The organism is Rhodococcus sp. K11/5, from assembly GCF_055193735.1.
Genome location: NZ_CM143721.1, coordinates 2,582,902 through 2,698,244, shown reverse-complemented (window position 1 = coordinate 2,698,244; position 115,343 = coordinate 2,582,902). Strand labels below are relative to the sequence as shown.

General features: G+C 68.5%; 108 protein-coding genes (2 of these 108 only partly in view). 77 read left to right on the top strand and 31 right to left on the bottom strand.

Translation table 11 applies throughout. The features are described 5' to 3' along the window. The 3 genes in view from frr to ACY466_RS12715 are tightly spaced (at most 58 nt apart) and all read left to right on the top strand, a layout consistent with a single transcriptional unit that may run on beyond the window. Window position 1, top strand: a 1-nt sliver of a protein-coding gene (frr, locus tag ACY466_RS12725; protein ID WP_463245739.1) for a ribosome recycling factor. It extends 557 nt beyond the left edge of the window; a 1-nt sliver of its 558-nt coding sequence is all that appears in the window; its start codon lies off the left edge, out of view; only part of the stop codon is in view: it crosses the left edge, with 1 base visible at window position 1. Between the two features lie 58 nt (window positions 2-59). Beyond that, entirely contained in the window at window positions 60-917 is an 858-nt protein-coding gene (locus tag ACY466_RS12720) for a phosphatidate cytidylyltransferase (protein WP_463252271.1), read from the top strand. Next, a complete protein-coding gene (locus tag ACY466_RS12715; RefSeq protein WP_463252270.1) occupies window positions 887-1,618 on the top strand; it encodes a class I SAM-dependent methyltransferase in 732 nt (243 codons plus the stop codon). Before ACY466_RS12720 ends, ACY466_RS12715 begins: the two co-directional genes overlap by 31 nt. Here the strand turns inward: ACY466_RS12715 and ACY466_RS12710 are convergent. Both ACY466_RS12710 and ACY466_RS12705 read right to left on the bottom strand, forming a co-directional pair. Then, window positions 1,611-2,444 carry an HpcH/HpaI aldolase/citrate lyase family protein gene (locus tag ACY466_RS12710; protein WP_463252269.1) on the bottom strand — a complete coding sequence of 278 codons (834 nt, stop codon included), beginning with the start codon at window positions 2,442-2,444 and terminating at the stop codon, window positions 1,611-1,613. The two genes, ACY466_RS12715 and ACY466_RS12710, sit on opposite strands and share 8 nt — an antisense overlap. Before the next feature lie 161 nt (window positions 2,445-2,605). Beyond that, window positions 2,606-2,992: a LapA family protein gene (locus tag ACY466_RS12705; RefSeq protein WP_463245738.1), complete on the bottom strand. Its 387-nt coding sequence runs from the start codon at window positions 2,990-2,992 to the stop codon at window positions 2,606-2,608. Window positions 2,993-3,060: 68 nt separating this feature from the next. Between ACY466_RS12705 and rlmN the strand changes: the two genes are divergently transcribed. After that, the gene (rlmN, locus tag ACY466_RS12700) at window positions 3,061-4,173 is read left to right on the top strand and encodes a dual-specificity RNA methyltransferase RlmN (protein ID WP_463245737.1); all 1,113 of its coding nucleotides are present in this window, start codon (window positions 3,061-3,063) and stop codon (window positions 4,171-4,173) included. A 3-nt stretch (window positions 4,174-4,176) separates the two neighbouring features. Here the strand turns inward: rlmN and ACY466_RS12695 are convergent, their stop codons facing one another. Both ACY466_RS12695 and ACY466_RS12690 read right to left on the bottom strand, forming a co-directional pair. Further along, window positions 4,177-4,431, bottom strand: a complete 255-nt coding sequence (locus ACY466_RS12695; RefSeq protein WP_463245736.1) for a DUF2631 domain-containing protein — start codon at window positions 4,429-4,431, stop codon at window positions 4,177-4,179. A gap of 100 nt (window positions 4,432-4,531) precedes the next feature. After that, on the bottom strand, window positions 4,532-5,053 hold the full coding sequence (locus tag ACY466_RS12690; protein WP_463245735.1) for a DUF1990 family protein: 522 nt from the start codon (window positions 5,051-5,053) through the stop codon (window positions 4,532-4,534). A gap of 65 nt (window positions 5,054-5,118) precedes the next feature. On the opposite strand from ACY466_RS12690, the gene dxr reads away from it, so the two are divergent. The 7 genes from dxr (at window position 5,119) to ACY466_RS12655 (ending at window position 13,965) form a co-directional block, all read left to right on the top strand. After that, on the top strand, window positions 5,119-6,276 hold the full coding sequence (gene dxr, locus ACY466_RS12685; protein WP_463252268.1) for a 1-deoxy-D-xylulose-5-phosphate reductoisomerase: 1,158 nt from the start codon (window positions 5,119-5,121) through the stop codon (window positions 6,274-6,276). A gap of 9 nt (window positions 6,277-6,285) precedes the next feature. Beyond that, window positions 6,286-7,506, top strand: coding sequence for a M50 family metallopeptidase (locus ACY466_RS12680; protein WP_463245734.1), 1,221 nt, complete (start codon window positions 6,286-6,288; stop codon window positions 7,504-7,506). 93 nt (window positions 7,507-7,599) lie between these two features. Continuing rightward, window positions 7,600-8,733: a flavodoxin-dependent (E)-4-hydroxy-3-methylbut-2-enyl-diphosphate synthase gene (gene ispG / locus ACY466_RS12675; protein ID WP_463252267.1), complete on the top strand. Its 1,134-nt coding sequence runs from the start codon at window positions 7,600-7,602 to the stop codon at window positions 8,731-8,733. Between the two features lie 84 nt (window positions 8,734-8,817). Next, window positions 8,818-9,654, top strand: a complete 837-nt coding sequence (locus ACY466_RS12670; RefSeq protein ID WP_463245733.1) for a GNAT family N-acetyltransferase — start codon at window positions 8,818-8,820, stop codon at window positions 9,652-9,654. 77 nt (window positions 9,655-9,731) lie between these two features. Continuing rightward, window positions 9,732-11,528, top strand: coding sequence for a penicillin-binding transpeptidase domain-containing protein (locus tag ACY466_RS12665; protein WP_463245732.1), 1,797 nt, complete (start codon window positions 9,732-9,734; stop codon window positions 11,526-11,528). Between the two features lie 47 nt (window positions 11,529-11,575). After that, window positions 11,576-12,433: a type I methionyl aminopeptidase gene (gene map / locus ACY466_RS12660; RefSeq protein ID WP_463245731.1), complete on the top strand. Its 858-nt coding sequence runs from the start codon at window positions 11,576-11,578 to the stop codon at window positions 12,431-12,433. Then, entirely contained in the window at window positions 12,433-13,965 is a 1,533-nt protein-coding gene (locus ACY466_RS12655; protein ID WP_463245730.1) for a cobyric acid synthase, read from the top strand. The genes map and ACY466_RS12655 overlap by 1 nt, the downstream gene beginning before the upstream one ends. On the opposite strand, the gene ACY466_RS12650 is transcribed toward ACY466_RS12655, so the two are convergent. Genes ACY466_RS12650 through ACY466_RS12640 form a run of 3 tightly spaced genes read right to left on the bottom strand, consistent with a single transcriptional unit; the run spans window position 13,966 to window position 15,988 of the window. Next, on the bottom strand, window positions 13,966-14,691 hold the full coding sequence (locus ACY466_RS12650; protein WP_463245729.1) for an ABC transporter permease: 726 nt from the start codon (window positions 14,689-14,691) through the stop codon (window positions 13,966-13,968). Beyond that, on the bottom strand, window positions 14,688-15,614 hold the full coding sequence (locus tag ACY466_RS12645; RefSeq protein ID WP_463245728.1) for an ABC transporter ATP-binding protein: 927 nt from the start codon (window positions 15,612-15,614) through the stop codon (window positions 14,688-14,690). Before ACY466_RS12645 ends, ACY466_RS12650 begins: the two co-directional genes overlap by 4 nt. Next, window positions 15,611-15,988: a GntR family transcriptional regulator gene (locus ACY466_RS12640; protein ID WP_463252266.1), complete on the bottom strand. Its 378-nt coding sequence runs from the start codon at window positions 15,986-15,988 to the stop codon at window positions 15,611-15,613. The genes ACY466_RS12645 and ACY466_RS12640 overlap by 4 nt, the downstream gene beginning before the upstream one ends. Window positions 15,989-16,099: 111 nt before the next feature. Between ACY466_RS12640 and ACY466_RS12635 the strand changes: the two genes are divergently transcribed. Further along, on the top strand, window positions 16,100-16,642 hold the full coding sequence (locus tag ACY466_RS12635; protein WP_463245727.1) for an alpha/beta fold hydrolase: 543 nt from the start codon (window positions 16,100-16,102) through the stop codon (window positions 16,640-16,642). Window positions 16,643-16,646: 4 nt separating this feature from the next. Here ACY466_RS12635 and ACY466_RS12630 read toward each other — a convergent pair whose 3' ends face one another. The 3 genes from ACY466_RS12630 to ACY466_RS12620 form a co-directional block, all read right to left on the bottom strand. After that, complete coding sequence (locus tag ACY466_RS12630) at window positions 16,647-18,134, bottom strand: HNH endonuclease signature motif containing protein (protein WP_463245726.1); 1,488 nt, start codon at window positions 18,132-18,134, stop codon at window positions 16,647-16,649. A 123-nt stretch (window positions 18,135-18,257) separates the two neighbouring features. Next, window positions 18,258-19,646 carry a mycothione reductase gene (gene mtr / locus ACY466_RS12625; protein ID WP_463245725.1) on the bottom strand — a complete coding sequence of 463 codons (1,389 nt, stop codon included), beginning with the start codon at window positions 19,644-19,646 and terminating at the stop codon, window positions 18,258-18,260. After that, window positions 19,643-20,680 carry an alpha/beta hydrolase gene (locus ACY466_RS12620; RefSeq protein ID WP_463245724.1) on the bottom strand — a complete coding sequence of 346 codons (1,038 nt, stop codon included), beginning with the start codon at window positions 20,678-20,680 and terminating at the stop codon, window positions 19,643-19,645. The genes mtr and ACY466_RS12620 overlap by 4 nt, the downstream gene beginning before the upstream one ends. Before the next feature lie 171 nt (window positions 20,681-20,851). Between ACY466_RS12620 and mqo the strand changes: the two genes are divergently transcribed. The 8 genes from mqo to ACY466_RS12580 all read left to right on the top strand — a co-directional run bounded on the left by mqo (window position 20,852) and on the right by ACY466_RS12580 (window position 32,129). Next, on the top strand, window positions 20,852-22,435 hold the full coding sequence (gene mqo / locus ACY466_RS12615) for a malate dehydrogenase (quinone) (protein ID WP_463245723.1): 1,584 nt from the start codon (window positions 20,852-20,854) through the stop codon (window positions 22,433-22,435). Between the two features lie 12 nt (window positions 22,436-22,447). Further along, complete coding sequence (locus ACY466_RS12610) at window positions 22,448-22,924, top strand: GNAT family N-acetyltransferase (RefSeq protein ID WP_463245722.1); 477 nt, start codon at window positions 22,448-22,450, stop codon at window positions 22,922-22,924. A 192-nt stretch (window positions 22,925-23,116) separates the two neighbouring features. Next, the gene (locus ACY466_RS12605) at window positions 23,117-25,084 is read left to right on the top strand and encodes a VWA domain-containing protein (RefSeq protein ID WP_463245721.1); all 1,968 of its coding nucleotides are present in this window, start codon (window positions 23,117-23,119) and stop codon (window positions 25,082-25,084) included. 15 nt (window positions 25,085-25,099) lie between these two features. Then, entirely contained in the window at window positions 25,100-25,720 is a 621-nt protein-coding gene (gene cobO, locus ACY466_RS12600) for a cob(I)yrinic acid a,c-diamide adenosyltransferase (RefSeq protein WP_463245720.1), read from the top strand. Then, window positions 25,714-27,228, top strand: coding sequence for a cobyrinate a,c-diamide synthase (locus ACY466_RS12595; RefSeq protein WP_463245719.1), 1,515 nt, complete (start codon window positions 25,714-25,716; stop codon window positions 27,226-27,228). The genes cobO and ACY466_RS12595 overlap by 7 nt, the downstream gene beginning before the upstream one ends. Then, complete coding sequence (locus ACY466_RS12590) at window positions 27,225-29,348, top strand: cobalamin biosynthesis protein (RefSeq protein WP_463245718.1); 2,124 nt, start codon at window positions 27,225-27,227, stop codon at window positions 29,346-29,348. The genes ACY466_RS12595 and ACY466_RS12590 overlap by 4 nt, the downstream gene beginning before the upstream one ends. A gap of 17 nt (window positions 29,349-29,365) precedes the next feature. Then, the gene (cobA, locus tag ACY466_RS12585; protein WP_463245717.1) at window positions 29,366-30,604 is read left to right on the top strand and encodes a uroporphyrinogen-III C-methyltransferase; all 1,239 of its coding nucleotides are present in this window, start codon (window positions 29,366-29,368) and stop codon (window positions 30,602-30,604) included. 124 nt (window positions 30,605-30,728) lie between these two features. Beyond that, window positions 30,729-32,129, top strand: coding sequence for an MFS transporter (locus ACY466_RS12580; RefSeq protein WP_463252265.1), 1,401 nt, complete (start codon window positions 30,729-30,731; stop codon window positions 32,127-32,129). Window positions 32,130-32,140: 11 nt separating this feature from the next. On the opposite strand, the gene yaaA is transcribed toward ACY466_RS12580, so the two are convergent. After that, window positions 32,141-32,881, bottom strand: coding sequence for a peroxide stress protein YaaA (gene yaaA, locus ACY466_RS12575; RefSeq protein WP_463245716.1), 741 nt, complete (start codon window positions 32,879-32,881; stop codon window positions 32,141-32,143). 59 nt (window positions 32,882-32,940) lie between these two features. Here yaaA and ACY466_RS12570 point away from each other — a divergent pair, with 59 nt between their 5' ends. Together ACY466_RS12570 and ACY466_RS12565 are read left to right on the top strand one after the other, a co-directional pair. After that, entirely contained in the window at window positions 32,941-34,698 is a 1,758-nt protein-coding gene (locus ACY466_RS12570) for a proline--tRNA ligase (RefSeq protein WP_463245715.1), read from the top strand. Then, a complete protein-coding gene (locus ACY466_RS12565; protein WP_463245714.1) occupies window positions 34,695-35,318 on the top strand; it encodes an O-methyltransferase in 624 nt (207 codons plus the stop codon). Before ACY466_RS12570 ends, ACY466_RS12565 begins: the two co-directional genes overlap by 4 nt. Window positions 35,319-35,328: 10 nt before the next feature. On the opposite strand, the gene ACY466_RS12560 is transcribed toward ACY466_RS12565, so the two are convergent. Continuing rightward, window positions 35,329-35,769, bottom strand: a complete 441-nt coding sequence (locus tag ACY466_RS12560) for a ferritin-like domain-containing protein (protein ID WP_463245713.1) — start codon at window positions 35,767-35,769, stop codon at window positions 35,329-35,331. After that, window positions 35,766-36,305, bottom strand: coding sequence for a hypothetical protein (locus ACY466_RS12555; protein ID WP_463245712.1), 540 nt, complete (start codon window positions 36,303-36,305; stop codon window positions 35,766-35,768). The genes ACY466_RS12560 and ACY466_RS12555 overlap by 4 nt, the downstream gene beginning before the upstream one ends. Window positions 36,306-36,452: 147 nt before the next feature. Between ACY466_RS12555 and rimP the strand changes: the two genes are divergently transcribed. The 11 genes from rimP to truB all read left to right on the top strand — a co-directional run bounded on the left by rimP (window position 36,453) and on the right by truB (window position 47,289). Next, entirely contained in the window at window positions 36,453-37,043 is a 591-nt protein-coding gene (rimP, locus tag ACY466_RS12550; RefSeq protein WP_463245711.1) for a ribosome maturation factor RimP, read from the top strand. Window positions 37,044-37,047: 4 nt separating this feature from the next. Further along, a complete protein-coding gene (gene nusA / locus ACY466_RS12545) occupies window positions 37,048-38,052 on the top strand; it encodes a transcription termination factor NusA (RefSeq protein WP_463245710.1) in 1,005 nt (334 codons plus the stop codon). Continuing rightward, window positions 38,001-38,423, top strand: coding sequence for a YlxR family protein (locus ACY466_RS12540; protein WP_463245709.1), 423 nt, complete (start codon window positions 38,001-38,003; stop codon window positions 38,421-38,423). The genes nusA and ACY466_RS12540 overlap by 52 nt, the downstream gene beginning before the upstream one ends. 185 nt (window positions 38,424-38,608) lie before the next feature. Beyond that, window positions 38,609-41,506, top strand: a complete 2,898-nt coding sequence (gene infB / locus ACY466_RS12535) for a translation initiation factor IF-2 (protein WP_463245708.1) — start codon at window positions 38,609-38,611, stop codon at window positions 41,504-41,506. 101 nt (window positions 41,507-41,607) lie between these two features. Next, on the top strand, window positions 41,608-41,898 hold the full coding sequence (locus tag ACY466_RS12530; RefSeq protein ID WP_463245707.1) for a DUF503 domain-containing protein: 291 nt from the start codon (window positions 41,608-41,610) through the stop codon (window positions 41,896-41,898). 14 nt (window positions 41,899-41,912) lie between these two features. Then, the gene (gene rbfA / locus ACY466_RS12525) at window positions 41,913-42,374 is read left to right on the top strand and encodes a 30S ribosome-binding factor RbfA (protein ID WP_463245706.1); all 462 of its coding nucleotides are present in this window, start codon (window positions 41,913-41,915) and stop codon (window positions 42,372-42,374) included. Window positions 42,375-42,378: 4 nt separating this feature from the next. Continuing rightward, window positions 42,379-43,341 carry a DHH family phosphoesterase gene (locus tag ACY466_RS12520; RefSeq protein WP_463245705.1) on the top strand — a complete coding sequence of 321 codons (963 nt, stop codon included), beginning with the start codon at window positions 42,379-42,381 and terminating at the stop codon, window positions 43,339-43,341. Window positions 43,342-43,361: 20 nt separating this feature from the next. Continuing rightward, entirely contained in the window at window positions 43,362-44,702 is a 1,341-nt protein-coding gene (locus ACY466_RS12515; RefSeq protein ID WP_463245704.1) for an MATE family efflux transporter, read from the top strand. 12 nt (window positions 44,703-44,714) lie between these two features. After that, complete coding sequence (locus ACY466_RS12510) at window positions 44,715-45,647, top strand: metallophosphoesterase family protein (protein WP_463252264.1); 933 nt, start codon at window positions 44,715-44,717, stop codon at window positions 45,645-45,647. Next, window positions 45,644-46,327 carry a 4'-phosphopantetheinyl transferase family protein gene (locus tag ACY466_RS12505; RefSeq protein WP_463245703.1) on the top strand — a complete coding sequence of 228 codons (684 nt, stop codon included), beginning with the start codon at window positions 45,644-45,646 and terminating at the stop codon, window positions 46,325-46,327. The genes ACY466_RS12510 and ACY466_RS12505 overlap by 4 nt, the downstream gene beginning before the upstream one ends. Window positions 46,328-46,371: 44 nt before the next feature. Further along, a complete protein-coding gene (truB, locus tag ACY466_RS12500) occupies window positions 46,372-47,289 on the top strand; it encodes a tRNA pseudouridine(55) synthase TruB (RefSeq protein ID WP_463245702.1) in 918 nt (305 codons plus the stop codon). Window positions 47,290-47,299: 10 nt separating this feature from the next. Here truB and ACY466_RS12495 read toward each other — a convergent pair whose 3' ends face one another. Further along, window positions 47,300-47,974, bottom strand: a complete 675-nt coding sequence (locus ACY466_RS12495; RefSeq protein ID WP_463245701.1) for a metal-dependent transcriptional regulator — start codon at window positions 47,972-47,974, stop codon at window positions 47,300-47,302. 68 nt (window positions 47,975-48,042) lie between these two features. On the opposite strand from ACY466_RS12495, the gene ACY466_RS12490 reads away from it, so the two are divergent. The 4 genes from ACY466_RS12490 to ACY466_RS12475 all read left to right on the top strand — a co-directional run bounded on the left by ACY466_RS12490 (window position 48,043) and on the right by ACY466_RS12475 (window position 53,496). Continuing rightward, window positions 48,043-49,014, top strand: a complete 972-nt coding sequence (locus tag ACY466_RS12490) for a bifunctional riboflavin kinase/FAD synthetase (RefSeq protein ID WP_463245700.1) — start codon at window positions 48,043-48,045, stop codon at window positions 49,012-49,014. Between the two features lie 167 nt (window positions 49,015-49,181). After that, the gene (gene rpsO / locus ACY466_RS12485) at window positions 49,182-49,451 is read left to right on the top strand and encodes a 30S ribosomal protein S15 (RefSeq protein ID WP_463245699.1); all 270 of its coding nucleotides are present in this window, start codon (window positions 49,182-49,184) and stop codon (window positions 49,449-49,451) included. A gap of 411 nt (window positions 49,452-49,862) precedes the next feature. Then, the gene (locus tag ACY466_RS12480) at window positions 49,863-52,133 is read left to right on the top strand and encodes a polyribonucleotide nucleotidyltransferase (protein WP_463245698.1); all 2,271 of its coding nucleotides are present in this window, start codon (window positions 49,863-49,865) and stop codon (window positions 52,131-52,133) included. Between the two features lie 46 nt (window positions 52,134-52,179). After that, window positions 52,180-53,496, top strand: a complete 1,317-nt coding sequence (locus tag ACY466_RS12475; RefSeq protein WP_463252263.1) for a M16 family metallopeptidase — start codon at window positions 52,180-52,182, stop codon at window positions 53,494-53,496. Window positions 53,497-53,502: 6 nt separating this feature from the next. On the opposite strand, the gene ACY466_RS12470 is transcribed toward ACY466_RS12475, so the two are convergent. The 3 genes from ACY466_RS12470 to ACY466_RS12460 form a co-directional block, all read right to left on the bottom strand. Beyond that, the gene (locus tag ACY466_RS12470) at window positions 53,503-54,606 is read right to left on the bottom strand and encodes a fused (3R)-hydroxyacyl-ACP dehydratase subunits HadA/HadB (RefSeq protein ID WP_463245697.1); all 1,104 of its coding nucleotides are present in this window, start codon (window positions 54,604-54,606) and stop codon (window positions 53,503-53,505) included. 114 nt (window positions 54,607-54,720) lie between these two features. Continuing rightward, entirely contained in the window at window positions 54,721-55,875 is a 1,155-nt protein-coding gene (locus ACY466_RS12465) for an NAD(P)/FAD-dependent oxidoreductase (RefSeq protein WP_463245696.1), read from the bottom strand. Continuing rightward, window positions 55,872-56,243, bottom strand: coding sequence for a bifunctional 3-phenylpropionate/cinnamic acid dioxygenase ferredoxin subunit (locus ACY466_RS12460; protein WP_463245695.1), 372 nt, complete (start codon window positions 56,241-56,243; stop codon window positions 55,872-55,874). The genes ACY466_RS12465 and ACY466_RS12460 overlap by 4 nt, the downstream gene beginning before the upstream one ends. 238 nt (window positions 56,244-56,481) lie before the next feature. Here ACY466_RS12460 and ACY466_RS12455 point away from each other — a divergent pair, with 238 nt between their 5' ends. The 13 genes from ACY466_RS12455 to ACY466_RS12395 all read left to right on the top strand — a co-directional run bounded on the left by ACY466_RS12455 (window position 56,482) and on the right by ACY466_RS12395 (window position 75,071). Then, window positions 56,482-58,944: a GcvT family protein gene (locus ACY466_RS12455; RefSeq protein ID WP_463245694.1), complete on the top strand. Its 2,463-nt coding sequence runs from the start codon at window positions 56,482-56,484 to the stop codon at window positions 58,942-58,944. Continuing rightward, on the top strand, window positions 58,941-60,083 hold the full coding sequence (gene solA, locus ACY466_RS12450) for an N-methyl-L-tryptophan oxidase (RefSeq protein WP_463245693.1): 1,143 nt from the start codon (window positions 58,941-58,943) through the stop codon (window positions 60,081-60,083). Before ACY466_RS12455 ends, solA begins: the two co-directional genes overlap by 4 nt. After that, window positions 60,080-61,234 (top strand): aromatic ring-hydroxylating oxygenase subunit alpha, encoded by a 1,155-nt coding sequence (locus ACY466_RS12445; protein ID WP_463245692.1) that lies wholly within the window; start codon window positions 60,080-60,082, stop codon window positions 61,232-61,234. Before solA ends, ACY466_RS12445 begins: the two co-directional genes overlap by 4 nt. A 12-nt stretch (window positions 61,235-61,246) precedes the next feature. After that, a complete protein-coding gene (locus tag ACY466_RS12440; RefSeq protein WP_463245691.1) occupies window positions 61,247-62,788 on the top strand; it encodes an aldehyde dehydrogenase family protein in 1,542 nt (513 codons plus the stop codon). Window positions 62,789-62,838: 50 nt separating this feature from the next. Then, window positions 62,839-64,395 (top strand): APC family permease, encoded by a 1,557-nt coding sequence (locus tag ACY466_RS12435; RefSeq protein ID WP_463245690.1) that lies wholly within the window; start codon window positions 62,839-62,841, stop codon window positions 64,393-64,395. After that, window positions 64,392-65,912 (top strand): GMC family oxidoreductase, encoded by a 1,521-nt coding sequence (locus ACY466_RS12430; protein ID WP_463245689.1) that lies wholly within the window; start codon window positions 64,392-64,394, stop codon window positions 65,910-65,912. Before ACY466_RS12435 ends, ACY466_RS12430 begins: the two co-directional genes overlap by 4 nt. Window positions 65,913-65,959: 47 nt before the next feature. Further along, window positions 65,960-66,751 (top strand): IclR family transcriptional regulator, encoded by a 792-nt coding sequence (locus tag ACY466_RS12425; RefSeq protein WP_463245688.1) that lies wholly within the window; start codon window positions 65,960-65,962, stop codon window positions 66,749-66,751. A 146-nt stretch (window positions 66,752-66,897) separates the two neighbouring features. After that, entirely contained in the window at window positions 66,898-69,483 is a 2,586-nt protein-coding gene (locus ACY466_RS12420; protein WP_463245687.1) for an alpha/beta fold hydrolase, read from the top strand. 19 nt (window positions 69,484-69,502) lie between these two features. Next, on the top strand, window positions 69,503-72,211 hold the full coding sequence (locus tag ACY466_RS12415; RefSeq protein ID WP_463245686.1) for an MGH1-like glycoside hydrolase domain-containing protein: 2,709 nt from the start codon (window positions 69,503-69,505) through the stop codon (window positions 72,209-72,211). Between the two features lie 9 nt (window positions 72,212-72,220). Next, window positions 72,221-73,333, top strand: coding sequence for an alcohol dehydrogenase catalytic domain-containing protein (locus tag ACY466_RS12410; RefSeq protein ID WP_463245685.1), 1,113 nt, complete (start codon window positions 72,221-72,223; stop codon window positions 73,331-73,333). 71 nt (window positions 73,334-73,404) lie between these two features. Beyond that, entirely contained in the window at window positions 73,405-74,157 is a 753-nt protein-coding gene (gene dapB, locus ACY466_RS12405; protein ID WP_463245684.1) for a 4-hydroxy-tetrahydrodipicolinate reductase, read from the top strand. Between the two features lie 3 nt (window positions 74,158-74,160). Beyond that, window positions 74,161-74,622, top strand: coding sequence for a hypothetical protein (locus tag ACY466_RS12400; protein ID WP_463245683.1), 462 nt, complete (start codon window positions 74,161-74,163; stop codon window positions 74,620-74,622). Then, window positions 74,619-75,071, top strand: coding sequence for a flavodoxin family protein (locus ACY466_RS12395; protein ID WP_463245682.1), 453 nt, complete (start codon window positions 74,619-74,621; stop codon window positions 75,069-75,071). Before ACY466_RS12400 ends, ACY466_RS12395 begins: the two co-directional genes overlap by 4 nt. A 3-nt stretch (window positions 75,072-75,074) precedes the next feature. Here the strand turns inward: ACY466_RS12395 and ACY466_RS12390 are convergent, their stop codons facing one another. Further along, window positions 75,075-75,728 carry a DUF3105 domain-containing protein gene (locus ACY466_RS12390; RefSeq protein ID WP_463245681.1) on the bottom strand — a complete coding sequence of 218 codons (654 nt, stop codon included), beginning with the start codon at window positions 75,726-75,728 and terminating at the stop codon, window positions 75,075-75,077. Here ACY466_RS12390 and ACY466_RS12385 point away from each other — a divergent pair. From ACY466_RS12385 to ACY466_RS12365, 5 genes are all read left to right on the top strand, one after another. Then, window positions 75,723-76,655, top strand: coding sequence for a DMT family transporter (locus ACY466_RS12385; RefSeq protein ID WP_463245680.1), 933 nt, complete (start codon window positions 75,723-75,725; stop codon window positions 76,653-76,655). The genes ACY466_RS12390 and ACY466_RS12385 overlap by 6 nt on opposite strands. 13 nt (window positions 76,656-76,668) lie before the next feature. Beyond that, window positions 76,669-77,904, top strand: coding sequence for a winged helix-turn-helix domain-containing protein (locus ACY466_RS12380; protein WP_463245679.1), 1,236 nt, complete (start codon window positions 76,669-76,671; stop codon window positions 77,902-77,904). A gap of 56 nt (window positions 77,905-77,960) precedes the next feature. Further along, entirely contained in the window at window positions 77,961-78,707 is a 747-nt protein-coding gene (gene thyX, locus ACY466_RS12375; protein WP_463245678.1) for an FAD-dependent thymidylate synthase, read from the top strand. A gap of 61 nt (window positions 78,708-78,768) precedes the next feature. After that, window positions 78,769-79,698 (top strand): 4-hydroxy-tetrahydrodipicolinate synthase, encoded by a 930-nt coding sequence (gene dapA, locus ACY466_RS12370; RefSeq protein ID WP_463245677.1) that lies wholly within the window; start codon window positions 78,769-78,771, stop codon window positions 79,696-79,698. Continuing rightward, window positions 79,695-81,560 carry a ribonuclease J gene (locus ACY466_RS12365; RefSeq protein WP_463245676.1) on the top strand — a complete coding sequence of 622 codons (1,866 nt, stop codon included), beginning with the start codon at window positions 79,695-79,697 and terminating at the stop codon, window positions 81,558-81,560. Before dapA ends, ACY466_RS12365 begins: the two co-directional genes overlap by 4 nt. A gap of 4 nt (window positions 81,561-81,564) precedes the next feature. Here ACY466_RS12365 and ACY466_RS12360 read toward each other — a convergent pair whose 3' ends face one another. Then, window positions 81,565-82,341: a sulfite exporter TauE/SafE family protein gene (locus ACY466_RS12360; RefSeq protein WP_463245675.1), complete on the bottom strand. Its 777-nt coding sequence runs from the start codon at window positions 82,339-82,341 to the stop codon at window positions 81,565-81,567. A 76-nt stretch (window positions 82,342-82,417) separates the two neighbouring features. On the opposite strand from ACY466_RS12360, the gene ACY466_RS12355 reads away from it, so the two are divergent. The 3 genes from ACY466_RS12355 to ACY466_RS12345 all read left to right on the top strand — a co-directional run bounded on the left by ACY466_RS12355 (window position 82,418) and on the right by ACY466_RS12345 (window position 87,251). Further along, entirely contained in the window at window positions 82,418-83,047 is a 630-nt protein-coding gene (locus tag ACY466_RS12355) for a TIGR03085 family metal-binding protein (RefSeq protein WP_463245674.1), read from the top strand. A gap of 81 nt (window positions 83,048-83,128) precedes the next feature. Beyond that, window positions 83,129-85,909 carry an FtsK/SpoIIIE family DNA translocase gene (locus tag ACY466_RS12350; RefSeq protein ID WP_463245673.1) on the top strand — a complete coding sequence of 927 codons (2,781 nt, stop codon included), beginning with the start codon at window positions 83,129-83,131 and terminating at the stop codon, window positions 85,907-85,909. A 253-nt stretch (window positions 85,910-86,162) separates the two neighbouring features. Then, on the top strand, window positions 86,163-87,251 hold the full coding sequence (locus tag ACY466_RS12345) for a TerC family protein (protein ID WP_463245672.1): 1,089 nt from the start codon (window positions 86,163-86,165) through the stop codon (window positions 87,249-87,251). A 75-nt stretch (window positions 87,252-87,326) separates the two neighbouring features. Here the strand turns inward: ACY466_RS12345 and ACY466_RS12340 are convergent, their stop codons facing one another. Further along, window positions 87,327-87,617 carry a YciI family protein gene (locus ACY466_RS12340; protein ID WP_463245671.1) on the bottom strand — a complete coding sequence of 97 codons (291 nt, stop codon included), beginning with the start codon at window positions 87,615-87,617 and terminating at the stop codon, window positions 87,327-87,329. Window positions 87,618-87,669: 52 nt separating this feature from the next. Then, entirely contained in the window at window positions 87,670-88,269 is a 600-nt protein-coding gene (locus ACY466_RS12335) for an amino-acid N-acetyltransferase (protein ID WP_463245670.1), read from the bottom strand. A 161-nt stretch (window positions 88,270-88,430) separates the two neighbouring features. Between ACY466_RS12335 and pgsA the strand changes: the two genes are divergently transcribed. From pgsA to ACY466_RS12305, 6 genes are all read left to right on the top strand, one after another. After that, on the top strand, window positions 88,431-89,015 hold the full coding sequence (gene pgsA / locus ACY466_RS12330) for a CDP-diacylglycerol--glycerol-3-phosphate 3-phosphatidyltransferase (RefSeq protein WP_463252262.1): 585 nt from the start codon (window positions 88,431-88,433) through the stop codon (window positions 89,013-89,015). Window positions 89,016-89,320: 305 nt separating this feature from the next. After that, window positions 89,321-89,662 carry a helix-turn-helix domain-containing protein gene (locus ACY466_RS12325; protein ID WP_463245669.1) on the top strand — a complete coding sequence of 114 codons (342 nt, stop codon included), beginning with the start codon at window positions 89,321-89,323 and terminating at the stop codon, window positions 89,660-89,662. 169 nt (window positions 89,663-89,831) lie between these two features. Then, entirely contained in the window at window positions 89,832-90,650 is an 819-nt protein-coding gene (locus ACY466_RS12320) for a PspA/IM30 family protein (RefSeq protein ID WP_463245668.1), read from the top strand. 71 nt (window positions 90,651-90,721) lie between these two features. Further along, window positions 90,722-91,453, top strand: a complete 732-nt coding sequence (gene pspM / locus ACY466_RS12315) for a phage shock envelope stress response protein PspM (protein ID WP_463245667.1) — start codon at window positions 90,722-90,724, stop codon at window positions 91,451-91,453. A gap of 136 nt (window positions 91,454-91,589) precedes the next feature. Further along, window positions 91,590-91,772, top strand: coding sequence for a hypothetical protein (locus ACY466_RS12310; protein ID WP_463245666.1), 183 nt, complete (start codon window positions 91,590-91,592; stop codon window positions 91,770-91,772). Window positions 91,773-91,795: 23 nt separating this feature from the next. Next, window positions 91,796-92,950 (top strand): glycosyltransferase, encoded by a 1,155-nt coding sequence (locus ACY466_RS12305; protein ID WP_463245665.1) that lies wholly within the window; start codon window positions 91,796-91,798, stop codon window positions 92,948-92,950. A gap of 16 nt (window positions 92,951-92,966) precedes the next feature. Here the strand turns inward: ACY466_RS12305 and ACY466_RS12300 are convergent, their stop codons facing one another. Continuing rightward, window positions 92,967-93,509: a GNAT family N-acetyltransferase gene (locus tag ACY466_RS12300; protein WP_463245664.1), complete on the bottom strand. Its 543-nt coding sequence runs from the start codon at window positions 93,507-93,509 to the stop codon at window positions 92,967-92,969. A 68-nt stretch (window positions 93,510-93,577) separates the two neighbouring features. Between ACY466_RS12300 and ACY466_RS12295 the strand changes: the two genes are divergently transcribed. The 4 genes from ACY466_RS12295 to ACY466_RS12280 all read left to right on the top strand — a co-directional run bounded on the left by ACY466_RS12295 (window position 93,578) and on the right by ACY466_RS12280 (window position 96,388). Then, the gene (locus ACY466_RS12295) at window positions 93,578-94,246 is read left to right on the top strand and encodes an SDR family NAD(P)-dependent oxidoreductase (RefSeq protein WP_463245663.1); all 669 of its coding nucleotides are present in this window, start codon (window positions 93,578-93,580) and stop codon (window positions 94,244-94,246) included. Window positions 94,247-94,274: 28 nt separating this feature from the next. Continuing rightward, on the top strand, window positions 94,275-94,469 hold the full coding sequence (locus ACY466_RS12290) for a DUF3046 domain-containing protein (RefSeq protein ID WP_463245662.1): 195 nt from the start codon (window positions 94,275-94,277) through the stop codon (window positions 94,467-94,469). A gap of 193 nt (window positions 94,470-94,662) precedes the next feature. Continuing rightward, on the top strand, window positions 94,663-95,709 hold the full coding sequence (recA, locus tag ACY466_RS12285; protein ID WP_463245661.1) for a recombinase RecA: 1,047 nt from the start codon (window positions 94,663-94,665) through the stop codon (window positions 95,707-95,709). Window positions 95,710-95,734: 25 nt separating this feature from the next. Continuing rightward, entirely contained in the window at window positions 95,735-96,388 is a 654-nt protein-coding gene (locus ACY466_RS12280; protein ID WP_463245660.1) for a regulatory protein RecX, read from the top strand. A gap of 10 nt (window positions 96,389-96,398) precedes the next feature. Here the strand turns inward: ACY466_RS12280 and ACY466_RS12275 are convergent, their stop codons facing one another. From ACY466_RS12275 to gluA, 4 genes are all read right to left on the bottom strand, one after another. Then, window positions 96,399-97,334 carry an amino acid ABC transporter permease gene (locus tag ACY466_RS12275; RefSeq protein WP_463245659.1) on the bottom strand — a complete coding sequence of 312 codons (936 nt, stop codon included), beginning with the start codon at window positions 97,332-97,334 and terminating at the stop codon, window positions 96,399-96,401. After that, window positions 97,331-98,011, bottom strand: a complete 681-nt coding sequence (locus tag ACY466_RS12270; RefSeq protein WP_463245658.1) for an amino acid ABC transporter permease — start codon at window positions 98,009-98,011, stop codon at window positions 97,331-97,333. Before ACY466_RS12270 ends, ACY466_RS12275 begins: the two co-directional genes overlap by 4 nt. A 78-nt stretch (window positions 98,012-98,089) precedes the next feature. Then, complete coding sequence (locus ACY466_RS12265; protein ID WP_463245657.1) at window positions 98,090-98,920, bottom strand: glutamate ABC transporter substrate-binding protein; 831 nt, start codon at window positions 98,918-98,920, stop codon at window positions 98,090-98,092. Window positions 98,921-98,961: 41 nt separating this feature from the next. Beyond that, a complete protein-coding gene (gluA, locus tag ACY466_RS12260) occupies window positions 98,962-99,690 on the bottom strand; it encodes a glutamate ABC transporter ATP-binding protein GluA (protein WP_463252261.1) in 729 nt (242 codons plus the stop codon). 197 nt (window positions 99,691-99,887) lie between these two features. On the opposite strand from gluA, the gene miaB reads away from it, so the two are divergent. Together miaB and ACY466_RS12250 are read left to right on the top strand one after the other, a co-directional pair. Beyond that, a complete protein-coding gene (miaB, locus tag ACY466_RS12255) occupies window positions 99,888-101,429 on the top strand; it encodes a tRNA (N6-isopentenyl adenosine(37)-C2)-methylthiotransferase MiaB (protein WP_463245656.1) in 1,542 nt (513 codons plus the stop codon). Between the two features lie 2 nt (window positions 101,430-101,431). Next, complete coding sequence (locus tag ACY466_RS12250; RefSeq protein ID WP_463245655.1) at window positions 101,432-102,043, top strand: Rv2732c family membrane protein; 612 nt, start codon at window positions 101,432-101,434, stop codon at window positions 102,041-102,043. A gap of 26 nt (window positions 102,044-102,069) precedes the next feature. Here ACY466_RS12250 and ACY466_RS12245 read toward each other — a convergent pair whose 3' ends face one another. Beyond that, entirely contained in the window at window positions 102,070-103,491 is a 1,422-nt protein-coding gene (locus tag ACY466_RS12245) for a DUF349 domain-containing protein (RefSeq protein ID WP_463245654.1), read from the bottom strand. A 167-nt stretch (window positions 103,492-103,658) separates the two neighbouring features. On the opposite strand from ACY466_RS12245, the gene ACY466_RS12240 reads away from it, so the two are divergent. The 6 genes from ACY466_RS12240 to ACY466_RS12215 all read left to right on the top strand — a co-directional run bounded on the left by ACY466_RS12240 (window position 103,659) and on the right by ACY466_RS12215 (window position 109,720). Further along, window positions 103,659-104,408 carry a class III extradiol ring-cleavage dioxygenase family protein gene (locus ACY466_RS12240; protein ID WP_463245653.1) on the top strand — a complete coding sequence of 250 codons (750 nt, stop codon included), beginning with the start codon at window positions 103,659-103,661 and terminating at the stop codon, window positions 104,406-104,408. After that, window positions 104,396-105,328 (top strand): tRNA (adenosine(37)-N6)-dimethylallyltransferase MiaA, encoded by a 933-nt coding sequence (gene miaA, locus ACY466_RS12235; protein ID WP_463245652.1) that lies wholly within the window; start codon window positions 104,396-104,398, stop codon window positions 105,326-105,328. Before ACY466_RS12240 ends, miaA begins: the two co-directional genes overlap by 13 nt. Then, complete coding sequence (locus ACY466_RS12230) at window positions 105,325-106,155, top strand: TrmH family RNA methyltransferase (protein WP_463245651.1); 831 nt, start codon at window positions 105,325-105,327, stop codon at window positions 106,153-106,155. Before miaA ends, ACY466_RS12230 begins: the two co-directional genes overlap by 4 nt. Window positions 106,156-106,181: 26 nt before the next feature. Then, complete coding sequence (dapF, locus tag ACY466_RS12225) at window positions 106,182-107,054, top strand: diaminopimelate epimerase (RefSeq protein WP_463245650.1); 873 nt, start codon at window positions 106,182-106,184, stop codon at window positions 107,052-107,054. Window positions 107,055-107,154: 100 nt separating this feature from the next. Beyond that, complete coding sequence (gene hflX, locus ACY466_RS12220; RefSeq protein WP_463245649.1) at window positions 107,155-108,639, top strand: GTPase HflX; 1,485 nt, start codon at window positions 107,155-107,157, stop codon at window positions 108,637-108,639. Between the two features lie 34 nt (window positions 108,640-108,673). Next, window positions 108,674-109,720 (top strand): hypothetical protein, encoded by a 1,047-nt coding sequence (locus ACY466_RS12215; protein ID WP_463245648.1) that lies wholly within the window; start codon window positions 108,674-108,676, stop codon window positions 109,718-109,720. Between the two features lie 178 nt (window positions 109,721-109,898). Here ACY466_RS12215 and ACY466_RS12210 read toward each other — a convergent pair whose 3' ends face one another. The 4 genes from ACY466_RS12210 to ACY466_RS12195 are packed head-to-tail and all read right to left on the bottom strand — an operon-like array spanning window position 109,899 to window position 114,109. Next, a complete protein-coding gene (locus ACY466_RS12210) occupies window positions 109,899-110,156 on the bottom strand; it encodes an HPr family phosphocarrier protein (RefSeq protein ID WP_463245647.1) in 258 nt (85 codons plus the stop codon). 55 nt (window positions 110,157-110,211) lie between these two features. Continuing rightward, a complete protein-coding gene (locus tag ACY466_RS12205; protein WP_463245646.1) occupies window positions 110,212-112,305 on the bottom strand; it encodes a PTS fructose transporter subunit IIABC in 2,094 nt (697 codons plus the stop codon). A gap of 50 nt (window positions 112,306-112,355) precedes the next feature. After that, complete coding sequence (locus ACY466_RS12200; RefSeq protein ID WP_463245645.1) at window positions 112,356-113,345, bottom strand: 1-phosphofructokinase family hexose kinase; 990 nt, start codon at window positions 113,343-113,345, stop codon at window positions 112,356-112,358. After that, window positions 113,342-114,109: a DeoR/GlpR family DNA-binding transcription regulator gene (locus ACY466_RS12195; RefSeq protein WP_463245644.1), complete on the bottom strand. Its 768-nt coding sequence runs from the start codon at window positions 114,107-114,109 to the stop codon at window positions 113,342-113,344. Before ACY466_RS12195 ends, ACY466_RS12200 begins: the two co-directional genes overlap by 4 nt. A 206-nt stretch (window positions 114,110-114,315) precedes the next feature. On the opposite strand from ACY466_RS12195, the gene ACY466_RS12190 reads away from it, so the two are divergent. Beyond that, on the top strand, window positions 114,316-115,343 hold the 5' portion of the coding sequence (locus tag ACY466_RS12190; protein ID WP_463245643.1) for a phosphoenolpyruvate--protein phosphotransferase. 664 nt of this gene lie beyond the right edge of the window; only the first 1,028 of its 1,692 coding nucleotides appear in the window; the start codon lies at window positions 114,316-114,318; the stop codon falls past the right edge of the window.

Here is a 115,343-nt window from a genome sequence, read left to right as displayed (position 1 = left end):
ACACTCCATGTATCCCCGGCGAATGTGTGGGTGACGCGGTGCCGGTAGAGCCAGAGCCGATCCCGGTGGAACCCGCCCCGCCGGTCGAAGGCAAGGTCTCCCGTGCCGGTCGTGACCTGCCGGCCGCGATCGCGGTCGGAGCGGCGCTGGGCTTCTCGCTCATCGCCGTTCTGGTGTTCGTGCCCCTGGTGTTCGTCCCGGTGGCCGCAGCGGCCGTCGCGGTCGCGTCCTGGGAGGTCACCAAGCGGTTGCGGGAAGCGGACATCTCCGTCCCACGTATTCCGGTGATCGTCGGCGGGCAGGCCATGATCTGGCTCGCCTGGCCCTATGGCGCTCTCGGCGCGCTCAGTGCGCTCGGGGCGACGGTGCTGGTCACCATGATCTGGCGGTTGTTGTCCGGGGGACTCGACGTCGCCCCGCAGAACTATCTTCGCGACTGTGCGATCTCTCTCTTCGTGCTGTGCTGGTTGCCGCTCTTCGGAGCGTTCGCGGCCCTGTTGACGCTCGACGATCAGGGCGGCTTTCGCGTCCTCGTGCTGATGGTCGCGGTGGTGTGCTCCGACATCGGCGGGTACGCCGCGGGCGTTCTCTTCGGCCGACATCCCATGGCTCCCGCCATCAGTCCGAAGAAGTCGTGGGAGGGTCTGGGCGGATCCCTGGTCCTCTGCGTCGTGGTCTGCGTCTTCACCGTCACGCTGCTGCTCGGTGGCCACCCGGCCGTGGGCGTGCTCTTGGGCGTTCTGGTGGTGTTCTCCGCGACTCTCGGCGATCTGATCGAATCGCAGGTCAAGCGCGAGCTCGGTATCAAGGACATGGGCACGATGCTGCCCGGCCACGGTGGACTGATGGACCGGCTCGATTCCGTCCTGCCGAGCATCCTGGTGACCTGGCTCGTGCTCACCGCGTTCGTCCCCTGACCGGAGTCGTCGCGAGCCCCAACATCTGGAACTGGCCGCGAATCTACGAGGCCGAGAACCGCGCCCAGGACGTCGACGGTGCGGTGTTCGAGGTGCTGGCCGAGGTGGCCCCGTGGGCCGAGCGCGACGTCGTGGACGTCGGCTGTGGATCGGGGTTTCATCTACCGACGTTCGCCGCTGCGGCCCGATCGGTGGTCGGCGTCGAGCCGCACCCGCCGCTCGTCGCGGACGCCCGACGGCGGATCGCCGATCTCGAGAATGCGCGCGTTGCGCGCGGCCACGCCGAAGGCCTCCCGCTGCCGAACCGCAGCGCGGACGTGGTCCATGCGCGCACGGCGTACTTCTTCGGACCCGGGTCCGGCCCCGGCATCACCGAGGCTTTCCGAGTGCTCCGACCCGGTGGCGTACTGGTGGTGGTCGATCTCGACGCCACGGCGAGCCCGTACGGCGACTGGATGCGGGCCGACCTGCCCCGCTACGACCCGCGTCGAGTGGAGGCGTTCTTCGAGTCGAACGGTTTCGCCCTGCGCCGCGTCCGTACCCGGTGGCAATTTCCCGATCGACGCACACTCGACGCGGTGTTGGGGATCGAATTCGCTCCCGCCGTCGCCGATCGTGCCCGGCACGCGGTGGTCGGACTGTCGTTCGACGTCGGTTACCGCGTGCACACCCGGCGCGCGCCGGCCGTCGGCATCAGCTGATGGAGAAGACCTCGGCCTCCGCGGCGATCTTCTTGGCCTTGGCCAGACGCGGCAGATCGCTGCCGTCGCGGACGTTCTCGCCGTCCTGACCGAGGGTCGCGATGGTGTCGTGCGCCCACGCGACGTCCGCCGAGCTCGGTGCGAGTTCCCGGTTGACGGTGTGCCCCTGGCCGGTGTGCATGCACAGCTTGCCGGTCATGCCCATCGAGACGGTGAGTTTGCTGTCTCGTGCGAGGTGGGTGTCGTTCACCGTCAGCGTGGGCCCGTCGATGGGGCCGGGGAGACGGGCCGCACGGCTCGAGATCACCAGTCGTGCGCGGGGGTACGACATCGCCATCGGATCGTCGCTCATGCCGGTGTCCCTGCGGAAGTCTCCGCTGCCGAACGCGAGCCGGAAGGTGGCGTCCGCCCGGGCGATCTCGGGGGACGCTTCGAGGCCCATCGCGGACTCGACCAGTGCCACGATGCGGCACCCGTCGCCCAGGCGTTCGGCGGTGGCGTCCACCTGGCTGCCGCTCTCGGTCTTGGCGAGCATCACGCCCTCGAGGGTGTCGATGCCGCGCAGGGCGTCGAGGTCGTCGGCCCAGTACGGCGTGGTTGCGTCGTTCACGCGAACCCAGGCTCGGCCACCGGCGCGCAGCCACTCGACCACGTCGCGGCGAGCGGTCGGCTTGGCGGCGGGAGCGACGGCGTCCTCGATGTCCAGGATGATCGCGTCGGCCGCGGATTCTGCTGCGGCGGTGAAGGTATCGGGCTTACCACCGGGCACCAGCAGCCAGGAGCGGGCTCGGTCGGCGGCCACCGGGTTCAGCACGGGCTTGTCCATGAAGGTCGTCACTGTGCGTTCCTCGCTCGGGGTGTCGCGGTCGAGTGCACGAAACCGTGCGCTCTCTCACCTCCATGGTGCACGCCACCTCCACCCGCGTGAAGGTTGTGTCAATAGTGTTCACGTGCCGCGGTCGGTAGGGCCCGACCGCGGCACGTGCCTCACCGACGCTTGATCGCCCGCCGCACCTGCAGGATCCGCACCCCACCGGCCGCCGCCATCACGAGGGCGCCGCCGACTGCCGCCAAGAGCACCGCGATGCCCACCGGCAGGTTGAACTCCCAGGTGAACAGGTAGATGGGGACACTGTCGAGGTTCTGCAGGATGAAGACCATCAGCAGGATGACGATGAGTGCGCCGACCACCAGGCCGGTGTACAGGGCGGCGGCCCGTGTGTGCTTGATCCCGTCCGAGTTCTTCTCGGCCTGACTGCGCGTGTCCGTGACGGCCGGCGTGGTGCCGGTGTCGGAGCCCGAGTGCTTCGGTGCGTCGAGGGAGCTGTCCTGGCCGGACGCGGGGTCGACGGGGTCTTTCGATGTGCGTGACATGTGTCGATTCTTACCCACTCAGGTCCTGCGGAAACGGCGGTCCGAAAAAGTGGGACACTGGAGGCACTATGGCACCCATCGCTCTCCCTCTCGTGTTCGACGATCGCCGCCGCGGAATGCCGTCGAAGCACCTCGCCGACCTCGATGCCGACGAGCGCCGCGCCGCGGTCGCGGAACTCGGCCTGCCCGCTTTCCGCGCCGATCAGCTCGCCCGGCAGTACTACGGCCGGCTCGAAGCGGATCCGGCCAAGATGACCGATCTTCCGGCGTCGGTTCGGGAGAAGGTCGGTGCCGCACTCTTCCCACCGCTCCTGACCGCGGTCACGCACATCGCGTGCGACGGCGGCGACACCCGCAAGACTCTGTGGAAGGCGGCCGACGGCACCCTCCTCGAGTCCGTGCTGATGCGGTACCCGGATCGAGCGACCCTGTGCATCTCGAGCCAGGCCGGGTGCGGGATGGCGTGCCCGTTCTGCGCGACCGGACAGGGCGGACTGCAGCGCAACCTGTCCACCGCCGAGATCGTGGATCAGGTGCGCGCTGCGGCGGCCGACCTGCGCGACGGAGACATCGAGGGCGGCGAGGGTCGACTGTCCAACGTGGTGTTCATGGGGATGGGGGAGCCGCTCGCGAACTACAAGCGAGTCGTCGCGGCGGTCAAGCGCATCGTCTCCCCGGCACCCGAGGGCCTGGGGATCTCACAGCGGTCCGTCGTGGTCTCGACGGTGGGGTTGGCTCCGGCCATCCGCAAGCTGGCGGACGAAGGCCTCACGGTGACGCTCGCGGTGTCGTTGCACTGCCCGGACGACGAACTCCGCGACACCCTGGTCCCGGTCAACAACCGGTGGTCCATCGCCGAGGTTCTGGACGCCGCGCGCTACTACGCGGACACGACCGGTCGGCGAGTGTCCATCGAGTACGCGCTCATCCGTGAGGTGAACGACCAACCGTGGCGCGCGGATCTCCTGGCCAAGAAGCTGAAGAAGGCGCTGGGCGCGTTGGTCCACGTGAACCTGATTCCGCTGAACCCGACTCCCGGAAGCGAGTGGGACGCGAGTCCGAAGCCGGTGCAGGACGAGTTCGTTCGTCGGGTGCGTGCTCAGGGCGTCTCCTGCACCGTGCGCGACACCCGCGGCCAGGAGATCGCCGCGGCCTGCGGCCAGTTGGCCGCCGAGAACTGACGGTCAGGAGTGTCGCGGCTTGCGACGCTTGAGGATGTCGCGCACCAGGACCAGCACCATGGTTCCGGCGATACCGATCAGCCAGAGGTCTTCGACGTGGCCGTCGTGGTTGCCGATGATCATCAGCAGCAGGATGCCGGTGACGATCCACGCGGCGATGCGTGACGCACGGGGAGCCTCACCGCTCCAGCCCCAGGCGGCCGAGGGAACGTCGGCGGGGTGGGTCGTGGTCGCGGGAAGGCGATGGCTCTCGGTCACTGCGTCCTCCAGGTGATGATTCGAGCTGACGGTCGGCTCGAACGGCGAATCCTGCTGATCGTATCGCGGGGTACGACGAACCGTCGTAGCGGCCGGTGCGTCACCGCAGCGCGTCCACGTACCGACCGGTGGCCACTCGTTGTGTCAGCCGGTTGAGCGGTCCACCGAGCGCGACGAGGCGGTTGCCGGGCTTCGAGAACGCGCGAATGTGGGCGCGGACCTCGTCGGTCTCTGTGTCGTACTGCACGGTGAAGCGTTCCTCGCCGCATTCCGGGTGACCGTTCAGCGTGCCGTAGGCGAACCCGCGCTCGGCCGGCTCGTCGACCAGGTAGACGACCCGGCACGGGATGCGGAGCGGCCCGAGCGAGAGGACGACCACGGCGTCGACGTGAGGGTGCGGTGACGTCGCGTGCACGGACAGTCCGGCGCCGCGGTGCATGTCCCACGCCAGGATGCGCGCGGCCGCGTTCTCGAAGTGGGTCCGTCCGTGGCCCACGACCTCGGTGATGTCGACGTGGTGGTAGCCCGGCGGCATCGATGCATCCGCGGTTCCCCCCACCTCGTAGTAGGTCAGTTCTCGTCGGCCGTAGACGTCCGGATCGACGGTGCGTGTGAACCCCATCTCGCCATCCTCACACGCGGCGCCTTCTGCCCATCGGCGACACTGGTGCGGTGAGCGAGAATGCAGTGGACAACGACGCCCCGATTCGCGTGCTGGTCCTCGGAAGCACCGGGTCGATCGGCACGCAGGCGCTCGAGGTGATGGCCGCACATCCGGATCGCTTCACCGTGGTGGGACTCGCGGCGGGCGGCGGCAACATCGACGTGTTGAGACAGCAGATCGCGGCGACCGGAGTCACGGAGATCGCCGTGGCGGACGTAGAGGCGGCGCGTGGCCTCGATCGAACCGTGCGCACCGGAGACACGGCCGCGACCGACCTGGTGCGCGACGTCGAGGCGGACGTCGTGGTGAACGCACTGGTGGGCTCGCTCGGTCTCCCACCCACGCTCGCGGCGCTGGCGTCGGGCGCGCGACTGGCCCTGGCGAACAAGGAATCGTTGGTGGCCGGCGGCTCGCTCGTCACGCGGACCGCGGCTCCCGGTCAGATCGTTCCCGTGGACTCCGAACACTCCGCCCTGGCACAGGCGCTGCGCGGGGGAACCGCGACGGAGGTGGCGCGACTGGTCGTCACGGCGTCGGGCGGGCCCTTCCGCGGATGGGACCGGGAGGGGTTGAACTCGGTCACACCCGAGCAGGCCGGCAAGCACCCCACGTGGTCGATGGGGCCCATGAACACCTTGAACTCGGCGACTCTGGTCAACAAGGGGCTGGAGGTGATCGAGGCGCACCTGCTGTTCGGAATCCCCTACGACCGCATCGACGTCACGGTGCACCCCCAGTCGATCGTGCACTCGATGGTGACGTTCGTCGACGGCTCGACACTCGCCCAGGCCAGCCCTCCGGACATGAAGTTGCCGATCGCCCTGGCGCTGGGGTGGCCGCATCGGCTCGCCGGAGCGACGACCCCGCTCGACTTCGCGACCTCGATGCGGTGGGATTTCGAACCGTTGGACGACGCGGTGTTCCCCGCGGTCGCGCTGGCCCGGCGGGCCGGTGAACTCGGCGGGTGCATGACGGCCGTCTACAACGCGTCGAACGAGGTCGCGGCGCAGGCATTCCTCGACGGCGTGATCCCTTTTCCGCGCATCGTCGACACGGTGGGCGAGGTCGTCGATTCCGGCGCGGGGGAGTGGAGCGCCGAACCGGCTACCGTGGACGACGTACTCGCCGCCGATTCGTGGGCTCGATCGACCGCGCGTGCCCTCGTCCGGACGAAAGGCTGACCCACTCGCATGATGTTCGTTTTCGGCGTCGTCGCTTTCGCGGTGTGCATCGGTATCTCCATCGCACTCCACGAGTGCGGCCACATGTGGGTGGCCAAGGCCACCGGGATGAAGGTGCGCCGCTACTACGTAGGCTTCGGGCCGAAGATCTTCTCGTGGCGCCGCGGTGAGACGGAGTACGGCCTCAAGGCCATCCCGGCCGGTGGGTTCTGCGACATCGCCGGAATGACGGCAGTGGACGAACTCGCGCCGGACGAGGTCGATCGCGCGATGTACAAGCAGAAGACCTGGAGGCGCCTGGCCGTGATGTTCGGCGGCATCGCGATGAACTTCGTCCTCGGCTTCGCTCTGCTCTACAGCCTGGCCCTCGGCTGGGGACTGCCCGACCGTCAGACCCCGCCCGAGGCGGTGGTGTCCTCGCTGAGCTGCGCCGCTCCGAGTCAGTCCCTCGACGGCACGCTCGCTCCGTGCGAGGGCGAGGGTCCCGCCCAGCGCGCAGGGTTGACCGAGGGCGACATCATCACCGACGTCGCGGGCACCCCGGTCACCACCAGTGCGGAGGTCATCGACGCCCTGCAGCCGCTGCGCGGCGAGGTGCCGATCACCGTCGAGCGCAGTGGAGATCCGGTCACGGTGCCGGTACAGCTCGACGAGGTGCAGCGGGTGATCATCAACCCCGACTCCAACCGTAAGGAGCAGGTCACGGTCGGCGCCGTGGGCATGGGCGTCGCGACGGATGTGCCCCCCGACATCCGATACAACGCTGCGACGGCCGTCCCCGGCGCCGTCGACTTCGCGGGATACACCGCGGTGGAGACGGTCAAGGCGATCGCGGACCTGCCGTCCAAGGTCGTGGCGCTGTGGCAGTCGGTGACCGGTGCCGAGCGTGATCCGAACACGCCGATCTCGGTGGTCGGTGCCTCGGTGATCGGCGGTGAGGCCGCGGAACGCGGACTGTGGCAACTCTTCGTCGGCCTGCTCGCGACGCTGAACTTCTTCCTCGGTGTGTTCAACCTGCTTCCGCTGCTGCCACTGGACGGTGGGCACATCGCGGTGACCGTCTACGAGGGGATCCGCAACAAGTTCCGCGCGCTCCGCGGCCTCGGTAAGGGTGCGCCCGTGGACTACATGAAGTTGATGCCGCTCACGTACGTGGTGATCGCGATCGGCGGGGCGTTCATGCTGTTGACCCTGACCGCGGACATCGTGAACCCGATTCAGCTCTTCTGAGCCCTCGCACCCTCGGCGACTACAGTGGTGGAAGTGCGTCGGCAGCGGTTGTCGACGGACGACGAAAGGAACGAAGTGACCGTTGGACTGGGCATGCCGGCTGGACCCGTACCCGTGCTCGCCCCGCGTCGGCAGACACGTCAGCTCCAAGTGGGTGCCGTCGGCGTCGGGAGTGATTTCCCCGTCTCCATTCAGTCGATGACCACCACCAAGACCCACGACATCGACGCGACTCTGCAACAGATCGCGGAACTCACCGCGTCGGGCTGCGACATCGTGCGAGTCGCGTGCCCGCGTCAGGAGGACGCGGACGCGTTGGCCACCATCGCGCGCAAGTCGCAGATCCCGGTGATCGCGGACATCCACTTCCAGCCGCGGTACATCTTCGCCGCGATCGAGGCCGGCTGCGCCGCGGTGCGCGTCAACCCCGGAAACATCAAGGAGTTCGACGGTCGCGTCAAGGAGGTGGCGAAAGCCGCCGGTGAGGCGAACGTCCCCATCCGCATCGGGGTCAACGCGGGCTCCCTGGATCCGCGACTGATGCAGAAGTACGGCAAGGCCACCCCCGAGGCGCTGGTGGAGTCCGCGCTGTGGGAGGCGTCGCTGTTCGAGGAGCACGGTTTCGGAGACATCAAGATCTCGGTCAAGCACAACGATCCCGTGATCATGGTGGAGGCGTACCGCCAGCTCGCCGCCAGATGCGACTACCCGCTGCACCTCGGTGTGACCGAGGCCGGTCCCTCCTTCCAGGGAACCATCAAGTCCGCCGTCGCCTTCGGCTCGTTGCTCGCGGACGGAATCGGCGACACCATTCGCGTGTCGCTCTCCGCGCCGCCGAGCGAAGAGGTGAAGGTGGGGACGCAGATCCTGCAGTCGCTGAACCTGCGCCCCCGCAAGCTCGAGATCGTCTCCTGCCCGTCCTGCGGTCGCGCGCAGGTCGACGTGTACACCCTGGCCGACCAGGTCACGGCCGGGTTGGAAGGCATGGAGATCCCGCTGCGCGTGGCCGTCATGGGCTGCGTCGTGAACGGGCCGGGCGAGGCCCGCGACGCCGATCTCGGGGTCGCGTCGGGCAACGGCAAGGGGCAGATCTTCGTCAAGGGCGAGGTCATCAAGACCGTTCCCGAGGCGATGATCGTCGAGACCTTGATCGAAGAGGCCATGCGCATCGCGGAATCCTTCGAGGGTGAGCAGGAGTCCGGTGCCCCGGTGGTTTCCGTCACCTGAACTGCCCCACCGAACCGGACGAACGTGGCACTGTCGATGTGACAGGGGACGGCGTGCCCGAAGTCCGGCGGCGGAGGTGACACGATGCTGAAGCTGCTCGGCGCGAGAGCGGTGACCGCACGCGACGGTGCGGACGTCCACCGCGTACTCGCCGCGGACCCGGTGGGAAGTTGCATGATCGCCGCCCGCGTCGAGGAACACGGCATCGAACCGCGAATGATCAACGGCGAGTTGTGGTCTCGTGGCGGGCCGTTGTCGTCGCTGTGTTACTCCGGTGCGAACCTGGTCCCCCTGCGCGGCAGCATCGACGATCTACGGAGTTTCGCCGAGCGCGCGACTCGCAGTCCGCGGGCCTGTTCGTCACTGGTCGGTCGGGCCGAGTTGACGCTCCCGCTGTGGGATCTGCTGCGACCCGAGTGGGGTGCGCCGCGCGAACTCCGGGCCGAGCAACCGCTGCTCGCGTTGTCCGCCGCGCCCACCGTGGACCCCGATCCGGCGGTGACACAGGTGACCGGAGATCAGCTCGAGGTCTATCTGACCGCGGCCGTCGCCATGTTCATCGAGGAGGTCGGGGTGGACCCGCGCGCCGGCGACGGGGGCCGCGGATACCGCCGCCGAATCGCCGGACTGATCGCCGCGGGGCGCGCGTGGGCCCGTTTCGAGGACGGTCAGGTGATCTTCAAGGCCGAGGTCGGCTCGATGTCGTCCACGGTCGGGCAGATACAGGGCGTCTGGGTGCACCCGCTCCACCGTGGTCGCGGTCTGGGCTCCACCGGGACCGCCGCCGTGTCCGCGGCCGTGGTGGCCGGCAACCGGACGGCGAGCCTGTACGTCAACAGTTACAACCACCCCGCCCGACGCGCGTACGAGCGAGTCGGTTTTCGTCGGGTCGGCACGTTCTCCACGGTCTTGTTGGACTGAAGACCCCGCGGTTGGCCTCGGACACACCGAGTTTCGGTCACGGATGGGGTGCTCGGCGCGGCTTACGATGGTCCTCGATGAGATCTCGCTCCGCACGCCCGATCGCCGCCCTCGCCGCGGTCATGATGCTGTTCGCCGTCGGCGCGTGCACGCCGAAGCCGCAGGGGCCCGAGTCCGCCGCTGACGCGTTCGTCGCCGCGCTCGCCGCGCGAGACACCGCAGGGGTTGCTGCGGTCACCGATCGGCCCGACGACGCCGGGGACGCCGTCGAGCGTGCCTGGGACGGACTCCAAGCGGAATCGTTGGACGCGCAGACCGGCGCGGTCGAGGTGAACGGTGACACCGCCGTCGTCGACTACACCTACAGCTGGCGGCTGCCGCGGGAGCGAACGTGGACCTACAACGGGACGTTGGACCTGGGTCGCCGGGACGGCGAGTGGGTCGTGCGGTGGAACTCCACCGATCTCCATCCGCAGTTGGGCGACACCCAGTCCATGGTGCTGCGGTCGACCGAAGCGCCGCGGGCGCGGGTCAACGAACATGCGGGGTCCGACGTCCTGGTTCCCGGCAGCGTGTTCTCGGTGGCGTTCGACGCGAGCGAATCCACGGACGTCGTGGGAACCGCCCGCACCCTCGAACGAGTGATCGCGCCCTACGCGCCGACCGTCACCGCGCAGTCGATCGTCGAGTCGTCGACCGCGGCGAGCAGTCCCTATCAGGTCGTCGCCCTTCGGCAGGAGGACTACGACGCGGTCGGGCCGGGGTTGTCGGCCATGTCGGGCGTCACCGTCACGGAGCAGTCGGACCTGGTGTCCACCGACCGGACGTTCGCACCGGACCTGGTGAGCCAGGTCAAGAAGGCCGTCATGGATCGCGTCGACGGGGCCGCCGGGTGGAGCGTGGTGACCGTCAACGCGAACGGTGCCGAACAGGGCGTGTTGACCGAGACCGCGCCGGAGCCGGTTCCGTCGATCAGCGTCAGTCTCGACCGCCCCATTCAGGTGGCCGCGCAGAACGCCGTGAACGTCAGCCGCGACCAGGCGATGATGGTGGTGATCCAGCCGTCCACCGGGGACATCCTCGCGGTGGCTCAGAATCCCGCCGCCGACCGCGACGGGCCCGTTGCGTCCACCGGTCTCTACCCGCCGGGTTCGACGTTCAAGATCGTCACCGCCGGGGCCGCGATCTCCGAGGGTCTCGCCACCCCGGAGACGACGGTTCCGTGTCCCGGACGCATCGTGATCGGGGAACGCAGTGTCCCCAACTACAACGAGTTCTCGCTCGGCGACGTGTCGATGAGCACCGCGTTCACTCGTTCCTGCAACACCTCGTTCGCCAAGCTGGCGAGCGAGATGCCCGCGTCGGCACTGACCGACGCCGCGTCCCAGTTCGGTATCGGTCCCGAGTACGACGTGGTGGGTCTGCCGACCGAGTCGGGTTCGGTCCCGCCGGCCGACGAGCTCGTGCAGCGCACCGAGGACGGATTCGGTCAGGGCCGAGTGCTGGTGTCGACGTTCGGGATGGCGCTGGCGGCAGCCACCGTCGCACACGGCTCGACGCCGGTGCCGAGGCTCATCCAGGGGATCGACACCGCCATCGAGGGCGAGCACCCGGCCATCTCGCCGGAGATGGTGTCCGGCTTGCGGGGCATGATGCGGTCGGTGGTGACCAGCGGTACCGCCGATCGCATCGCCGATCAGGGCGAGGTGTTCGGCAAGACCGGCGAGGCCGAGGTCGAGGGTGGCTCCCACGCGTGGTTCGTCGGGTACCGGGGTGATCTCGCGTTCGCGACCCTCGTGGTGCGAGGCGGGAGTTCCGACAACGCCGTCGCCGTGACCAGGGACATGTTCGCGGCGTTGCCCGAGGGGTACTGACCTTCCCGGCTGTCGTGGCCGCCGATTCGGTGACTACCCTGGTCGACATGTCCGCTCGCACTGCCCTCGCCCCCGGAACCATCTCCCCGGTGCTGCCCGTACCGAAGAACGTCGAGCCGCCCGAGTACGCCTGGAAGAAGACGGCCCGCGAGGGCAACGAGCCCTGGGTGCAGACGCCGGAGACCATCGAGAAGATGCGTCTGGCGAGCCGGATCGCGGCGCGGGCCCTGCAGGAGGCCGGGAAGGCCGTCGCGCCCGGAGTCACCACGGACGAGCTCGACCGCATCGCGCACGACTACATGATCGACCACGGCGCATACCCGTCCACGCTGGGCTACAAGGGTTTTCCCAAGTCGTGCTGCACGTCGCTCAACGAGGTCATCTGCCACGGGATTCCGGACTCGACGGTGATCCAGGACGGCGACATCGTCAACATCGACGTCACCGCGTACATCGACGGTGTCCACGGCGACACGAATGCGACGTTCCTGGCGGGTGACGTGGCGGACGACGCTCGACTGCTCGTCGAGCGCACCCACGAGGCCACGATGCGCGCCATCAAGGCCGTCAAGCCCGGCCGCGCCCTGAACGTGGTCGGACGCGTCATCGAGGCGTACGCCGACCGGTTCGGATACGGAGTGGTGCGCGACTTCACCGGGCACGGCATCGGCACCACCTTCCACAACGGCCTGGTGGTGTTGCACTACGACGAGCCGTCCGTGTCGACGGTGCTCGAGCCGGGCATGGTCTTCACGATCGAACCCATGATCAATCTCGGCGGTATCGAGTGGGATCAGTGGGACGACGGGTGGACCGTGGTGACGCGTGACGGGTCCTGGACCGCGCAGTTCGAGCACACCCTCGTCGTGACCGACACCGGAGCAGAAATCCTCACGCTGCCCTGATGGGCGCACTGCTCGTCGCCGGGACGACATCGGACGCCGGCAAGAGCGTCCTGGTGGCCGGACTGTGCCGCCTCCTCGCTCGGCGAGGGGTGCGGGTGGCGCCGTTCAAGGCGCAGAACATGTCCAACAACTCCGTGGTGACGCTCGACGGCGGGGAGATCGGGCGCGCGCAGGCGCTGCAGGCGCGCGCGTGCGGGCTCGAACCCAGCGTGCGGTTCAACCCGGTCCTGCTCAAGCCCGGCGGGGATCGACGGTCTCAGCTGGTGGTGCGAGGTCGGGCGGTCGGCTCGGTCGGCGCGGCCGACTACATGAGGCATCGGCGTGAGTTGCGCGCCGTCGTCGCCGAGGAGCTGAGCGCTCTCCGAGCCGATTTCGACGTGGTGATCTGCGAGGGTGCCGGTTCGCCCGCCGAGATCAACCTGCGGGCAACAGATCTCGCCAACATGGGGTTGGCTCGCGCCGCCGACCTCCCGGTGATCGTGGTCGGTGACATCGACCGCGGGGGAGTCCTGGCCCACTTCTTCGGCACCGTGGCGATCCTCGATCCCGCCGATCAAGCGCTGGTCGCCGGGTTCGTGGTGAACAAGTTCCGCGGGGATCCGTCGTTGCTGCAACCGGGCCTGGACACGCTGCGGGAGCTGACCGGCCGACCCACCCTGGGCGTGGTTCCGTTCAGCGACGAACTGTGGCTGGACGCGGAGGACTCCCTCGGCACGGTGGCGGATGCTCCGGTGGGAAGACCCGGGCCTCCTGCCGGGTCGCAGTGGCTTCGGGTCGCGGCGGTGCGGTTACCCCGGATCTCGAACTCGACGGACGTGGAGGCCCTCGCGTGCGAGCCGGGGGTGAGCGTGCACTGGTGCACCGAACCGTCCCGGTTGACGGACGCCGACCTCGTGGTGATTCCCGGATCCAAGGCCACCGTGTCGGACCTCGAGTGGTTGCGTCGCACCGGCCTGGCCGACGAGATCGTGCGTCGGGCGGGCGAGGGGACACCGATCCTCGGTATCTGCGGCGGGTATCAGATGCTGGGTCGAGTCATCGACGACAGGGTGGAATCGGTGGCGACGGGGAAGTCGAGCGCCGGGCCGATCGAGGGTCTGGGGTTGCTCGATCTCGACATCGAGTTCGAACCGACGAAGACGCTCGGTCAGGTGTCCGGCTCGTTCGATGGAATGCCGTTGCGGGGCTACGAGATCCATCACGGTCAGGTCCGGCGTCACGGTGACGAGTCCTGGTTCACCGGGTCGGGGGGCGCGCCCGAGGGAAGTGTGTCCGGCTCGATCCGAGGCACCCACTGGCACGGTCTCCTGGAGAACGACGAGTTCCGTCGCGGTTTCCTGACGTGGGTGGCCGGTCGATCCGGGCGCACGGGCTTTCGAGTGTCCCCGGACACGAACGTCGACGAGGTGAGGTCGGCTCAGCTCGATCTGCTGGCCGACCTGGTGGAGCAGCACGTCGATGTCGACGCGATCACGGACCTGATCGACAACGGGGCGTCCGCCTCGTTGCCGATCCTGACGGTCCGCCGCTGATCACACCGTGGTGCGCCGGAGAACCGTCCACCCGGCCGCCGCGGACGCCGCGGTCAACGCGACCGGGAGCACGACCATGGTGAGTGCACGGGGGGCGTCGGCGATGGCCGACCCCAGGGCCATCCACGACTCGGACCAGGTCAGGTAGAGGGCGGCCGCGCCCAGGACCAGGATCGACCCGAGGGCCACGGTCCACAGACCGACCACGCGCCAGCGCAGGTAGAGGACCCCGAAGAGCATGCCGAGAAAGTTGCAGAGCGCGAACAGTGCGACGTACAGGGCGAGTTCGGTGACCCGTCCGTCGGTGAGCGGGGCGACGACGGAGAACATCCGCATCCGGACGCCGAAACCGTCCGTGGCTTGTTCCACCGTGGACAACGCGAACAACACGACCCCGAACAGAATCGCGTGAGCCACGGCGACGAGGCTGGTGGCCCGGAAGAAGTCGCCGCGGGTCACGCTCAGTCCGAGGGTGAACGGAAACGTCTGCGTCATCGCCTGGACGAACAACACCATGCCGAAGACGAAGACGAACGTCGCTCCGCCGGTGTTGATCTCGACGCCGTCCTCGGGAAGGAGCGAGAAGAAGACGAGGCTGACCGCGAAGATGGCGGCGAGGATGGCCGCGGGCCACACCAGCGCAACCTGCCAGCCGGTGGCGTGCACCCCCGCGACCTGGAGGGTTCGAGATCGGGTGGTCACGTCGGGGTCGATCGTCGTGGTCATGAGATGCTCGCCTTTCGGGTCGAGGGTCGTCCGGTGGTGGTGCTGTGCACCACGTACTGCTGGAGGGAGACCGGTTCGAGGACGACGCCGGCGGATCGCGCGTCGCCGATCTCGGTGTCGGTCAGGGGTCCGATCACGGTGCTGCGAGCCATTGCGCCCATCGAATCGTGGTGCAGCACGGTGCGTCCCGCGGTGAGTCGCTCGACGGCACCTGCGGCGCCGGAGACCGTGACCGCGCGACCTCGGAGATTCTCGGCGTCGTCGTCGACCACCACGGTGCCTCCATCGATCACGATCACGCGATCGATCAGGTCGCTGACCTCGTCGATGAGGTGGGTCGACAGGACGATCGTGCGAGGGTGGGCGGAGTAGTCCTCGAGTAGTCGGTCGTAGAACCGCTGGCGGGACACCGCATCGAGTCCGAGGTAGGGCTCGTCGAGGAACGTCAGCGGTGCACGGGAGGCCAGTCCGACCGCGACTCCGAGAGCGGACAGCATGCCGCGAGAGAGCTTCTTCACCTTGCGCGACTCGGGAACATCGAAGTCCGACAACAGTTCTCGTGCGAAATCGTCGTCCCACCCCTGGAGTACCCTCGACGCGGCGCGCAGCACGTGCTTGACCTTGAAGTCCTCGGGATACTTCTGACTCTCGGCGACGAAGCACACGTTGCGCATCACCGCCGCGTTCTCGAAGGGGGCCTCGCCGAAAATTTGTACCTCGCCCCGGTCCTGCCAGGCCTGACCGGTGAGGATCTGCATCATCGTGGTCTTGCCGGCGCCGTTGCGCCCGAGAAGTCCGTGGATGCGGTGCTCGTGGATGTCGAAGGACACATTCGTGAGCGCGTCGACGCTGCCGAACCTCTTCTCCACGTTGCGCACCGAGGCGACGACGCGGTCGGATCCGGAATACGGGGTGGTGGTCATCGGGGGGCCTCCGACAGCTCGAGGGAGTGGGCGTCGATCATCTGTTCCAGTTCCGCAGGTCCGAGGCCGAGCTTGCGGGCTTCGGCCACCAGGGGGCGGACGAACTGTTCGGCGAACTGCTCACGTCTCCGCGAGCGGAGCGCATCTCTGGCTCCCGTGCTGACGAACATGCCGATACCTCGCTTCTTGTAGATGATTCCGGCTGCGACCAGGTGATTGAGTCCTTTTCCCGCGGTGGCGGGATTGATGCGGTGGAACGCGGCCAACTCGTTGGTGGAGGGCACCTGACCTTCCTCCGGCAAGCTCCCGTCGATGATGGAGTTCTCGATCATCTCGGCGATCTGCGCGAAGATCGGTCGCCCGTCGTCGATCACCATGGCCACACCGCTGTTGGTTGGCTCAGTGGTTCATTACTCATGTAACTAACCATAGAACAGGGCGGGGACGAGTACAAGGGATTCGGCTCGTCCGGTAGCGTTTTGCCCATGCAGACGCAGACCGTGACCGTGCCGGCGGGAGACCTGGTTCTACGCGTCGACGGACCCGACAGTGGGCACGCGGTGATGTTTCTTCCGGCGTCGTCGGATGCGGTGGACTCGTTCGATCACATCGCGGAACGACTGGTGACGTCGGATCTGCGCACGGTGGTGATCGAGCCGTCGGTTCTCGAACTGGGTGACGCGGATCTGCTCGCGGTGCTCGACGCACTGAAACTCGCGTGGGTGAATCTGGTGGGGCGCGGTGAGGGCGCAGACCTGGCCTGGTCTCTCGCCGCACGCACCTTCGGCCGGGTGTCATCGTTGGTCGTGATCGACCGTGGTCATCCCGCCGTCCGCGAAGAGGCTTGTCCCGCAGTCGAATTGCGGACCACGATGGTGGTCGCCGATCCCGCTGCCCAACCCGACGCGTCCGCGAGCAGCCGGTTCGTCTACGGCGACTACCGCGTCATCACACTCGACGCCGCCGACCCCGAGGCGGCGTCCGCGGCACTGGCCACCGAGATCGTCATGCGCACCAGCGCGTGGTGACGGTTCACCCTCTCGCTCGGCTCGGCGCAGTGAAGTAGTGGTTGCCCAGCGAATCCTGGACGTGCACTATCCCGTGCTTCAGGATCTCGTACGTCCACTGCCCGCGGGTCTTCAGTCCGTGATGGTGCCGGCAGAGCGGTTCGAGGTTGGTCGCGATCGTCCATCCTCCGCGCTCGGGGCCGCGATGGTCGAACGGCACCGCGTGGTCGAGGTCGCACTCGGTGCTGGGCACCGTGCACCCGGGGTGAACGCAGGTGGGATACGTCGCCTGCACGACCAGCGCGAGTGCGTCCGACGGTCGGTATGTGGTCGCGCCGGGCGGCGGCGCGTCGAATCCGCCGTGCCCGCGGTCGTGGGTACGGCTGAACTCGATGTCGTGCGGTGATGTCCCGGCGATCCTCCTGAGGTGGTCGAGTTCGCGCTGCATGCGGCGGTGAGCCCGAGATCTGGCGGTGGAGCCGGCAGTCGAAGACCAGCCGGCGGGAAAGCGTCGGGTGCGCCGGGCTTGTGGTGCCGGGATGGGTGCGTGCGGTGGGTCCGTTGGTTTGTCCGGTCCGGTGCTTTCGCATCGGGAGCAGAGGCTCGTGCCATGCCGAGCGGCCTCGATGATCGCTTGCCAGGTGGCATCCTGCGCGATGCGGCGGGCGACGTCGGCGGGAATTTCACCCCAGCCGAGCAACTGCGCGGGCTCGCCCGAGAGTCCGGCCGCGACGGCAGCATCGATGACGATGTGGGCGTGCGGTTCTGCCGGTCCGGGGGCGTCGGTGGAGCGGCGAGTGCACTCCTCGCGCCCGCAGTCGCAGACAAGCGGACCCCCGGTGATCAGGGCATGTGCGGCGTCGAACATGCGAGCCTCGTTGCTGCGGGAGTCCAGTCCGCACAACCGCCCGACGGCATGGTCGACGACCGTTCGGGTGAGGTCGGCGATCTTCGCAGCGGGCCCGCGAAGGGTCATCCGGGCCTGCCCGCGGGGAAGCTTCTCGATGGTGACGCTGCGTTCGGCGTCCGCCCGAGTTCGGGCCTCGCGGTGCCAATCGGCGTGGTGCTCGGCGATGATGCGATCGAGTGCGGCGGTCAGAGAGCCGGGCGTGCATCGCTCTGCCGCGGAGAGGAGGCGCTCGAGGAGATCCTCGGTGACCGCGGGTACGTCGTTCAAGGTTCGGCAGAGCGTACGGAATTTGCCGTACGGCAGTCGGCCCGCGTCGAACGCGTCGCGAATCGACGGACGAGCGGTTCGGTACAACCCGAGTTGCTCGGTGACGGTGGACCCCGAGACGGCGAGGCGCGCGGCGACCTCGGCGACCGCGGACTTCTCCGCGGCCTCGGCGTCGAATGTCGCACCGGGGGAGAGAGCTGCCGGTCGGCAGCCCGCGCGGTCGACGAAGTCGCAGGCAAGACGGACGGCGCGGGCGAAGGCCGCCTGTGAGGCAACGGTGGCCGAGGAGAGGGCGTCGAGCGCGGCGACAGATTCGTCGATGGTGTTGGCGCGCAACGTCTCACCCCCCGGTGTCGTGGCCGAACCGGACCGCCCCCGCGATCCACCTCAGAAGGTAGCGCACCCCACCGACAGGAAATCGAACACGCGTTCTACCGAAACGATCGTCTTCGACTCCGACTACACGTCCAACCCGAGCAGCGCGTTCTCCACCACCTCGGGGAGGGCGGGATGGATCCAGTACTGGCTGCGAGTGATGTCGTGGACCGTCTGTCCCAGGCTCATCGCCTGGATGATCGGCTGGATGACCGTCGGCGACTGCTCGCCGATGATGTGGGCACCCAGGATGCGACCGGTACCGCGTTCGGCGACGATCTTGCAGAACCCCTCGTGGTCCTCCATCGCCCAGCCGTAGGCCACGTCGGAGTAGTCCTGCACCTTGACCGTGACGTCGAGTCCGGCGTCCCGCGCTTGCGCTTCGGTCATACCGACCTCGGCGATCATGGGGTCGGTGAAGACGGCGGCGGGGACGAACCGGTGATCGAACCGATCCCACCCGGTGGTGTCGTCCCACGACGGCTGCAGCAGGTTGCGCTGCACCACCCGCGCTTCGGCGTTCGCCACGTGCTTGAGCTGGTACGGCGACGAGACGTCGCCGAGTGCGAAGACTCCTTCTGCGCTCGTGCGCCCGAACTCGTCGACGGCGATCCGACCGTCGTCGCGCACGTCGATTCCCGCGGCCTCGGCGCCGATGCGATCGCTGTTCGGCTCTCGTCCGATGGCGACGAGCAGTGCGTCGCCGGCCACCTCCGAACCGTCCGAGAGAGTGACGATCGTGGAGTCGCCGTCCTGGCGAACTGCGGTGGCCTCGACGCCGAACCGCACGTCCCACTTCTGCACCGCCAACTCGCTGAATCGCCGGGAGACCTCGGCGTCGGAGTTGCGCAGCATCTGGTGTTTGCGGGCCAGCACGGTCACCGTGGAGCCCAGGGCCGAGAACACGTGGGCGAATTCCGCTGCGATGTAACCGGATCCGATGATGACGAGGTGCTCGGGGAGGGCGGGGAGTCGCATGACGTCGTTGTTGGTGTGGAAGGGGACGCCGCTGTCGGTGACGAAATCCGGAACCATGGCGCGCGAGCCGGTGGCCACGACGACACGGTCGGCGGTGATGACACGACCGGTGCCGGTGTCGATGGTGCGGGGTCCGACGAACGTGGCGTGGCCGGTGAACAGCGTGACGTTCGCGGACCCGCTGCGTCGGTACTCCTCGCCGCCGATGGCGATGGGATCGATACGACCGAACACCCGGTCCACGATGTCCGGCCAGCGCACCTTCTCGATGTGGGCGTCGATGCCGTAACGCGACGCGCGCCGCACCGTGTTGGCGACCTCGGCGGCGTAGACGAACATCTTCGTCGGAATGCAGCCGACGTTGATGCACGTCCCCCCGAAGGTGCTTTCCTCCAGGATGGCCACGCGACGGTCGTCGAACCTGCTGTCGACGATCGTGTTGCCGGATCCCGAGCCGATGATGACGACGTCGAAATGGTCGGTGTCGGTACTCATGATCCTGTTGCCACCTCTGCGTGATCGCCGCCGGAAGCGGCCGGGTCGAGTGTGCCGTCGACGTGCGCGTCGAGCCACACGTCCAGTTCCGCGAACGCTCGCGTGCGGGGCTCGGCGGTGGAGAGGAAGATGTCGTGGCGTGCGCCCTCGACGGGGACGATGGTGGTGCGGTTACCGAGGCATCCCGCCCACCGGGCGATCTGGCGGACGTCCAGGACGGCATCGGCCGCATCGACGTCGGGTACGTATTTCTTGGAGAAGCGGGTGACCTTGGACCGCAGGACGATCGACGGCACCCCGACGTCGAGACCGCGGTGCAGCGTCGCGTGGCCCTTGCGGACCGCACGAATCCATCCCAGCGCGACCGGGAAGCCGGCGAGCGGCTTCCACGCCAGGTCGTAGTCCCACTCACCTCGAGCGTCGGCGCTGATGGAGACTCCGTAGGTATCGAGACCCAGGCCGGGCAGAACCCGCGTGGGCGCGATCCTGCCGAGGGCATCGATCGCAACCGTGCCGACGCTCCGCAGCGCCGGTGCACCCTGCAGGTCGAACCACGGACTGTTGAGGATCAGACCCGAGACGCCGGCGGCGCGGGACCCGCCGCGCGTGCGCTCGAGGCGGTCGAGCCACAGCGGAAGAATCAGCCCACCCGTCGAGTGGCCCATCATCAGTACGTCGAGGCCGCTCTCGCGTCGGACCACGTCGAGCGCGCGGTCGAGCTCCGCGTCGTAGAACTCGAGGTCGGTGATGAAGTGCGGGGTCTGACCCGCGCCGATCGAGCGACCGCACTTGCGCAGGTCGAGCGCGTAGAACGCATATCCGCGGGCGGCGAAGTGCTCCGCGAGGTGGGTCTGGAAGAAGTAGTCGGTGTACCCGTGCACATAGAGAACGGCGCCGACGGGATCCGGGCGGTTCGCGGGAGTGTGCCGCACGAGGGTCGCGCGAATTTCTCCCTCGCCATCGGGGTCGGTACCGAGAGGTATGGTCAGTTGCTCGTATCCATCACCGAGTACGTCGGGTGCCCATGTAGTCACACTCACACAGTAATGGCCCGGACCCGTGGGTCACGCGGGGCACAATGAGGCAACAGCCCGTGACCGGTTGCACGATTGTGCCGGGTACGCCGAATAGACGGGTACACGAACACGAGCACGTTGGAAGAGCAGCGCGCGAGCGCATCCGTACGACGCCGGGACCGGCGTCGCTTGACGAAGGAAGTCGATCTCACCGTGGCCGACCATGACCCCAAGCACCTTTCCACGTCGTCGAAGAAGTCCGTGACCGAGAAGACCGATGTCGTACTCATCGGTGCCGGCATCATGAGCGCGACGTTGGGAACGCTGCTGCACCAGGTGGAGCCCACCTGGTCCATCACCACGTTCGAGCGCCTCGACGCGGCTGCCGCGGAGAGCAGCGATCCGTGGAACAACGCGGGCACCGGTCACTCCGCCCTGTGCGAGCTGAACTACACGCCCCAGAACAAGGACGGCTCCGTCGACATCAGCAAGGCGCTGAACGTCAACGAGCAGTTCCAGGTGTCGCGGCAGTTCTGGTCCCACGCGGTCGAGACCGGAATCCTGAACGACCCGAAGAACTTCATCAACCCCATCCCGCACGTGAGCTTCGTCCACGGCGCGGACAACGTGAAGTACCTGCGCGCGCGATACGACGCCCTGGCGGGTAACCCGCTGTTCCCGGGCATGGAGTTCATCGACGATCAGGCGGAGTTCACCCGGCGGCTCCCGCTGATGGCCCGTGGCCGTGACTTCTCCGACCCCATCGCCCTGAACTGGAGCGACGGCGGCACCGACGTCGACTTCGGCGCGCTGACCAAGCAGCTGCTCAATCACCTCGCCACGGCAGGCACCACCGTGCACTTCGGCCACGAGGTTCGCGATCTGTCCAAGCAGTCGGACGGCACGTGGACCCTCAAGGTCTACAACTCGCGCACGGGTGTCACCCGGAAGGTCAACACCAAGTTCGTCTTCGTCGGCGCCGGCGGAGGTGCGTTGCACCTGCTGCAGAAGTCCGGCATCGAGGAGGCCAAGGGCTTCGGTGGCTTCCCGGTCAGTGGCGAGTGGCTGAGGTGCACCAACCCCGACCTGGTGGGACAGCACTCGGCCAAGGTCTACGGCAAGGCGTCCGTGGGCGCCCCGCCGATGTCCGTTCCGCACCTCGACACCCGCGTCATCGGGGGCAAGCCCGGCCTGCTCTTCGGCCCGTACGCGGGGTGGTCTCCCAAGTTCCTGAAGAAGGGCAAGCCGACCGATCTCTTCGCGTCGATCAAGCCGAACAACATCATGTCGATGCTCGGGGTGGGTGTCACCGAGATGGCGCTGACCAAGTACCTCATCACGGAGTTGCTGCAGACCCAGTCGGATCGCGTGGGCACACTGCAGGAGTTCATGCCGACGGCGGCCGCCGCGGACTTCGAGCTGATCACCGCCGGCCAGCGCGTGCAGGTCATTCGGCGCAAGGGCAAGGGCGGCGTCCTCGAGTTCGGCACCGCGGTCATCAACGCGGGCGACGGATCGATGGCGGGTCTGCTCGGCGCGTCTCCCGGTGCCTCGACGGCCGTTCCGGCGATGCTCGACGTCCTGAAGCGGTGCTTCGCCGATCGATACGCCGGGTGGGAGCCTGCGCTCCGTGACATGGTCCCGTCCCTGGGAACCAAACTCGCCGAGAACCCGCGCCTGTTCGACGAGATCTGGTCGCACACGTCGCGCGTCCTGGAGTTGGACACCGACGTCGCCGCTCACCGGCGAGTCGCGTACTCCGGCACGGTGTGATAGCAAACACTGATGACGACAGCGACTGCAACACTCAAGCGTTCCTGGGCACTCGACCTGTCGAACGAAACCCTCTACGAACTCCTCAAGCTGCGGGTCGAGGTGTTCGTCGTGGAGCAGGCCTGTGCCTACCCGGAACTGGACGGCAAGGACCTGCTCTCGGACACCCGGCACTTCTGGCTCGAGCGCGGAAACGAAGTGGTGTGCACCCTGCGACTGCTCGAAGAACACGACAACGGCGAGAAGTCGTTCCGCATCGGCCGCCTCTGCACGCACCGTTCCAGTCGGGGCGAGGGGCACACCACCCGGTTGCTTCGTGCCGCGCTCGCCGAGGTCGGGTCGGCGCCGTGCCGCATCAACGCTCAGAGCTACCTCGTGGACATGTACGGAAAGCACGGATTCTTCGCCGACGGTGAAGAGGTTCTCGAGGACGGAATCCCTCACACCCCGATGCGTCGGGGTGGAGGAGAGCCCTGGCGCGAGGGCTGAGCCGAGCTCACCCCACCGTCGGTCGTTCGGAGAAGCCCGTGTGATTCGGGCGCGGTCCCGCCACTGTGACGAGTTCACCTCGGTGAAGTCGAAAGCCAGATCGCCGAACGACCGATCTTCTCGCCGCGCGTTCTCGCACGGCCTTGCTCGACGCCCCGGCGTGGTCACCGGGGTCGCCGGAAGGATCGTTTCTTGTCGTCACCACATGTCACCGCAGTCCATACCGGTACCGACGCCCGCGCGGCCGGATTTCCCTACTCGGCCATCGTCGGTCAGGATCGACTGCTCCTCGCTCTCGCGCTGTGTGCCGTCCATCCCGGCATCGGCGGGGTCCTCGTGCGCGGGGAGAAGGGCACCGCGAAGTCCACGGCCGTCCGTGCGCTCGCCGCGTTGCTGCCGCCCGTCGAGGACGACGGCGATCGCCGTCCCGCTCGCCTGGTCGAGCTGCCGGTCGGGGCCACCGAGGACCGCGTCGTCGGATCGCTCGACCTCGAACGCATCGTGCGCGACGGGGAGCGGGGATTCACCCCCGGTCTGCTGCACGCGGCGCACCGAGGTGTCCTCTACGTCGACGAGGTGAACCTGCTGCCCGACCATCTCGTCGACCTGCTGCTCGACGCGGCCGCCATGGGCCGCGTGCACGTCGAGCGCGACGGAATCTCGCACTCGTACGCGGCGCGCTTCGTGATGGTCGGAACCATGAATCCCGAGGAGGGCGAACTGCGCCCGCAGTTGCTGGATCGTTTCGGCCTCGCGGTCGACGTGGTGGCCTCCCGCGATGTCGACACGCGCATGGAGGTGGTGCGCCGCCGACTGTCGTACGAAAGCGACGCCGACGGCTTCGCGTCTCGATTCGCCCTCGACGACGACGCCGTGGCCCGGCGTATCGCCGACGCCCGCTCCCGCCTGGAATCGGTCGTGCTGGACGACACCGAACTCCGCCGGATCGCCGCTCTGTGCGCGGCGTTCGACGTGGACGGGATGCGCGGGGATCTCGTCGTTGCGCGCACCGCATCCGCCCATGCCGCGTGGCGGGGCGCCACCGAGGTGACCGAGGACGACGTGCGGATTGCGGCGGAACTCGCTCTCCCACACCGACGCCGACGCGATCCGTTCGACGCTCCCGGCCTCGCCGACGGAGAGCTCGACAAGGCGATGGACACGGCCGCGGACGACGTACGCGAGCACCAGCCGGACCCCGACACCGATCCGGATCCCGAGCCCGACGGCGGCGAGCCCGCGCCCGACGATTCCGGTCTCGACGAGCACTCGTCCGAACAGCCCGCTCCGCCGCCCCGTACACCCCCGCCCACGGACGACCCGTCCGAATCGCCCTCCGAGAAGGCGCCGCAGACACCCGGCACCGGAACCGCCGACAGCGGCGACGGTTTCGATGCCCGCCTGCTCCAGATCCCCGGAGTCGGCGACGGAGTCCCGGGCCGACGCTCGAGGTCCCGGGTCGCTTCGGGGCGCACCGTGCGTTCCACCGAGTTCACCGGCGGCACCCTCCACGTTCTCGGAACCCTGATGAAGGCCGCCGAACGGCGCACCGCGGCCGGACCACTGTCCATCGTCGGTGCCGACCTGCGGGGAGTCGAGCGCGAGGGTCGCGAGGGAAACCTGGTGGTCTTCGTCGTCGACGCGTCGGGTTCGATGGCCGCGCGGGACCGCCTGTCCGCTGTCACGGGCGCTGTGATCTCGCTCCTCCGGGACGCCTACCGACGGCGCGACCGGGTCGCGGTGGTCTCGGTACGCGGTTCCGATGCGGAACTCGTGCTGCCGCCGACCCGTTCGGTGGACGTCGCTGCGGCGCGTCTGGACGGTGTTCGAACCGGGGGGCGCACGCCGCTGGCGGCCGGCTTCCTCTGTGCCCGAGACGTCATCGCCCGTGAGCGAGTCCGGGAGCCCTCCCGACGCGCACTGGTGGTCACCCTCACCGACGGTCGGGCCACGGGCGGCGTCGACCCGGTCGGCCGCGCCCGCACGGCCGCGGCCCTGCTCGCGGCGGACACCGTCGCATCGGTGGTCGTCGACTGCGAATCCGGCATGGTCAAGCTGGGTCTCGCACGAGAACTGGCGATCGCACTCCGCGGTGCCTACGTCAGCCTGCCCGAGTTGTCCTCCCAGAACGTGGCCGGCATCGTCCGCGCCGCGGCGTGACGGCAGGAGTTCACCGTGCCCCGAGGAGTACCCGAACCCGGATCGGTTCCCGACGACGGCCTCACCACCCGGCAGCGCCGAAACCTCCCGATCCTCGCCGTCCACACCGGCCCCGGCAAGGGCAAGTCGACCGCTGCGTTCGGCATGGCTCTGCGCGCCTGGAACCAGGGTTTCGACGTCGCCGTGTTCCAGTTCGTGAAGAGCGCCAAGTGGAAAGTGGGGGAGGAGAGCGTCTTTCGCACTCTCGGTGACCTCCACGAATCCACCGGCGTCGGCGGCGCCGTCGAGTGGCACAAGATGGGCGAGGGCTGGTCCTGGACCCGCAAGAAGACCGGAGAGGTCGATCACGCCGCGGCCGCCCTCGACGGGTGGCACGAGATCAAGTCCCGCATCGACGGCGAGCGACACCGCTTCTACGTCCTCGACGAGTTCACCTATCCGCTGCACTGGGGGTGGATCGACGTCGACGAGGTCGTCGAGACCCTCACCGCGCGGCCCGGTTCGCAGCACGTGGTGATCACCGGCCGCAATGCGCCGCAGAAGCTGATGGACGCCGCGGATCTGGTGACCGAGATGAGCAAGATCAAGCACCCGATGGACGCCGGTCGCAAAGGTCAACGAGGCATCGAATGGTGACACCCGGCCTTCCCGGTGAATCTCGACCGGCCTCCGGCCTTCCCGGTGAATCTCGACCGGCCTCCGGCCTTCCCGGTGAATCTCGACCGGCCTCCGGCCTTCCCGCTGTTGTCATTGCCGCCCCGTCCTCGGGCAGCGGCAAGACCACCATCGCCACCGGCATCATGGGGGCGCTGCGGGCGGCGGGATCGTCCGTCGCGCCGTTCAAGGTCGGACCCGATTACATCGACCCCGGGTATCACGCCGTCGCCGCCGGTCGACCGGGACGCAATCTCGATCCGGTCATGGTGGGGGCCGAGAACCTCGTTCCCCTGGTGCGCCGCGGAACCGCCGGGTGCGACATCGCCGTCGTCGAGGGCGTCATGGGTCTGTTCGACGGTCGCATCGAGCTCGGCGACGACGGTGGAGCCCGTCCTGCCGCCGAGGGGTCCACGGCCGCCGTCGCCTCCGCGATCGGTGCGCCCGTCGTTCTCGTCGTGGATTCGCGCGGACAGAGCCAGAGCATCGGGGCCCTGGTGCACGGGTTCGCCACCCTCGACCCGGCGCTGCGGATCGGCGCCGTCATTCTCAACCGCGTCGGCAGCGCCCGCCACGAAGCGGTACTGCGGCAGGCCTGCGAGCGCGTCGGCGTACCCGTGATCGGCTCGGTGCCCCGCGCGGCCGCCCTGGCCGTTCCCTCCCGCCATCTGGGGCTGATCACCGCGGTCGAGCACGGATCCGCCGCGACCGACGCCGTCGCCGCGATGACCGCGCTGGTCTCGCAGCACGTCGATCTCGCCGCGCTCGTCGCCGTCGCTCGCAGTGCGCGGATTCCGGACGTACCTGCCTGGGATCCCGCCCTCGCCGTCGGCGGTCCCGTCGACCGGTCCGCGCCCTCGCCCGTCGTCGCCGTCGCGGGCGGCCCCGCGTTCACCTTCGGATACGCCGAACACGCCGAGGTTCTCGCCGCGGCGGGGGCGGACGTCGTCGTCTTCGATCCCCGATCCGACCGGCTGCCCGACGGGGCGTCCGGGGTCGTGATTCCGGGCGGCTTCCCCGAGGAGCACGCCGCCGAGCTCGCGGCCAACGAACCGCTGTTGGCGGACATCGCGGCCCACGCCGCCGCCGGCCGACCCGTTCACGGTGAATGCGCGGGCCTGCTGTACCTCTCCCACACTCTCGACGGTCACCGCATGGCGGGAGTGCTCGATCTCGACGCCACCTTCGGTTCCTCGCTCACCCTGGGCTACCGCGACGCCGTGGCACTGACGGATTCCGTGATGTTCGACGCGGGCCAGCGCATCACCGGCCACGAGTTCCACCGCACCACCGTCACCGCTTCCCCGGGCGCGGCCGACGGGCGGTCGGCGTGGGGATGGCGACTGCACGAGTCCTCGGCCCGAGAGGGTGCGGTGAGCGAACTGGGGAACGTGCACGCCTCGTATCTCCACACCCATCCCGTGGCGATCGCGCCGGCGCTGGGCCGGTTCGTGGAGGCCTGCCGAGTGGGTCGGCGCACCGACGGGTGAACGCCGACCGCAGGCGCGTCGTGGTCGGAGTCGGTCTGCGACGTTCCGCGACGGCAGAGCAGGTCCTGCACGCGATCGAACGCGTGGTCGGCGCCGATCGAGCCATCGTCGTCCTGGCGACGCTCGACGTCCGGGCTCGCGACGACGCAATTCTCGGTGCCGCCAGTGCCCTCGGCGTTCCCGTGGCCGGTCGCAGTGCAGCGCGACTGGCCGCGGTCCCGGTTCCGACGCCGTCGACCAGGGTCGCGGGCGCGGTCGGGACGCCCTCCGTCGCGGAAGCTGCGGCCCTGTCCGTGGGTACTGGTCCGCTGCTGGTACGCAAAACCGTGGTGGGGCCGGTCACGGTGGCGATCTCCGACGCCGTGCCGGATCACAGCGGCGGCGACGCGCGACCGATTGCCCCACCTGCGATGCGTCGGGGTGGCACTGTGAGCGCAATGAACGATTCCTCGACGGCCCTGGTGCTGGGTCCACTGGTGCGATACGTCAGCACCGACCGCGCGACGTTCTGGGTGGAGACGGCCACGGCCTGCACGGTCACGGTCACCACCTCGACGGGCGCCAGCGCGCAGGAGCCCACCTGGGGTGTGCACGGGCACCATTACGCGCTGCTCGCCGTCGCCGATCTTCCCGCCGACAGCGTGGTCGATTATCGCGTCGAACTCGACGGGGTCACCGTGTGGCCCACCGCAGACCATCGGGCGACGGTGCGGACACTGGGCGAGAGCGGACCCGTCACGGTGGCCTTCGGCTCCTGTCGGCGCGGCGACACCTACTCCGACGAGGCTCTCGCGCGCATCGGAGCCGACGCCCTCGTGGGACTCGCCGATCGCATCGCGGAACAGGACTCGTCGCAGTGGCCGGATCTGCTCGTGTTCCTCGGTGATCAGGTCTACGCCGACGACCCCTCGGGGGCTCTGGTCGAGCGCCTGCACGCGCGCCGGCTGGCGGGGGACCGGGTGGCCGGTGCGATGTCCGCGGACGTGGCCGAGGAGATCTGCGACTTCGAGGAGTACACCTGGCTCTACCAGGAGTCGTGGGGAGACGACCGGGTGCGCGGACTACTGGCCTCCGTACCGACCTGCATGATTCTCGACGACCACGACCTGCGGGACGACTGGAACTCCTCGGCGGACTGGCGCGCCGAGGTCACCGCCGAACCCTGGTGGCGCGACCGCGTGGTGGGCGCGTTCTCGTCCTACTGGGTCTACCAACATCTCGGCAACCTCTCGCCCGAGGCCCTCGAGAAGGACGAGATGTTCACCGCGGTGCGCTCCGCCGCGTCCGACGCCGACCGTGAGAGCCTGCTCGCCGAGTTCGCGCTTCGGGCGGATTCCGAACCGTCGTCCGCGCGGTGGAGCTACTACCGCGATCTCGGCAACACGCGGCTGGTCATGATCGACTCTCGCTGTTCCCGGGTCCTCGAACCCGATCGCCGCGCCATGGTCGACGACGCGGAGTGGGCGTGGGTGCGCGAGCGTGCGCTCGAGTCCGACGCCGAACACGTGCTGCTGGGCTCGTCGCTGCCGTTCCTCATGCTGCCCGCCCTCCACAACATCGAGCAGTGGAACGAGGCCGTCGCGCAGGGCGCCTGGGGCGCCCGGTTCGCGAGGATCGGGGAGAAGCTTCGCATCGCGCTCGACCTCGAACACTGGGCTGCGTTCGGAAAGTCGTTCGCGGACATGGTGACGCTGGTCGACGACATGGTGGTGGGCGAGCGTGCACCGCGCAGCATCGTGTGGCTCTCCGGGGACGTGCACTGCTCGTACGTGGCGCGCGCGGAGACGTCGGTGCGCTCGTCGACCGCGCTGTACCAGCTCACGATGTCCCCGTTTCGCAACCCGCTCGACCTCCCGATCCGCGCGGTCAACCGGCTCGCGATCCGGCGCCCGGTCGCGCGGATGGTCGAACGTCTGGCGCGGCGAGCGAAGGTCGAACCGGTGGATGTGCACTGGGGCGCGGAGGCCGGACCCTGGTTCGACAACGGAGTCATGTCGCTCACCACCGACTCGCTCGCACTGCGGCTTCGAGTCGACCATGCCGCCGTGATCTCCGGCCGGCAGACGTTGGCCACGACGGCGGAGTTCGACCTCACCCCGGCGGGCGCCAGGCGCCGCTGACGGTAGGGTTTCCCGACGTGGACGCGACCGAATCTCCCTATCTGGTGGGCCTCGACCTCGCCGGCCGTCGGGTCGTCGTGGTCGGGGGCGGCAGCGTCGCCCAACGACGGCTTCCGCTGCTCGTCTCGTGCGGCGCCGAGGTGACGGTGATCACCCGGGACGCGACGCCCGCGGTCGAGGCGATGGCCAGCTTCGGGCAGATCGAGCTCGAGCTCCGCGCCTTCCGGGCCGGCGACCTGGACGGAGCCTGGTACGTCATCGCCTGCACCGACGAGGCGGACACCAACCGCGCCGTCGTCGCGGAGGCGGAGGCGTCACGCATCTTCTGCGTACGAGCCGACATCGCCCGCGACGGCACCGCGGTCACGCCCGCGAGCGCGGAGTACGACGGGCTGACCCTCGGCGTCCTCGCGCGCGGCGAACACCGGCGGTCCGCGTCCGTGCGCAACGCGGTGCTCGACGCGCTGCAGTCGGGGGCCGTCGCCGACTCGGCCGAACCGTCGGTGGCCGGCGTCGCCCTCGTCGGTGGCGGCCCGGGCGATCCGGATCTGATCACGGTTCGCGGTCGGCGCCTGCTCGCCCGCGCCGACGTCGTCGTGGCCGATCGACTCGCACCGCCCGAACTGCTCGCGGAACTCGGCCCGCACGTCGAGGTGATCGACGCCTCGAAGATCCCCTACGGCCGGTTCATGGCGCAGGAAGCCATCAACGACGCCCTGATCACCCACGCGAAGGCCGGCAAGTTCGTCGTTCGGCTCAAGGGTGGCGACCCCTACGTCTTCGGCCGGGGGTACGAGGAGCTCGAGGCGTGCACGGCGGCGGGCGTGCCCGTCACCGTCGTTCCCGGCATCACCAGTGCGATCTCGGTCCCGTCCGCGGCCGGGATCCCGGTGACCCACCGCGGGGTCACCCACGAGTTCGTCGTCGTCAGCGGCCACCTTCGACCCGACCACCCGGATTCCCTCGTGGACTGGCCCTCCCTCGGCCGGTTGACGGGGACCATCGTCCTGCTCATGGCCGTCGAACGGATCGGCCTGTTCGCCGAGGTGCTCACGAAGAACGGTCGCGCGTCCGACACGCCCGTCGTCGTGGTCCAGGAGGGAACGACCCGGTCGCAACGAGTCGTGCGCGCCACGTTGGCCGACGTCGCGACACGCGTGCGCGAGGAGAACGTGCGTCCGCCGGCGATCGTCGTGATCGGACCCGTCGCCGGGTTCGACGAGACGATTCGGGCGAACCGACCGTCGAGCGACTAGGGCGGAGGCACTCGGCGCAGTAAAGTGTGCCGACGTGTCAGTTCCTTCCGCTGCAGCGTCCGCGCCGATCACGTATCCGGTGACCACGAGGGCCTTCGGCCTGGCCATCATCGCGCTCAGCGGGATGCAGCTCATGGCGGTCCTCGACGGCACGGTCATCAATCTCGCTCTCGTTCCGCTGCAGGCCGATCTCGGACTGAGCGACGCGGGCCGCAACTGGGTCGTCTCGTCGTACGTGCTGGCGTTCGGTGGACTCATGCTCCTCGGTGGCCGAATGGGCGACGCGTTCGGTCGCAAGAAGATGTTCCTGGTCGGCGTCGCGCTGTTCACCGTCGCGTCGGCCGCGTGCGGTCTGGCCCAGAACGAGGCGATGTTGGTTCTCGCCCGGGTGATCCAGGGCGCCGGTGCCGCGGTGGCGTCGCCGACGGCCTTCGCACTGGTCGCCACCACTTTCGCTCCCGGCCCCGTCCGCAATCAGGCCATCGCCATCTACGCGGCCATGACCGGAATCGGGTCCTTCTCGGGGCTGATCATCGGCGGCGCACTCACCCAGTTGTCGTGGCGGTGGATCTTCCTCATCAACGTGCCGATCGGTATCGCCATCATGATCCTGGGTGCGATCTCCCTCACCGAGACCAGCTCCGCGCGCGCCTCCCTCGACGTTCCCGGTGCCATCCTCGCGACGCTCGGTTCGACCGGTGTGGTGCTGGGCATAGTCGAGGGCCCCGAGCGGGGATGGACCGATCCGGTGGTCCTCGGTGCGGTCTCGGCCGGCCTGGCTCTCCTCGCCGCGTTCCTCTTGGTCGAGCGCTCCGCCAAGAATCCGCTCCTGCCGTTCGCGCTGTTCCGGAACCGTGATCGAGTGGCCACCTTCGTCGCGATCTTCTTCTCCGGCGGCGCCCTGTTCGCGATGACCGTGATCGTGGCCGTGTTCGTGCAGGACGTGCTCGGGTACAGCCCGTTGCGCGCCGGTCTGTCGTTCATCCCGTTCGGAGGCGGCATGGCCCTGGCGGCCGTGGCCTCGGCCTGGCTCGCGCCGCGGGTCGCGCCGCGATGGATCATCGCCGCGGGCGCGCTGATCACCATGGGGTATCTGCTCTACGCGTCGACGCTGAACATCGACTCCGACTACTGGACCAACCTGTTCCTGCCCATCGGCGGCATCGGCTTCGGCGTCGGGCTCGCCGTCATCGCGCTGCCGCTGTGCGCGATCGCGAACGTCTCGCCCGATCACATCGGTCCCCTGACCGCGATCGCGCTCGTCGCGCAGAATCTGGGTGGCCCCCTCGGTCTCGCCGTCGTGAGCGCCATGGCCGCGGCCAGGACGATCTCGCTCGGCGGCAGCACGGGGTCCGCCGTGATGATGGATCGACCCGAGATCATCGCCCTCGGCGAGGGCTACACCTTCGGGCTGCTCGGCTGCGCCGGGCTGGCCGCGATCGCCGCGGTGTCGGCTCTGTTCATCCGCTACAGCTCCGCCGACGTCGCGCAGGCGAAGGCCGCTCAGGACGCAGCGCAGGCCTGAGGCCGCGCGGGTCAGGTCAGGACGACCACCTCGGTGGGCGAGGCCACCTCGGCACGCAGGCCGGCCTTGACCGCGACGCGCGCGACGCCGCGCGCGTCGGTTGGCTCCGCTCGGGTGAGGACGAGGGCGCGGGCGAGCAGGCCCTTGTGGTGTTTGTTGAAGTGGCTCACCACGGTCCGCGATCCGTCGTCACGTTCGGTGAGCACCGTGGCGGTGATCGCACCGTCCACCCGGCCCAGGTCGCGATACGTGCCGGAGCGCAGATCGACGATCGCCCCGTCGGCGTCCGCCGCGATCGCCGTCGCCAGGTGTTCCTTCCACAGAGTCCGCAGCGACGGGAGGTCGGGCAGCGTGGACGTACCGGACAGCCGGTATGCCGGCACCTGATCCGCTGCGCGCACCGCTCCGAACAACGCCGATCCGATCGCCACGCGGGCGTCCGCCTTGGCCCGCTGGGCGGCGGTGAAATGCGCCGCGTCGAGAGCGTCGAACAGGACGCCGGTGTAGCGCTCCAGGGCGGGCGCGGTGGGGGAGGTCCGCAACACGGCGTTCCGCTCGATGTCGGCGGTCTGCTTCGCGCTCAGACCCAGCGCTCGACGGGACGCGTCGACGTCGCCCGCGAGATCGGTCAACGCCGTCACCAGACGCTCCCGGATCGGGGTCAGCGAGGGCAGCCAGAGACCGTCGAGATCGAGCGGGGGACCGTCGCCGCCGTCGGACTTGGTTTCGGAGGGCGGAAGCAGAACGAGCACGGGCGCCAACGGTACCGAGACGGTATTCGGGTTGCTCGCACCGACTAGGCTTCTCGCCTGTGATCACCCGTCTGTCCCACCTGTTCCTGCGCACGCTTCGCGACGACCCCGCCGACGCCGAGGTGCCGAGCCACCGCCTGCTGGTGCGCGCCGGCTACGTCCGCCGGGTCGCGCCGGGGGTCTACTCGTGGCTGCCCCTCGGTCTGCGAGTGCTGCGACGTGTCGAGCAGGTGGTGCGCGAGGAGATGGACGCGATGGGAGCGCAGGAGATCTCGCTGCCCGCCCTGCTTCCCCGTGAGCCCTACGAGAAGACCAATCGGTGGACCGAGTACGGGCCCGGGCTGTTCCGGCTCAAGGATCGCAAGGGCGCCGACATGCTCCTCGGGCCCACGCACGAGGAACTGTTCGCGCTGACGGTCAAGGGGGAGTACAGCTCCTACAAGGATCTGCCCGTCACGCTCTACCAGATCCAGACCAAGTATCGCGACGAGGAACGTCCCCGGGCGGGCATCCTGCGCGGCCGCGAGTTCGTGATGAAGGACTCGTACTCGTTCGACCTGGACGAGGCGGGGCTCGCGGCGTCGTACGACGCCCACCGGCAGGCCTACGAACGCATCTTCGCTCGCCTCGCGGTGAAGTACGTGATCGTCGCGGCCACCTCCGGCGCGATGGGAGGCAGCGCCTCGGAGGAGTTCCTGGCCGAGGCCGAAGTGGGTGAGGACACCTACGTGCGGTGCATCGAGAGCGGGTACGCGGCCAACGTCGAGGCCGTCGTCACTCCGGCCCCCGAGCCCATCGCCCTCGACGGACTGCCCGAGGCGACGGTCCACCGAACCGGTGACACCCCGACCATCGCCACGCTCGTCGACTGGGCCAACGGCGCGGATCTCGGCCGCACGGTGACCGCGGCCGACACGTTGAAGAACGTGCTGCTCAAGGTGCGGGGGCCGAAAGGTGACTGGGAACTGCTGGCGATCGGCCTGCCCGGCGACCGCGAGGTGGACGCGAAGCGACTCGAGGCGTCTCTGGAACCCGCGGAATTCGAGCTGCTCGGCGATGCCGACTTCGCAGCGAACCCGTTCCTGGTGAAGGGCTACATCGGCCCGAAGGCGTTGCTGGCCAACGGAGTGCGCTACCTGGTGGATCCGCGTGTGGTCACCGGAACGGCGTGGATCACCGGGGCCGACTCGACGGGCGAGCACGTCGTCGATCTCGTGGCCGGCCGCGACTTCGAGCCCGACGGCACCATCGAAGCCGCCGAGGTGCGCGACGGCGATCCCTCTCCGGACGGTCGCGGGACCCTGGTGTCCGCGCGCGGCATCGAGATCGGGCACATCTTCCAACTCGGGACCAAGTACACCGATGCCTTCGACGTCGCAGTGCTCGGGGAGAACGGCAAGCCGGTACGGCTGCTCCAGGGCTCGTACGGCGTGGGAGTCTCGCGACTCGTCGCCGTGATCGCCGAACAGATGCACGACGAGAAGGGGCTGCGCTGGCCCGCTGAGGTCAGCCCGGCCGACGTGCACATCGTCATCGCGAACAAGGACGCCGGAGCCAGGGACGGCGCCGAGGCTCTCGCTGCCGAACTCGACGCGCAGGGAGTCGAGGTGATTCTGGACGATCGCCCGAAGGTGTCCCCGGGCGTGAAGTTCAAGGACTCGGAACTCATCGGGGTGCCGCTGTCGGTGGTCCTGGGGCGCGGGTGGGCCGACGGCACGGTGGAGTTGAAGGATCGTTTCGCCGGCGACACCCGCGAGGTTCCCGCCGAGGACGCGGCGCGCGAGGTCCTCGCCACGCTGGGGCGCGGTACCCGGTGACGAATCTCGACGCTGCGCGCATCGACGACACCGAGGCTCGTCTGGCGGGGACGTTCGTCGAACGCTCGGCGGGCGACAAGCTCGCCTCCGTCATGGCTCGCATCGTCGGCGCTCGTCGTGTGCTCATCGTCGACCCTCTCGACGGTGAGTCCACCGTGCACGCGGCTCGGGCCGTCGGGGCGTCGGGTCAGGTGGTGACGATGATCGCCGACGACGGCGCCGCCCGCGCGGTCCGCGAGGCCGCGGAGTCGGCCGGGTTCGCCGACCGGGTCGACGTCGTCGTCGGTGATCCGGTGACGACCCTGCCGAAGGTGCGTACCGACGACGACTCGCTGTTCGGGGTGATCGACCTCCACCTTCGCCGGGTCGCGACTGCGGGAAGCACCACCGCGGGCGCGCAGTACGTGGAGTGGGCGTTGGTCCTCGGTCGCCCCGGAACGGTGCTCCTCGCCGACGGGTGCGTCGGGGACGGAGCCGTCGACGAGAACGGACCGGCCGGCGAGACGCTGCGCGGATTCCTCGACCTCGTCGCCTCGCACCCGCGGCTCGACGGGACGGCCGTCCAGACGATCGGTGTGCACGGTCGCGACGGCCTCATGATGGCCGTCGTCACGGACTGACCTCGTCCGGCTAGGGCGTTCCCGGGAACGCGGTGGTCGCAGGCACGATCCCGAGGATTCGGCGCCACGCGACCGCGCGACGCGCGGCCTCGGTGAGCGCGGTGACACCGAGTTCGCGGGTGGGTCCCGACTGCGCCCGCTCCACGACGGACCGCCAGGCCACCGCGGTGTCCTGTTCGACGGTCAGCGCGAGCTCGGCCGCCTCCACCGGCCCGGTGACCGGGGTCGGCACGGTGTACGCGGCGGCCGGTTCGGGCGCGGTGACACTCGCGGCCGTGAGTGCGTCCACCGTGCTGTCCCGACGCGCCCGGTGCTCCGCGGTGAAGCGGGCGACGAGCGGATCGCGGGTGGGGTTGGAGAAGGCGGCCACCACGCCGTAGGCGAACACGGCGGCGTGCTCCACCGCGAGCGCGTCGATGAGGGCCTGCTGCTCGCGACCGGGCTCGCTCATGCGTCGATCGCTTCGGCGGCGAGGACGCAGGCGGCGCCGATCGAGCCGAGAAGGCCCGCCCGATAGCCGGAGAGCGTTCGAGCCAGGGTCACGGCCCGGTTGCTCGATTCGGTCAGCGCGGAGGTCAGATCGCCGAGCGCCGCGGGCGGTGGAACCGTGGCGGTCGGGGCATCGGTCGGTTGCGCGGGTGCGGGTTCGGTGGCGGTCGGCGGGGGAGTGAGGCGAGCGATCTCGGCCGTCATCGCGTCGGCGTGGGCGGTGCGCTCGGCAGCGACGACGGCGAGCACGTCGGCACTCTGCGGGAAGAACGCGATCGCTGCGGTCGCGGTCGCGGAGTCCGATCGTGCGCGCACGGCCTCGGCGAGAAGGGGGTCCGGAACCGGCACGTCCGCGTCGTCGCCGCCCGCGCACGCGGCGAGAACGGAGGTGGTGACCACTGCGGCGACTGCGACACCCGACCCACGCAGCACCTCCCGTCGCGACATCCGCAGCCCGGCCGAGGGGTGGGGGGAGACGGAGGAAATTGTCGTCGACACATCGGCCATGGTGCCAGGCCGCACGGGGTGCGCGCTCGGCGGTTCGCTCGGCACGAGCACTCCGGAATTCGCGGTATCGTGGTGTCCCGCGCCGGGCGCCCGACGGCGTTCACCGCACCCACAACTGAACGAGGAGTAGTCACCGCGATGCCGGTTCCATCCAGGGAGAGGGTCGTCGAACTGCTCTCCGAACATCCCGGCTTCGTCGAGGGGCCCGTGGACGTCGAGGACGTCACCGTCAGCAAGGCGGGCAGCCGGAGCGTGGTGAAAGTGATCGTGGATCGCGACGCGGGCTTCGAACTCGACGCGATCGCCCGACTCAGTCACGAGATCTCCGAGCTGCTCGACGGCGAGGACGCGTTCGGCGACACCGCCTACAACCTCGAGGTCACCACGCCCGGGGTAGATCGCCCGCTCACCGAGGATCGGCACTGGCGTCGCGCACGGGGTCGGCTGGTGGTCGTCACCCACGGGGACGAGACCGTCGAGGGACGCGTGGGCGAACTGCGCGACGACGAGGTCGATCTGGTCGTTCGCACGAGGACCGGTCCGACGGTGCGCACTCTCGACCGGTCCGGCATCGACAGTGCGGTGGTGCAGGTGGAGTTCAGGCCGCCGAGCCCCGCCGAACTCGAACTCGCCGGTGGCGTGACACCCGGGCGATACGACCCGCTCGACCCGCCCGAGGAGCCGGCCGCGGGCGACGAAGACGACGACACCGACGACGGAAGCCGATAGAGCTGTGAACATCGACATGACCGCACTGCGAGCGATCGAGGCGGACAAGGGCATCACCGCCGACGCCGTGATCGAGACGATCCAGTCGGCGCTGCTGACCGCCTACCGACACACCGACGGGCATCAGCGGGACGCCCGGATCGACGTCGACCGCAAGACCGGTGACGTACGGGTGATGGCACGGGAGACGGACGAGGACGGCAATTTCGTCACCGAGTACGACGACACTCCGGCCGGTTTCGGGCGGATCGCCGCCACGACGGCGCGTCAGGTCATCCTGCAGCGCCTGCGCGACGCGGAGAACGAGAAGAGTTTCGGTGAGTTCGTCACGCACGAGGGCGAGATCGTCGGTGGGCTCGTCCAGGCCGATTCGCGACTGAACGCGCGCGGCACCGTCGTCGTGCGGATCGGGAGCGACTCCGGCGGTCTCGACGCGACCGTTCCTCCCGCGGAGCAGGTTCCGGGTGAGACGTACGAGCACGGTGAGCGCATCAAGTGCTACGTCGTGGGCGTGGCTCGCGGACAGCGTGGTCCTCAGGTCACGCTGTCGCGCACGCACCCCAACCTGGTGCGCAAGGTGTTCGCGCTCGAAGTACCCGAGATCGCGGACGGGTCCGTCGAGATCGTCAACGTGGCTCGCGAAGCGGGACACCGATCGAAGATCGCGGTGCGATCGTCGATCTCGGGCCTCAACGCCAAGGGCGCGTGCATCGGCCCGATGGGGCAGCGCGTGCGCAACGTGATGAGCGAGCTCGGCGGCGAGAAGATCGACATCATCGACTTCGACGACGACCCCGCGGTGTTCGTCGGCAACGCCCTCTCGCCGTCGAAGGTGGTGTCCGTGACCGTGGTCGACGAGGCCGCCCGAGCCGCCCGCGTCGTGGTGCCGGACTACCAGCTGTCCCTGGCCATCGGCAAGGAGGGTCAGAACGCGCGACTCGCCGCCCGGCTGACCGGGTGGCGAATCGACATCCGGAGCGACGCGGCCCCGATCGACGACGAACACTGACCCGACGAGAGGGATGTGTTCGGGTGAGCCGACGAACAGCGGTAGACTCGCAGACGGCTCGACACGCACAGTCGGATTCGTCGCGTTCGGAACCGGTTCCGCCGGTACGTACATGCGTAGGATGCAGACAGCGCGAGTCGTCCTCCGCCTTGGTGAGGATCGTCGCCGGTGTCTCGGATACCGGTGACCTCGTCGCCGTGGTCGATCATCGTCGGAGACTGCCGGGTAGGGGTGCGTGGTTGCATCCCCGGTCCGATTGTCTGCGGCAGGCGGAGCGACGTCGAGCCGTCGGGCGTGCATTGCGCGTGGCAGGTCCCCTCGATCTGTCCGCGCTGACCCGAGAGTTGGCCGACGATCAGCGTGAGCTGTGATGAAGGCGAGCGCCACGATCGACCGGCCGAACGGCCGCGGCATCCCGCCGCGCCACGAGGAGAACAGGTACACGAATTCATGAGCACACCGTGAAGCACCGACGATGAACATCGTTTTCAGATAACCCGAGGTCGTGCGGGCCCCCCTGGAGGGAGCCACGCTCGACCTCTCAGTGAGGAGAGCAGTGGCAGGCAAGGCCCGCGTGCACGAGTTGGCAAAAGAACTCGGTGTCACCAGCAAAGATCTACTCGCACGGCTCAAGGAGCAGGGCGAGTTCGTGAAGTCCGCGTCGTCGACCGTGGAAGCACCGGTCGCCCGACGCCTTCGGGAGTCGTACCCCGCCGCCGGTTCCGGCGACGGCCCGGCGACCAGTGGGAGCACCGCCGGTAACGGCAAGAGCACGGGCAACGGCACGAGCACCGGCAACGGCTCAGCGCCCAAGCCGGGCGGTCCGCGTCCCGGACCCAAGCCCGCACCGGCCGCACCGGCCGCCGAGCCCGCGGCGGCCCCGGTCGAGGCTCCGGCGGCTCCGTCTCCGCAGCCCACCCCGGAACGTCCCGCCGCACCCGCGGCGGAGACCCCCGCCGCCCCGGCGGCGCTTGCGGCTCCCGCCGCACCCGAGGCGCCCTCCGCGTCGGCACCGGAAGCCCCGTCCCGGCCTGCGGCTCCCGGACCCAAGCCGGGTCCGAAGGCACCACGGGTCGGCAACAACCCCTACTCGTCCGCTCCGGTCGAGCGGCCCGCGCCGCGTCCGGCTCCGGGACAGAGCGCACCGCGACCGGGCCAGGGTGGACCCCGTCCCGCCGGCGGCGCTCCCGCGCCGGGTCAGGGCGGTCCGCGTCCGGCTCCCGGTCAGGGTGGCCCCCGTCCGGCTCCCGGTCAGGGTGGACCCCGTCCCGGCGGTCCGCGCCCCAACCCCGGCTCCATGCCGCCTCGGCCGACGCCCGGTGCGATGCCGTCTCGTTCGGCTCGTCCGGCCCCCGCTGCGGGTGGCCGTCCCGGACGTCCGGGCGGTGCGCCCGGCGGTCGTCCCGGCGGCGGCGCCGGTGGTGGCTACCGCGGTGGTGGCGGCGGTGCTCCCGGCGCTCCCGGCGCCGGCGCTCCCGCGGGCGGCGGTTTCCGCGGCCGTCCCGGTGGTGGTGGCCGTCCCGGCCAGCGCGGTGCAGCAGCCGGCGCATTCGGTCGTCCCGGTGGCGCAGTTCGCCGTGGACGCAAGTCGAAGCGGGCGAAGCGCGCCGAGTACGAGTCCATGCAGGCACCCGCCGTCGGTGGCGTGCGGTTGCCCCGTGGCAACGGTGAGACCATTCGTCTCGCTCGCGGCGCATCGCTGTCCGACTTCGCCGACAAGATCGACGCGAACCCGGCAGCGCTGGTACAGGCCCTGTTCAACCTCGGCGAGATGGTGACGGCGACCCAGTCGGTCAACGACGAGACGCTCGAACTGCTCGGCGGCGAGATGAACTACGTCGTTCAGGTCGTGAGCCCCGAAGACGAGGACCGCGAGCTTCTCGACTCCTTCGATCTCACCTACGGCGAGGACGAGGGTGGCGAGGACGAGCTCGAGCAGCGTCCGCCGGTGGTCACCGTCATGGGTCACGTCGACCACGGCAAGACCCGCCTGCTGGACTCGATCCGCAAGACGTCGGTGCGCGAAGGCGAAGCAGGCGGCATCACCCAGCACATCGGTGCGTACCAGGTCCTCACGGAGCTGGAAGGCGTCGAGCGTCTGGTGACCTTCATCGACACGCCGGGTCACGAGGCCTTCACGGCCATGCGTGCTCGTGGTGCGAAGGCGACCGACCTCGCGATCCTCGTGGTCGCGGCCGACGACGGTGTCATGCCGCAGACGGTGGAAGCCATCAACCACGCGCAGGCAGCCGACGTGCCGATCGTCGTCGCGGTCAACAAGATCGACAAGGAAGGCGCGAACCCGGACAAGATCAAGCAGCAGCTCACCGAGTACAACCTGGTGGCCGAGGAGTACGGCGGCGACACCATGTTCGTCGAGATCTCCGCGCTCAAGGGCACCAACATCGACGCCCTTCTCGAAGCGGTGTTGTTGACGGCCGATGCTGCTCTCGATCTCCGGGCCAATCCGGACATGGACGCTCAGGGTGTCGCCATCGAGGCGCACCTCGACCGTGGTCGTGGACCGGTGGCCACCGTGCTCATCGCCCGCGGAACGCTCCGCGTGGGTGACTCGATCGTGGCCGGCGACGCCTACGGACGCGTTCGCCGCATGGTCGACGAGCACGGCGCAGACGTCATCGAGGCGTTGCCTTCCCGTCCGGTGCAGGTCATCGGTTTCACCTCGGTGCCCGGAGCAGGCGACAACCTGCTGGTGGTGGACGAGGACCGCATCGCACGGCAGATCGCGGATCGCCGCAATGCGCGCAAGCGCAACGCGTTGGCCGCGAAGTCGCGCAAGCGGATCAGCCTGGACGATCTGGACGCCGCTCTGAAGGAGACGTCGCAGCTCAACCTGATCCTGAAGGGCGACAACTCCGGAACCGTGGAGGCTCTGGAGGAGGCGCTGGTGGGTATCGCGATCGGCGACGAGGTTCAGTTGCGCGTCATCGACCGTGGCGTCGGTGGCGTCACCGAGACCAACGTCAACCTGGCCTCGGCCTCGAACGCGATCATCATCGGGTTCAACGTCCGTGCCGAGGGCAAGGCGACCGAGTTGGCGAACCGCGAGGGCGTCGACATTCGGTACTACTCGGTGATCTACCAGGCCATCGACGAGATCGAGAAGGCTCTCAAGGGTCTGCTCAAGCCGGTCTACGAAGAGGTCACGCTGGGCCAGGCCGAGATTCGCGCGCTGTTCCGTTCGTCCAAGGTCGGCAACATCGCCGGTTGCCTCGTGACGTCGGGTCTCGTGCGACGCAACGCCAAGGCACGTCTGCTGCGTGACAACAACGTGGTCGCGGAACTCGTCACGATCTCCTCGCTGCGTCGAGAGAAAGAAGACGCGACCGAGGTTCGAGAAGGGTACGAGTGCGGTCTGACGGTCACGTACTCCGACATCAAGGTCGGCGACGTCATCGAGGCGTACGAACTTCGCGAGAAGGATCGGGACTGACCATCGGTTCGTAGCTCGGTCACGACGAGCGGACGTCACACCGGCGTCCGCTCGTCGTTGTCCCGGCAGTCGGACCTCGAACGGATCACGGGAGGTCAGCGGTGTACCTCGGTGCACTCGAGCTCGATATCCTTCTCGGTGACGTGCATTCGCTGAGGGAGAAGCGGTCGGTGATCGAGCCGGTCGTGGCCGCTCTGCAGCGCTTCGGTGTATCCGCCGCCGAGACCGGTGAACACGAGCGTTACCGTCGATCCATGCTCGGAGTCGCTCTGGCGACCTCCGGGGTGTCGCACCTGCACGAGGTGTTGGACACCTGTGAACGGCACGTGGCCGAGAGGCCCGAGCTGCAACTACTCGCCGTTCGGCGCCGGGTTTTCGGGCCCGAGGACTGAAGGAGAATCTTCTCGTGGTGGATCAGGCTCGAGCTCGCAAGCTCGCCAAGCGCATCGGCACGATCGTGGCGACCGCGGTCAGCTTCGAGATCAAGGACCCGCGACTCGCGTACATCACGGTGACGGACACCAAGGTGACGCCGGATCTGCACGACGCCACCATCTACTACACGGTGCGCGGTGAGACGCTCGAATCCGAACCCGACTACCAGGCGGCGGCGGCCGGTCTGGAGAAGGCCAAGGGTGTACTGCGCACCAAGGTCGGCGCCGGTACCGGCGTCCGTTACACCCCGACCCTGACGTTCGAAGCCGACACCGTTCCGGACACGGCTCGGCACATGGAAGAGCTGCTCGAGCGGGCGCGCCTGATCGACAGCAAGGTCGCCGAAGCCGCGGCGAACGCCACCCCGGCCGGCGATCCGGATCCGTACAAGAGCCCCGTCGAGCGAACAGACGCCGCCGAGAACGACCGCTGATCTGGTGACGGGCTTGGATGCGGACATCCGGAACGCCGTCGGTCTGCTGGAGCGGGCGTCGACGGTGACGCTGCTCTGTCATGTTCAGCCGGACGCCGACACCATCGGCAGTGCGCTGGCCCTGGCGATCGAGTTGGGTCGGCGCGGCAAGGTGCCGCAGGTGTCGTTCGCGTCTCCGGCGCAGCTGCCGGAATCGATGGTCTCGCTCCCCGGAGCCGAATACGTGACGTCGCCCGATCTCGTGCGGACCGACGCGGACCTCGTGGTCACCGTCGACTGCGGGAGTCGCGGTCGGCTCGGCTCCCTCGGGGACCGGCTGGACACCGCCGAGTCGCTGGTCATCGACCACCACCGGTCCAACACGCGATACGGGACGCACCACGTGCTCGACGTGTCGGCGGAATCGACGACCGCCGTCGTGGCCTCGCTCCTCGACGCGTGGGGGGTGCCGCTGGACCGTGCACTCGCCGAATGTCTGTACGCGGGTCTGGTGACGGACACCGGCTCGTTCCGCTGGGTGCGGCCGGGCACCCACCTGCTCGCCGACCGACTGCTGGCGACGGGAATCGATGCCGCGGACATCTCGCGGCGTCTGCTCGACACCCACCCGTTCGGATGGCTTCCCATGCTCGGCGCGGTCCTCGGCTCGGCTCGATTGCTGCCGGGCGCCGCGGGCGGCCGCGGATTGGTGTACGCGGTGGTCCGTTCCGAGGACGCGGACGGTCTGCGCCCGGAGGAGATCGAGAGCGTCGTGGACATCGTGCGCACCACGGCCGAGGCCGAGGTGGCCGCCGTGTTCAAGCAGAACGAGAGCGGGTGGGCCGTGTCGTTGCGCGCCAAGCACGACGTCGACGTGTCCGCGGTCGCCGGTCGCCTCGGAGGCGGAGGCCACAAGTTCTCCGCCGGATACACCGCTGCGGGCCCCATCGAGGCGAACGTCGACGAACTGGTGGTCGCGCTCGAGTGACCGCGGACGACGCTCCGGCGATGCAGACGAACGGCCGGGTGTCGCCGCGAACTCTGTTCGGGCTCGCGTTCCCCGCGCTGGGGGTCCTGGCGGCCGAACCGCTGTACCTGCTGTTCGACTCGGCCGTCGTCGGGCGCCTGGGGGCGCTTCCGCTCGCGGGTCTCGCGGTGGGCGGCCTGATCCTGTCGGTCGTCAGCACACAGCTCACGTTTCTGTCCTACGGGACCACGGCCCGGTCGGCTCGGTTGCACGGCGCCGGGCGCGACCTCGAGGCCCGGAACGAGGGCGTGCAGGCGACCTGGTTGGCGATCGGCATCGGGCTCGTCCTCCTTGCGCTCGTCCAGGTGTTCGCCCAACCGATCCTGACCGTGGTGGGAGGCGGGGGCGACATCACGGACCGAGCGGAGTCGTGGTTGCGCATCGCCGCGTTCGGCATCCCGCTCATTCTGATCACCCTCGCCGGAAACGGGTGGATGCGCGGTGTCCAGGACGTGGTGCGGCCCCTGCGCTACGTCGTGTCCGGGCTGGCGTTGTCCGCCGTGCTGTGTCCGGCTCTCGTCCACGGACTCGTCGGTTTCCCGCGCATGGGTCTCGAGGGGTCCGCGGTCGCGAACGTGATCGGCCAGAGTGTCGCGGCCGCTCTGTTCGTCTCGGCCCTGTTGCGTCGAACCCCGACGGGGGAGCGCACCGCACGTGGCATCGACCTCACCGTCATGCGGGCTCAACTGGTGATGGGGCGGGACCTCATCCTTCGCTCGATGGCGTTCCAGGCCTGTTTTCTCTCGGCGGTGACGGTGGCATCTCGGTTCGGCGCGGGGGCAGTGGGCGCGCATCAGGTGGTGCTTCAGTTGTGGAATCTGGTCTCGCTCATGCTCGATTCGCTCGCGATCGCGGCGCAGTCCCTGGTGGGGGCAGCTCTGGGTGCGCGGCGAGCGCGGGTCGCTACTGCGGTGGCGCGCAGTGTCACGCGGTGGTCGGTGGTGTTCGCGCTCGTGCTCGCCGCGGTGTTCGCCGCGCTGCACATGGTGCTCCCGCGGTTGTTCACCACCGACGACGACGTTCTCGGTCAGATCGCCGGCATCTGGTGGCTGTTCGCCGCCCTCATTCCCGTCGCCGGGGTGGTGTTCGCTCTGGACGGGGTGCTTCTCGGCGCGGGCGACGCCGCCTTCCTGCGCACCGCGACGTTGGTGAGCGCGATCGTCGGGTTCCTCCCGATGATCTGGCTGTCGTTGCTGTTCGACTGGGGTCTGCCGGGAATCTGGGTGGGTCTGACGGTGTTCGTTACCCTGAGAGCGATCGCAGTGGTCTGGCGGACCCTGTCCGGTGCCTGGATCAGGATCGGCAGCGACACGAGTCGATGAGAGGACGTGAGAGTGCCAGCCAAGTTGTGGGCGGTCAGCGACATCCACGTGGGCCACAAGGGAAACCGTCCGGTGACCGAGGCCATCGAGCCGGAGTCGCCGGAGGACTGGCTCATCGTCGCCGGTGACGTCTCGGAGCGGACCGACGACATCCGCTGGGCTCTGACGGAGTTGAAGAAGAAGTTCCACACCGTCCTGTGGGTTCCGGGGAACCACGAGCTGTGGACCACCGTGAAGGACCCGGTGCAGATGCACGGCGTGGCCCGGTACGACTACCTGGTGAGCATGTGCCGGGACATCGGTGTGCTCACGCCCGAGGATCCGTTCCCGGTGTGGACCGGGGACGGCGGACCGGTCACTCTGGTTCCGATGTTCGTGCTCTACGACTACACGTTCCTCCCGGCCGGTGCGACGGGAAAGACCGACGGGCTGGCCATCGCGCGCGAACGCAACGTGGTCGCGACCGACGAGTTCCTGATCACGCCCACACCGTTCGCCACCCTCGACGCCTGGTGCGCGGACCGGTTGACCACCACCCGTGCACGTCTTGCCGAGGTCGACCTGTCGATCCCGACGGTGTTGATCAACCACTGGCCGCTGGTGCGTCAGCCCACCGAGGTGTTGTTCTACCCCGAGTTCGCGCTGTGGTGCGGCACCGTCGAGACCGCGACCTGGCACCTCGACTACAACGCCCTGTGCGCCGTCTACGGTCATCTCCACATCCCGCGCACCACCTACTACGACGGAGTTCGGTTCGAGGAGGTGTCGGTGGGCTACCCGCGCGAGTGGAAACGGCGCGGTCTGCCCGATCCCGTTCTGCGGCAGATTCTTCCGGTCCCGGAGTACCCGCCCGGCGCCCTCAACAAGTGGGGTGGCCACTTCACCGTGACACCCGAGATGGAAGCCGAGGTCGAGAAGATGCGTGCGACGGGGGGTGCCCTGTGAGCAATCCGGACGGACTACTGCGGGGACTGCTCCCCCGCGGTGTCGCGGCCGAGGAGCTCTACGAGGACCCACCGGGTCTTCTCCCGCATCCTCGCGAGGCGCACCTCATCGAGAAGGCCGTGGACAAGCGCAAGCGCGAGTTCACCTCGGCTCGGCACTGTGCTCGCATCGCGATGGAGCGGATGGGAATCGAGCCCGCGCCCATCCTGCGCGGTGAGATGGGTTCGCCGCTCTGGCCGAGCGGAGTGGTGGGAAGCCTGACGCACTGCGACGGGTACCGGGCCGCGGCAGTGGGCTACGCCCTCGCGGTGCGCTCGGTCGGCATCGACGCCGAACCCCACGAGGCCCTGCCCGACGGTGTACTCGACGCCGTGAGCATCGAGGCCGAGCGCGCGGAGCTCGCGGCGGCCGTCGACGACGAGGTGCACTGGGACAAATTGCTCTTCAGCGCCAAGGAGTCGACCTACAAGGCGTGGTTTCCCCTGACCGGCCGGTGGCTCGGTTTCGAGGACGCCCACATCACCCTGAGGCGTGACGAGTCCGCCGAGGGAGTCACGGGGACCTTCCGCACCGAGATCCTGATCCCCGGAGACACGACCGAGGGCGCGCCGCTCACCGGTTTCGACGGTCGGTGGCGGGTGGCGGACGGACTGGTCGTCACCGCCATTACGGTTCGCTGACGCGAGTCGCACCGTCGGCGAGCCCGATGGCAGACTGACCTCCCGTGTCCGCGCATGTGAAGCCCCCCACCGGTCTCGTCGGCGCAGGTCTGCTCGTCGTGGACAAACCCGGCGGAATGACCAGCCACGACGTGGTGTCCGCCTGCCGCAAGCTTCTGAAGACCCGCCGCGTCGGGCACGCCGGAACGCTGGACCCCATGGCCACGGGCGTTCTGGTGCTCGGGGTCGAGCGTGCGACGAAGATGCTCGGTCTGCTGGCGCTCACCACCAAGGCCTACACCGCCACCATTCGCCTCGGCGCCGCCACCACCACCGACGACGCCGAGGGCGAGACGATCTTCGCCGCCGACGCCTCGCAGGTGGCGGACGCCGATCTCGACGCGATCGTCGCCTCCCTCACCGGAGACATCGAACAGGTGCCGTCGAGCGTCAGCGCGATCAAGGTCGACGGTAAGCGTGCGCACGCCCTGGTCCGCGGAGGGGAGGACGTGGTGCTCGAGCCGAGGCGGGTTCGGGTCGATTCCTTCGAGGTGCTCGACCGTCGCCGATCGGACGCCGTTCTGGATCTCGACGTGTCCGTGGAGTGCACGTCCGGGACCTACGTGCGCGCCCTGGCACGAGACCTCGGCCGCGCGCTCGGCGTGGGTGGTCACCTCACCGCGCTGCGCCGCACCAGGGTCGGGCCGTTCTCGCTCGAGCACGCCCGTACCCTCGGCGACCTCGAGGTGGACCCGACGGTGAGCCTCGACATCGACGCGGCCGCGAAGACTGCGTTCCCGCATCGGGACATCGACGCGACCGAGGCCGAGTCGCTCAGTCAGGGGCGGTGGCTCGACCCGGTCGGCATCGCGGGTGTGTACGCCGCGATCGACCCCGACGGCAACACGATCGCGCTCGTGCAGGAACGCGGCAAGCGGGCGAGTTCCGTGCTGGTGGTTCGGCCCGCGACACTGCGGGACTGACTCGGTCCGCTCAGTCCGTCGTCATCCAGATCGCCTGTGCGGCAACGTGTCCGAGGTCCAGGGTGGTGCCGTCCGGGCCCATGCGGACCTGGACGGTTCCGGCGTAGTCGCGGCGTTCGACCATCCGGATCTCCATGTCGAGCGCGATGCCGACCGAGTCGAAGTAGCGCAGCATGTCCGGATCCGAGTCGGAGATCCGGGCGACGTGTCCGTGGCGGCCTGCCTCGAAGTCGCTGAGCGGGATCGCCGGTGGGGCGGGGATGGTGCCGTCGATGGTGGGGATCGGATCACCGTGCGGGTCGCGGGCGGGATGGCCGAGCTTGGCGTCGATCCTTTCCACGAGCAGGTCCGACACCGCGTGCTCGAGGACCTCGGCCTCGTCGTGCACCTCGTCCCAGCCGTACCCCATCTCCTCCACCAGCCAGGTCTCGATCAGGCGGTGTCGACGGACCATGACCACTGCGGCGCGTCGTCCCGCCTCGGTCAGAGTGATGGCGCCGTAACGGGCGTGGTCCACGAGTCCCTGGTCGGCGAGCTTGCGCACGGCTTCGGAGACCGTGGACGGGGACACTCCCATTCGGCCGGCGAGCATCTTGGTGCTGGCGGGTTCCTCCGAGTACTCGCCGGCGGTCCAGATGACCTTGAGATAGTCCTGGGCGACGGTGGAGAGCGGAGGTGCGGACACGCCAGACAGCGTAACCGTTTCCGCACGCCCGGCGCGGCTGCCGCGGCGGCGGGCCGTAGGCTTCGGGTGTGCAGAGATGGCGAGGTCTCGACGAGGTACCTGCCGACTGGGGCAGGTGCGTTCTCACGATCGGTGTGTTCGACGGTGTGCACCGCGGACACGCCCAACTCATCGGTCGGGCCGTCACGGCCGCGCGGGCGCGCGGGGTGCCGAGCGTGCTGATGACCTTCGACCCGCATCCGATGGAAGTGGTGCGCCCTGGCAGTCATCCGGCGCAGTTGACCACCCTGGCCCGACGCGCCGAGTTGGCCGAGGAGCTGGGAATCGACGTCTTCTGCGTCATGCCGTTCACACCGGAGTTCATGAAGCTGACCCCCGATCGCTACATCCACGACATTCTCGTCGAGCGCCTGCATGCGGCCGAGGTGGTGGTGGGGGAGAACTTCACGTTCGGCAAGAAGGCGATGGGCGACATCGACATGCTGCGCACGGCCGGTGCCCGGTTCGGCTTCGCGGTGGACGGAGTGAACCTGCTGATCGAGGACGCGGTGACGTTCTCCTCGACCTACATCCGTGCGTGTGTCGACGCCGGGGACGTCTCTGCGGCGGCGGACGCACTGGGCCGGCCGCATCGGGTCGAGGGTGTGGTGGTCCACGGAGACGGCCGCGGCCGCACCATCGGGTATCCGACGGCGAACGTCAAACCCCCCATGCACGCCGCGATTCCCGCGGACGGGGTGTACGCCTCGTGGTTCACGGTGCTCGGACCCGGTCCGGTCATGGGCACCGTGACGCCTGGAATGCGTTGTCGCGCAGCCGTATCGGTAGGGACCAACCCAACCTTCTCCGGCCGCACCCGCACCGTCGAAGCCTTCGTGCTCGACGGTGACGCGGACCTGTACGGCCAGCACGTGGCGGTCGACTTCGTCGAACGGCTACGCGGGATGGAGGCCTACGCGTCGGTGGAGGAATTGATCGAGCAGATGGATCGCGACGTCGATCGCACCCGCGAGGTACTGGCGGGGGTCGACGGCGACTGAACGCCGACCGCCCGGTGGTCACGGGGGGCTCCCGGTCGCTGGTATCGTGGTGCGCTGTTGCGCGCTGCGGTTCGCGGTGGCCGCAACACCGAGGGTTCCGCAGGCGTTCGTCGCCTGCGCCCGTCGGCACCATCCACGCGCGAACGATATCCACCAGGAGTTCTACTGTGGCGTTGACCACCGAACAGAAGAAGCAGGTTCTCGGCGAGTACGGCTTGCACGAGACCGACACCGGTTCGCCCGAGGCGCAGGTGGCCATGCTCACCAAGCGCATCGTGGACCTCACCGAGCACCTCAAGGTGCACAAGCACGATCACCACTCCCGTCGCGGCCTGCTGCTGCTGGTGGGACGTCGTCGTCGCTTGCTGAAGTACGTCCAGAAAGTGGATGTGGCTCGCTACCGCTCGCTCATCGAGCGGTTGGGTCTGCGTCGATAGATTCGACGTCGATAGATTGACATCGCCGCAACTCGCGAACGCGCCGGCGAGAATCAGTGTCCGCACTGCTTCTCGTCGGCCGTTCGTGGTTGGGCGGTAGGGTCGCAAGTGCAGTAGACACACCGAACACCGGATCCACCGAAACACCGGATCCACCGATCACCGGGCCTGCCGGTGATCACGAAGTACATCAGCCGTTCGTGAACCCGTCGCCGGCGCGGCGTCGGTCCTCGGTAGTGGTCCTTCGGTCCCCGACTCTCGAGTACACCTCGAACGTCGGGTCCGACCGTGGGACTTCGATCGTGGGCCGCCTCCGCTCGCCGAGACGACAGGTCACGCCGCGCGCGAGCCACCGGGCTCGCCGTGCGCGCCCGGGTGGGCACGGCGAAGACGAGAGGACGAGAGAAACAGATGTCGCAGACCACCACCACCACCACCGGATCGGCCGTCGAGGTCGACGAAGGCGTGTTCGAATCCACCGCCGTGATCGACAACGGGACCTACGGCACCCGTTCCATCCGCTTCGAGACCGGCCGCCTCGCGCGTCAGTCGGCCGGCGCCGTCGTGGCCTACCTGGACGACGAGACGATGCTGCTCTCGGCGACCAGCGCGTCGAAGCACCCGAAGGACAACCTCGACTTCTTCCCGCTCACGGTCGACGTCGAGGAGCGGATGTACGCCGCGGGTCGGATCCCGGGCTCGTTCTTCCGTCGTGAGGGGCGTCCCAGCACCGACGCGGTGCTGACCTGCCGCCTGATCGACCGGCCGCTGCGCCCCACCTTCGTCGACGGCCTCCGCAACGAGATCCAGGTCGTCATCACGGTGATGAGCCTCGATCCGAAGGACCTGTACGACGTCGTGGCCATCAACGCCGCGTCCGCGTCCACGCAGCTCGCCGGCCTTCCCTTCACCGGTCCCGTCGGCGGCGTGCGCGTCGCCCTCATCGACAAGCAGTGGGTCGCGTTCCCCACCGTCGAGCAGCTCGCGAAGGCATCGTTCAACATGGTCGTGGCCGGTCGGGTCACGGGCGGCGAGGGTGCCGACGCCGATGTCGCGATCATGATGGTCGAGGCCGAGGCCACCGAGAACGTGATCGAGCTGATCGAGAACGGCGCACAGGCACCCACCGAGGCCATCGTGGCGGAAGGGCTCGAGGCGGCGAAGCCGTTCATCGCGTCGCTCTGCCAGGCACAGAAGGAACTCGCGGCTGCCGCGTCCAACACCGCGGGCGACTACCCGCTGTTCCCGCCGTACCAGTCGGACGTCTTCGACGCGGTCGAGGGTGCGGCGCAGATTCCTCTCAACGAGGCGCTGTCCATCGGCGGCAAGGCCGAGCGCGAGGCGAAGCTCGACGAGGTCAAGGGCCAGGTCCTCACCATCGTCGGCGACACGTTCGCGGGCCGTGAGAAGGAGATCGGTGCGGCCTTCCGTTCGTTGACCAAGAAGCTCGTCCGGCAGCGCATTCTGCGCGACCAGTTCCGTATCGACGGCCGCGGAATCACCGACATCCGTGAGCTGTCCGCCGAGGTGGCGGTCGTTCCGCGCGCCCACGGCAGTGCACTGTTCGAGCGCGGCGAGACCCAGATCCTCGGTGTCACCACCCTCGACATGGTCAAGATGGCCCAGCAGATCGACTCGCTCGGACCCGAGACCAGCAAGCGCTACATGCACCACTACAACTTCCCGCCGTACTCCACCGGTGAGACCGGTCGCGTGGGTACGCCCAAGCGTCGCGAGATCGGTCACGGTGCTCTGGCCGAGCGGGCGCTGCTGCCCGTGCTGCCCAGCCAGGAAGAATTCCCCTACGCCATCCGCCAGGTGTCCGAGGCCCTGAGCTCCAACGGTTCCACGTCGATGGGCTCGGTCTGCGCCTCGACGCTGGCCATGCTGAACGCCGGTGTGCCGCTCAAGGCTCCCGTCGCCGGCATCGCCATGGGCCTGGTCTCGGACGAGGTCGACGGGGAGACCCGGTACGTCGCGCTCACCGACATTCTCGGAGCCGAGGACGCGTTCGGCGACATGGACTTCAAGGTCGCCGGGACCAAGGACTTCGTCACGGCCCTGCAGTTGGACACGAAGCTCGACGGCATCCCGTCCCAGGTTCTCGCCGGCGCCCTGTCGCAGGCGAAGGATGCGCGGACCACGATTCTCGAGGTCATGGCCGAGGCCATCGACGCCCCCGACGAGATGAGCCCGTACGCACCGCGCGTCACGGCCATCAAGGTGCCGGTCGACAAGATCGGTGAGGTCATCGGACCCAAGGGCAAGATGATCAACTCCATCACCGAGCAGACGGGTGCCAACATCTCGATCGAAGACGACGGCACCGTCTACGTCGGTGCCGCGGACGGCCCGTCCGCTCAGGCCGCGATCGACATGATCAACGCCATCGCCAACCCGCAGTTGCCCAAGGTCGGCGAGCGCTTCCTCGGAACCGTCGTCAAGACCACCGCATTCGGTGCGTTCGTCTCGTTGCTGCCGGGCCGTGACGGTCTGGTGCACATCTCGAAGCTGGGCAGCGGGAAGCGCGTCAACAAGGTCGAGGACGTCGTCAGCGTCGGGTCGAAGCTCCGCGTGGAGATCGCCGACATCGACAACCGCGGCAAGATCAGCCTGATCCCGGTCGAGGACGACGCGACCGCCGCGACGGCCGACGCACCCGCCGAGGTGGGCGCTGAGTAAGAAGTATTCGAACGCAGCGGCGCAGCCGGAACTCTCGGGTTCCGAGCTGCGCCGTTCGCGGATCGGCGAGGGGAACGGGCCCGGCGTGCGTCGCACGGTGCTGCCCGGTGGCGTTCGCGTGGTCACCGAGTTCGTGCCCGGCGTACGGTCGGCGTCGGTCGGGGTCTGGGTGGCCGTGGGTTCGCGTGACGAGCAACCGTCCGTGGCCGGCGCGGCCCACTTCCTGGAGCATCTGTTGTTCAAGTCGACCCCGACGCGCAGTGCACTCGACATCGCCCAGGTGATGGACGGCGTCGGAGGTGAGCTCAACGCGTTCACCTCCAAGGAGCACACCTGCTTCTACGCGCATGTTCTCGACGAAGACCTGCACCTGGGTCTGGATCTGGTCGCCGACGTTGTTCTGCGCGGTCGGTGCCGGTCGGAGGACGTCGACGTCGAGCGGCAGGTGGTGCTCGAGGAGATCTCAATGCGAGACGACGACCCCGAGGACCTGTTGGGGGACGCGTTCCTCGAGGCGCTGTACGGCGATCATCCGATCGGTCGGCCGGTGATCGGCACGGTCGAGTCCATCGACGCCATGACGCGTTCGCAACTGCATTCGTTCCACACGCGGCGGTACGTCCCGCCGAGGATGGTGGTCGCCGTCGCCGGCAACGTCGATCACGACGACGTCGTCGCCGGGACGCGACGCGCGTTCGGCGAGTCGCTCGCCGGAGCGGCGGAACCGGCGCCGCGGCGCGGCGGATCCGGGCGCATGACCACGAAGCCGACGCTGAGTCTGACCACCCGCGACAGCGAGCAGGCGCATCTGTGCCTCGGAGTGCGGGGCATGGGCCGCCATTCGGGAAACCGGTGGGCGCTGTCGGTGCTCAACACCGCCGTCGGCGGTGGGCTCAGTTCGCGGCTGTTCCAGGAGATCCGGGAAGAGCGTGGCCTGGCTTATTCGGTGTACTCGTCCGTCGACACGTTCGCCGACACCGGCGCCTTCTCGGTGTACGCCGGGTGTCAGCCGGAGAATCTGGGCGAGGTGACCACGGTGGTGCGGGAGGTGCTCGCGTCCGTGGCCGCCGACGGCATCACCGACGCCGAGTGCGCTCGCGCCAAAGGGTCGATGCGTGGTGGTTTCGTTCTGGGACTGGAGGATTCGGGTTCCCGCATGAATCGGATCGGTCGCAGCGAACTGAACTACGGCAGTCATCGCAGTATCGAGGAGACCTTGGCCCGGATAGATCGGGTCACCAACGACGAGGTCCGCGATGTCGCGCGAACACTCCTGTCGCGGCCCATGGCCGCAGCGGTGGTCGGCCCGTACAAGAAGGTGGAGAAGCTCCCCGCGTCGGTCGTCGGCGCCGTCGCGGGGTGAGGTCGGTCAGCTCAGGCGTACCGTCGCGGTCGCTCGGTGGCCGAGGATGCGCTTGTTGTTGAAGCGTGCGTCGATGGACACCACCGCGGTGCGTGTGGCGGGGTCCATCGACTTCACGTTTCCGTTGATGACGATCTCGGCGGGGTCGACGGGATGCACCATGACGGGACTGGTGAAGCGCACCGTGCAGTCCTTCACCGCACCCGGGTCGCCCAACCACGACGTGACGTACCCGGCTCCGAGGCCCATCGTCAGCATTCCGTGGGCGACGACGGTGTCGAGGTCGATCATGGCCGCGAACGTGTCGCTCCAGTGCACCGGGTTTCCGTCCCCGGTCACGCCGGCGTAGTTGACCAGATCTCCGCGGGTCAGAGACACCACCCGAGTGGGCAGCGCGTCACCGACGGAGACGTCGTCGAACGAGCGGAACGACCGGTGTTCGTCACCGACGACGACGGGCGGATCGAAGGTCTCGGTCGGCTCGGCCACGTCGGCGTCCTCGACGGGCGTGGCGTTGGAGAACATGCCGTTCATCACCATGCCCCGCGCGGCGTCGGCCACCGTTTGATCCACGTCACCGGCACGGCCGATGAGCAGAGTGGTGTACGTGATCTGCACCAGCTCGTTGCGTTGATTGGTGACGACGTTCTTGGTGACCAGCATGTCGCGGCCGACGATCTTGCGGAACGAGTCGAGCGAGACGTCGCAGACGATCCGATCCCCGGCGAGCATGGGGGTGTAGTACTCGATGACCTGGTCGGTCTGCAGCATCTGTGACAGGTCGTATCCCGTCGCGATGCGCTCGAGCAGCTTCTGCTGGGCCAGGATGCCCACGAGCGAGATGAAGGTCAGCGGGGCCACGAGCGCGGGGTAACCGAACTCGCGCGCGCCCTCCTCGGTCCAGTGCGCCGGATTGCCGTCGCGAACCGCCTTCGCGTACTCGCGCACCTTCTCGCGACCGACCTCGTAGTAGTCGTCGACACGGTAGTGGTACCCCACCATGTCCATCGCGTGCTGTGCGGCGTCGAACTCGGGGGCATCGGGGACATTCGCCACCGGAGCGGAAACGCCGACGGTCGGGTTCTCGGGGAGCATTGTCTCGGCGGTCATCGGACCGACGCTAGCGGTGGTCCACCGGCGCCGCCGTGCTCCCCACGCTCATCCGGGTAGTTCACAACAATTCGGGGAACAGGTTTGTTACGGGCTCCAGTTGCCGAGCGGCGATCAGGCAGCCGAGGCCGTCAGTTCCTTGCGTAGGCGGGTGAACAGGCGCGGGTTGTCCATGGCGATCACGGCCACGGTCCGGTTCTCTCGCTCGTACACGGCCACGAAACGGTCGTCCTGTGGATCGCCGTCGATCACGCGGACGGAGTCGGTGGGTTGGCGCCAACCGGCGAACTGGATGCTGTGCCCGTACTGATCGGACCAGAAATACGGCGCACTTCGCCGCGGGCGCTCTGCTCCGGTCACCAGCCGTGCGACGGTCTCGGCCCCGGCGACAGCACCCGACCAGTGTTCGCTCCGATGATGACGATGGGCGATCTCGTCGTACGGGCGCGCACAGTCGCCGATCGCGAAGACGCCCGGAACAGTGGTGCGGTACCGAGTGTCGGTGACGAAGCCGCCGTCGATCGCGAGACCGGAGGCCGCGGCCCATTCCGTGTTGGGCAGTGACCCGATTCCGACGACCACGACGTCGGCGTCGAGAACGCGGCCGTCCCCGAGAGTCACCGAGGAGACCCGGCCGTCGCGGCCGTTCAGGGTGTCGACGGCGGCACCGACCAACAGGGTCACCCCGTGCCGACGGTGAAGCCCGACCACGATGTCGGCCATGTCGGTTCCCAGCGGACCGGCGAGGGGTGCGGTCGACGCCTCTACCACGGTGACGTCGATGCCCAGCGCCACCGCGGTCGACGCGACCTCGGCCCCGATGAATCCGGCACCGACGATCACCATCCGACGTGCTGTGGACATCGACGTGCGCAGAGCCGACGCGTCGTCGACGGTCCGCAGGGTGTGCACTCCGGCCAGCTCCTGCGCTCCGATGAGGGTGCGGGCCCGTGCCCCCGTGGCGATGATGCACACGTCCGCGGTCAGGGTGCGCCCGTCCGCGAGGGTCACCGTGCGGGCGTCCAGAGCGACGGCCGGCACACCGAGCGACCACTGTGCACCGTGAGCCGCGGGATCGGTGACGAGAGCCGTGTCGGTGACCGCACCGCGCAGGTAGGCCTTGGACAGCGGGGGCCGGTCGTAGGGGAGTCTGGGCTCGTCGCCGACCACCGTGATCGCACCGTCGAAGCCGTGGTCGCGCAGAGCGGAGACCGCCGTCGAGCCGGCGAGCGACGCTCCGACGACCAGGACGGAACGCGGCGGACTCACGGCCGAGGAAGTTCGAGCACGATCGAGCCGTCGACGACGCTCACCGGGTAGGTACGCACGGCCACCTTCGCGGGGGTTCCGGAGACGGCTCCGGTGCGCAGGTCGAAGCACGATTCGTGCAACGGGCATTCCACCGTGCAGTTCTCGACCCAGCCGTCGGCCAGTGACGCGTCCTGGTGGGTACAGGTGTCGTCGACGGCGAAGAGTCCCTCGTCGGTGTGGAAGACCGAGATGGCCGCGTGCCCCGGCGGTGTGACGGTGACGACCGCGCCGAGAGCCAGTTCGCGCGACTCGCATGCGACGAATGTCGGCGCGGTCTGTGTGAATGTCGCAGCGCTCTGTGTGAGTAGTTGCGTCGTGTCGGCCATGATGCCTCCGCCGGGTCCGGTCTTCGGGGAGAGTTGCGTCAATCGCAACACTCTGCGTACTGCGCAACACAATGCAGGACGCCACGGGGCGCGTCAATCGCGACACGGAGTTTCGTGGATCACGAGCGCTCCGGTTGACAGCGCCGAGCGCACGCCGCACTGTGACACCGGCATCGTGTTGCGGACAGCGAACCGTGTTGCGTTGTCCGGAACGATCGGGTCGACGAAAGGGCGCACGATGACGGCAGCGACAGCACGAACGCCACGGGTGGTGATCATCGGGGCCGGCATCGTGGGAACGTCCCTCGCGGACGAACTCACGATGCGAGGCTGGACCGACGTGACCGTGGTGGATCGCGGCCCGATGTTCTCGACGGGCGGATCCACCTCGCACGCACCGGGTCTCGTGTTCCAGACCAATGCCTCCCGGTCGATGACACACTTCGCGCGTTACACCGCCGACAAGTTCCGAGGTCTCGCTCTCGACGGCGCTCCGTGCTTCGACACCCTCGGTGGGTTGGAGGTGGCCACCACGGCAGAGCGGTGGACCGACCTGCATCGCAAGGCCGGCTGGGCCGCGGCCTGCGGGATACCCGGAGAGCTGATCGATGCACGGGCCGCCGCCGCCCTTCACCCGCTCCTCGACCCCGATCGCCTTCTCGGCGCATTCCACACCCCCACGGACGGACTCGCGCGCGCACTGCGGGCGGCCGAGGCGCAGGCGCGGGCGGCGCAGTCCCGCGGTGCGACGTTCCGGCCCCACTGCCCGGTGAGCGAGGTGCTGCACCGCGGCGGGCACGTGAGCGGGGTACGAACCCCGAACGGTGACATCGACGCCGACATCGTGGTCTCGGCCGCCGGGTTCTGGGGGGCGGAACTGGGTCGGCGCGTGGGTCTGACGGTCCCGCTGGTGCCGATGGCCCACCAGTACGCCTACACCGGGCAGATTCCGGCGCTGGCCGGTGCCGGGACGGATCCGTCCGATGCCCGGCTCCCCATCCTGCGGCACCAGGACGGCGACCTCTACTACCGAGAGCACGGTGATCGGCTGGGCATCGGGTACTACGGTCACGATCCGATGCCGGTGGACATGTCGATGCTCGTGTACGACGACGGACCGGAGGCGGTCATGCCGTCGATGCTGCCGTTCACGGACGACGACTTCGACCCGGCCTGGCGGGAATCCGCCCGGCTGATCCCGGCGCTGGGAGAGACGAAGGTCGAGTCGGGTTTCAACGGAATCTTCTCCTTCACCCCGGACGGCCAGTCGATCGTCGGTGAGCACCGCGACCTGACCGGATTCTGGGTGGCCGAAGCGGTGTGGGTGACCCACTCGGCCGGCATCGCGCGGGCGGTGGCGCAGTCCATGATCGACGGGGCGTCGGAGGTGGACCTCCACGAGTCCGACCTGTACCGCTTCGAAACCGTCGAGCGCACCGAGGAGTTCATCGCGACGACCAGCGCCCGGGCCTTCGTCGAGGTCTACGACATCGTGCACCCGCGGCAGCAGCGTGAGGCGCTGCGGGGGCTGCGTCGCAGTCCGTTCCACGCGAGCGAGCGGGAACTCGGCGCGCAGTTCGTGCAGTCGGGGGGGTGGGAACGACCGGCCTGGTTCGAGGCGAACGCGATCGAATTGGACCGTCTCGTCGCCGACGGGTTCGTGGTGCCGGCGCGGGACGAGTGGTCCGCTCGGCACTGGTCGCCCATCTCGATCGCCGAGGCAGCGGTCACCCGCGAGCGGGTCGCGATGTACGACATGACCCCGCTGACCCGGTTGGACGTGACCGGACCGGACGCAGCGGCGTTGCTGGAGCAACTGACGACCAAGAACGTCGACACCGCCGTCGGGAGGGTGACCTACACGCTGGTTCTCGACGACGGTGGCGGTATCCGAAGCGACCTCACGGTGACTCGACTGGCCGAGGACCGATACCGCGTCGGCGCCAACGGACCGCTGGATCTGGACTGGATCTCGCGGCATCGGGGCGAGAAGGACGTGGTGGTGCGGGACGTCACCGGGGCGACGTGCGGCGTCGGACTCTGGGGCCCGCGGGCGCGTGAAGTCGTGGCGCCACTGTGCCCGGCGGACCTCTCGAACGGCGGTATGGGGTACTTCCGGGCGGTCGAGACCGTTCTCGGTGCGATACCGGTGACGATGCTGCGGGTGTCGTACGTCGGCGAGCTCGGCTGGGAGATCTACACGGACGCCGAGTACGGGGGAGCACTCTGGGATCTGTTGTGGGACAGCGGGATCGAGCACGGCTTGATCGCGGCCGGACGTCACGCGTTCGACAGTCTTCGACTCGAGAAGGGCTATCGGGCGTGGGGCCACGACATGACGGCCGAGCACACTCCCGTCGAGGCCGGTGTGGAGTTCGCGGTGACGGCGGCGAAGGACTTCCGGGGCCGGGCGGCGCTCGGGTCTCGGCCGTCCCCGCGGCGACTGCGCACCGTCGTCGCCACCGATCGCGACGCGGCGCTGATGGGCAAGGAGCCGGTGTCGATCGACGGCACGGTCGTCGGCCACGTCACCAGTGCCGGATGGTCGGCGGCTCTGCGGCGGACCGTCGCCTACGCCTGGCTGCCGGCCGGGACCAACGTCGGTGACTCCGTCACCGTCGCGTACTTCGACACCACCGTGGCCGCGACCGTCGCAGACGACGCCGTCGTGGACCCCGCCGGGGACAGGATCAGGAGATGAGCACCGTGACCTACGACGTCATCGTCATCGGACTCGGCGGCATGGGAAGTGCCGCGGCCTTCCACCTCGCGCAGCGGGGTCAGAAGGTGCTGGGTCTCGAGAAGTACACGCCGGCGCACGACCGGGGCTCGTCGCACGGCGGGTCCCGCATCATTCGCCAGTCCTACTTCGAGGACCCCGCGTACGTGCCGCTGCTCCTCCGGTCGTACGAACTGTGGGAGGAGCTGGCCCAGCGATCCCGCCGCGAGGTCTATCGCATCACGGGCGGACTCTTCGTCGGCCGACCCGACTCGACGACGGTCGCGGGAAGCCTCGCCGCGTCCCGGCTGTGGTCCCTTCCGCACGAGATCCTCGACGCCGACCAGGTCCGATCGACGTTCCCGCTCTTTCGACCCGAGCCGGACGAGGTGGCTCTGTTCGAAGCGGCGGCCGGATTCGCTCGTCCGGAGGTGACCGTGCAGGCCCACCTGGACCTCGCGGAGGCCCACGGCGCGACACTGCGGTTCGGGGAGAGCGTCACGTCGTGGACCGACACTCCGCGGGGAGTGACCGTCACGACGGATGCGGGCACGTACCACGCGGGCCAGGTGGTCATCTGCCCCGGCGCGTGGGCGCCGGTCCTGCTGGAACGGTTCGGGGTGCCCATCGTCGTCGAACGGCAGGTCCTCTACTGGTTCGACTCCTCGGTCGGCACCGCGCCGTACGAACGCAACCCGATCTTCATCCACGAGGGGGCGGACGGCCTCCAGGACTACGGTTTCCCCGCCATCGACGGTCCGGACGGCGGGGTGAAGGTGGCGTTCTTTCGCAAGGGTGTCGAGTGCACCCCCGACACCATCGACCGCACCGTGCATCCCGAGGAGATCGCGGCCATGGCGCAGCGAGTTCGACGCATTCTGCCGACGCTGGACGAACGCTGTCTGGACACGGCGACCTGCATGTACTCCAACACTCCGGACGAGCACTTCGTCATCGCGCGCCACCCGGACGCGGCCAACGTCACCGTGGCGTGCGGATTCTCGGGTCACGGGTTCAAGTTCGTGCCGGTCGTCGGCGAGATCCTGGCCGATCTCGCCACCACGGGTGCCACGGCGCACCCGATCTCCCTGTTCGATCCCAGCCGATTGGTGACCGTATGACCATCCTCGACGGACCGTCCACGCAGTCGCTGATGCCGACGCTCGGCGGGCGGTGGTACACCGATTCCGAGGTCTTCGCCGCCGAGCAGGAACACGTCTTCGAGGCGATGTGGTTCTGTGCCGCCCGCGCCGGAGATCTGCCGAGCCCGGGTGCGTTCCGCAGGGTCACCGTCGGACGGGAATCGGTGCTGATCGTGCGGGGCCGGGACGGTGCGCTTCGCGCGTTCCTCAACGTGTGCCGACACCGCGGTGCGCAGTTGTGCACCGCGGAATCCGGCCGGGTGAAACGGAACCTGCAGTGCCCCTACCACGCGTGGACCTACGGTCTGGACGGCACATTGATTGCGGCGCCAAATCTTTCGACGCTCACGGGCGCGGACGGAGAGCCGCTCGATCGAGCGCAGTGGGGACTCGTTCCGGTGGCTCTGCACGAGTGGCTCGGGTACGCCTGGGTCTGCCTGGCCGACGACCCACCGTCGTTCGAGGACGAGGTCGTCCACGCGGTCACCGAACGGCTCGGCGATTCCGACGCGGTGGGCCGGTACGGGGTCGACGGTCTGGAGCTGGGCCGCCGCGAGGTCTACGACGTCGCCGCAAACTGGAAGCTGATCGTCGAGAACTTCATGGAGTGCTACCACTGCGCGACCATCCACCCGGAACTGACGGAGGTGCTGCCCGAGTTCGCCGACGGCCTCGCCGCCCAGTACTACGTGGGACACGGCGCCGAGTTCTCGTCGGACGTGGACGGATTCACCGTCGACGGGTCGGCCGGCTTCGACCCGCTTCCCGCCCTCGCCGAGGATCAGGATCGTCGCTATTACGCCGTCACGATCAAGCCGACCGTGTTCGTCAATCTGGTGCCGGACCACGTCATCCTGCACCGCATGTATCCGGTCGGCGCCGATCGCACGATCGTGGAGTGCGATTGGCTGTACTCGGCCGAGGTGGTGGCGTCGGGACGGGACCTCTCGCGGTCCGTCGAACTCTTTCATCGGGTGAATCTGCAGGATTTCGAGGCGTGCGAGCGGACGCAACCGGCGATGTCGTCGAGGGCGTACCGGCACGGTGGGGTGCTCGTTCCGGCCGAGCACCATATCGGACAATTCCACCAATGGTTGAGGGGCCGGGTGGAATTCGGCACAGGACGGTGACATGGTTCTCTGGTGACGACGACAGAAACGGCCACCGACCGCATAGACCCGAGCGAGTTCGAGAAGGTTCTGTTCATCGGCGGCGAGTGGGTCGCGTCCACGTCCGGTGAGACGCGGGACTGCATCGATCCGTCGGACGGACACGTGATCGCCACCGTCGACGAAGCGTCGATCGACGAGGCGACGGCCGCCGTCGCCGCAGCCCGCTCGGCGTTCGACGACGGCGCGTGGTCCGGGACCCCGATCGCCGAACGGTGCGAGGTGTTGACCCGGATCGCGGATCTGCTCCAGCGCGACAAGAAGCGACTCGCCCTGATCGAGACGCTGGACACCGGAAAGACGCTCGCCGAGAGCGAGATCGACATCGACGACGTGACGTCGGTGTTCCGGTATTACGCCCGCCTGGCCGCCGTGTCCGGTGATCGCGTGGTCGACGTGGGCGATCCGGCCGTGATCTCTCGTGTGGTCCACGAGCCGATCGGGGTGTGCGTGATGATCGCGCCGTGGAACTATCCGCTGCTGCAGATCTCGTGGAAGGTGGCACCGGCACTGGCCGCCGGGTGCACGATGGTGCTCAAACCCAGCGAGGTGACCCCGCTCAGCACCGTGGCGTTCGTACGATTGATCGAGGAGGCGGGCGTGCCCGCCGGTGTCGTCAACCTGATCCAGGGCAGTGGCGCGGCACTGGGATCCGCGCTGACCGACAACCCGGACGTCGACTTCGTCTCGTTCACCGGCGGGCTCGCCACCGGGCGCATCATTCTGGAGTCGGCCGCGAAACACGTGACCAAGGTCGCCGTGGAACTCGGCGGCAAGAACCCGCACATCGTCTTCGCCGACGCCGCGGACGAGGGCACGTTCGACGCGTCGGTGGACCAGGTGTTGACCGGTGTCTTCCTTCATTCCGGTCAGGTCTGCTCCGCCGGAACACGATTGATCGTCGAGGACTCCGTCGCCGATGCGTTCGTCGCCGAGTTGATCACGCGCGCGGAGGCCATCCGGATGGGACCGGGCATCGACCCGGCCAGCGAGACCGGACCCCTCGTGTCGATGGCGCAGCGCGACAAGATGGACGCCTTCGTCGCCGCGGCCGTCGCCGAGGGTGCCGTACTGCGAACCGGCGGCCACGCTCCCACCGATCCGGCGCTCACGGCCGGAAGTTATTTCCTGCCCACCGTCTTCGATCACTGCAGTCGCGAGATGTCCATCGTGCAGGAGGAGACGTTCGGTCCGATCCTGACCGTGGAGCGCTTCACGACCGAGGAGGAGGCACTGCGGTTGGGCAACGACACCGAGTACGGCCTCGCCGCCGGGGTGCGCACCACGGACGCCGCGCGCGGAGAGCGCATGGTGCGCGGACTGCGCCACGGCACGGTGTGGCTCAACGACTTCGGGTACTACACCGCCGCAGCCGAATGGGGTGGCTTCAAGAGGTCCGGCAACGGTCGTGAACTCGGTCCGGCCGGACTGCACGAGTACCAGGAGACCAAGCACATCTGGAACAACACGTCCGCCCCCGCGGCCGGATGGTTCGGACAGCGCACCCCCTCCTGATCGGCTCGACACCACTCTCGGCTCGACACCTCTATCGGAAAGCCGCACCCATGACAGTCACCCAGAACGACCAGAACGGCGGACTCGACGACTTCGGCTACAAGCAGTCCCTCGATCGCAGTCTCGGCAAGTTCGCCAGCTTCGCCGCCGGGGTCAGCTACATCTCGATCCTCACCGGCACGTTCCAGTTGTTCTACTTCGGGTTCGGCTCAGCCGGTCCCGCGTACCTGTGGTCCTGGCCCATCGTGTTCGTCGGGCAGATGGCCGTGGCGCTCTGCTTCATGGAACTCGCCGCCAAGTACCCGGTGGCGGGGTCGGTCTACAACTGGGCCAAGCTGCTCGGCAGCCGCATCGTCGGGTGGACGTCCGGATGGCTGATGCTGACCGCGTCGATCGTGACCCTGTCCGCGGTGGTGCTGGCTCTCCAGGTGAACCTGCCCCGGCTGTGGTCGGGTTTTCAGCTGATCGGTGACGGCACCGGCGAATTCGACTACGCCACCAACGCCGTGGTTCTCGGCACGATCATGATCGTGTTCACCACCGTCGTGAACGCCGCCGGTATCCGGTTGATGGCACGTATCAACAGTGCGGGCGTCTTCATCGAGCTCATCGCGGCCGTGTTGATCGCGTTCATCCTGGCGTTCAACATCCAGCGTGCACCGGACATCTTCTTCTCCTCCAACGGGTACGGAGCGGGGGAGAGCAGCGGATTCCTCGGCGCCTTTCTCGTGGCGTCGCTCGCGTCGGGGTACGTGATGTACGGCTTCGACACCGCGAGTTCGCTCGGCGAGGAAACGGTCGAGCCCCGCCGGACCGCCCCCAAGGCCATTGCACGAGCCATCCTGGCGTCGTTCGTCATCGGTGGTGCGATTCTGGTGTTCGCGGTGATGGCGGCGCCCGATCTGGACGATCCCGAGCTCGGGACGCCGCAGGGCGGTCTGCAGAGCATCGTCACCTCGGTGCTGTCGGGACCGCTCGGCACGGTGTTCCTGATCTGCATTCTGATCGCCGTCACCGTGTGCTCGCTGGCCGTCCACACCGCCGCGATTCGCCTGACGTTCGCCATGGCGCGGGACAACGCGCTGCCTTTCGGCGAACGGCTGGCCACGGTGCACCCCAAGTACCAGACGCCCGTGGTGCCCGCGGTGGTGATCGGTCTGCTGTCGATCCTGATCCTGGTGATCAACGTCGGCCAGCCGAAGATCTTCACCGTGCTCACCTCGATCGCGATCATCATGATCTACCTGGCCTATCTGATGGTGACCGCACCGTTGCTGAAGAAGCGTCTGAAGGGAGAGTGGCCACCGAAGGACCTGAAGGAGGGCGGCTACTTCACGATGGGGCGCTGGGGTCTGCCGGTGAACATCTTCGCCGTGGTGTGGGGTGCGGCGATGGCCCTGAACCTGGCCTGGCCGCGCGAATCCGTCTACGGCACACCGTGGTACAACACCTGGGGTGCGTTCGTCTACATCGGCGTCATCCTCGGACTGGGGTACCTGTGGTATTTCACGGTCGGCCGTGGGCACATCGGTACCCTGAAATCGCATGCAGCCGCGTCGAGCGACGACGCGATCCAGACCGACCCGATCAAGGACGGCACCGTATGACCGACAGTGTTTTCGACTACGTCATCGCCGGCGGCGGAACCGCGGGTTGCGTTCTGGCCGCGCGGTTGAGCGAAGATCCCTCCGTCACCGTGTGTCTCGTCGAAGCCGGGCCGACCGACGTCGGCAACGACGACATCCTGGTGCTCGACCGCTGGATGCACCTGCTCGATTCCGGATACGACTGGGACTACCCGGTGGAGCCCCAGGAACGCGGAAACAGCTTCATGCGCCACGCGCGCGCGAAGGTGTTGGGCGGGTGCTCGTCCCACAACTCCTGCATCGCCTTCCATCCGCCCGCCGGCGTGCTCGACGACTGGGAGGCCATGGGCGCCACCGGATGGAACGCCGAGAACGTACTGCCGTACGTCGACCGGGTGACCGGCCCGGTGACCCTGCGGGACGTACCGCCGCTCGATCCCTGCGGAGCCGCCGTATTGGAATCCGCTGCGGCCGAGGGTCTTCCGACCGTCCAGTTCAATCGCGGTGAAACCGTCCTGAACGGGGCGGGATGGTTCCAGATCAATTCCTCGGACGACGGTCTGCGCATGTCCACCTCGCACGCGTACCTGCACCCCATCATGGACACGCGGCCCAACCTCGAGGTCCGCACCGGATGCTGGGTCAGCGAGATCGTGATCGACGAGTCGAAGACGGCCACGGGGGTTCGGTACCAGCGTCCCGATCTCACGGGCCACGACACGGTCTCCGCACGCCGTGAGGTCGTGATCACCGCGGGCGCCATCGACACCCCGAAGCTGTTGATGCTCTCGGGGATCGGACCGTCGGTGCATCTGCGTGAGATGGGCATCGAGGTGGTGGTCGACTCGGCCGGCGTCGGTGCCAACCTCGACGATCACGTCGAGGGGCTGGTGTTCTGGGAAGCGTCGAAGCCGATGGTGACGCAATCCTCGCAGTGGTGGGAGATCGGCCTGTTCGCCACGACGGAGGCGGGCCTGTCCTATCCCGACGTGATGATGCACTACGGCAGCGTGCCGTTCGACATGAACACGTTGCGGTGGGGATATCCGACCACCGAGAACGGATTCTGCCTGACCCCCAACGTGACCCAGGGCCGCTCGCGGGGCACGGTGCAACTGCGCTCGCCCGATTTCCGTGACCGCGCCAAAGTCGATCCGAGGTACTTCACGGACCCGGACGGACACGACGACCGAGTCATGCTGGCGGGTCTGAAGCTGGCCCGCCGCATCGCCGATCAGCCGCAGTTGAAGGACTGGATCGCGCGCGAACTCGCGCCCGGCCCCGACGCGGTCACCGACGACGATCTGCTCGACTACGTCCACAAGACGCACAACACCGTCTACCACCCGGCCGGCACGGCGAAGATGGGCGCGCCGGACGACGCGATGGCCGTGCTCGATCCCGAGCTCCGGGTGAAGGGTGTGCGGAACCTCCGGGTGGTCGACGCCTCGGCGATGCCCAAACTGCCCGCCGTCAACCCCAACATCACCGTGATGACGATGGCGGAGCGGTGCGCCGACCTCATCCGAGGTCGGTGACGACGCCCGCGTACTCCATCCGGGGTGGCGGATAGGATCGGCTCATCATGACCGACCCGAGCGAGCCGTCCACGTCCAGATCGGGTGCCGCGGTGCAGTCCGTGGACCGGGCCCTGCAGGTGCTCGAGATCATCGCCCGGCACGGCAGCGCCGGAGTGACGGCCATCGCCGACGAGTTGGGCGTGCACAAGTCCACGGTGTCCCGGCTCGTCGGAGTCCTCGATGCGCGGGGGTACGTCGAGCAGATCGAGGAGCGCGGGAAGTACCGTCTCGGCTTCGCCGTCGTACGGCTCGCCGCCTCTGCCGCGTCGGAGCGGGACCTGACGAAAGCGGGTCAGTCCGTGTGCGACGCGCTCGCCGACACGGTGGGCGAGACGACGAATCTGTCGGTCCTCGACGACGACCGCGCCGTCAACCTGGTGAAGGCGAGGTCCGAATCCGAGGTCTCGCTGCGCACGTGGGTGGGACAGTCGAGTCCCGCGCACGCCACCTCCAGCGGCAAGGTTCTGCTGAGCGGACTGGACCGGGACGATCTGCGGCGGCGGCTTCCCCGCCGTCTCGAGTCCTTCACCGACACCACGATCACGACGCTGACCCGGCTCGAGGAGCACCTCGACACCACGCGGGAACGGGGGTGGGCCAGCGTGAACGAGGAACTCGAGATCGGTCTGAACGCCGTCGCCGCACCGGTACGCGACCACACCGGCCGTATCGTGTCGGCGCTGAGTGTGTCCGGCCCCTCCTACCGACTGCATCCGGACCGGTTCGCCGAGGTGGCCGCGGACACCCGACGCGCGGCCGTCGAGGTCAGCCGACGTCTCGGGTACGACGGAGTCTGACGGCAGTCGGTCGACCGCACACCGTCGACACCATTCGCTCGAATGGAATATCGCCCTTTTCAGGTCGCACAAACAATCTTGCAGTATGTTTGACGGAACGAAGCGGTCACGACGACCGTCCACGCAACCCTCGGCGGTGTTCCGGTATGTCACTCGATCATCTCTCGGCAGAGTCCGTCGGGACGGCGGCCCGAGCGCCTGTGCACCCGGCGGAGGTGCGGCGTGCCCGGCGGAGCTCGCCGTCGACGGGTCTGTTCGCCGAACTGTCTCGCGTCGCCCGCCGTGATCCCGGTGCCACCGCTGTCGTCGGCGACGGCGACGCGATCACCTTCGATCGCCTGATCGCCCGTTCCGCTCGGTTGGGAGCTGCGCTGCACCACGCTCACCGAGACACCACCGGCCGGGGACCGGTCCCGTTGTCCGTGATCGCGGACGGGTCGGTCGACTCCGTGGTCGAGATGATCGCGGTTCTCGCGTCGGGTCACCCGCTGGTGGCGCTGGACGAGAATCTGCCCCCGACTCGGCGCGACCGCATGGTGCGAGCAGCCGGAGCCGTTCCGATCGATCCGACAGTGGCCGGGTCGCCGACGCTCGCGCTGCCGCCGGAGGGAGACGGCCCCGCCGTCATCTGCTTCACCTCGGGTTCCACCGGCGATCCGAAGGGCATCGTCTTCGACCGTGCGGGTGTGTCGGACAAGGCCGCGGACGTGGTCGCGGCACTCGGGTTGACGAGCTCGGACGTGGTGGGGAACGTCCTTCCGATCTCGTTCGGCGCCGGTATGACCACGCTGCTCGCGGGCCTGCTCTCCGGAGCGACGGTGGTCCTGTGCGACCCGCGCCGCGGGGACGTCGCGGCGACCGTCGAGATCCTTCGTGCGCACCGCGTGACGACGGTGCACAGCTCGGTGTCGTTCCTGCGCGGTGCCGTGCCGCGTGACGGATCGGCCGAGGTGATCGACAGCGTGCGCGCCGTGGTCACGTACGGCGAGCCGGCCCACGCGTCCGACGTCGTCCGGTCGCGCGAACGGCTCGCTCCCGCAGCCACGTACGTCAACTGGTTCGCCGTCACCGAGTGCGGAGTAGTCGCACGCGCGCAGTACGCCCCCGAGGATCCCCTGCCGGACGGTTTTCTCCCTGCCGGGCGGCCCGTGCCCGGACGGTCGATCGAGATCGTCGGCGATGACGGTCTGCCCCGGCCTGCCCGATCGGAGGGCGAGGTCGTGGTGATCGGCGGTCGCCACGCCACCGGTTACCTGGGCCGATCCTCGGATCGCTTCGGAACGGACCCGTCGGGCGCGGCGCGGTATCGGACCGGCGATCTCGGCCGCCTCGACGATTCCGGAACGCTGACCGTGCTCGGCCGGCTGGACGACGCCGTGAAGATTCGCGGCTATCTCGTCGAGCCGGCGGAGGTCACGGCCGTGCTGCTGGGTCTGCCGACCGTGGTCGACGCCTACGTCGGCGCCGTCGAGACGGACGGACGCACCGAACTCGTGGCGTATCTCGCGACGGACGGTTCGGGGACCGACGACCTCGCGGCGAGGGTCCGGCACCACGCCGCGGATCGATTGCCGCAGTGGATGATTCCCCGGTACGTGATGGGCATGGACCGCCTGCCGCGCACCGTGCGCGGCAAGGTCGACCGCGGCGCGCTTCCGGACCCGGCCGCCCCGGCACGGTCTCGGGCCGGGACGTCGTCGTCGCTGACCATGGTGGCGGTGTCCGACATCGTGGCGACCGTCCTGAACGGGCGCGCGGTCGCGGTGCACGACGATCTGGTCGCGGCGGGAATCGATTCGCTCGGGTTCGTCTCGATGGCCACGCGGGTGCGCGAGCGGTTCCACGTGGAGCTCGACCTCGTCCGTCTCGCGGAGGGCCCCACCATGGCCACGCTGGCGGCGATGATCGACGAGGCCACCCGGGAGGGGGTGAGATCGCGGCCGGACACCTCGGAACTGGTGCCGCTGCGAACGGAGGGTCGAGGGGTCCCGCTGTTCGTGGTGACCGGCGCCGGGGCGCCGGCGGTGTCCTTGCTGCCACTCGTGCGTCACGTCGATCCGGACCGACCGGTCTACGGCCTGCAGGCACGTGGGCTGGAATCGCGCGCTCGCCCGGACCGAACGGTACGGGCCGCGGCGGATCGCTACCTCGCACACGTTCGTCGCGTGCAACCGGAGGGACCGTACCTGCTGGCCGGACACTCGATGGGCGGTGTCGTCGCCCTCGAGATGGCCGCGCGCCTCCGCGAACTCGGCGCCGGCGACGCGCACGTGCTCGTGCTCGACACTCGCCTCACCGGAGAGCTCGTCGCAGGGGTGGACGGCGCCGAGGTCGCCCCGGACGCCGACGCCCTGAATGCGATCAGCGACGAGGGAAAGCTGCGGCTCGGTCTCGCCGCCATCGTGCGCATCCGGCTGCAGATGCTGGTCGCCGGGTACGTCGTCTTCTCACCGCTCACGCAGTGGATGTTGTTCTACAACAAAGGCTTGCAGGCGTTGCGTCGACACACACCGCGGCCCTACTCCGGCCCCGTCACGGTTCTGCGCACGGCGGAGAACCCTCAGGACGAGCGGGTGTGGCGCCGGATCGCCACCGGGTCGCTCGAGATTCTGGACGTGCCGGGGTCGCACACCGAACTGTTGCGAGAACCGTTCGTCATCGGTGTGGCCGAACAACTCGAACGCGGCGTGGCCGCCGGGCCGACCCCCTCCGGAGGCTGCGCGACGCGCTGACGCGGGGCACACTGTGGCGGTGACAGCGTCCGGAACACCCCAGTCCGTCAGCCCGCACGCGCCGACCGTCGAGCACACCCGGCTCGCCGAGTCTCCGGGAGTGTCGGGTGCCTGGCGCACCTGGGGCCCCTACCTCGCCGGACGGCAGTGGGGAACCGTGCGCGAGGACTACTCGGGGGACGGTAACGCCTGGGAATCGTTCCCGTTCGATCACGCGCGGTCGCGCGCCTATCGCTGGGGCGAGGACGGACTGGGCGGGATCTGCGACCGCTTCGGTTTCCTCAATTTCTCGGTGGCACTGTGGAATCGGCGCGATCCCATTCTCAAGGAACGACTGTTCGGTTTGACCAACGGCGAGGGCAATCACGGCGAGGACGCCAAGGAGTACTGGTGGGCGCTCGACGGCACCCCGTCGCACAGCTGGATGAAATGGCTCTATCGCTATCCGCACGCGGAGTATCCGTACGAGGGTCTGCGGGAGGCGAGTGCCGCACGGGGTCGACTCGACCGGGAATTCGAGCTCGCCGACACCGGCATCCTCGACCAGAACCGATTCTTCGACGTCACGATGACCTACGCCAAGGCGTCACCGGACGACGTGTGCATCGTCGTCGACGTCACCAACCACGGCCCCGAGTCGGCCTCCGTCGACGTGTTGCCGCACCTGTGGTTGCGCAACACGTGGGCCTGGGGACGCGACGATCGGGGTGGCGAGATCGTCGACCTGACGGACCGGACTCTCCCCGGAAGCCTGGCCGTCGTTCGTGCGGAGCACGGCTTTCTCGGCCGCTACCACCTCGCGGCGGAGGGCACGCCGCAGACGTTGTTCTGTGACAACGAGACCAACGCCGTCGAGCTCTTCGGCGCGACCGAGAACCGGACGCACTACCCGAAGGACGGCATCGACCGACGCGTGGTGCGCGGTGAGATCGACGCGGTGAATCCGGCGAACACCGGAACCAAGGCTGCGTTCTGGTATCACCTCGACGACGTCGCTCCCGGCGAGACGCGTCGAATTCGGTTGCGGCTGACGACGACAGCTCCCGACTCGCAGACCTTCGGCCCCGGGTTCGACGCGGTCCTCGCCGATCGCGAGTCCGACGCCGACGAGTTCTATCGGCACGTCATCGGGCCCGATCTGAACGTTGCCGACAGGCACGTCGCGCGGCGGGCGTACGCGGGCCTGCTGTGGTGCAAACAGTTGTACCGCTACGACGTACGCGAGTGGGTGGAGGGCGACCCGGTCGGTGAACCGGCCCCGGATTCGCGCTCGTCGTCGACCGCCCGCAACCACGCATGGTCGCACTTCTCGCTCGCCGATGTCGTGTCCATGCCGGACGAGTGGGAGTACCCGTGGTTCGCGGCGTGGGACCTCGCCTTCCACACCATTCCGCTCGCGCACGTGGATCCCGACTTCGCCAAGGAGCAGCTGGTCCTGATGTGCCGGGAGTGGGCGATGCACCCCAACGGCCAACTGCCCGCGTACGAGTGGGAGTTCGGCGACGTCAACCCACCCGTGCACGCGTGGGCGGTATGGCAGGTCTACCGCATCGACGGTCACCGCGATCGTGAGTTCCTGGTCCGCGTCTTCACGAAGCTGCTGCTGAACTTCTCCTGGTGGGTGAACCGCAAGGACTCCGGCGGGTCCAACATCTTCGAGGGCGGGTTCCTGGGGATGGACAACATCGGTCTGTTCAACCGGTCCGAGCCGCTGCCGCCGGGTTTCCGGCTGGAGCAGTCCGATGCGACCAGCTGGATGGCGTTCTACTGCCAGCAGATGCTCAAGATTGCGCTCGAACTCGCGCGCTACGACTCGGCCTGGGACGACGTCGCGACCAAGTTCTTCGCGCACTTCCTCTCGATCGCGCAGGCCATCGGATCGTTCGGCTCCGCGCAGCTGTCGCTGTGGAACGAGGAGGACGGGTTCTTCTACGACGTCCTCGCCTCGCCGCACGGAGAAGCGGTGCCGATGCGGGTGCGGTCGATGGTGGGACTGCTGCCCATTCTGGGTGCCACCGAGATTCCGTCGTGGGTGCCCGGGGAGTGCCCCGATCTCATCTCGCGCCTGCGTTGGCTGCAGCACCGCCGGCCGGATCTGGTCAGTCCGATGATGGCGCGCAACGACAACGGGACGCTCCGGATGCTGCTCGCCCTGGTGGACCCCGAGAAGTTGCGACGCATTCTCGAGCGCATGTTCGACACGGAGGAGTTCCTGTCCTCGTTCGGGATTCGCTCGTTGTCGGCGTCGTATCGGGACGGCATCACCATGGACGTCGACGGTCGCTCGCTCTCCATCGAGTACGAACCGGGGGAGTCGCGCACCAGTATGTTCGGGGGGAACTCGAATTGGCGTGGGCCGGTGTGGTTCCCGGTGAACGTGCTGCTCGCCGACAAGCTGCGTACCTACGGCCGGTACTTCGGCGACACCTTCACCATCGAGATTCCCACCGGATCGGGGAATGCCTGCACCCTGGTGGAGGCGGCGGCGATCATCGAGACCGGGCTGACCGACCTCTTCCGCTTCTCGGACGGTCGGCGGCCGGCGGACGGGGACCGCATCGAGTCCAGTGACGACCCGCTGTGGTCGGAGCACCCCACCTTCAACGAGTACTTCGACGGGGACACCGGGGAGGGGCTCGGCGCCAGTCATCAGACCGGATGGACGGCTCTGGTTGCGCACCTGCTCAATCCGCGGCTACCGACGCCCCCACCGCCACCGTCGGGTTAACGTGGCGGGATGAAGATTCGCGGAGCCGTGCTCGAAGAGGTCGGACGCGAGCGGCCGTTCGCGCACTCGCACCCCATCACCGTCAGCGACCTCGAACTCGATCCGCCGGGGCCGGGGGAGATCCTGGTGCGCATCGAGGCGGCGGGCCTGTGCCACTCGGATCTGTCCGTCGTCGACGGCAACCGAGTTCGGCCGGTGCCGATGCTGCTCGGCCACGAAGCCGCCGGCATCGTCACCGAACTCGGTGACGGCGTGGACGACCTCGAGATCGGCACCCGCGTGGTCATGACCTTCCTGCCGCGGTGCGGGGAGTGCGCGGGGTGCCGATCGGACGGGCGCACGCCCTGCCTGCCCGGTAGTGCGTCGAACAACGAGGGCGCTCTCCTGGGCGGCGGGACGCGACTGCGTCGGGGTGGCGACGTGGTCAAGCACCACCTCGGGGTCTCCGGTTTCGCGACGTACTCGGTGGTCGACCGGCGTTCGGTCGTGGCCGTGGGTTCCGACGTTCCGCCCGCCGTCGCCGCGGTGCTGGGATGTGCGGTCCTCACCGGGGGTGGCGCCGTGCTCAACGCGGTCTCGCCGGGACCCGGTGACGCCATCATGGTGGTCGGACTCGGCGGTGTGGGCATGGCCGCGATCCTCACGGCCGCATCGCTGGGCCTCGGGGACGTGATCGGTGTGGACTCCGTACCGGAGAAACTGACGACGGCGACCGAACTCGGCGCGACCGCCGTCCACACCCCACAGGAGTTGGCGGAAAAAGGTATTCGCGCCGCGGTGGTCATCGAGGCGGCCGGGAACGCGCGCGCGCTCGAGACCGCGATCGCCGCGACGACGCCGGGTGGAACCACCGTCACCGTCGGACTGCCGTCGCCGGACGCCCGTATCTCGGTGTCGCCGCTGCAACTGGTCGCCGAGGCGCGCACCATCGTCGGAAGCTACCTCGGCTCCGCCGTGCCCTCGCGGGACATTCCGATCTACGAGCGCATGTGGCGAGAGGGCAACTTCCCCGTGGAGCGGCTCGTGTCGTCCACCATCGCGCTCGAGGACATCAACGCGGGGATGGACGAACTGGCCGACGGGCGTGCGATTCGCCAGGTCATCGAGTTCCCCGCACCGTGATGGGCCCGGAGTCGGCACCCCACTAGGATCGACCGGTACGTACACCCGATCGAACACGAGGTACCAGTCACGTGGCAGAGGCAATTCGCGTCGGAGTTCTCGGCGCTGCGGGCAAGGTGGGACAGGCCGTGTGCGACGCGGTGACCGCTGCCCCCGACACCGAACTCGTCGCGCGGGTGGACAAGGACGACAGCATCGAGATGCTCGCCGAACAGGGTGCCGAGGTGGTCGTCGACTTCACCCACCCCGACGTGGTGATGGACAGCCTCGAGTACCTGATCGGCGCCGGTATCCACGCCGTCGTCGGCACCACCGGCTTCGACGAGTCCCGCCTCGACACCGTGCGCGGCTGGTTGGCGGGCTCGCCGGAGACCGGCGTGCTGATCGCCCCGAACTTCGCGATCGGTGCCGTGCTGTCGATGAAGTTCGCGCAGCAGGCGGCGCGCTTCTTCGACTCCGTCGAGGTCATCGAGCTGCACCACCCCGGCAAGGCCGACGCGCCGTCCGGCACCGCCTACCGCACCGCGGCTCTCATCGCCGAGGCCCGTGCGGCGGCGGGTGTGGGATCCGGTCCCGACGCGACGAGTACGGAACTGCAGGGCGCCCGCGGCGCCGACGTCGACGGTGTACGGGTGCACTCCGTTCGGCTCGCCGGTCTCGTCGCCCACCAGGAGGTTCTGTTGGGTACGCAGGGCGAGACCCTGACCATCCGACACGACTCGCTGGACCGCACCTCGTTCACCCCCGGCGTGATGCTCGGCGTCCGATCGATCGCGTCGAGGCCCGGCCTCACCATCGGTATCGAACCCCTGATGGACCTGTAGATCATGTCGAAGAACACACGGGTGGTCGCCACCATCGCGGTTCTGGTCGTGGTGCTCGGGGTCTACTTCGTCCTCCTCGGTGGCCGAGGCGTCGCGCTGATCCAGGTCGGCACGATACCCAGCATCGGTCTCGGGATCGGCGTTCTGATCCTCCCCGTGCTCGGCCTCTGGATCGTCGCCACGACGCTGCAGGCCGGCTTTCGGCACCAACACCTGTCCTGGCGCATGGAGGAGGAGGGCCGCCAGCTCGACGTGGACGCTCTGCCCCGCACCCCGTCGGGACGCATCGAGCGCGGCGCGGCCGACGAGTTGTTCGCCGTCGTCAAGGCGGAGTGGGAGCAGGACCCGGACAACTGGCGCTGTTCCTACCGGCTGGCGCGGGCGTACGACTACGCCGGGGACCGCACCCGGGCACGCGCCGCGATGAAGCGCGCCGTGGAACTCGAGCGACTCGAGAGTTCGTGACCGCGGTCCTGCTGGTGGTGCACCACACGGTGTCTCCGCCGATGCACGACCTGCTGGACGCGCTTCTCTCCGGAGCCCGCGATCCCGAGATCACCGACGTCGACGTGAGGGTCCGCCCCGCGCTCGGTGCGTCGGTGTCGGACGTACTGGCCGCCGACGGGTTCCTGTTCGGAACCCCGGCGAACTTCGGCTACATCTCCGGCGCGCTGAAACACTTCTTCGACACGGTCTACTACCCGACCCTGGGTGCCGTCACCGGGAAACCCTGGGGCGCATACGTCTACGGCAACGACGACACGACCGGGGCCGTGGCCGCGCTGTCCAGGATCACCACCGGCTGGGGTGTCACGGCCGCAGCACCCCCGCTCGAGGTGAAGCGCGTGGACACGGCCGCGCGGGACGCCGCCACCGAACTCGGTGGGACCCTCGCCGCGACCCTCATGTCCTGAGGTCTATTCCGGCAGGGTGAACGGTGACTCGGGATCGGGCTCGGTCGGATCCAACGGCGGCGGGTTGCCGGGGTCGAAGTTCGTCGGCAGCGTCGCGCAGGTGGCACCCGGCTCCGGGAACGTGTTCGGATTGAGCCGCAGTGCGGTCACGAACCGATCGATGCGCGGATCGTCGGCGTCCTCCACGGCGAGTCGGTGTCCCCACGACTGCACCGAGATCGGGGATTTCATCGACGGGTAGGGCGACATCATGGTGTACGGAACGCCGTCGACGCGGCGGGCGAGGGCCGCGACGGCGTCCGAATCCAGGGCGTCGGGGTCGTAGGCGATCCACACGGCACCGTGTTCGAGGGAGTGCACCATGTTCTCCGTCCGGACGCCCTCCGGGTAGACGACTCCGGTGCACGTCGCCCACACGGCATCGTGCCGGCCACCCATCGGGGGTGAATACTCGTACGCCACACGATAATTCGGTAGGACGTGGTACGCCGGCGGGTAGTCCACGACCTCGATGCCCTCGATCGCCAGGGACGGATCCGGATTGTCCGCGGTGGGCACGAACGCATCCACGGTGGGCGTGCCGGATACCGTCGTCCCGCACGCGGACGCGAGCACCACGACCGAGGCGGCACAGGACAGGAGGGTCGAGCGATGCATGCACCGAGCGTAGCCGCCGACCCTCGGCGTTCTCTGCTGCTCCTGCTGCTGGCCGGTGTGCTGTGGGGGACCGGCGGAGTACTCGGAACGGCGTTGGCCGACGCGACCGGGCTCGGGCCCGCTGCGGTCGCAGCGCTCCGTCTCGGTGCCGGCGGGCTCGTTCTGGTGGCGGTGTCCCTCGCGCTCGGCGCGCGTGTACCGCGATCCGCTACGCACTGGCGACGCGTCGCCGCAATCGGTGTTCTCGCCGCGTCGTTCCAAGGGACCTATTTCGCGGCTGCGGCCGGTGCGGGGGTGGCGTCCGCGACGTTGGTGACAATCGGATCCGCACCGGTGTTCGTCGTGGCCGTCGAAGCGGTGGGCGCGCGCACGCGCCCACCGCTCGCCGTGCTGCGCACCGTCGCGGTCGGTGTCACGGGACTCGCCCTGTTGGTGGGCTCGCCCGCCGTCGGCGCCGACGCGGTGGCGGGATCGGTGTGGGCTCTGCTCTCGGGCGCTTCCTTCGCCGGTCTCACGCTGATCAATCGTCGTCCGGTCGCCGGATCGTCGACCGCCTCGGTGACGGGGTGGGCCTTCCTGGTCGGCGCCGTGGTGCTCACCGCGGTCGCCGCAGTCGGCGGACTCGACGCCCTCGATTTTCCCGTCACCGGGCGAAGTGCCGTTCTGGTGGTCCTGTTCGCCGTCGTACCGACGGCGTTGGCCTACTCCGCCTACTTCGCCGGGCTTCGTGGAGCGGGTGCGTCCACGGCCGCGGTGATCGCGCTGCTCGAACCGGTCACGGCGACGGTGCTGGCCGTCGCGTTCCTGGGGGAGCGGTTGACCGCACCGGGGATACTCGGCGCAGTTCTGCTGGTGGCGTCGGTCGTGGACGCCGGGTGGGTGCACGCACGGCGCACCGCCGCCCACCGACGTGTCGCCGCGACCTGACACAGTGACGACCGTGCGTGAATTCTCGCCCGACGCCGTCCGGCGCATCGCCGTCGCGGCGCAGGGCTTCGGTGTCCCGCGCCCCGCCACGTCCGGACGCCGGGCGTTGGCCGGCGTCCTGCGGTCCACCCGCTTGCTGCAGATCGATTCGGTGTCGGCGGCGGTCCGCGCCCACTACGCCCCGGTGTTCGCGCGAATCGGACCGTACGACCGCCACGTTCTCGACGACGCGGCGTGGACGGACACGGCGCGGTCGCCCCGCATGCTCGTCGAGTACTGGGCGCACGAGGCCGCGTTCCTCCCGGTGCAGGACTGGCCGCTCATGCGGTGGCGGATGGAGACGTACGCCCACGGTCGGTGGGGTGGAGCCCGGTCGGTCATCGAACGTTCCCCGCGCCTGGTCGACGACGTGCTCGCGGTCGTCGCCGAGCGCGGTCCGTCCTCGGCCCGCGACCTCGAACTCGCACTCGATCGACACCGTCCGGGACCCAAGGGACCGTGGTGGGACCACTCCGACGTGAAGGTCGTCTGCGAGCAGTTGTTCGCCACCGGTGTGCTCTCCGTGGCGCGCCGAGAGCAGTTCGTCAGGCTGTACGACCTGGTCGAGCGAGTTCTGCCCGCGGAGGTGGTGGCCCGCCGGGTGCCGGAGGAGGACGCCGTGCGCGAACTGGTGGCGAACTCCGCCCGAGCCATGGGCATCGCCACCGCCGTCGACCTCCGCGATCACTATCGCCTCTCCGCGGCGCAGACCTCTCGAGCGGTGGCGGATCTCGTCGAGGAAGGAACGCTGGTGCAGGTCGGTGTGCGTGATCGCCCCGACGCGATGTACCTGCACCGAGACGCGCGGGTCCCGCGCGCCACCGAGGGGTCGGCGCTTCTGTGCCCGTTCGATCCCCTGGTCTTCGGCCGTGCGCGCACCGAGCGAATCTTCGACTTCCACTACCGCATCGAGATCTACACCCCCGCCCCGAAGCGCAGATACGGGTACTACGTGTTCCCGTTCCTTCTCGACGACCGCCTCGTCGGACGGGTCGACCTGCGCGCGGATCGGTCGACGGGAGTGTTGACGGTTCCGGGAGCGTTCGTCGAAGCGTTCGTGGACCGGCCGGACGCCGAGAACCGTGTGGCACCCGCACTGGCGCAGGCCCTGGAGGAGATGGCGCTGTGGCTCGGTCTCGAACGCGTCGAGATCGGGGAGCGCGGCAACCTGGCGGCGGCACTGAGCGCGGCTGAGCGGCGGCGGAACTGAGCGCGACTGCGCGGCGGCGGACCTGAGCCCGACTGCGCGGCGATAGTGTTCTGCACGTGCAGATCGCCCCGCTGACCGTCCGACTCGTCTCCACCACCAGCTTCGTCCCGCCCGACGACGTTCCGTGGGAGACCGACGCGGACGGAGCGCAGGCACTGATGGAGTTCGCCGGCCGGGCCTGCTATCAGAGTTGGGACAAACCCAATCCTCGCACCGCGACCAACGCCGGCTACCTGCGCCATCTCTTCGCGGTGGGCAACTGGTCGGTGCTCGAACACGCCAGCGCGGGTTTCTACATCACCGGAATCTCGCGATCCTGCAGCCACGAGTTGATCCGTCACCGGCACTTCTCCTTCTCCCAGCTCTCGCAGCGGTCGGTCTCCGAACGCGATGCGCAGATGGTGCTTCCGCCGGCCGTGGAGGCCGATCCCGCGCTGCGCGCGATGTTCGCGTCGGCCACCGACGCCAGCCGCGCGGCCTACGACGAGTTGCTCACGGCTCTGGAAGCCACGGCGGGACCGGACTCACCCGCGGTGGTCGCCGGCAAACAGGCGCGTCAGGCCGCCCGCGCGGTGTTGCCCAACGCCGTCGAGACCCGGCTGGTGATGACCGGCAACTTCCGCTCGTGGCGGCATTTCGTGTCGATGCGCGCCACCGAACACGCCGACCTCGAGATCCGACGACTCGCCGTCGAATGCCTCCGCACACTGCAGCGCACCGCGCCGGCCGTGTTCGCCGATTTCGACATCGAGACACTCGCGGACGGCTCCGAGGTCGCACGCAGCTCCTACCCCGGGGAGTGACGGCGCCGAAGGGGCACTCGTAAATCTTCACGATCCGACCGACCGGGTAACCTTCCCAACCATGACCATCGGGGATACCGCCACGACGCCGAACCCTGCGCAGAGCGTGCTCACGCATCCGTTCGGCACCGTGTCCACCGCCATGGTGACGCCGTTCACCCCGTCGGGTGCTCTCGACATCGACGCCGCCGTGTCGCTGGCCGCGCACCTGGTCGACTCCGGGTGCGACGGTCTCGTCGTCTCCGGTACCACCGGGGAGTCGCCGACGACGACGGACGCCGAGAAGGTCGATCTCCTGCGGGCGGTCGTCGACGCCGTGGGGGACCGGGCCCGCATCGTCGCAGGTGCGGGCACCAACGACACCGCGCACAGCATCCACCTCGCGAGGTCGGCGGCCGCCGCGGGCGCGCACGGCCTGCTCGTCGTGACTCCCTACTACTCGCGGCCTCCTCAGGCAGGTCTGTACGCCCACTTCGTGGCCGTCGCCGACGCGACGGATCTGCCCGTGATGCTCTACGACATCCCGCCTCGGTCCGTGGTGCCCATCGAGAGCGAGACCCTGCGCCGTCTCGCCGACCATCGCAACATCGTCGCCGTGAAGGACGCGAAGGGCGATCTGGCCGCCGGAGCGGAACTCATCGCGTCGACGGGACTGCAGTACTTCTCGGGCGACGACCCGCTCAATCTCCCGTGGCTCTCCGTCGGTGCCGTCGGGTTCGTGTCCGTGATCGGGCACCTCGTGCCCGGACCGCTGCGCAGCCTGCACGCCGCGTGGTGCGCGGGAGACACCGCCGCGGCGGCCGCCATCAACGTCGGCCTGCTTCCGGTGATCCGATCCGTCGCCCGTCTCGGCGGCGTCTCGGCGTCCAAGGCCGGCCTCAAACTCATCGGGATCGACGTGGGTGAGCCCCGTCTGCCCCAGGTTCCCCCGTCCACCGATCAGCTCGACGCTCTCGCAGCCGATCTCCACGCCGCAGGAGTTCTCCGATGACCCGTCCCCCGAGACGCCGCAGCGCGAGCCGCAGCGCCGGACCCCCCGCGCCGCCCCGGAAGAAGGCCGCACCCGCCCCGACGGCCAAGCCGGCCGGCGGATCACGGAATGCGCGGCCGCGCACCCCGCAGAACTCCGCGGCGATCCAGCGACCCGACGCTCGCACCGTCGACAAGTCGCAGCGGCTCGGTTCACCGCCGAAGGCGCCGAAGAACGGAATGCGCATCGTCGCGCTCGGCGGTATCGGGGAGATCGGTCGCAACATGACCGTCTTCGAGCACAAGGGCAAGCTGCTCATCGTCGACTGCGGTGTGCTGTTCCCCGAGGACGCCCAGCCCGGAGTGGACCTCATCCTCCCGGACTTCCGGCACATCGAGAACCGGATGGACGACGTCGTCGGGGTGGTTCTGACCCACGGGCACGAGGATCACATCGGCGCGGTGCCGTTCCTGCTGCGATTGCGTCCCGACGTCCCGGTCATCGGGTCTCGGTTCACTCTCGCGCTGCTCGCCGCCAAATGCCGCGAGCATCATCAACGGCCCACGCTGGTCGAGGTCCGTGAGGGAGAACGGTCCACGCTCGGCCCGTTCGAGACCGAGTACTTCGCCGTCAACCACTCCATTCCCGACGCGCTGGCCGTGGCCATCAGGTCGGATGCGGGCATCGTGCTCCACACCGGCGACATCAAGCTCGATCAGTTGCCGCTGGACGGTCGCCTGACCGACCTCGGCGGCTTCTCGCGCCTCGGCGACGAGGGGGTGGACCTGTTCCTGGTCGACTCGACCAACGCCGAGGTCCCGGGCTTCGTCACGCCCGAGCGGGAGATCGGCGGCGTGCTGGACACCGTGATCGGCAAGGCGAAGAACCGCGTGATCGTGGCGTCGTTCGCCAGCCACGTGCACCGCATCCAGCAGGTCGTCGACGTGGCGCACCGATACGGCCGCAAGGTGGCGTTCGTCGGCCGGTCGATGGTGCGCAACATGGCCATCGCACAGGAGCTCGGTTACCTGACGGTGCCGGACGGCGTCGAGGTAGACATGGACACCGCGACCAAGCTTCCCGACGACCGTCTGGTGCTCGTGTCCACCGGTTCGCAGGGCGAGCCGCTGTCGGCGCTGTCTCGGATGGCGCGTGGGGAGCACCGTCAGATCAACGTTCGTGCGGACGATCTGGTGGTCCTCGCGTCGTCGCTGATCCCCGGAAACGAGAATTCCGTGTTCGCGGTGGTCAACGGGCTCGCCAAGCGAGGCGCCAAGGTCATCACGCAGCAGAGCGCGAAGGTGCACGTCTCCGGACACGCGTCCGCGGGCGAACTGCTGTACCTCTACAACGCGGTGCGTCCGAAGAACGTCATGCCGGTGCACGGCGAGTGGCGGCACCTGCGTGCGAACGCCGCGCTGGCCCTGGCCACCGGCGTCCCGGAGGACCGCATCGTGCTCGCGGAGGACGGCGTGGTCGTCGACATGGTCGACGGGTCGGCGGAGATCGTCGGTCAGGTTCCCGTGGGACACGTCTACGTGGACGGTCTGTCCGTCGGCGACGTGGGCGATTCGACGCTGTCGGACCGACTGGTGCTGGGCGAGGGTGGCTTCATCGCCATCACGATGGCCATCGACACCGTCACGGGCCGATCGGTCGGTACCCCGGAGGTCAACGGGCGCGGGTTCTCCGACGATCCGGCCGCGCTGAAGGAGGCGGGCGAATTGGTGGAGGCCGAACTGCTGCGGCTCGCCGGCGAAGGGGTCACCGACGCCCACCGCATCGCGCAATCGGTGCGACGCATCGTGGGTCGGTGGGTGGCGGACAAGTACCGGCGTCGACCGATGATCGTGCCCACCGTTCTCGAGGTCACCCCCGCCTGACCGATCACGGCGCCAGCAGGCGCCACAGTCCGATCAGCCCGAGCACCACGATGCACAGTCGCAGTGCGGTGGGGGAGAGGCGACGACCGTATCGTGCCCCGACGGCTCCACCCACGAGCGAGCTGGCCGCAATCAATCCTGCTGCGGCCCAACTGATTCGATCGAACGCGAAGATCGTGAACGACAGCGCGGCCACGATGTTCACCACCAGTGAGAGCAGGTTCTTGGCGGCGTTCATCCGCTGCATGTCCTCGGGCAGCAGTGCCCCCATCACGCCCATCAGCAGGATGCCCTGGGCGGCGGTGAAGTACCCGCCGTAGACGCCGACCGCGAAGGTGCCGCCGACCAGGAGAACCATCCGACCGCGACCGATTCCACCGGTGGCGCCGCTGGTGGATCTCTTCTGCGCCCAGGCCTGGATGCGAGGCCCGGCCAACACCAGCACGATGGCGAGGACGAGCAGGACGGGCACCACCGCGGTGAACGTGGTCTCCGGGAGGTGCTGCAACAGCCAGGCGCCGAGGACGCCGCCGATCAGCGAACCGGGGAGCTGCCACCGCAGGCGGTGCCATTGGCCGCGCAGCTCACGCCGGTACCCCCAGGTGCCCGACGCGCTGCCGGCGACGAGCCCGATGGCATTGCTCATGGTCGCGACGACCGGCGGATATCCGAACGCCACGAGCGTGGGAAAGGTGACCAGGGTCCCGGATCCAACGATCGCATTGATGCCGCCTGCTGCGAATCCGGCGATCAGGATGAGAACGATTTCGGTGATCGGCACAGCGTGACGGTACGCGGGCCGAAGTCGCGGATACTCCGGGGTGGGAGCGGCCCGTCGACGCCGCTACGGTTGCTCCATGTCGTACGCGCACACCGAACGTCTTCACCTCGCCGAGACGATGGCGGAGGTGGGTCCGGACGCTCCCACGCTCTGCGGAGAGTGGACGGTCCGCGATCTCGCGGCGCACCTCGTGGTCCGCGAGCGCCGGCTCGACGCCGCTCCGGGGATTTTCCTGCCGCCGTTGGCCGGGTACACGAAGAGGGTTCAGGACGGCGTCGCCGCCGGTGACTGGGTGTCCCTGGTCGACGACGTGCGGACGGGTCCGCCCGTCTGGTCCCCGTACAAGTTGCTCGACGCGAAGGTCAATCTGCACGAGATGTTCGTGCACCACGAGGACATCCTGCGGGCCACGGACGCACCGCTGTCGCCGCGGACGTTCTCGGCGGATTTCGAGAATCGGATGTGGGGTCTGCTGGCGGTGCTGGCTCGCGTGTCGTACCGGGCGTCCCCCGTGGCGGTGGTGCTCGAGACGCCGGACGGCCGCAGCCGCACGGTCGGGAAGACCGGGGCGTCGCGACGCGTCGTGTTGACGGGGAAGCCGTCGGAGCTGCTGCTGCACGCGTTCGGCCGCGATGCCGTCGTGCTCGACTTCGACGGCGACGGCGACGACATCGCCGAGGTGAACGGGCTCGACCGGGGCGTGTGACCGGGCCCGGCGCGTGAACGCTGGAATGTTACTGGTGTTGCGGATGGTCCGAAAGGGGACGGACCGACTAGCCTGACCGTCATGGCAGGCAAGACGACAACCCCCGGTTCCAGGTCGACGCGGTCCGGGGCGACCGCGGGATCGGGTGCTCGTTCGCCGAAGACCGGCGCGACACGCGCGGTCAAGGGCGGTTCCGCCGCGACCGGATCCGCGACCGGCAAGGGCCGGACGGTCACCACGCCACGCAAGCCCACCGCACCGCGCAAGTCCACCGCACCGCGAGGCGCGGCCACCGGCCGAACGCCGGCCGCGTCGAAGGCGCGCACCTCGGCGAAACGCGCTCCGGCACGCCGGACGTCACCCGGCCGCGCCGCTCTCGGATCGATGGGTCGCGGCATCGCAGCGGGGTGGTCCTTCGCCGCCCGCGGGATCGGAGCCACCACCCGTACCGTCGGCAGGGCCGGGGACATCGAACACGGACACCGACGCGACGGCATCGCCCTCGGCGCGGTCGCGGTGAGTGTCGTCGTCGCCGCCGGGCTGTGGTTCTCCGCCGGCGGGCCGGTGGGGGAGTGGATCGAGATCGCGTTGCGCGCCGTCGTCGGCAGCGCCGCCGTGCTGCTGCCGGTCCTCGGTCTCGGAATCGCGGTGGCGCTGATGCGCTCGGAGGCATCGCCGGAGACCAGACCGCGCATCGTGCTCGGCTCCGTTCTCGTCGGGCTCCCGCTGCTCGGTCTGTGGCACCTCGCGTCCGGTTCGCCGGACGACGCAGCGGGTCGCGCGTCCGGCGCGGGATTCGTCGGATTCGCCGCCGGCGGCCCACTGAGCAGTGGAGTCACGGTGTGGCTCGCCGTTCCGCTGTTGCTGATCGCCATCCTGTTCGGGGTCCTGCTGCTGACGGGAACCACGGTGCGCGACATCCCCGAGCGATTGCGCACCCTGTTCGGAACCGCGGCCGGTGGGGACGAGTACCTCGACTGGGAGCACGACGAGTACGACGACTGGGACACCGCGGACGCCTTCGCGGCCGACGGGTACGACTACGGGGCCGGTGGCCGGGACGACGACGATTTCGACGTCGACGGCTATCCCGTCGACGACACCCCCACGCGGGGCCGATCGACCCGCCGCACCACCCCGGCCGAGGCGTACCCCGCGGACGATCCGCGCTCGGAGGAGTACGTCCCGGTTCCCACACCGCCGCGTCGTCGTGCGGCCGCGCCTCCGGTCGCCGACGTACCCGCGGCGCCCGCCGCTGCACCGACGACACCGACGCGGCCCACGCCCGTCGTTCCGGCCGCCACACCGGCACCGGCGTCCGAGGACGACAAGTTGGTGGTGGACCGCGTCGTCGACGGGGACTACGTGCTCCCGTCGCTCTCGTTGCTGATCGACGGGGACCCGCCCAAGACGCGCAGCCAGGCGAACGACGCGATGATCGAGGCCATCTCCGAGGTGCTCGAGCAGTTCAAGATCGACGCTGCGGTCACGGGATTCACCCGCGGCCCGACGGTCACCCGGTACGAGGTGGAGCTGGGCCCGGGCGTGAAGGTCGAGAAGATCACCGCCCTCGCGCGGAACATCGCCTACGCCGTGGCCACGGACAACGTGCGTCTGCTCGCTCCCATCCCCGGCAAGTCCGCGGTGGGTATCGAGGTTCCGAACTCCGACCGCGAGATGGTGCGACTGGCCGACGTGCTCACCGCGCCGTCCACCCGCAAGGATCATCACCCGTTGGTGATCGGGCTCGGCAAGGACATCGAGGGCGATTTCGTCAGCGCGAACCTGGCGAAGATGCCGCACCTGCTGGTGGCCGGTTCCACGGGCTCCGGTAAGTCGAGCTTCGTGAACTCCATGCTGGTCTCGCTGCTCGCACGCGCGACGCCGGAGGAGGTTCGGATGATCCTGATCGACCCCAAGATGGTCGAACTGACTCCTTACGAGGGCATTCCGCACCTGATCACGCCCATCATCACTCAGCCGAAGAAGGCCGCGGCGGCTCTGGCGTGGTTGGTGGAGGAGATGGAACAGCGCTACCAGGACATGCAGGTGAACAAGGTTCGCCACGTGGACGACTTCAACAAGAAGGTGCGCTCCGGAGAGATCACCGCCCCTCTGGGCAGCGAGCGGGTGTACAAGCCGTACCCGTACATCCTCGCCATCGTCGACGAGCTCGCGGACCTGATGATGACGGCGCCGCGAGACGTCGAGGAAGCCATCGTCCGCATCACTCAGAAGGCGCGTGCCGCGGGCATTCACCTCGTCCTGGCCACGCAGCGACCGTCGGTCGACGTGGTCACCGGACTGATCAAGACCAACGTGCCGTCGCGGTTGGCGTTCGCGACGTCGTCGCTGACGGACTCGCGCGTCATCCTCGATCAGCAGGGTGCCGAGAAGCTCATCGGTATGGGCGATGCGCTGTTCCTCCCGATGGGTGCGGGCAAGCCGACGCGTCTGCAGGGTGCATTCATCACGGACGAAGAAATCGCGGCCGTGGTCGATTTCGCCAAGAATCAGGCGGAACCGGAATACACCGAGGGAGTCACGGCTCAGAAGCAGGCCGAGAAAAAGGACGTGGACGCCGATATCGGCGACGATCTGGACGTTCTTCTGCAGGCCGTCGAACTCGTCGTCACGAGTCAGTTCGGTTCCACGTCGATGTTGCAGAGGAAGCTCCGAGTCGGGTTCGCGAAGGCGGGACGACTGATGGATCTGATGGAGACGCGCGGCGTCGTGGGACCGAGCGAGGGCTCGAAAGCCCGTGACGTACTGGTCAAACCGGACGAATTGGACGGGTTGCTGTGGTCGATCAAGGGCGGCGATCCCGACGCGAGCGGCTCGGAGGACGACTCCATCGCGTGATCTGAGCCATAGCAGAGAACTATTTACGTGCGCTTTGTACTTTCGAGGGCATTCGCGACCGAAGAACTCGTTCCGCTGTGGCACTATTGCGTGCAGGAGGGGAGTATCCCCACTTCGCGAAAGACCCGTCAGCACGATCGAGCCCAGCCTCGATCCGGGTCGTCGGCAGAATCAGCGGTCGTGAGACGTCTGCGTTGATGCTGTGGGAGAGACCTCCGGAGCCCACCCATGGACTACCGGAGGTAGTTTTTTCATGAATGTGTCATCGACAGTCTGGATCGTCACCCTGGTGGTGATCTTCGGACTCTTCGTCTTCGACTTCTTCGCTCACGTGAAGACCCCGCACGAGCCCACGTTCAAGGAATCCGCGACGTGGTCGGCCGTCTACATCGGCCTCGCGATCGTCTTCGGTGGCATCGTCTTCTGGCAGTACGGCGCCACGTACGGCGGGGAGTACTTCGCCGGTTACGTCACCGAGAAGGCGCTCAGCGTCGACAACCTGTTCGTCTTCCTCATCATCATGACGACGTTCTCGGTCCCGCGGCAGTACCAGCAGAAGGTGTTGCTCATCGGCATCGTGATGGCTCTCGTGCTGCGCGGTGGATTCATCGCTCTCGGCGCTGCTGCCATCAACAACTTCAGCTGGGTCTTCTACCTCTTCGGCGCGTTCCTGATCTTCACGGCGTACAAGCTGATCAAGGACGCCGGACACGAGGAAGAGAACGAGATCCAGCAGGAAACCAAGATCATGCGCTTGGTCAAGAAGGTCCTGCCCACCACGGACGAGTACCACGGTGACCGTCTGACCGTGAAGATCAACGGCAAGCGACTCGTGACGCCGATGCTGATGGCTCTGGTGGTCATCGGATTCACCGACATCCTGTTCGCGCTGGACTCGATCCCCGCGATCTACGGCCTCACCACCGAGCCCTACATCGTGTTCACCGCCAACGCCTTCGCTCTCATGGGTCTGCGCCAGCTGTACTTCCTCATCGGCGGGCTGCTCGATCGCCTGGTCTACCTGTCGTACGGTCTCTCGCTGGTCCTGGCGTTCATCGGTGTCAAGCTGGTGCTGCACGCTCTGCACGAGAACGAGCTCCCGTTCATCAACGGCGGCGAGAACCTGTCCGTGCCCGAGGTCAGCACCGGACTCTCCCTCAGCGTCATCCTGGGCATCCTCACCGTCACCACGGTGGCCAGCCTGATCAAGACGCGGGGGAAGGTGGGCTCGAAGCTGCCCGATCCGGCGCACCCCGAGGACGGCCCCTCGGTCATCCCGGCCAACGCCGGCGACCGCACCTCGACGGACGTCGCGGACCGCACCCCGGACGACCGCCGCTAGATCGCACCCCGCACACGGCACTGCCCGGCACCTCCGCGAGGAGGTGCCGGGCAGTTGTCGTCGGTGGGGGAGCCGCTACGGCGCAGCGGTCAGCGCACCCATCACCGGGTTCCACTCCGCGATCGTGACGGAGTCGATCAGGTTCTCGCGAGCGAACGGATCGTCGGCGAACAGAGAACGCACCGACTCGGTGCTCTCGCCGGTGACGACGATGAGTGCGCCGCTGCCGTCGGTGAACGGTCCGGAGACGATCAGGACGTCACGGTCGAGCAACGCGCGCAACCATTCCCGATGCTCGGCGCGGTACCGGTCGCGACCGTCCGTCGTGGACGTCGAGTAGGTGTAGGTGATGGCGAAGTGGGCCACGGGTGAGACCTCCTGTGTCGGGGTGATCGGTGTGTCGGGGTGATCGGAACGATCAGAGGGTGAGCAGCATTCGGGTGTTGCCGAGTGTGTTGGGTTTGACGTAACTCAGATCCAGGAACTCGGCCACGCCGGTGTCGTAGGAACGGCACATCTCCGCGTAGACCTCGGCGTTGACGGGGGTTCCGTGGATCTCGGTGAAACCGTGTCGGGAGAAGAACGGCACCTCGAAGGTGAGCACGAAGATCCGGCGCAACTGCAGTTCGCGCGCGACGTCGAGCAGGCGTTCGACCACCAGGTGACCGACTCCGCGTCCCTTGACCGACGGGTCGACCGCAACCGTGCGGATCTCGCCCAGGTCCGCCCACAGGACGTGGAGGGCCCCGCACCCGACCACGGTGCCGGAGACCTCGGCGACCCAGAACTCCTGCACGGCCTCGTACAACGTGACCAAGTTCTTCTCGAGCAGGATTCGACCCGCGTAGATGTCGATCAGTCGCTTGATCTCCGGAATGTCGGACGTGTGTGCCCGTCGGACGACGACCCGGTCCGACGGGGTCGCACCGTCGGGCGTGGGGGTCGCCGGGATCGCTTCGTCGGATCCGTCACCCGCACTCGCGTAGCGGCCGCTGCCGGCATTCGATACGGAAGTCATGGGGTGAAGAGTAACGATGAGCGGACCCGATACTCTGGGCGTGTGCCATATGCCGGATTCCCGCCTTCGTGTTCGAGTCGAATGGGGACCCGTCGTGCGACGGGACGGGAGCAGCGGTGAACGCCGCCGGTGAGGCGTCCGCGCCGTCGGACGACGCCGTGGTGCCGTCGGGGACGGTCGTGAAAGCGCCCCTGCTGAACGTCGCCAACGTGCTGACCGTCGTGCGGATCGCGCTCGTCCCGGTTTTCCTGTGGGCGCTGCTGCGGGACGGCGGTCAGGAGACCGACTGGCGGCTCATCGCGTTCGGAATCTTCGTGGTGGCCGCGATCACCGATCGTGTCGACGGCCAGCTGGCCCGCAAGTACGGGTTGGTGACCGACTTCGGGAAGATGGCGGACCCGATCGCCGACAAGGCGCTCATCGGGGCCGCTCTGATCGGCTTGTCGATCCTCGGAATCCTGCCCTGGTGGATCACCATCGTCATCGCCGTTCGAGAGATCGGCATCACAGTGCTGCGCTTCGCAGTCCTGCGGCACGGGGTCATCCCGGCCGGTCGTGGAGGAAAGCTCAAGACACTCGCTCAGAGCGTCGCGATCGGGGCCTACCTGCTGCCGCTTCCGGACGCGATGATGCCCGTCGCGCTGGTGCTGATGATCATCGCCGTCGTGCTCACCGTGGTGACCGGCCTCGACTACGTGTTCCAGGCCCTGCGAACCCGGGTGCGGGCCGCGCGAGACCGCGGGTGACGTACCGCGTGCGCGGCCGCGAGCAGGGGTAGGGTTCACCCACCCGAACCCCGGGGTGGCTTCGAATCCGAACAAACGGGGCAAACCGAATCACATGCGCGTGATCGGTGCCTCGGAAGGGACCGGAGGGAACTGTTCTTCGGTTCGGTGCGTTACTTCGACAAGACGAACGTTTCGACTCACTGCGGTGAGCGTCGTTCGGGCACAGGTATTTTTCTCCAGCAGGAGCGTTCCAACCGCGGGACGTTCGAGCGGTGGATCACCGCACGGTACGACGATGCACGACACGATGGAGGAGGGGCCCAATGGCGCTGCTTTTGCGTGAGGCACTCGGTGACAGTCTTCGCCGAACCCGGGTCGCCCAGAGCCGGACGCTTCGAGAGGTCTCGAACACCGCGCGAGTGAGTCTCGGGTACCTGTCCGAGGTGGAGCGCGGTCGCAAGGAGGCGTCGAGCGAGCTCCTCAACGCGATCTGCGAGGCACTCGACGTGCCGCTCTCGCACGTGTTGTCCGACGTCAGCGTGTCGCTGGCGGACACCGTGTCCACGGCCGCGGGCAGTGAGGCCGCCGCGGCGTCGACACGGATCTCGGACGAGACCCGTGTCGTCATTCCCGCGCCCTCTGCGCGCGCACTCGCAGCAGCCTGACGTCCTCGCCTCGACCGATAACGACGGTTGCTCGCGACCGCGGTCGGGGCGTGGAATCATGAACAGAACAACTCTTCGACGATCGCTCAGTGACAGCGATCGTCACCGGCGGTGATGGTCGCCAGCCGGGTCGCGCAGGCGGCGGATTACATGGAGGCAGGAAGAACCGATGGCCAATCCTTTCGTCAAGGGCTGGAAGTACCTCATGGCTCTGTTCGACTCCAAGATCGACGAGAAGGCCGACCCCCAGGTCCAGATCCAGCAGGCGATCGAGGACGCACAGCGTCAGCACCAGGCTCTGTCCCAGCAGGCTGCGTCCGTCATCGGCAATCAGCGTCAGCTCGAGATGAAGCTCTCGCGTCAGCTGGACGAGGTGGAGAAGCTCAACTCCAACGCTCGTCAGGCGGTCACGTTGGCCGATCAGGCCAACGCGGCCGGTGACGTGGAGAAGGCCACCCAGTACACCAATGCGGCCGAGGCCTTCGCCGCGCAGCTCGTCACCGCCGAACAGGGCATCGAGGACCTCAAGGTTCTGCACGATCAGGCCCTGCAGGCCGCGACCCAGGCCAAGAAGGCCGTCGAGCAGAACGCGATGACGCTGCAGTCCAAGGTCGCCGAGCGAACGAAGCTGCTCAGTCAGCTCGAACAGGCGAAGATGCAGGAGAAGGTCAGCGAGTCGCTGCGGTCGATGGATTCGACGCTGTCGGCACCGGGCAACACGCCCAGCCTCGACGCCGTCCGCGACAAGATCGAGCGTCGCTACGCCACGGCTCTGGGATCGGCCGAACTGGCGCAGAACTCCGTGCAGGGGCGCATGGTCGAGGTGCAGCAGGCCAGCGTTCAGATGGCCGGCCACAGCCGCCTCGAGCAGATCCGGGCGTCGATGAAGGGTGACTCGCTCACCGCGGGACCGTCTGCGGACGGCACCCCGGCGCCGAAGAACCTGTCGTCGCCCAACGCCACCCCCGAACCGCCGACGGCCAACTGAGCCGGACGAGGTCCGTGACGATGTCGGGGAGCCGGCCGCCGGGTCTCGGTGCTCGGGCAGGCGTCCGGCGCGTGTCCGACGCCGCTCGGCCGGTTCTCGACTTCGCACGACAGTGGTCCGACCCTCGGCGACGGGCCGAGCGGCGGATACGGCGGACGCGGATTCGCGCGGCTGCTCTGGGCACCGCGAGCGGTTCCACCGCGGTGGGAACCGTCACCGTGGCCGCGGCCTCGGCGCCCGAATGGCTGGTCGTCGGTGGATCCGGCATGACCCTCCTCCTGGGAGTGCCGGCCGCCCTCGCCTACGCGAGCTATCGACGGCTGCGGTCGGCCCCGCTCCCGCCCGCTGCGCCGGGTCGTCGAGAACTGCCCCCGGCTTGTTCGGCCGCTCGGGAACCGATGACGCGCCTGGCCGGTTTTGAGACCAGCCTCCACGAGCTGCTGGCCGTGTTGGCACGAGCCGGAACGGTGCCTGCCCACGATCTGGACGACACGGCGCGCATCGCGGCATCCGCATCGGAGTCGCTGACGTCCGTTGCCCGCGACATCGTCGCGATGGAACGCGCCGCCGCCGCCAGCCCCGGCGCGGCCCGTCACCTGGAGAGTTCGGTGCGCGCCACCGCGCAACAGCTCACGGAGGGGGTCGAGCAGTTCGACAGTCTCGTGGCGGCCGCGGCTCTGCTCACGGCCCCGTCCACCGGCGCGGGCGATCACGGGTCGCAACCCCGCCAGGACGCGCTGCAGTTCGCGTCCGACCGGCTCGAGGGGTGGGCGTTCGGTCTCGAACGCCTGCGCCGTCCCTGACCCCGAGACCCGCGTCGCTCGGTCCGGGGCAACCCTGATCTTGCCCCTGAACTCAACGTCGACCCCTCGATTTCCCGCGATGTCGGTGTCACGCTGGACGCATCGGTTCGGTTCACTCAGGGAAAGCGGTCACGTCATGTTCTGGAAGATACTCGCTGCCATCGTCGTCGTCTGGGTCGTCGCCTCCGTCGTGGGCGCCGTTCTGGGCGCACTGTTTCCACTGTTGATGCTCGCGGTGATCGTCACCGGGCTCTACTTCCTCTTTCGCGCCGTCAGCGGTTCTCGGCGCGAGAAGGATCCGGTGAACCTTCGCTACTGAGACCGGTGCCCTACGCTGGTCGCATGCGAGTGGCGGTGGTGGCCGGCCCCGACGCCGGTCACGCTTTTCCCGCCGTCGCGTTGTGTCGTCGGTTGGCCGACGCGGGGGACCACGCGGTTCTCTACACCGGCGAGCGATGGTTGGCCGCGGCTCGAGCCGACGGCGTGGACGCCCGGCCGCTTCGGGGCCTCGCCCCGAGGTCGGAGGACGACAATGCCGACGCCGGGCAGCGAATCCACTCCCGCGCGGCTCACATGTCCAGCGAAATCCTGCCTGATCTGCGTGCCCTGGCACCGGATCTGGTGGTCTCCGACATCCTCACCGCCGGCGGCGGAATGGCCGCCGAACGACTCGGCATCCCCTGGGTGGAATTGGCACCCCATCCGCTCTACCGACCGTCGACGTCGCTCCCGCCTCTCGGCAGTGGACTTGCTCCCGGCCAGGGCGTACGCGGGGGCATGCGGGACCGGATCCTGCGGGCGCTGACCTCGCGATCGATACGACAGGGTGCTCGGCAGCGCTCCGCAGCCCGGGTCTCCGTGGGCCTGCCCGGCGTCGATCCCGGCCCGGCTCGATGTATCGTGGCCACCATCCCCGCGCTCGAGGTCCCGCGAAGCGATTGGCCCGCGGAGGCTCGGGTGTGCGGGCCCCTGTTGTGGGAGCCGACCACGGACGAGTTGACCCCGCCGACCGGTGACGCGCCGCTGGTGCTCATCGCGCCGTCGACGGCGGCGACGGGCGCGCGGTCGATGGTGGAGGCAACGGTCGCCGGCTTGGCCGCGAGCGGTCGGCCGTGGCGGGTGGCGGTCACCACGATCGACGACGTCCCGACGGCATTGCCCTCCTGGGCGGTGGCCGGTCTCGGGCGCCAGGACGTGTTGTTGCGGCAGGCGAGCGTCGTGGTGTGCGGCGGTGGTCACGGAATGTTGGCCAAGACGCTGTGCGCCGGTGTTCCGGTGGTGACGGTTCCCGGCGGCGGTGATCAGTGGGAGCTCGCGAATCGTGCCGCTCGGCAGGGCAGTGCGGTGGTGGTACGTCCGGTCTCCGACGAGGCTCTGGCCGATGCCGTCGTGTCGGTGGTCGACGATCCGAGATTCGCCGCCGCAGCCGCGCGAGCCGCCCGCGGTGCGACCTCGGTGGTCGACCCGGTGGCGTTGTGTCACAGCATCTTCGAATGACCGATCCGGCCGCCCGTCAGGGCGGGTAGCGCCACACGTCGGTCACCCTGTCTCGTCCCGAGGTCGTCGAGGTGCGCACCTCCGTTCGGTCCGGTCGGTACCCGAGGCGCCGGGGCACCGCGTTGCTGCGCAGGTTCGCGCGATCGCAATGGATCTCGACACCGGTGACGGTGTCGACGGTCAGGGCTGCGTCGGTGAGAGCGCCCGCCGTCTCCGTCGCCAACCCACGTCCCTCGGCGTGTTCGGTGAGCCAGTAGCCGAGTTCGAGGGCGTTGCCTCGCCACCGCGGGAAACCGATCTTGCCGAGCACCGTGCCGTCGGTCGGATCGACGATCAGGTAGTCGAACGCCCAGCCGATCCGCCATTTGCGGTGCTCGGATGCGATGCGTTCCGTCTGGGTCTCGATCCTCGCCGCGTCGGGAACGGCCCAGGGCATCCAGACGGCGAGCCGATCGAGGTTCGCGGCGATGGCGTCGGCCACGGGCTCGGCGTCGTGAAGGGTCTCTCGACGCACCACGGCCCGGGCGGTGCGGATACGGACGGGTGGGGACTTCGCCATGGACGGACAAGCTAGCGAATGTCCACCGTGCGCGGAATAGTGCGGTGTCCACGCTCCTTGCACCGGACATGACTTCACTAGCGATCGTCGGTGCAGGAGCGGGGCTGGGCGCAGCCGTCGCTCGTCGGTTCGGAGCAGAAGGATTCTCGGTCGGCCTGATCTCGCGCAATCGGACGCGGGTCGAAGCCCTGGCGGACGACCTCGGTCGTGAGGGCGTGACCGCCCGCGGCTTCGTGGCCGACGTACGCGATCCGGTGTCGATCGCCGCGGCACTCGAGCAGGTGACCGAGACGCTCGGACCGATCGAGGTGCTGCAGTACAGCCCGCTGCCGCAGAAGGACTTCATGCGTCCGGTGCTCGAGACCACCCCCGCCGACCTGGTGGGGCCGATCGAGTTCTCCGTCTACGGCTCGGTCGCCGCGGTGCACCAGGTGGTGCCCGGCATGCGGTTCCTCGGGGAGAACCGCGGCACGATCCTGTTCGTGAACGGTGGATCCGCCGTCACGCCCGGTCGCAACGTCACCGGTACGTCGATCGCGTTCGCCGGCCAGGCCGCGTATGCGCAGTTGCTCCACGAAGCACTCGGCGAGGAAGGAATTCAGGTCTCGCAGTTGATCATTCCCGGCCAGATCGTCCCCGGAGATCCGAACAAGGACCCGTCCGTCCTGGCCGAGAGGCTGTGGGACCTGCACACCTCGCGCGATCGGTTCCGGGTGCAGGTGAGCGGGAACGACTGACCCGTCGGTCCCGGGTTACGGTGACATCGTGCGATTGACGGACTTCCACGAGCGCGTCGCCGATCAGTTCGGCGCGATGAGCGGCGACTCGATGCTGGTGGATCACGTACTGCTCGCCCTCGGCAACCGTACGGCCGCGCAGGCCATCGAAGCCGGTGTGGATCCGCGCGACGTGTGGCGCGCGCTGTGTGCCGAGTTCGAGGTTCCTCGCTCACGGTGGTGACCCGGGCGACGCCGAGAACCGGTCGGCGTGTCGATCCGCTCGGACTCTTCTCTCGAACACCTGTTCGCCTATAGTCGGTGTCAGCGGCGACGAGAATCGCGCCGGGCGAGAGCGCGGACGCGATCGTGTCGGTACCCCCATCTACCTTCGGGACAGATCGCAGGGGAACGAAACTTTCGAGAAGGAGACCATGATGGCTGCAGCAGCATACGACCGGGACAAGGCGCTGGATCTGGCGCTCGCACAGATCGACAAGAACTTCGGCAAGGGGTCGGTCATGCGACTCGGCGACGAGGCCCGCGTGCCCATCGCCGTCATCCCCACCGGATCCATCGCGCTGGACGTGGCGCTCGGCATCGGGGGATTGCCCCGCGGACGTGTCGTGGAGATCTACGGACCGGAATCCTCGGGTAAGACCACCGTGGCCCTGCACGCGGTGGCCAACGCACAGGCAGCCGGCGGTATCGCGGCCTTCATCGACGCCGAGCACGCGCTCGATCCGGACTACGCCAAGAAGCTCGGCGTCGACACCGACGCGCTGCTGGTGTCGCAGCCCGACACCGGTGAGCAGGCCCTCGAAATCGCGGACATGCTGATCCGTTCGGGTGCCATCGACATCCTGGTCGTCGACTCGGTGGCCGCGCTGGTTCCCCGCGCCGAGATCGAGGGCGAGATGGGTGACAGTCACGTCGGTCTGCAGGCCCGCCTCATGAGCCAGGCGCTGCGCAAGATCACCGGTGCCATCAGTTCCTCCGGCACCACGGTGATCTTCATCAACCAGCTGCGCGAGAAGATCGGCGTCATGTTCGGATCGCCGGAGACCACCACCGGTGGCAAGGCGCTGAAGTTCTACGCCTCGGTGCGCATGGACATCCGCCGCATCGAGACGCTCAAGGACGGAACCGACGCCGTCGGTAACCGCACCCGCGTCAAGGTCGTCAAGAACAAGGTCTCGCCGCCGTTCAAGCAGGCCGAGTTCGACATCCTGTACGGCAAGGGCATCAGCAAGGAAGGCTCGCTGATCGACATGGGTGTCGAGCACGGGTTCGTCCGCAAGTCGGGGTCCTGGTTCACCTACGAGGGTGATCAGCTCGGTCAGGGCAAGGAGAACGCCCGCAAGTTCCTGCTCGAGAACACCGACATCCGCGACGAGATCGAGAAGAAGATCAAGGAGAAGCTCGGCATCGGCGCCGACGTCCGGGAATCGGACGCGCCCGTCGTCGCCCCGGTCGAATTCTGATCCGCTTCGAGTGAGGACACCCGGCGTGGCGTACAACGACTCCGCCGCCGATCCGAACGAGCCGGGCACCCGAGGATCCTCGGGTGCCCGTTCTCGTCGGGGGGAGCGGTCGTATCGACGCGGACCCGCACCACCGCCTCCCGGCGGCGGGACCGAGGTCCAAGCACGTGACGCGTGTCTACGACTGCTCACCGACCGCGCCCGCAGTCGCGCGGAACTGCATCAGCGGTTGACGCAGAAGGGTTTCGCGGAACCGATCATCGAGACCGTCCTGGATCGGTTGACCGAGCTCGATCTGGTGAACGATCGGGACTTCGCCCACCAGTGGGTACAGTCCCGCCACACGTACTCCGGTCGGGGCAAGCAGGCGTTGCGAACCGAACTGCGCACCAAGGGAATCGATCCCGTTCTCGCGGCCGAGGCTCTGGACGAGATCGAGCCCGAGGACGAGCGTGAGCGTGCGCGCGAACTGGTGGCGAGGAAACTGCGATCGCCCGCTCTGCTCGCGAAGATGGCCGCAACGGACGACCCGCGTGAGTACCGGGCCGAGCGGGACAAGGTCGTGCGCAAGCTGGTGTCGATGCTCGCACGCCGCGGGTTCGGGCAGGGGATGGCGTTCGCGGTGGTCAAGGACGAGCTCGAGGCCCACGGTGACGACACCGAGGGCCTCGAGAACTGATTCGGGTGGGTCAGGTAAGGCCCGGAGCAGGCTGATTGCCGCCTGCGGGCACCACGGCCGCGCCCTTCGTTCCCTTCCTGAGTCGCTTCTCGACCTTGGTCGCGAAGTAGGTCAGCAGAGAGTTGATGATGATCATGATGATCGCGACGACGATCAGCGCCGGCAGGAAGTTGCCGTAGAACGCGCCGACCTGCTGACCGGACCGCACCACCTCGACGTAGCCGATGATGTAACCCAGAGCGGAGTCCTTCAACGCCACCACCATCTGCGAAATGATGGCGGGCAGCATGGCGGTCACTGCCTGCGGCAGCAGCACGATCCGCATGATCTGACCCTTGCGCAGGCCGATGGCCATGGCGGCTTCGGTCTGCCCCTTCGGGAGAGAGTTGATTCCCGACCGGACGATCTCCGCGATGACCGACCCGTTGTACAGCGTCAGACCGGTGACCACGGCGGCGAGTGCCAGGTAGCGCGACCGGAAGATCTGGTACTCGGCGAAGAACTGGTACAGGAAGATCATGAGGATCAGCACCGGGATGGCACGGAACAACTCGACGATGAACCCGGCCACCATGCGGATCGGCCGGTGGTCGGACAATCGAGCGATGCCCAGGCCCGCACCCAGGATCAGGGCGAAGACGATCGACAGTCCGGCGGCGATCAGCGTGCCCTGGATGCCGGGTATCAGGTACGTGGTCCACGTGGTCGATTCGAGGAACGGGCTCCACCGGTCCTCGGTGAGTTGGTCCTTCTCCTCCAACGCGACGTAGACGTAGTACGCGGCGAGAAGCAGGACGGCCAACACGACGGCCGACAGGATGTTGTTGCGTACCTTCGCGCGAGGACCGGGCGCGTCGTAGAGGACGGTCGCGCGGTCGGCCGACTTCAGCTTGGGCGTCTTCTTCGGCGCCGAGTCGGACGTGGTGGTCGATTCCACTGTGCTCATCGAGCCACCGCCAATTTCTTGCTGAGGAATCCGAAGAACAAACCGGTGGGCAACGTCAAGAGCACGAAGCCGAGGGCGAAGATGCCACCGACCACGAAGATCGCGGCTTCGTTCTCGATCATGGTCCGCATGAGGATCGCGGCCTCGGCCACGCCGATGGCAGCGGCCACGGTCGTGTTCTTGGTCAGGGCGATCAACACACTGCCGAGGGGCGCGATGACCGCCCGGAACGCCTGGGGAAGCACGATGAAGCGCAGGTTCTGCGAGAACGTGAGTCCCAGCGATCGTCCGGCTTCCGCCTGGCCCACGTTCACCGTGTTGATGCCCGAGCGCAAGGACTCGCACACGAACGCCGCGGTGTAGACACTCAGGCCGAGGACCGCGAGGCGGAAATTGTTGTCATCGAGGCCAGTCGGCGAGTCCGCGGGAGCGAGAGCCACCCCGAGCGTCTGGTAGAGACCGAACGCACAGAACAGCAGGATGAGGGTGAGGGGGGTGTTGCGGAAAATGGTCACGTACGTCGCGCCGACCCAGCGTGCCACCGGTACGGGCGAGACCCGCATGCCGGCGAGGATCGTGCCGATGATGAAGGATCCGATCGCGGAGTACACCGCGAGCTTGATCGTCATCCAGAACGCGTCGAGCAGTTGCGACCGATAATCGATGAATATGTCCACCGACAACTCCTAGTTTCTTGGCCGGTGACGGCCGCGGCGGGCGGTTCGAGACGAACCGCCCGCCGCGCCGAACGAGTGTCAGTAGCGGTCGACGGAGGGTGCTGCGGGCAGCGGGTAGCCGGACGGTCCGACGGTCTCGTTGAACGCCTGCTCCCACGAGCCGTCGTCGATCATCTCTTCGATGGCGTCGTTGATCGCGGTGCGGGACTCGTCGTCGCCCAGGGCGATGCCGATGCCGTACTGCTCCTCGGTGAACGGCTCGCCCACGACCTTGAGCTCGCCCGGGTACTGCGCGGCGTAACCGGCGAGGATGATGTCGTCGGTGGTGACCGCGTCGACCGCGCCGTTGCGCAGCGCCTCGACGCACGCCGAGTAGGTGTCGTACGGCTGGAGTTGGACGTCGGGGTACTCGTCCGCGATGTTCTGCGCCGGCGTCGATCCGGACACCGAGCACAGGCGCTTTCCGTTGTTCAACGAATCGGGTCCGGTGATGTCGGTGTTGGCGTCCGCCACGAGCAGGGACTGACCGGCGACGAAGTACGGACCGGCGAAATCGACCTGCTCCTTGCGAGCGTCGGTGATGGAGTAGGTGGCGACCACCATGTCGACCTCACCGTTCTGGATCAACGTCTCGCGCTGGGCGGACGGCGCTTCCGACCACTCGATGTTCTCCGGGGTGACGCCGAGCTTGCCGGCGACGTACTCGGCGACCTCGACGTCGAAGCCGGTGAATGCGCCGTCCGGGGTGCGCAGGCCCAGACCCGGCTGGTCGAACTTGATGCCGACGCGCAGCGTGCCGCCCTCGGCGTTCTGGACGGCACTGCTCGTCTCGTCGCCGCCACAGGCGGTAGCGACGAACGCGAACGCGACGGCGGCTGCGCCGACGCCGATTTTGCGGGTGATGTTCATTGAAAGATCCTCCAGGGATGGTTCGTCGGACTGCGAGAGTGTCAGTGCGTGAGGATCTTGCCGAGGAAGTCCTTGGCGCGATCGGATTTCGGCGCGGTGAAGAAGGTTTCCGGGTCGGTGTCCTCGACGATCTGCCCGTCCGCCATGAAGACGACGCGATCGCCGGCCTTGCGGGCGAAGCCCATCTCGTGCGTGACGACGACCATCGTCATTCCCTCTTTCGCGAGGGAGGTCATGACGTCGAGGACCTCGTTGACCATTTCGGGGTCGAGTGCCGAGGTGGGCTCGTCGAAGAGCATCACCTTGGGGTTCATGGCGAGGGCGCGAGCGATGGCCACGCGCTGCTGCTGGCCGCCGGAGAGCTGAGCCGGGTACTTGTCGGCCTGGTTCGCGATCCCGACCCGTTCGAGCAACCGCTGCGCGGTCTTCTCGGCTTCGTCCTTCTTCATCTTGCGAACCTTCAGCGGCCCGAGCATGACGTTCTCACGAATCGTCTTGTGCGCGAACAGGTTGAAGGACTGGAACACCATACCGACGTCGGCGCGCAGCGCAGCGAGAGTCTTGCCCTCGGAGGGGAGCGCCTTGCCGTCGACCTCGATGACGCCCTCGTCCACGGGCTCGAGGCGGTTGATGGTGCGGCAGAGAGTGGACTTACCCGAGCCCGACGGACCGAGGACGATGATGACCTGGCCGCTGGGGACCTCGAGTTCGATGTCCTTGAGAACGTGAAGATCGCCGAAGTGCTTCTGCACTCCGCGCATGGAGATCATGGGAACGGCGCCGGATGCGCGCGCGGGTTCGGGCTCGGTCATGGCGATGACCCTAGAGGTATTTTCCCCGTGCTCCGCGCCTTTCGGGTGTGGAGTGCCACAACCGTAATGGAATGTTTACTCCGCCCCCGTGGAGCGAACGTGGTGTCGACGTCGGGTGGTCGATGCGCTAGGTTGCCGGGCCGTACCCTGGAGGGGTGGATACGATCTACCCCGACACCGATTCCGGAACGGCCCGCACCTACCAGGTGCGCACCTACGGCTGCCAGATGAACGTGCACGATTCCGAACGTCTGTCCGGCCTGCTCGAGGACGCGGGGTATCGACCCGTGGCCGACGACACTGCCCCCGACCTGGTGGTCTTCAACACCTGCGCGGTGCGCGAGAACGCGGACAACAAGCTGTACGGCAATCTCGGCCAGCTCCGTCCGGCCAAGGACGCCGATCCGAGCATGCAGATCGCCGTCGGCGGGTGCCTCGCGCAGAAGGACCGCGAAACGGTCGTGAAGAAGGCCCCGTGGGTGGACGTGGTCTTCGGTACCCACAACATGGGCTCGCTGCCCGCACTTCTCGATCGCGCTCGTCACAATCAGCGCGCGGAAGTCGAGATCCTCGAGTCGCTCGACGCGTTCCCGTCGACCCTCCCCGCGAAGCGCGATTCCGCGTACGCGGGCTGGGTGTCGATCTCGGTGGGCTGCAACAACACGTGCACGTTCTGCATCGTCCCCGCCCTGCGCGGCAAGGAGGTGGACCGTCGGCCCGGCGACATCCTCGCCGAGGTGCAGGCGCTCGTCGACGAGGGCGTTCTCGAGGTCACGTTGTTGGGCCAGAACGTCAACGCGTACGGGGCGTCCTTCGCCGATCCCGAACAACCGCGTGACCGGGGCGCGTTCGCCGCGCTGCTGCGAGCCTGCGGATCGATCGAGGGGCTCGAGCGGGTGCGCTTCACCTCACCGCACCCCGCCGAGTTCACCGACGACGTCATCGAGGCCATGGCGTCGACCCCCAACGTCTGTCCGACGCTGCACATGCCGCTGCAATCCGGTTCGGACCGAGTGCTGCGCGCGATGCGCCGCTCGTACCGCAAGGACAAGTTCCTGGGCATCATCGACCGTGTCCGCGCGGCCATCCCGCACGCGTCGATCACCACCGACATCATCGTCGGTTTCCCCGGGGAGACCGACGAAGATTTCGAGGAGACCATGGACGTGGTTCGGCGCGGGCGGTTCGCGAGCGCGTACACGTTCCAGTACTCCAAGCGCCCCGGTACGCCGGCCGCCGACATGGCGGACCAGATTCCGAAGGCCGTGGTGCAGGAGCGGTTCGAGCGGCTGATCGCCTTGCAGGAGGAGATTCAGCTCGCCGAGAACCGCCGCGTGATCGGCACCGAGGTCGAGCTGCTCGTCGCCGCGGGCGCCGGGCGCAAGAACGCGGAGACGGAGCGCATGAGCGGACGGGCCCGCGACGGGCGTCTCGTCCACTTCGCTCCGGTGGGCGAGCTCGACGGCGCGATCCGTCCCGGTGACGTCGTGGTCACCACGGTCACCGACGCACGTCCGTATCACCTGGTGGCCGACGCACACCTGCTGTCCCACCGGCGCACGACCGCCGGTGACCGTCACGAGCTCGGGGTGATGCCCAAGACCGCACCGGTGGGTGTCGGCCTGGGTCTGCCGACCGTCGGGGCACCCGCGACCGTTCCCTCTCCGTCCACCGCATCGATGGGATGTGCACTGTGAACATGCCGATCAGCCACTACGAATCGAGCAACGAATCCAAGTCGGCGCATGCCGCCGACGAGCGTCGTATCAGCGGCCGCATCGACCCCGGGATGCGCGCCGTGGTGGTCGCAGTTCTCGTGATGCTGCTGCTCCTGAGCTTCGCGCTGCCGCACACGGGAGGCGCCAACGCCTGGGACGTCCTGACGGGAGCCGACAGCGCCCGCGACGAATCGGTCGCACTGCCGTCGCGCATCTTCGTCGGGCTCGCGCTGGTGTTCTCGGTCGGCTTCTCGTCGCTGGCGCTCGTGACCCAGCGGTGGGCCCTCGCGTGGGTGGCTCTCTACGGCTCCGGGGTGGCCACGGTCTTCGGTGTCCTCGCGGTCTGGTCGCGGCAGACGGTGCCGTCCACCGCGCAGGGCGCGGGCCCCGGAATCGGCCTGCTCGTCGGATGGTTCCTGGTTCTGGTGCTCGCGTTCCACTGGTTCAAGGTGGTGCTGAACCGCTCCGCGTTGCAGTGGGCCGCCGCCGACCGTCGCCGTGAGGCGGCGGCGGCGAACCCGAGCGCTCGGGCCAGCGTCCTCGAGGCGACGATGAGAGAGGCGAGCGCGAAACGGCGGACGGACCAGGGCTGAGCCCGGTCCGGCCGCCGCGAGCCGAACTACCGTCCGTCGACGGCGGACTCCGCCGCCTCGGCCCACTCGCGCCACTGCTGGGCCTGCGCCTGTGCCTTCGCGGCGTCCTTCGCCTTGCCGGCCGCCTCGGCCTTCGCGGCCTGCTCCTCGAACTGCGCGACCCGCTCCCGGAACTGAGCGGCGCGAGCCAGGGCTTCGGGGTCCGTGCGTCGCCATTGTGAATCGGCGGCGTCGCGCACGCGCTTCTCGATGGCGCGGATCTTGCCTTCGAGATCGTGCATCCGTTCGCGGGGGACCTTGCCGATCGCATCCCACTTGTCCTGCAACGTGCGCAGTGCGGCCCTGGCCGCGTCGAGATCGACGTCGGGATCGATCTCACCCGTCTCGGCCAGCAACTTCTCCTTCGCCACCGCGTTGGCCTCGAACTCGGCGTCGACCTCGGACTGAGCCGCGTTTCGAGCCTGGAAGAACACGTCCTGCGCGCCCTTGAACTTCTGCCACAGCGCGTCGTCGGCGTCGCGAGGTGCTCGGCCCGCAGCCTTCCACTCCGTCAGCAGATCGCGGAACACGGCGGCCGTCCCCGCCCAGTCGGTGGACGTCGACAACGCCTCCGCCTGTGCGACCAACTCTTCCTTGCGAGTCTTGGCGGCGCCGCGCTCGCGGTCGAGGTCCGCGAAGTGCGCACCCCGTCGGCGATTGAACGTCTCACGGGCCTTGGAGTAGCGCTTCCACAGTGCGTCGTCGACCTTGCGATCGACCCCGCGGATGGTCTTCCACTCGTCGAGGATCGCGCGCAGCCGATCGCCCGCCACCTTCCACTGGGTCGATTCGTTGCCGATGGTCTCGGCTTCGACCGCGAGGGCTTCCTTGCGCGCGGTCTGCTCGGACTTCTCGCTCTCCTTGCGGCGGCGGTGTTCGGCAGCCACCTCGTCCGAGTGCTCGACGACCTCGGTGAGCCTCCGCGACAGGGCGTCGATGTCCCCGATGACGGCTGCGGTGGGCAGCGTCTCCAGCAGCGTCGCCGCGGCGTTCTTGGTCTTCTTCGCGTCTCCCGCACCGGAAGCCAGGCGCGCCTCGAGCAACGCCACCTCCGTCGCGAGATCGTCGTACCGACGCCCGAAGTGGGCGAGACCCTCGGCGGCGTCCCCGGCCTGCCACGATCCGACCTGACGTTCACCGTCCGCCGTCGTGACCCATGCGGTGCCGTCGTCGTCGACGCGGCCCCATCGGGAGGGGTCGGTGACCACGGGCGTCGGCGCGTGCGGCGCCGTCGGCGCGTGCGGGGTGGGGTGCGAACGCTCGGCTCCGTCGCCGTTCGGCATCGGCGCTGCGGGAGCGGGACGCGGGCCACCGCCGGGACGAGGACCCGGGCGCGGACCGGGTCGGGGCGCGGACTGCTGGGGTGCTGCGGAATCGGGTGTGGTCTGGGGTGCGTCGGGATCGGTCATGTTCGGTTCCTCGTCTCTGCCGCGCGTCACGGCTGCCTGATACGCAGTCTTCGGATCCGACAGGCCGTGGCGGTGTGCTCATCGACCGGCCGGGTCCGACTGGGACCATTCAACCCCCTCGAGCGGTGAGGCGAGCATCGAAAGCGGAGTCGAGCGAGGAAATCGAGGTGTCCGACGGGTCCGCTACCGTGACGGACGTGCTGTCCGCCGTCGCTTTCGTTCCCTCCCCGCCCCTGCTGCTTCCCGCCCTCGCGGGCGCGGCGACCGACGAGATCGCGGACCTGAGGGCCGCCGTGGACGCGGCCGGCGAATTTCTGCGCGACCACGCGGACCGGTGGATCGTGGTGGGTACGGGGACGGAGACCGTCGAGGTACCGCCGACCGCACGGGGGACGTACGCGGGGTTCGGGGTGGACGCAGTCGTCGATCTGGGACCGGACGCGGCCGGGGAACCGGACCGCGATCTCCCTCTCGCGGCGCTGACGGCCGGATGGTTGCGTGGCCGGATCCTTCCCGACGCGTCCCTGCCGGTGTGTATCGGCGCGGCGTCGTCGACGCCGAGGGAGTGTGCCCAGCTCGCGGCGCGGTGGGCGTCGACACTCGCCGACGATTCCGGGCGGTGGGGTGTCCTGGTGGTCGGCGACGGCGCCACGACACTCACGGACAAGGCCCCGGGTGCGTTCGACGAGCGGGCCGAGGAGGTGCAACGAGCCGCGGACGACGCGTTGGCCACGGGGGACACGGCTGCCCTGGTCGAACTGGACGCCGAGCTCTGCGCCGAGCTCGGTGTCGGTGGCCGCGCGGCCTGGCAGATCGCCGCCGCGATGGTCGGCGATCGGACGGTCTCGAACCCGACGACGCTGTATCGAGGCGCCCCGTACGGCGTCGGGTACTTCGTCGGTACGTGGTTGCTGTGACCGGGGACGTTCCGCGTCCGCTCGCCGTGGTCGGCCCGACCGCGACGGGCAAGTCGTCCCTCGCCCTCGACGTCGCCGAGCGTGTCGGCGGCGAGATCGTCAACGTCGACGCGATGCAGCAGTACCGGGGGATGGACATCGGCACCGCCAAGACACCGACGGACGAGCGTCGTGGGATCGCGCACCACCGGTTGGACGTTCTCGATGTCACCGATACCGCGACCGTCGCCGCCTATCAGAGCGCCGCGGTCGCCGAGATCGAGGATCTGCTCGTGCGCGGCGTCGTTCCGGTGATCGTGGGTGGTTCCATGATGTACGTGCAGGCGTTGCTCGATCGTTGGGAGTTTCCCGCCACGGATCCCGCCGTGCGGGCGAAGTGGGAGGACGTGCTGCGTGACGAGGGACCGGCGGGCGTCCATCGTGCACTGACGGCGGCGGATCCGGTGGCGGCGGCGTCGATCCTGCCCACCGACGGACGCCGCATGGTGCGTGCTCTCGAGGTCGTCGAGTTGACCGGCGAGCCGTTCGCGGCGTCGGCACCGACCATCGGTGCGCCGCCGCGGTGGGACACGCTCGTGCTGGGAATCGACCGGGAGACGAGCGAACTCGACGCCCGGATCGCCGACCGGACGGAGAAGATGTTCGACTCCGGTTTCGTCGCCGAGGTGGAGAGCTTGCTCGCCCACGGCCTGCGGGACGGCGTGACGGCGCGGCGGGCGATCGGGTACGCGCAGGTGATCGACCTCGTCGACGGTGAGATCGACGAGGACCGAGCCCGCGAACTGACGTTCGTGGGCACCCGGCGCTACGTGCGACGACAGCGTTCCTGGTTCCACCGCGACCCCCGCATCCACTGGTTGCGCGGCGACGATCCCGATCTCACCGCCGCCGCCCTCGACGCCTACGGAGCTTCCCGATGACCGACGCCGTCGTCACCACGCGCAACGCCCGGTTCCAGCAGTGGCAGTCCTACCTGACCACTCGCGCGAAGCGGACCAAGGCGGGCGTGTTCTTCGTCCACGGAGTCCGCCCGATCACTCTGGCGCTGGACCACCACTGGCCGTTGGACTGCGTCCTCTACCGCCAGGACGGTCCGGCGCTGTCCCAGTGGGCGCAGAGCACCGTCGATCGGATCCGTGCGTCCGGTGTGCCGGCCGTGGCCGTGGCGGCCGACCTGATGGCCGAGCTCGGCGATCGTCAGGGCGGCGCACCCGAGCTTCTGGTCCTCGCGACGTCTCGGCTCGCCGACCATCGAACGTGGTCGCCGTCGGAGCCGAACCCGGTGGTGGTCGTGTTCGACCGACCGTCCTCGCCCGGCAACCTGGGCACGCTGATCCGCTCGGCCGATGCCTTCGGTGCGTCCGCCGTGGCGATCACCGGGCACGGCGCGGATCCCTTCGACCCGGTGTGCGTGCGCGCGACCACGGGATCACTGTTCTCGGTACCGGTTCTGCAGGTCGGCGGGCCGGAGCAGGTGTTGGACATGGTGCACCGACTCGCGTTCGACGCCGACGCGTTGACCGTGGTGGGGACCGACGAGACCGGCGCCGTGCCGTTGTTCGGTCACGACTTCACCCGCGGCACCGTGCTCGTGGTGGGCAACGAGACCCGCGGAATGAGTGCGGCGTGGCGGGACGCGTGCGACGCGGTGGTGTCCATTCCGATCGGTGGAGCCGCGAGCTCGCTGGGCGCGCCGTCGGCGGGTGCGGTCGCGTTGTACGAGATCGCCCGGCAGCGCAGCCACTGACGCGGTGCGAATGGGAGAATGAGGGCATGCAGTTCACCAAGGGACACGGCACCCAGAACGACTTCGTGATCCTCCCGGATCCCGAGGCCGCGATCGACCTTCGCGCCGACCGCGTCGCCGTGCTGTGCGATCGCCGTGCCGGGCTGGGAGCCGACGGCGTGCTGCGCGTCGCACGCAGCGGTGCCCTGGTGGCCGCGGGTGTTCTGGATGCGTTGCCGGACGGCGTGGGCGAGGACGACTGGTTCATGGACTATCGCAACGGCGACGGCTCGGTCGCGGAGATGTGCGGCAACGGCGTGCGGGTGTTCGCCCATTACGTCCGATCCGAAGGGTGGGTGGACACCGACCGCTTCACCGTCGGCTCGCGGGCCGGTGCGCGTCCGGTGATCGTGCACTCCCACGACTCCATCGATGCCGACGTGACCGTGGAGATGGGCCGGGTTCGGGTGTTCGAATCGTCGACGGCGCAATTGGGCGATCGCACGTTCACGGGAATCGGTGTCGACGTCGGAAATCCGCATTTGGTCTGCGTCGCAACGGAATTGGACGCCGACTCGCTGCGGTCACTGGACCTCACGGCGGCTCCGGTCTACGACACCGCGGTGTATCCGAACGGGGTCAACATCGAGTTCGTGACCGCGCCGCGAGACGGATCCGTCGACATGCGGGTGCACGAACGCGGGGTGGGGGAGACCCGCTCGTGCGGCACCGGCATCGTCGCGACCGCCGTCGCGGCCCTGCGCCACGACGGACACGAGGCGGGTGAGATGTCGGTGCGCGTACCGGGCGGTGTCGTCGTCGTGCGAACGGACGGGTCGACCGCGTCGTTGCGTGGGCCGTCGGTGCTGGTGGCGTCGGGAGAGGTCTCGGAGGCCTGGTGGGCGGGGCTGGGGATATGACAGTGGGCGGGCCTGGGGACGTGACGGTGGGCGGGCCTGGGGCTCGGTACGCAGTAATGACGATGCGCACGGGCGGTATTTCGTGGATCATGGGTCTCGTATGAGTAAATCGAACGCAGCGGCCGACACGGCCGCCACCAGGGCAGCCGACGACGCTGCCGACGTCATCCATGCCGACGCCGAGGACCACGAGGACCACGAGTGGTCGACGGGCGAGATGCAGCTCGACGAGCGCACCGCACTGCGCCGCGTCGCCGGCCTGTCCACCGAGCTCACGGACGTCACCGAGGTCGAGTACCGCCAGCTTCGCCTCGAACGCGTGGTGCTGGTCGGGGTCTGGACGTCCGGGTCCGCCGCCGAAGCGGAATCGTCCATGGCCGAATTGGCTGCTCTCGCCGAGACCGCCGGGTCCGAGGTCCTTGACGCTTTGGTTCAGCGCCGAGACACGCCGGACGCCGCCACGTACATCGGTTCCGGCAAAGCCAAGGAACTGCGCGAGGTGGTTCTGGCCACGGGCGCGGACACCGTGGTCTGCGACGGTGAACTCACCCCGGCGCAGCTCACCGCACTGGAGAAGGTGGTGAAGGTCAAGGTCATCGACCGCACCGCCCTGATTCTGGACATCTTCGCTCAGCACGCGTCGTCCCGAGAGGGCAAGGCGCAGGTGGCGTACGCGCAGATGGAGTACATGCTCCCGCGGCTGCGAGGCTGGGGTGAGTCCATGTCCCGGCAGGCCGGTGGCCGTGCCGGCAGCAACGGCGGGGTGGGTCTGCGTGGTCCCGGTGAGACGAAGATCGAGACCGACCGTCGACGCATCCGCGAGCGGATGGCCAAGCTGCGCCGCGAGATTCGCGGGATGAAGCAGGCGCGCGACACCAAGCGCGAACGTCGGCTGAACGGCGGAACGCCGTCGATCGCCATCGTCGGCTACACCAACGCCGGGAAGTCGAGCCTGTTGAACGCGCTCACCGGCTCGGGTGTGCTGGTGCAGAACGCACTCTTCGCCACCCTCGACCCGACCACCCGGCGTGGTCACCTCGACGACGGTCGCGAGTGCGTGTTCACCGACACCGTCGGATTCGTGCGTCACCTGCCGACCCAGCTGGTCGAGGCGTTCCGGTCGACTCTCGAGGAGGTCACCGACGCGGACCTCCTGCTGCACGTGGTGGACGGATCCGATCCGCTGCCGGTCAGCCAGATCGAGGCCGTTCGCGAGGTGGTGGTCGAGGTGGTGCGGGAGCAGAACGCGTCGGCACCGCCCGAGTTGATCGTGATCAACAAGATCGACGCGGCCGACCCGGTCACGCTGACGCAGTTGCGCGGCGTGTTGCCGGACGCGGTGTTCGTGTCGGCCAAGACCGGCGAGGGCATGGACGAATTGCGTACCGTGCTCGGCGAGATGGCCAGGCCACCGGAGGTCTCGGTGAGCGTGCTGGTTCCGTACGACCGCGGCGATCTGGTCTCGCGCATCCACGCCGACGGCCGCATCTCCTCGACCACGCACGAGAACGGGGGCACGCGCATCGACGCGACCGTGCCCACGGCGCTCGCGTCGGTTCTGGTCGATTTCGCGCACAGTGCGTAAGCGGGGGCAGCTCGCCGTTCTCGGAGCGGCCGCCATGGCCGCGACGGCTCTGGCCCCGGGAGCGGCGTCGGCGCAGAGCGCGGCGGAGGAGTACTGCACACCGACCGATCCCGGGCTGGCCGAACTGTCCGGACTCACCTACCTCGACGGTTCGATGTACGCCGTGGGAGACAGCGGAACCGACGATCGGGTTGCGCACCTGGACTCCTCGTGCGGAGTGGTGGAGTGGTTGCCGAATCCCGTCGACCCGTACGACGTGGAAGATCTGTCCGCATTCGACGGCTCGCTGTGGCTCGCCGACATCGGCGACAACGATCGGCGTCGAGACTCGGTCGCTCTCACTCGTATGGACACGACGGCGGGGGAGCCCGGCGATCTGGTTCGGCTGACGTACCTCGACGGCGCACACGATGCGGAAGCACTGCTCATCGGTGGCAACGGTCATCCCGTCGTCGTCACGAAGGACGGGATGGGTGGCGGTGGTGTCTACACCGTCGATCGCGCCGTGACCGACCTGCCGAGTCCCGGCCCCACCGCCCTGACCCGGGTGGCGGACTTCGCCGTCGCCGCGACCGGTACGCCGGGTGGCCCGCCCGTGCTGGTCGGCTCGACGCTCGTCACGGGCGGTGCGGTGAGTCCGGACGGTTCCGAGGTCGCGGTACGGACCTACACCGACGTCTATCTGTGGTCGGTCGAGAACGACGAGGTGGCCGCAGCGCTCACGCGTCCCCCCGATCGCATCCTTCCCGTACCGGGGCAGCCCCAGGGCGAAGCCGTCGCGTACACCGAGGACGGCGATCTGCTGATCGCATCGGAGCGTGGGATCGACGCCGCGGCACCCTTGCCGCCCATCGAGGTCATCCGAGCCGAGACGGTGCAGAACGCCCCGGCCTTCGCGGCGCAGGCCACCGACGCGCAGGCTACCGATGCGCAGGAGACCGGGGTGCCGGCGGACGAGCCGGCCGCACCCGCGGAGCCCGAGGGGTCGATCGTGTGGCCGCTGCTCGGTGCGGTCGCGTCCGTGCTGGTGGTCGTCGCGGTCACGGCATTCGGGCTGACGAAGTTGTTCCGCAGCCGCTGACCCCCATCGCGTCGGATACTCGCGATCGATGCGTGGATCCGTGGCCACTGCAGCACCCACGGATCCACACAGTGCCTACGAGACAGCGCCTACGAGACAGTGCCCGCGAATACGCACCGCAACACAGAAGGCCCCGCCCGAGTTGTCCCGGGCGGGGCCTTCTGCGTCGTGTGATGGGTCAGGCGTCGAGATCGGACTCCACGAGAGCGGCGATCTTGTCGAGGGTGGCCTGATCGTCGCTGGTGACCGTGACCTCGGTGCCCTTGGTGGCGCCGAGCGTCATGATCATCAGTGCGGATCCGCCGTCCACGGCCTCCTCGCCGTCCACCTCCAGGGTGACGTCGACTCCGGAATCGGCGACGGCTTCCGCGATGATGGCGGCCGGGCGAGCGTGCAGGCCGACGGCCGAGCCGACGGTGACTGTGGTGCTGGGCATGAAGAAGCTCCCTCGGGTCGGTGAATCTGGTGTCGAATGACGATACTGCCAGCGATCAGGCGGCGACCGCGACGCGATCGTCGGCGATCTCGGAATTCTTCTTGCCGGCGAACTGCTTGACTCCCGTCACCAGGACCGCGGAGACCACGGTGCCGATGGCCAGCGCCACCATGAACAGCAGGAAGTTGTTCATGGCGAAGAAGACGACGAGTCCGCCGTGCGGGGCGCTGAGGGTGACGCTGAACGACATGATCAGGGCACCGGTCACGGCACCGCCGGCCATCATGGACGGGATGACGCGGAGCGGGTCCGTCGCGGCGAACGGAATGGCGCCCTCGGAGATGAACGCGGAACCCAGCAGCCAGGCCGCCTTGCCGTTCTCGCGCTCGACGGCGCTGTAGAGCGCGGGACGCAGGATCGTGGACGACAGCGCCATGGCGAGTGGCGGAACCATACCGGCGGCCATGACGGCGGCCATGATGCGCAGCGAAGCCTCGTTGTCGATCGCGAGTCCGGCGGTGGCGAAGGCGTAGGCCGCCTTGTTGACCGGGCCGCCGAGGTCGAAGCACATCATGAGGCCGAGGATGACGCCCAGGATGATGACGGACGATCCGGACAGGCCGTTGAGCCAGTCGGTGAGACCGGTGGTGATGGCGGCGAGCGGGCGACCGAGCAGCAGGAACATCAAGGCACCGACGGCCAGGGTGGCACCGAGAGGAATGATCACGACCGGCATCAGACCGCGCAACCAGCTGGGCACGGCGATGCGGCTGATCGACAGTGCGATGAAGCCGGCGATGAGGCCACCGACCAGACCGCCGATGAAGCCCGCGCCGACGAAGACGGCCACGGCACCGGCGGTGAAACCGGGAGCGATACCGGGCCTGTCGGCGATGGCGAACGCGATGTAACCGGCGAGGGCGGGAACGAGGAAGCTGAACGCGAGTCCACCGAGCTGGAACAGCACCGCACCGATGTAGATGGACAGACCGCCCTCGGGGAGGTTGGTCAGGGTGTTGTTGAGAACGACGTCTTCCGCGACATCGGTGATCTCGTATCCACCGATGAGGAAGCCGAGTGCGATGAGCAGACCACCGGCGGCGACGAACGGGATCATGTAGCTGACGCCGGTCAGCAGGATCTGGCGGATTCGCGTTCCCCAGCCGAGCCCACCGGCGGCACCGGCGGCTGCCGATGCACCGGGGGCGGTTCCGGAGACCCGAGCGGCCGACGGATTGCTGCCGGCGGAGAGGGCCTCGGCGACCATCTTGTCGGGCTCGTTGATGGCGCGCTTGACGCCCGACTCGACGACGGGCTTGCCCGCGAAGCGCTCGCGACCCTTGACGCCCACGTCGGTCGCGAAGATGACGGCCTCGGCGGAAGCGATGAGCTGAGGGTCCAGGGCAGTGGAGCCGGACGATCCCTGGGTCTCCACGTGCACGGTGACTCCGGCGCGCTCGCCGGCGTCCTTCAGCGAATCGGCCGCCATGTAGGTGTGCGCGATGCCGGTGGGGCACGCGGTGATGGCGACGATGTGCTTCGCTGCACCGGAATCGGCGGTGGCGGACGGCGACCCGGTCTTGGTCATGGTGGCCGCACCGGCGCCGGCGGTGGCACCCGCAGCGGCGCCGGTGGCGGGCTTGGGGGGCGTCGCGGCAGCCGGCGCCTTGGGGGCGAGAACGCCCTCGACCAGCGCGACGACGTCGGCCGGGGTGGCGGCTTCGCGCAGCGAGGTGACGAACGCGGGCTTGACCAACGCTCGGGCGAGCGACGAGAGCAGCTTCATGTGCTCGGCGCCGGCGCCGTCGGGTGCGGCGATGAGGAAGACGAGATCCGCGCCGCCGTCGGGGGCACCGAAATCGACCTTCGGGTTCAGCCGAGCGAAGCCGAGCGAGGCGGTGGTGACCGACGCGGACCGGCAGTGCGGAATCGCGATGCCGCCGGGCAGGCCGGTGGCCGACTGCGCTTCGCGGGCGAGTGCCGCGTCGCGGAGACCGTCGGCGTCCGACGCGCGACCGGCGTCGGTCAGGACGGTGGCGAGACGCTGGATGACCGCGTCCTTGGACGAGCCGAGATCGGCGTCGAGCAGGATCAGGTCCTCGGCGATGATGCCGGGGGAGGAACCCGAAGCCGTGGTGGAACTGGACATGGTGGTGGTCCTTCGTTGGTGGGAACGAGCGAGCGGATGTCGTGTGGTGATCAGGCGGGTGGAGACGTCGAGACGGGTGGTGAATCGAGAGCTCGAACGGTGACTCCGCCCGGGTTCACGTGTGCCGGCGTGGGAAGTCGCGTTCCGGGGAGACCGGCCGCGGCCGTTCCGTAGGCGACGGCACGGGTGAGGCGGCCGGCGCCGTCCTCCCCGTCGAGATCGGCCAGGACGTAGCCGGCCAAGGAGGAGTCACCCGCGCCGACGGTGCTGCGCGGTGTGATGGGCGGTGGGGTCGCGAACCAGGCTCCGCTGTCGGTGACCAGGACGGCGCCCGCGCCGCCGAGCGTGGCGAGAACGGCGCCGACGCCTCGGTCGACAAGTACGCGGGCGGCCTCGACGGTGGGCATCGGATCACCCTGTGAGGCGGCGAGTTCCAAGGCGTCGCCGTCGAAACCGGTGAGCTGGGCCAGCTCCTCCGCGTTCGGCTTGATCAGATCGGGTGCGGTCTCGGGAAACCCCTCGGCCAGCGCGAGGAGGGGCGCGTCGGACGTGTCGACGGCCACCTTGCAGCCGGTGCTCCGCAGTGCGGTGACGAGTGTCCCGTACCACCCCGCATCGACGCCCGGGGGAACGGAGCCGGACAGCACCACCCAGTCGGCGCGTTCGCCGAGTTCGAGAACCGAGGACGCCAGACCGGACACCGTGTCGGCCGAGAGCACGGCGCCGAGCTCGTTGATCTTGGTGGTGGTGCCGTCGGGCTCGCTCACGGTGAGGTTGGTGCGGGCCAGTCCCGCGGTGGGGACCGAGTGGTAGCGCACGCCGAGCGCACCGAGGGCGGTGAGGATGGGATCGGTTCCGCTACCGGGCAACACCGCGGTGCAGGCTCGGCCGGCGGCCGTGATGACCCGGGCGACGTTGACGCCCTTGCCGCCGGGTTCGGTGGTGGTGCTCGCGGCTCGCTGGACACCGCCGCGCGCGAGTGGTCCCTCGAGGGAGACGGTGCGATCCATGCTGGGGTTGGCCGTCAGGGTGAGGATCATGCGACCACCACCTCCAATCCGTGTTGCTGCAGACGGGTGCAGTCGGCGTCGGTGATGCCCTCGTCGGTGACGAGGACGTCGACGCAGTCGAGGCTGGCGAAGGACATGAAGAACTCGAGGCCGATCTTGGCCGCGTCGGCGACCACCACGACGCGATCCGCGGCACGCACCATGGCGCGCTTGACGGCGGCCTCGTCGGTGTCCGGGGTGGAGAGCCCGTGGCCGATGCTCAGCGCGTTGGTCCCGATGAACGCGACGTCGACTCGCAGGGTCGCCAGAACGCCGAGCGCGTCCTCGCCGACAGCGGCCTGGGTGACACCGCGCACGCGCCCGCCGAGGAGGTGCAGATTCACGGCGGGCACGGTGGCGAGACGCGTGGCGATGGGCAGAGAGTTGGTGACGACGGTGAGGTCGCAATCGGTGGGAATGAGCGCCGCGAGCCGACCGGTGGTGGTGCCGGCATCGAGAGCGACACTGCCGCCGGAGGGAGGAAGGAGGGTGAGCGCGGCGGCGGCGATGAGGTCTTTCTCGCGGGCCCTGGTGTGCTCGCGCTCGGCCATTCCCGGTTCGGTGGACGTGACGAACGTGGTGGGCACGGCGCCGCCGTGTACGCGGCGCACGACGCCCATCCGGTCGAGCGACGCGAGGTCGCGGCGCACGGTCTCGGTGGTGACCCCGAAGGTCTCGGCGAGGTCGGTGACCGACACGCGTCCGCGCTGGCCGATGAGGCCGGCGATGGCACTCTGACGTTCTTCTGCGTACATGGTCGTCGACCTCCGTCCGGGTGCGGTGCGAATGTTGTGTTGGTTTATGTTGTTTTACGCCCGTCTGTGTTGACATGTCAAGAGGTTCGCGTAATCTGTGTCACAGACCGGAACGACGGAGATGTACGGCACGTACTTCGAACTCGCTCCGACCGTGCCGGACACCGCTCCGGTGAACCGAGGACGACAAACTTGTGGAGGTAGGCATGACGGGATCGATCACCGCGGAGGACTGGAAGACCGGATCGGCCCTGAGTGGAACGCCGGTGGTTCCCGGCGTCGGGTACGCCCCGGCCATCCGGCCCGCACCCCGTCCGGCTCGCCCGACCGAATCGACCGAGATCGCCGAGGCGGACCGCGAGGCCGAGACCGCGCGGTTCCGCGCCGCCGCCGCCGCGGTCGGTGCCCGTCTGCAGTCCCGTGCGGCCCTGGCCACCGGGTCTGCGTCCGAGGTGCTCGCCGCGAACGCCGCCATGGCCGAGGACCGCGGCTGGCTGTCCGCCGGCGGCAAGGCCATCGCCAAGGGCTCGGATGCGATCTCGGCCGCGGCTGCGGCCACCGACCAGTTCGTCGCCATGTTCGCCAAGCTCGGCGGTCGAATGGCCGAGCGCACCACCGATCTCCTCGACATCTGCGATCGCGTGATCGCCGAGCTGTCGGACCTGCCCGAGCCCGGTGTCCCCACGCCCACCGAGCCCTCGGTGCTCATCGCGGAAGACCTCGCGCCCGCCGACACCGCCGGTCTCGACGCGTCCCTGGTGCTGGGATTGGCCACCTCGCTCGGTGGGCCGACCAGCCACACCGCGATCATCGCGCGTCAGCTCGGCATCCCCTGCGTCGTGGCCGTCGCCGGTCTCGACGACGTCGCGTCGGGAACGCCCGTGTTGATCGACGGGATCTCCGGAGCCGTCGTCCCGAACCCGGATCCCGAGCGCGCTCGCGCATCCGTCGAGCAGTCCAAGAAGCACCTCGCCGAGGTCGCCGAATGGACCGGGCCCGGCCGTACCGCCGACGGTTTCCGTGTCGACATCCTCGCGAACGTGCAGGACGGTGCGGGAGCCCGCGCGGCACGCGGTTCCGCCGCCGACGGTGTGGGTCTGTTCCGCACCGAGCTCAGCTTTCTCGACCGCGACATCGAACCCACGGTGGACGAGCAGACCGAGATCTACGGCGAGGTGCTCACCGCGTTCGAGGGCAAGAAGGTCGTCGTCCGCACGCTGGACGCGGGATCGGA

Excerpts from the sequence above, each read along its gene's own strand:
- ACY466_RS12710 (WP_463252269.1), bottom strand. The coding sequence starts at position 2,444 with ATGGACAAGCCCGTGCTGAACCCGGTGGCCGCCGACCGAGCCCGCTCC.
- ACY466_RS12705 (WP_463245738.1), bottom strand. The coding sequence starts at position 2,992 with ATGTCACGCACATCGAAAGACCCCGTCGACCCCGCGTCCGGCCAGGAC.
- rlmN (WP_463245737.1), top strand. The coding sequence starts at position 3,061 with ATGGCACCCATCGCTCTCCCTCTCGTGTTCGACGATCGCCGCCGCGGA.
- ACY466_RS12690 (WP_463245735.1), bottom strand. The coding sequence starts at position 5,053 with ATGGGGTTCACACGCACCGTCGATCCGGACGTCTACGGCCGACGAGAA.
- ACY466_RS12680 (WP_463245734.1), top strand. The coding sequence starts at position 6,286 with ATGATGTTCGTTTTCGGCGTCGTCGCTTTCGCGGTGTGCATCGGTATC.
- ispG (WP_463252267.1), top strand. The coding sequence starts at position 7,600 with ATGCCGGCTGGACCCGTACCCGTGCTCGCCCCGCGTCGGCAGACACGT.
- ACY466_RS12670 (WP_463245733.1), top strand. The coding sequence starts at position 8,818 with ATGCTGAAGCTGCTCGGCGCGAGAGCGGTGACCGCACGCGACGGTGCG.
- ACY466_RS12665 (WP_463245732.1), top strand. The coding sequence starts at position 9,732 with ATGAGATCTCGCTCCGCACGCCCGATCGCCGCCCTCGCCGCGGTCATG.
- map (WP_463245731.1), top strand. The coding sequence starts at position 11,576 with ATGTCCGCTCGCACTGCCCTCGCCCCCGGAACCATCTCCCCGGTGCTG.
- ACY466_RS12655 (WP_463245730.1), top strand. The coding sequence starts at position 12,433 with ATGGGCGCACTGCTCGTCGCCGGGACGACATCGGACGCCGGCAAGAGC.
- ACY466_RS12650 (WP_463245729.1), bottom strand. The coding sequence starts at position 14,691 with ATGACCACGACGATCGACCCCGACGTGACCACCCGATCTCGAACCCTC.
- ACY466_RS12645 (WP_463245728.1), bottom strand. The coding sequence starts at position 15,614 with ATGACCACCACCCCGTATTCCGGATCCGACCGCGTCGTCGCCTCGGTG.
- ACY466_RS12635 (WP_463245727.1), top strand. The coding sequence starts at position 16,100 with ATGCAGACGCAGACCGTGACCGTGCCGGCGGGAGACCTGGTTCTACGC.
- mtr (WP_463245725.1), bottom strand. The coding sequence starts at position 19,646 with ATGAGTACCGACACCGACCATTTCGACGTCGTCATCATCGGCTCGGGA.
- ACY466_RS12610 (WP_463245722.1), top strand. The coding sequence starts at position 22,448 with ATGACGACAGCGACTGCAACACTCAAGCGTTCCTGGGCACTCGACCTG.
- ACY466_RS12595 (WP_463245719.1), top strand. The coding sequence starts at position 25,714 with ATGGTGACACCCGGCCTTCCCGGTGAATCTCGACCGGCCTCCGGCCTT.
- ACY466_RS12580 (WP_463252265.1), top strand. The coding sequence starts at position 30,729 with ATGCAGCTCATGGCGGTCCTCGACGGCACGGTCATCAATCTCGCTCTC.
- ACY466_RS12560 (WP_463245713.1), bottom strand. The coding sequence starts at position 35,769 with ATGAGCGAGCCCGGTCGCGAGCAGCAGGCCCTCATCGACGCGCTCGCG.
- rimP (WP_463245711.1), top strand. The coding sequence starts at position 36,453 with ATGCCGGTTCCATCCAGGGAGAGGGTCGTCGAACTGCTCTCCGAACAT.
- ACY466_RS12515 (WP_463245704.1), top strand. The coding sequence starts at position 43,362 with ATGCAGACGAACGGCCGGGTGTCGCCGCGAACTCTGTTCGGGCTCGCG.
- ACY466_RS12480 (WP_463245698.1), top strand. The coding sequence starts at position 49,863 with ATGTCGCAGACCACCACCACCACCACCGGATCGGCCGTCGAGGTCGAC.
- ACY466_RS12470 (WP_463245697.1), bottom strand. The coding sequence starts at position 54,606 with ATGACCGCCGAGACAATGCTCCCCGAGAACCCGACCGTCGGCGTTTCC.
- ACY466_RS12460 (WP_463245695.1), bottom strand. The coding sequence starts at position 56,243 with ATGGCCGACACGACGCAACTACTCACACAGAGCGCTGCGACATTCACA.
- ACY466_RS12455 (WP_463245694.1), top strand. The coding sequence starts at position 56,482 with ATGACGGCAGCGACAGCACGAACGCCACGGGTGGTGATCATCGGGGCC.
- solA (WP_463245693.1), top strand. The coding sequence starts at position 58,941 with ATGAGCACCGTGACCTACGACGTCATCGTCATCGGACTCGGCGGCATG.
- ACY466_RS12445 (WP_463245692.1), top strand. The coding sequence starts at position 60,080 with ATGACCATCCTCGACGGACCGTCCACGCAGTCGCTGATGCCGACGCTC.
- ACY466_RS12435 (WP_463245690.1), top strand. The coding sequence starts at position 62,839 with ATGACAGTCACCCAGAACGACCAGAACGGCGGACTCGACGACTTCGGC.
- ACY466_RS12430 (WP_463245689.1), top strand. The coding sequence starts at position 64,392 with ATGACCGACAGTGTTTTCGACTACGTCATCGCCGGCGGCGGAACCGCG.
- ACY466_RS12425 (WP_463245688.1), top strand. The coding sequence starts at position 65,960 with ATGACCGACCCGAGCGAGCCGTCCACGTCCAGATCGGGTGCCGCGGTG.
- ACY466_RS12420 (WP_463245687.1), top strand. The coding sequence starts at position 66,898 with ATGTCACTCGATCATCTCTCGGCAGAGTCCGTCGGGACGGCGGCCCGA.
- ACY466_RS12410 (WP_463245685.1), top strand. The coding sequence starts at position 72,221 with ATGAAGATTCGCGGAGCCGTGCTCGAAGAGGTCGGACGCGAGCGGCCG.
- ACY466_RS12400 (WP_463245683.1), top strand. The coding sequence starts at position 74,161 with ATGTCGAAGAACACACGGGTGGTCGCCACCATCGCGGTTCTGGTCGTG.
- ACY466_RS12385 (WP_463245680.1), top strand. The coding sequence starts at position 75,723 with ATGCATGCACCGAGCGTAGCCGCCGACCCTCGGCGTTCTCTGCTGCTC.
- ACY466_RS12390 (WP_463245681.1), bottom strand. The coding sequence starts at position 75,728 with ATGCATCGCTCGACCCTCCTGTCCTGTGCCGCCTCGGTCGTGGTGCTC.
- dapA (WP_463245677.1), top strand. The coding sequence starts at position 78,769 with ATGACCATCGGGGATACCGCCACGACGCCGAACCCTGCGCAGAGCGTG.
- ACY466_RS12365 (WP_463245676.1), top strand. The coding sequence starts at position 79,695 with ATGACCCGTCCCCCGAGACGCCGCAGCGCGAGCCGCAGCGCCGGACCC.
- ACY466_RS12355 (WP_463245674.1), top strand. The coding sequence starts at position 82,418 with ATGTCGTACGCGCACACCGAACGTCTTCACCTCGCCGAGACGATGGCG.
- ACY466_RS12350 (WP_463245673.1), top strand. The coding sequence starts at position 83,129 with ATGGCAGGCAAGACGACAACCCCCGGTTCCAGGTCGACGCGGTCCGGG.
- ACY466_RS12345 (WP_463245672.1), top strand. The coding sequence starts at position 86,163 with ATGAATGTGTCATCGACAGTCTGGATCGTCACCCTGGTGGTGATCTTC.
- ACY466_RS12335 (WP_463245670.1), bottom strand. The coding sequence starts at position 88,269 with ATGACTTCCGTATCGAATGCCGGCAGCGGCCGCTACGCGAGTGCGGGT.
- ACY466_RS12325 (WP_463245669.1), top strand. The coding sequence starts at position 89,321 with ATGGCGCTGCTTTTGCGTGAGGCACTCGGTGACAGTCTTCGCCGAACC.
- ACY466_RS12320 (WP_463245668.1), top strand. The coding sequence starts at position 89,832 with ATGGCCAATCCTTTCGTCAAGGGCTGGAAGTACCTCATGGCTCTGTTC.
- ACY466_RS12310 (WP_463245666.1), top strand. The coding sequence starts at position 91,590 with ATGTTCTGGAAGATACTCGCTGCCATCGTCGTCGTCTGGGTCGTCGCC.
- ACY466_RS12305 (WP_463245665.1), top strand. The coding sequence starts at position 91,796 with ATGCGAGTGGCGGTGGTGGCCGGCCCCGACGCCGGTCACGCTTTTCCC.
- ACY466_RS12300 (WP_463245664.1), bottom strand. The coding sequence starts at position 93,509 with ATGGCGAAGTCCCCACCCGTCCGTATCCGCACCGCCCGGGCCGTGGTG.
- ACY466_RS12295 (WP_463245663.1), top strand. The coding sequence starts at position 93,578 with ATGACTTCACTAGCGATCGTCGGTGCAGGAGCGGGGCTGGGCGCAGCC.
- recA (WP_463245661.1), top strand. The coding sequence starts at position 94,663 with ATGGCTGCAGCAGCATACGACCGGGACAAGGCGCTGGATCTGGCGCTC.
- ACY466_RS12275 (WP_463245659.1), bottom strand. The coding sequence starts at position 97,334 with ATGAGCACAGTGGAATCGACCACCACGTCCGACTCGGCGCCGAAGAAG.
- ACY466_RS12265 (WP_463245657.1), bottom strand. The coding sequence starts at position 98,920 with ATGAACATCACCCGCAAAATCGGCGTCGGCGCAGCCGCCGTCGCGTTC.
- gluA (WP_463252261.1), bottom strand. The coding sequence starts at position 99,690 with ATGATCTCCATGCGCGGAGTGCAGAAGCACTTCGGCGATCTTCACGTT.
- ACY466_RS12250 (WP_463245655.1), top strand. The coding sequence starts at position 101,432 with ATGCCGATCAGCCACTACGAATCGAGCAACGAATCCAAGTCGGCGCAT.
- ACY466_RS12245 (WP_463245654.1), bottom strand. The coding sequence starts at position 103,491 with ATGACCGATCCCGACGCACCCCAGACCACACCCGATTCCGCAGCACCC.
- ACY466_RS12230 (WP_463245651.1), top strand. The coding sequence starts at position 105,325 with ATGACCGACGCCGTCGTCACCACGCGCAACGCCCGGTTCCAGCAGTGG.
- dapF (WP_463245650.1), top strand. The coding sequence starts at position 106,182 with ATGCAGTTCACCAAGGGACACGGCACCCAGAACGACTTCGTGATCCTC.
- hflX (WP_463245649.1), top strand. The coding sequence starts at position 107,155 with ATGAGTAAATCGAACGCAGCGGCCGACACGGCCGCCACCAGGGCAGCC.
- ACY466_RS12215 (WP_463245648.1), top strand. The coding sequence starts at position 108,674 with ATGGCCGCGACGGCTCTGGCCCCGGGAGCGGCGTCGGCGCAGAGCGCG.
- ACY466_RS12210 (WP_463245647.1), bottom strand. The coding sequence starts at position 110,156 with ATGCCCAGCACCACAGTCACCGTCGGCTCGGCCGTCGGCCTGCACGCT.
- ACY466_RS12205 (WP_463245646.1), bottom strand. The coding sequence starts at position 112,305 with ATGTCCAGTTCCACCACGGCTTCGGGTTCCTCCCCCGGCATCATCGCC.
- ACY466_RS12200 (WP_463245645.1), bottom strand. The coding sequence starts at position 113,345 with ATGATCCTCACCCTGACGGCCAACCCCAGCATGGATCGCACCGTCTCC.
- ACY466_RS12195 (WP_463245644.1), bottom strand. The coding sequence starts at position 114,109 with ATGTACGCAGAAGAACGTCAGAGTGCCATCGCCGGCCTCATCGGCCAG.